99 protein-coding genes and 23 pseudogenes (1 of these 122 only partly in view) are annotated in these 113,493 nt (G+C 60.4%); 63 read left to right on the top strand and 59 right to left on the bottom strand.

Annotation, left to right across the window (positions count from 1 at the left end; genetic code table 11):
- The 5 genes from A3OO_RS0119435 to A3OO_RS0119415 form a co-directional block, all read left to right on the top strand.
- Positions 1-766, top strand: partial view of a ParA family protein gene (locus A3OO_RS0119435; RefSeq protein WP_018409521.1) — the 3' portion only. 32 nt of this gene lie to the left of the window's left edge; 766 of the gene's 798 nt are visible here — the last part of the coding sequence; its start codon lies beyond the left edge, outside the window; it ends in the stop codon at positions 764-766.
- Positions 763-1,827: a ParB/RepB/Spo0J family partition protein gene (locus A3OO_RS0119430; protein WP_018409520.1), complete on the top strand. Its 1,065-nt coding sequence runs from the start codon at positions 763-765 to the stop codon at positions 1,825-1,827. The genes A3OO_RS0119435 and A3OO_RS0119430 overlap by 4 nt, the downstream gene beginning before the upstream one ends.
- Before the next feature lie 354 nt (positions 1,828-2,181).
- On the top strand, positions 2,182-2,700 hold the full coding sequence (locus tag A3OO_RS0119425) for a plasmid mobilization protein (protein ID WP_018409519.1): 519 nt from the start codon (positions 2,182-2,184) through the stop codon (positions 2,698-2,700).
- Complete coding sequence (locus tag A3OO_RS0119420) at positions 2,700-3,746, top strand: relaxase/mobilization nuclease domain-containing protein (protein ID WP_018409518.1); 1,047 nt, start codon at positions 2,700-2,702, stop codon at positions 3,744-3,746. The genes A3OO_RS0119425 and A3OO_RS0119420 overlap by 1 nt, the downstream gene beginning before the upstream one ends.
- Before the next feature lie 149 nt (positions 3,747-3,895).
- Complete coding sequence (locus tag A3OO_RS0119415) at positions 3,896-4,096, top strand: ChaB family protein (RefSeq protein WP_425338979.1); 201 nt, start codon at positions 3,896-3,898, stop codon at positions 4,094-4,096.
- 57 nt (positions 4,097-4,153) lie between these two features.
- Here A3OO_RS0119415 and A3OO_RS0119410 read toward each other — a convergent pair whose 3' ends face one another.
- Complete coding sequence (locus A3OO_RS0119410; protein ID WP_018409516.1) at positions 4,154-4,450, bottom strand: addiction module antidote protein; 297 nt, start codon at positions 4,448-4,450, stop codon at positions 4,154-4,156.
- Positions 4,451-4,452: 2 nt separating this feature from the next.
- Positions 4,453-4,751, bottom strand: a pseudogene (locus A3OO_RS23225) (type II toxin-antitoxin system RelE/ParE family toxin).
- A gap of 311 nt (positions 4,752-5,062) precedes the next feature.
- Here A3OO_RS23225 and A3OO_RS22260 point away from each other — a divergent pair.
- A pseudogene (locus tag A3OO_RS22260) lies at positions 5,063-5,527 on the top strand (cupin domain-containing protein).
- Positions 5,528-5,622: 95 nt separating this feature from the next.
- On the opposite strand, the gene A3OO_RS24420 reads toward A3OO_RS22260, so the two are convergent.
- From A3OO_RS24420 to A3OO_RS0119315, 17 genes are all read right to left on the bottom strand, one after another.
- On the bottom strand, positions 5,623-5,991 hold the full coding sequence (locus A3OO_RS24420) for a hypothetical protein (protein WP_018409513.1): 369 nt from the start codon (positions 5,989-5,991) through the stop codon (positions 5,623-5,625).
- A 26-nt stretch (positions 5,992-6,017) separates the two neighbouring features.
- Positions 6,018-6,464 (bottom strand): nucleotide-binding protein, encoded by a 447-nt coding sequence (locus A3OO_RS24415; protein ID WP_245257255.1) that lies wholly within the window; start codon positions 6,462-6,464, stop codon positions 6,018-6,020.
- 64 nt (positions 6,465-6,528) lie between these two features.
- Complete coding sequence (locus tag A3OO_RS0119390) at positions 6,529-6,999, bottom strand: hypothetical protein (protein WP_018409511.1); 471 nt, start codon at positions 6,997-6,999, stop codon at positions 6,529-6,531.
- Positions 7,000-7,239: 240 nt separating this feature from the next.
- Positions 7,240-7,926, bottom strand: a complete 687-nt coding sequence (locus tag A3OO_RS0119380) for an LPD7 domain-containing protein (protein ID WP_245257233.1) — start codon at positions 7,924-7,926, stop codon at positions 7,240-7,242.
- Between the two features lie 118 nt (positions 7,927-8,044).
- Positions 8,045-10,030 carry a type IV secretory system conjugative DNA transfer family protein gene (locus A3OO_RS22250; RefSeq protein WP_018409508.1) on the bottom strand — a complete coding sequence of 662 codons (1,986 nt, stop codon included), beginning with the start codon at positions 10,028-10,030 and terminating at the stop codon, positions 8,045-8,047.
- A complete protein-coding gene (gene virB11, locus A3OO_RS0119370) occupies positions 10,020-11,093 on the bottom strand; it encodes a P-type DNA transfer ATPase VirB11 (RefSeq protein WP_018409507.1) in 1,074 nt (357 codons plus the stop codon). The genes A3OO_RS22250 and virB11 overlap by 11 nt, the downstream gene beginning before the upstream one ends.
- Positions 11,090-12,247 (bottom strand): type IV secretion system protein VirB10, encoded by a 1,158-nt coding sequence (gene virB10 / locus A3OO_RS0119365; RefSeq protein ID WP_018409506.1) that lies wholly within the window; start codon positions 12,245-12,247, stop codon positions 11,090-11,092. The genes virB11 and virB10 (A3OO_RS0119365) overlap by 4 nt, the downstream gene beginning before the upstream one ends.
- 34 nt (positions 12,248-12,281) lie before the next feature.
- Positions 12,282-13,139: a P-type conjugative transfer protein VirB9 gene (gene virB9, locus A3OO_RS0119360; protein ID WP_018409505.1), complete on the bottom strand. Its 858-nt coding sequence runs from the start codon at positions 13,137-13,139 to the stop codon at positions 12,282-12,284.
- On the bottom strand, positions 13,136-13,810 hold the full coding sequence (locus A3OO_RS0119355) for a VirB8 family type IV secretion system protein (RefSeq protein WP_018409504.1): 675 nt from the start codon (positions 13,808-13,810) through the stop codon (positions 13,136-13,138). The genes virB9 and A3OO_RS0119355 overlap by 4 nt, the downstream gene beginning before the upstream one ends.
- Positions 13,803-14,126 carry a hypothetical protein gene (locus tag A3OO_RS0119350; protein ID WP_018409503.1) on the bottom strand — a complete coding sequence of 108 codons (324 nt, stop codon included), beginning with the start codon at positions 14,124-14,126 and terminating at the stop codon, positions 13,803-13,805. The genes A3OO_RS0119355 and A3OO_RS0119350 overlap by 8 nt, the downstream gene beginning before the upstream one ends.
- 35 nt (positions 14,127-14,161) lie before the next feature.
- The gene (locus tag A3OO_RS0119345) at positions 14,162-15,145 is read right to left on the bottom strand and encodes a TrbL/VirB6 family protein (protein ID WP_018409502.1); all 984 of its coding nucleotides are present in this window, start codon (positions 15,143-15,145) and stop codon (positions 14,162-14,164) included.
- A gap of 13 nt (positions 15,146-15,158) precedes the next feature.
- The gene (locus A3OO_RS23780; RefSeq protein ID WP_198008872.1) at positions 15,159-15,431 is read right to left on the bottom strand and encodes an EexN family lipoprotein; all 273 of its coding nucleotides are present in this window, start codon (positions 15,429-15,431) and stop codon (positions 15,159-15,161) included.
- An 8-nt stretch (positions 15,432-15,439) separates the two neighbouring features.
- Positions 15,440-16,168, bottom strand: coding sequence for a TrbJ/VirB5 family protein (locus tag A3OO_RS0119335; RefSeq protein WP_040574092.1), 729 nt, complete (start codon positions 16,166-16,168; stop codon positions 15,440-15,442).
- The gene (locus tag A3OO_RS0119330) at positions 16,165-18,537 is read right to left on the bottom strand and encodes a VirB4 family type IV secretion/conjugal transfer ATPase (RefSeq protein ID WP_018409499.1); all 2,373 of its coding nucleotides are present in this window, start codon (positions 18,535-18,537) and stop codon (positions 16,165-16,167) included. The genes A3OO_RS0119335 and A3OO_RS0119330 overlap by 4 nt, the downstream gene beginning before the upstream one ends.
- The gene (locus A3OO_RS0119325; protein WP_018409498.1) at positions 18,530-18,877 is read right to left on the bottom strand and encodes a VirB3 family type IV secretion system protein; all 348 of its coding nucleotides are present in this window, start codon (positions 18,875-18,877) and stop codon (positions 18,530-18,532) included. The genes A3OO_RS0119330 and A3OO_RS0119325 overlap by 8 nt, the downstream gene beginning before the upstream one ends.
- Entirely contained in the window at positions 18,874-19,167 is a 294-nt protein-coding gene (locus A3OO_RS0119320; RefSeq protein WP_026223164.1) for a TrbC/VirB2 family protein, read from the bottom strand. The genes A3OO_RS0119325 and A3OO_RS0119320 overlap by 4 nt, the downstream gene beginning before the upstream one ends.
- A gap of 43 nt (positions 19,168-19,210) precedes the next feature.
- On the bottom strand, positions 19,211-19,759 hold the full coding sequence (locus tag A3OO_RS0119315; protein ID WP_018409496.1) for a lysozyme family protein: 549 nt from the start codon (positions 19,757-19,759) through the stop codon (positions 19,211-19,213).
- Positions 19,760-20,121: 362 nt separating this feature from the next.
- Here A3OO_RS0119315 and A3OO_RS0119310 point away from each other — a divergent pair, with 362 nt between their 5' ends.
- The gene (locus A3OO_RS0119310) at positions 20,122-20,847 is read left to right on the top strand and encodes an autoinducer binding domain-containing protein (RefSeq protein WP_018409495.1); all 726 of its coding nucleotides are present in this window, start codon (positions 20,122-20,124) and stop codon (positions 20,845-20,847) included.
- A 31-nt stretch (positions 20,848-20,878) separates the two neighbouring features.
- On the opposite strand, the gene A3OO_RS22245 is transcribed toward A3OO_RS0119310, so the two are convergent.
- From A3OO_RS22245 to A3OO_RS0119295, 3 genes are all read right to left on the bottom strand, one after another.
- Positions 20,879-21,250, bottom strand: a complete 372-nt coding sequence (locus tag A3OO_RS22245; RefSeq protein ID WP_018409494.1) for a hypothetical protein — start codon at positions 21,248-21,250, stop codon at positions 20,879-20,881.
- Positions 21,251-21,456: 206 nt separating this feature from the next.
- Positions 21,457-22,017 (bottom strand): thioredoxin family protein, encoded by a 561-nt coding sequence (locus A3OO_RS0119300; RefSeq protein ID WP_018409493.1) that lies wholly within the window; start codon positions 22,015-22,017, stop codon positions 21,457-21,459.
- 43 nt (positions 22,018-22,060) lie between these two features.
- The gene (locus tag A3OO_RS0119295) at positions 22,061-22,513 is read right to left on the bottom strand and encodes an OsmC family protein (protein WP_026223163.1); all 453 of its coding nucleotides are present in this window, start codon (positions 22,511-22,513) and stop codon (positions 22,061-22,063) included.
- Between the two features lie 535 nt (positions 22,514-23,048).
- Here A3OO_RS0119295 and A3OO_RS22240 point away from each other — a divergent pair.
- The 4 genes from A3OO_RS22240 (at position 23,049) to A3OO_RS24875 (ending at position 25,806) form a co-directional block, all read left to right on the top strand.
- Positions 23,049-23,570, top strand: coding sequence for an SOS response-associated peptidase family protein (locus A3OO_RS22240; RefSeq protein ID WP_018409491.1), 522 nt, complete (start codon positions 23,049-23,051; stop codon positions 23,568-23,570).
- Between the two features lie 5 nt (positions 23,571-23,575).
- On the top strand, positions 23,576-24,724 hold the full coding sequence (gene dinB / locus A3OO_RS0119285; RefSeq protein WP_018409490.1) for a DNA polymerase IV: 1,149 nt from the start codon (positions 23,576-23,578) through the stop codon (positions 24,722-24,724).
- A gap of 378 nt (positions 24,725-25,102) precedes the next feature.
- Entirely contained in the window at positions 25,103-25,393 is a 291-nt protein-coding gene (locus A3OO_RS24080) for a hypothetical protein (protein ID WP_198008871.1), read from the top strand.
- On the top strand, positions 25,285-25,806 hold the full coding sequence (locus A3OO_RS24875; protein ID WP_425338981.1) for an autoinducer binding domain-containing protein: 522 nt from the start codon (positions 25,285-25,287) through the stop codon (positions 25,804-25,806). Before A3OO_RS24080 ends, A3OO_RS24875 begins: the two co-directional genes overlap by 109 nt.
- A 114-nt stretch (positions 25,807-25,920) precedes the next feature.
- Here A3OO_RS24875 and A3OO_RS0119270 read toward each other — a convergent pair whose 3' ends face one another.
- Positions 25,921-26,145, bottom strand: a complete 225-nt coding sequence (locus tag A3OO_RS0119270; protein ID WP_018409487.1) for a hypothetical protein — start codon at positions 26,143-26,145, stop codon at positions 25,921-25,923.
- A gap of 200 nt (positions 26,146-26,345) precedes the next feature.
- Here A3OO_RS0119270 and A3OO_RS0119265 point away from each other — a divergent pair, with 200 nt between their 5' ends.
- Positions 26,346-27,257 (top strand): ArdC family protein, encoded by a 912-nt coding sequence (locus A3OO_RS0119265; RefSeq protein ID WP_018409486.1) that lies wholly within the window; start codon positions 26,346-26,348, stop codon positions 27,255-27,257.
- An 81-nt stretch (positions 27,258-27,338) separates the two neighbouring features.
- Here the strand turns inward: A3OO_RS0119265 and A3OO_RS0119260 are convergent, their stop codons facing one another.
- Positions 27,339-27,914, bottom strand: a complete 576-nt coding sequence (locus tag A3OO_RS0119260) for a hypothetical protein (RefSeq protein WP_198008870.1) — start codon at positions 27,912-27,914, stop codon at positions 27,339-27,341.
- A gap of 110 nt (positions 27,915-28,024) precedes the next feature.
- Positions 28,025-28,294, bottom strand: a complete 270-nt coding sequence (locus A3OO_RS23775) for a hypothetical protein (protein WP_156824957.1) — start codon at positions 28,292-28,294, stop codon at positions 28,025-28,027.
- On the opposite strand from A3OO_RS23775, the gene A3OO_RS0119250 reads away from it, so the two are divergent.
- From A3OO_RS0119250 to A3OO_RS24910, 4 genes are read left to right on the top strand one after another with little or no spacing between them, the layout of a single operon-like run.
- A complete protein-coding gene (locus A3OO_RS0119250; RefSeq protein ID WP_018409483.1) occupies positions 28,293-29,438 on the top strand; it encodes a DNA cytosine methyltransferase in 1,146 nt (381 codons plus the stop codon). The two genes, A3OO_RS23775 and A3OO_RS0119250, sit on opposite strands and share 2 nt — an antisense overlap.
- A gap of 29 nt (positions 29,439-29,467) precedes the next feature.
- On the top strand, positions 29,468-30,295 hold the full coding sequence (locus A3OO_RS0119245) for a hypothetical protein (protein ID WP_198008869.1): 828 nt from the start codon (positions 29,468-29,470) through the stop codon (positions 30,293-30,295).
- Positions 30,288-31,022: a GIY-YIG nuclease family protein gene (locus tag A3OO_RS0119240; protein WP_018409481.1), complete on the top strand. Its 735-nt coding sequence runs from the start codon at positions 30,288-30,290 to the stop codon at positions 31,020-31,022. Before A3OO_RS0119245 ends, A3OO_RS0119240 begins: the two co-directional genes overlap by 8 nt.
- A gap of 60 nt (positions 31,023-31,082) precedes the next feature.
- On the top strand, positions 31,083-31,412 hold the full coding sequence (locus A3OO_RS24910) for an AcrVA2 family anti-CRISPR protein (protein WP_483414200.1): 330 nt from the start codon (positions 31,083-31,085) through the stop codon (positions 31,410-31,412).
- 642 nt (positions 31,413-32,054) lie between these two features.
- Here A3OO_RS24910 and A3OO_RS24075 read toward each other — a convergent pair.
- The 3 genes from A3OO_RS24075 to A3OO_RS0119220 are packed head-to-tail and all read right to left on the bottom strand — an operon-like array spanning position 32,055 to position 37,336.
- Entirely contained in the window at positions 32,055-32,294 is a 240-nt protein-coding gene (locus tag A3OO_RS24075) for a hypothetical protein (RefSeq protein WP_018409480.1), read from the bottom strand.
- A 15-nt stretch (positions 32,295-32,309) separates the two neighbouring features.
- Positions 32,310-34,049 carry a phospholipase D-like domain-containing protein gene (locus tag A3OO_RS0119225; RefSeq protein WP_026223160.1) on the bottom strand — a complete coding sequence of 580 codons (1,740 nt, stop codon included), beginning with the start codon at positions 34,047-34,049 and terminating at the stop codon, positions 32,310-32,312.
- Complete coding sequence (locus A3OO_RS0119220; protein ID WP_026223159.1) at positions 34,046-37,336, bottom strand: AAA domain-containing protein; 3,291 nt, start codon at positions 37,334-37,336, stop codon at positions 34,046-34,048. Before A3OO_RS0119220 ends, A3OO_RS0119225 begins: the two co-directional genes overlap by 4 nt.
- Positions 37,337-38,201: 865 nt before the next feature.
- Here A3OO_RS0119220 and A3OO_RS22225 point away from each other — a divergent pair.
- The 3 genes and pseudogenes from A3OO_RS22225 to A3OO_RS0119200 all read left to right on the top strand — a co-directional run bounded on the left by A3OO_RS22225 (position 38,202) and on the right by A3OO_RS0119200 (position 44,005).
- Entirely contained in the window at positions 38,202-38,453 is a 252-nt protein-coding gene (locus A3OO_RS22225; protein ID WP_198008868.1) for a hypothetical protein, read from the top strand.
- A gap of 176 nt (positions 38,454-38,629) precedes the next feature.
- Positions 38,630-42,992: pseudogene (locus tag A3OO_RS22220) on the top strand (strawberry notch-like NTP hydrolase domain-containing protein).
- Between the two features lie 14 nt (positions 42,993-43,006).
- Positions 43,007-44,005, top strand: coding sequence for a DUF7146 domain-containing protein (locus tag A3OO_RS0119200; RefSeq protein ID WP_040574125.1), 999 nt, complete (start codon positions 43,007-43,009; stop codon positions 44,003-44,005).
- A 72-nt stretch (positions 44,006-44,077) separates the two neighbouring features.
- On the opposite strand, the gene A3OO_RS24630 is transcribed toward A3OO_RS0119200, so the two are convergent.
- Complete coding sequence (locus A3OO_RS24630) at positions 44,078-44,263, bottom strand: GDCCVxC domain-containing (seleno)protein (protein WP_280642666.1); 186 nt, start codon at positions 44,261-44,263, stop codon at positions 44,078-44,080.
- A gap of 57 nt (positions 44,264-44,320) precedes the next feature.
- Positions 44,321-44,749 (bottom strand): mercury transporter MerT, encoded by a 429-nt coding sequence (locus A3OO_RS0119195; protein WP_018409474.1) that lies wholly within the window; start codon positions 44,747-44,749, stop codon positions 44,321-44,323.
- Positions 44,750-44,819: 70 nt separating this feature from the next.
- Here A3OO_RS0119195 and A3OO_RS0119185 point away from each other — a divergent pair, with 70 nt between their 5' ends.
- The gene (locus A3OO_RS0119185) at positions 44,820-45,230 is read left to right on the top strand and encodes a MerR family transcriptional regulator (RefSeq protein ID WP_018409473.1); all 411 of its coding nucleotides are present in this window, start codon (positions 44,820-44,822) and stop codon (positions 45,228-45,230) included.
- Between the two features lie 7 nt (positions 45,231-45,237).
- On the opposite strand, the pseudogene A3OO_RS22215 reads toward A3OO_RS0119185, so the two are convergent.
- Positions 45,238-45,853, bottom strand: a pseudogene (locus A3OO_RS22215) (TSUP family transporter).
- A gap of 606 nt (positions 45,854-46,459) precedes the next feature.
- Between A3OO_RS22215 and A3OO_RS0119170 the strand changes: the two are divergent.
- The 5 genes from A3OO_RS0119170 (at position 46,460) to A3OO_RS0119150 (ending at position 51,609) form a co-directional block, all read left to right on the top strand.
- Positions 46,460-47,395 (top strand): DUF2493 domain-containing protein, encoded by a 936-nt coding sequence (locus A3OO_RS0119170; protein ID WP_051080426.1) that lies wholly within the window; start codon positions 46,460-46,462, stop codon positions 47,393-47,395.
- Positions 47,396-47,560: 165 nt separating this feature from the next.
- A complete protein-coding gene (gene repA / locus A3OO_RS0119165) occupies positions 47,561-48,775 on the top strand; it encodes a plasmid partitioning protein RepA (protein WP_156824995.1) in 1,215 nt (404 codons plus the stop codon).
- The gene (gene repB, locus A3OO_RS0119160) at positions 48,757-49,755 is read left to right on the top strand and encodes a plasmid partitioning protein RepB (protein ID WP_156824956.1); all 999 of its coding nucleotides are present in this window, start codon (positions 48,757-48,759) and stop codon (positions 49,753-49,755) included. The genes repA and repB overlap by 19 nt, the downstream gene beginning before the upstream one ends.
- Before the next feature lie 190 nt (positions 49,756-49,945).
- Positions 49,946-51,316 (top strand): plasmid replication protein RepC, encoded by a 1,371-nt coding sequence (repC, locus tag A3OO_RS0119155; RefSeq protein WP_018409469.1) that lies wholly within the window; start codon positions 49,946-49,948, stop codon positions 51,314-51,316.
- A 74-nt stretch (positions 51,317-51,390) separates the two neighbouring features.
- Positions 51,391-51,609, top strand: coding sequence for a hypothetical protein (locus A3OO_RS0119150; protein ID WP_156824955.1), 219 nt, complete (start codon positions 51,391-51,393; stop codon positions 51,607-51,609).
- 130 nt (positions 51,610-51,739) lie between these two features.
- Here the strand turns inward: A3OO_RS0119150 and A3OO_RS23210 are convergent, their stop codons facing one another.
- The 4 genes from A3OO_RS23210 to A3OO_RS0119125 form a co-directional block, all read right to left on the bottom strand.
- Positions 51,740-51,916, bottom strand: a complete 177-nt coding sequence (locus tag A3OO_RS23210; protein WP_018409466.1) for a DUF433 domain-containing protein — start codon at positions 51,914-51,916, stop codon at positions 51,740-51,742.
- A gap of 25 nt (positions 51,917-51,941) precedes the next feature.
- Entirely contained in the window at positions 51,942-52,289 is a 348-nt protein-coding gene (locus A3OO_RS0119135) for a helix-turn-helix domain-containing protein (protein ID WP_018409465.1), read from the bottom strand.
- 4 nt (positions 52,290-52,293) lie between these two features.
- On the bottom strand, positions 52,294-52,641 hold the full coding sequence (locus tag A3OO_RS0119130) for a type II toxin-antitoxin system RelE/ParE family toxin (RefSeq protein ID WP_018409464.1): 348 nt from the start codon (positions 52,639-52,641) through the stop codon (positions 52,294-52,296).
- Positions 52,642-52,736: 95 nt separating this feature from the next.
- Positions 52,737-53,795: a tyrosine-type recombinase/integrase gene (locus tag A3OO_RS0119125; RefSeq protein WP_018409463.1), complete on the bottom strand. Its 1,059-nt coding sequence runs from the start codon at positions 53,793-53,795 to the stop codon at positions 52,737-52,739.
- A gap of 320 nt (positions 53,796-54,115) precedes the next feature.
- On the opposite strand from A3OO_RS0119125, the gene A3OO_RS0119120 reads away from it, so the two are divergent.
- The 5 genes and pseudogenes from A3OO_RS0119120 to A3OO_RS0119105 all read left to right on the top strand — a co-directional run bounded on the left by A3OO_RS0119120 (position 54,116) and on the right by A3OO_RS0119105 (position 57,672).
- Positions 54,116-55,132 carry a DUF1403 family protein gene (locus A3OO_RS0119120; RefSeq protein ID WP_026223153.1) on the top strand — a complete coding sequence of 339 codons (1,017 nt, stop codon included), beginning with the start codon at positions 54,116-54,118 and terminating at the stop codon, positions 55,130-55,132.
- A gap of 16 nt (positions 55,133-55,148) precedes the next feature.
- Positions 55,149-55,904: an SMC-Scp complex subunit ScpB gene (gene scpB, locus A3OO_RS0119115; RefSeq protein ID WP_018409461.1), complete on the top strand. Its 756-nt coding sequence runs from the start codon at positions 55,149-55,151 to the stop codon at positions 55,902-55,904.
- 145 nt (positions 55,905-56,049) lie between these two features.
- A complete protein-coding gene (locus A3OO_RS0119110; protein ID WP_018409460.1) occupies positions 56,050-56,313 on the top strand; it encodes a hypothetical protein in 264 nt (87 codons plus the stop codon).
- Positions 56,314-56,560: 247 nt separating this feature from the next.
- Positions 56,561-56,864: pseudogene (locus A3OO_RS23205) on the top strand (IS630 family transposase); the annotation flags it as partial.
- 316 nt (positions 56,865-57,180) lie between these two features.
- A complete protein-coding gene (locus A3OO_RS0119105) occupies positions 57,181-57,672 on the top strand; it encodes a hypothetical protein (protein WP_018409459.1) in 492 nt (163 codons plus the stop codon).
- Between the two features lie 379 nt (positions 57,673-58,051).
- Here the strand turns inward: A3OO_RS0119105 and A3OO_RS22210 are convergent.
- The 3 genes and pseudogenes from A3OO_RS22210 to A3OO_RS0119080 all read right to left on the bottom strand — a co-directional run bounded on the left by A3OO_RS22210 (position 58,052) and on the right by A3OO_RS0119080 (position 61,308).
- A pseudogene (locus A3OO_RS22210) lies at positions 58,052-58,764 on the bottom strand (transglutaminase-like domain-containing protein).
- Positions 58,765-59,060: 296 nt separating this feature from the next.
- Positions 59,061-59,537 carry a PA2169 family four-helix-bundle protein gene (locus A3OO_RS0119090; protein ID WP_245257231.1) on the bottom strand — a complete coding sequence of 159 codons (477 nt, stop codon included), beginning with the start codon at positions 59,535-59,537 and terminating at the stop codon, positions 59,061-59,063.
- Positions 59,538-60,108: 571 nt separating this feature from the next.
- Positions 60,109-61,308 carry an NAD(P)/FAD-dependent oxidoreductase gene (locus A3OO_RS0119080; protein ID WP_018409454.1) on the bottom strand — a complete coding sequence of 400 codons (1,200 nt, stop codon included), beginning with the start codon at positions 61,306-61,308 and terminating at the stop codon, positions 60,109-60,111.
- A 589-nt stretch (positions 61,309-61,897) separates the two neighbouring features.
- Here A3OO_RS0119080 and A3OO_RS0119075 point away from each other — a divergent pair.
- Positions 61,898-62,452, top strand: coding sequence for a group I truncated hemoglobin (locus tag A3OO_RS0119075; protein WP_040574122.1), 555 nt, complete (start codon positions 61,898-61,900; stop codon positions 62,450-62,452).
- Positions 62,453-62,763: 311 nt separating this feature from the next.
- Here the strand turns inward: A3OO_RS0119075 and A3OO_RS0119070 are convergent, their stop codons facing one another.
- The gene (locus tag A3OO_RS0119070) at positions 62,764-63,027 is read right to left on the bottom strand and encodes a DUF1488 family protein (RefSeq protein ID WP_026223150.1); all 264 of its coding nucleotides are present in this window, start codon (positions 63,025-63,027) and stop codon (positions 62,764-62,766) included.
- A gap of 1,172 nt (positions 63,028-64,199) precedes the next feature.
- Between A3OO_RS0119070 and A3OO_RS24625 the strand changes: the two are divergent.
- From A3OO_RS24625 to A3OO_RS22200, 4 genes and pseudogenes are all read left to right on the top strand, one after another.
- Positions 64,200-66,550, top strand: a pseudogene (locus A3OO_RS24625) (phosphoketolase family protein).
- A gap of 74 nt (positions 66,551-66,624) precedes the next feature.
- The gene (locus A3OO_RS0119050) at positions 66,625-67,614 is read left to right on the top strand and encodes an LOG family protein (protein WP_245257229.1); all 990 of its coding nucleotides are present in this window, start codon (positions 66,625-66,627) and stop codon (positions 67,612-67,614) included.
- A 10-nt stretch (positions 67,615-67,624) separates the two neighbouring features.
- Entirely contained in the window at positions 67,625-69,013 is a 1,389-nt protein-coding gene (locus A3OO_RS0119045; RefSeq protein WP_026223149.1) for an MBL fold metallo-hydrolase RNA specificity domain-containing protein, read from the top strand.
- 212 nt (positions 69,014-69,225) lie between these two features.
- A pseudogene (locus A3OO_RS22200) lies at positions 69,226-69,513 on the top strand (transposase); the annotation flags it as partial.
- A 121-nt stretch (positions 69,514-69,634) separates the two neighbouring features.
- On the opposite strand, the pseudogene istB (A3OO_RS22195) reads toward A3OO_RS22200, so the two are convergent.
- From istB (A3OO_RS22195) to A3OO_RS22190, 3 genes and pseudogenes are all read right to left on the bottom strand, one after another.
- Positions 69,635-70,159: pseudogene (istB, locus tag A3OO_RS22195) on the bottom strand (IS21-like element helper ATPase IstB); the annotation flags it as partial.
- A 55-nt stretch (positions 70,160-70,214) separates the two neighbouring features.
- A pseudogene (locus A3OO_RS22725) lies at positions 70,215-70,406 on the bottom strand (IS21 family transposase); the annotation flags it as partial.
- Between the two features lie 47 nt (positions 70,407-70,453).
- On the bottom strand, positions 70,454-71,005 hold the full coding sequence (locus tag A3OO_RS22190) for a hypothetical protein (RefSeq protein WP_245257228.1): 552 nt from the start codon (positions 71,003-71,005) through the stop codon (positions 70,454-70,456).
- Between A3OO_RS22190 and A3OO_RS24620 the strand changes: the two genes are divergently transcribed.
- The 4 genes and pseudogenes from A3OO_RS24620 to A3OO_RS0119015 all read left to right on the top strand — a co-directional run.
- Positions 71,004-71,138 carry a hypothetical protein gene (locus tag A3OO_RS24620; protein ID WP_280642664.1) on the top strand — a complete coding sequence of 45 codons (135 nt, stop codon included), beginning with the start codon at positions 71,004-71,006 and terminating at the stop codon, positions 71,136-71,138. The genes A3OO_RS22190 and A3OO_RS24620 overlap by 2 nt on opposite strands.
- A 667-nt stretch (positions 71,139-71,805) precedes the next feature.
- The gene (locus A3OO_RS0119025) at positions 71,806-71,985 is read left to right on the top strand and encodes a hypothetical protein (protein ID WP_018409442.1); all 180 of its coding nucleotides are present in this window, start codon (positions 71,806-71,808) and stop codon (positions 71,983-71,985) included.
- Between the two features lie 48 nt (positions 71,986-72,033).
- Positions 72,034-72,396: pseudogene (locus tag A3OO_RS0119020) on the top strand (NAD-dependent formate dehydrogenase); the annotation flags it as partial.
- Positions 72,397-72,744: 348 nt separating this feature from the next.
- Positions 72,745-73,041: pseudogene (locus A3OO_RS0119015) on the top strand (class I fructose-bisphosphate aldolase); the annotation flags it as partial.
- An 8-nt stretch (positions 73,042-73,049) separates the two neighbouring features.
- Here the strand turns inward: A3OO_RS0119015 and A3OO_RS23200 are convergent.
- A pseudogene (locus tag A3OO_RS23200) lies at positions 73,050-73,275 on the bottom strand (transposase domain-containing protein); the annotation flags it as partial.
- Between the two features lie 194 nt (positions 73,276-73,469).
- Complete coding sequence (locus A3OO_RS24615) at positions 73,470-73,748, bottom strand: DUF4167 domain-containing protein (protein WP_083909816.1); 279 nt, start codon at positions 73,746-73,748, stop codon at positions 73,470-73,472.
- A 686-nt stretch (positions 73,749-74,434) separates the two neighbouring features.
- Between A3OO_RS24615 and A3OO_RS0119000 the strand changes: the two genes are divergently transcribed.
- The gene (locus A3OO_RS0119000; protein WP_156824953.1) at positions 74,435-75,949 is read left to right on the top strand and encodes an ISL3 family transposase; all 1,515 of its coding nucleotides are present in this window, start codon (positions 74,435-74,437) and stop codon (positions 75,947-75,949) included.
- Between the two features lie 71 nt (positions 75,950-76,020).
- Here the strand turns inward: A3OO_RS0119000 and virB10 (A3OO_RS24390) are convergent, their stop codons facing one another.
- Both virB10 (A3OO_RS24390) and A3OO_RS22175 read right to left on the bottom strand, forming a co-directional pair.
- The gene (gene virB10 / locus A3OO_RS24390; protein WP_018409437.1) at positions 76,021-77,499 is read right to left on the bottom strand and encodes a type IV secretion system protein VirB10; all 1,479 of its coding nucleotides are present in this window, start codon (positions 77,497-77,499) and stop codon (positions 76,021-76,023) included.
- A gap of 314 nt (positions 77,500-77,813) precedes the next feature.
- On the bottom strand, positions 77,814-78,554 hold the full coding sequence (locus A3OO_RS22175; protein ID WP_018409436.1) for a TrbG/VirB9 family P-type conjugative transfer protein: 741 nt from the start codon (positions 78,552-78,554) through the stop codon (positions 77,814-77,816).
- Between the two features lie 238 nt (positions 78,555-78,792).
- Between A3OO_RS22175 and A3OO_RS24385 the strand changes: the two genes are divergently transcribed.
- Together A3OO_RS24385 and A3OO_RS24380 are read left to right on the top strand one after the other, a co-directional pair.
- Positions 78,793-79,173, top strand: coding sequence for an MFS transporter (locus A3OO_RS24385; protein WP_245257227.1), 381 nt, complete (start codon positions 78,793-78,795; stop codon positions 79,171-79,173).
- A complete protein-coding gene (locus A3OO_RS24380; RefSeq protein WP_245257226.1) occupies positions 79,170-79,772 on the top strand; it encodes an efflux MFS transporter permease in 603 nt (200 codons plus the stop codon). The genes A3OO_RS24385 and A3OO_RS24380 overlap by 4 nt, the downstream gene beginning before the upstream one ends.
- Before the next feature lie 60 nt (positions 79,773-79,832).
- Here A3OO_RS24380 and A3OO_RS0118975 read toward each other — a convergent pair whose 3' ends face one another.
- Complete coding sequence (locus tag A3OO_RS0118975) at positions 79,833-80,030, bottom strand: hypothetical protein (RefSeq protein ID WP_018409435.1); 198 nt, start codon at positions 80,028-80,030, stop codon at positions 79,833-79,835.
- Here A3OO_RS0118975 and A3OO_RS24870 point away from each other — a divergent pair.
- The 4 genes from A3OO_RS24870 to A3OO_RS0118960 all read left to right on the top strand — a co-directional run bounded on the left by A3OO_RS24870 (position 79,994) and on the right by A3OO_RS0118960 (position 83,093).
- Positions 79,994-80,275: a helix-turn-helix domain-containing protein gene (locus A3OO_RS24870; RefSeq protein ID WP_083909814.1), complete on the top strand. Its 282-nt coding sequence runs from the start codon at positions 79,994-79,996 to the stop codon at positions 80,273-80,275. The genes A3OO_RS0118975 and A3OO_RS24870 overlap by 37 nt on opposite strands.
- A gap of 76 nt (positions 80,276-80,351) precedes the next feature.
- Complete coding sequence (locus tag A3OO_RS24375) at positions 80,352-80,501, top strand: formyl transferase (RefSeq protein ID WP_245257225.1); 150 nt, start codon at positions 80,352-80,354, stop codon at positions 80,499-80,501.
- A gap of 11 nt (positions 80,502-80,512) precedes the next feature.
- Positions 80,513-82,303, top strand: a complete 1,791-nt coding sequence (locus A3OO_RS22165; protein WP_245257224.1) for an enoyl-CoA hydratase-related protein — start codon at positions 80,513-80,515, stop codon at positions 82,301-82,303.
- Positions 82,304-82,598: 295 nt separating this feature from the next.
- Positions 82,599-83,093, top strand: coding sequence for a VOC family protein (locus A3OO_RS0118960; protein ID WP_018409431.1), 495 nt, complete (start codon positions 82,599-82,601; stop codon positions 83,091-83,093).
- A gap of 245 nt (positions 83,094-83,338) precedes the next feature.
- On the opposite strand, the pseudogene A3OO_RS23185 reads toward A3OO_RS0118960, so the two are convergent.
- A pseudogene (locus tag A3OO_RS23185) lies at positions 83,339-84,878 on the bottom strand (ISL3 family transposase); the annotation flags it as partial.
- A 141-nt stretch (positions 84,879-85,019) separates the two neighbouring features.
- On the opposite strand from A3OO_RS23185, the gene A3OO_RS0118935 reads away from it, so the two are divergent.
- On the top strand, positions 85,020-86,051 hold the full coding sequence (locus A3OO_RS0118935; RefSeq protein ID WP_018409426.1) for an IS110 family RNA-guided transposase: 1,032 nt from the start codon (positions 85,020-85,022) through the stop codon (positions 86,049-86,051).
- 177 nt (positions 86,052-86,228) lie between these two features.
- Positions 86,229-86,522, top strand: a pseudogene (locus A3OO_RS24865) (sugar nucleotide-binding protein); the annotation flags it as partial.
- Positions 86,523-86,544: 22 nt separating this feature from the next.
- Here A3OO_RS24865 and A3OO_RS22155 read toward each other — a convergent pair.
- Positions 86,545-87,573, bottom strand: a complete 1,029-nt coding sequence (locus A3OO_RS22155) for an extracellular catalytic domain type 1 short-chain-length polyhydroxyalkanoate depolymerase (RefSeq protein WP_018409425.1) — start codon at positions 87,571-87,573, stop codon at positions 86,545-86,547.
- A gap of 2,044 nt (positions 87,574-89,617) precedes the next feature.
- On the opposite strand from A3OO_RS22155, the pseudogene A3OO_RS22150 reads away from it, so the two are divergent.
- Both A3OO_RS22150 and A3OO_RS22145 read left to right on the top strand, forming a co-directional pair.
- Positions 89,618-90,786 (top strand): annotated as a pseudogene (locus A3OO_RS22150) (zinc-dependent alcohol dehydrogenase).
- 13 nt (positions 90,787-90,799) lie between these two features.
- Positions 90,800-91,294: a hypothetical protein gene (locus A3OO_RS22145; RefSeq protein ID WP_198008867.1), complete on the top strand. Its 495-nt coding sequence runs from the start codon at positions 90,800-90,802 to the stop codon at positions 91,292-91,294.
- 335 nt (positions 91,295-91,629) lie between these two features.
- On the opposite strand, the gene A3OO_RS24735 is transcribed toward A3OO_RS22145, so the two are convergent.
- From A3OO_RS24735 to A3OO_RS22140, 3 genes are all read right to left on the bottom strand, one after another.
- Entirely contained in the window at positions 91,630-92,016 is a 387-nt protein-coding gene (locus A3OO_RS24735; protein ID WP_018409423.1) for a CsbD family protein, read from the bottom strand.
- 1,528 nt (positions 92,017-93,544) lie between these two features.
- A complete protein-coding gene (locus A3OO_RS0118890) occupies positions 93,545-93,862 on the bottom strand; it encodes an integration host factor subunit alpha (protein ID WP_018409418.1) in 318 nt (105 codons plus the stop codon).
- Positions 93,863-94,358: 496 nt separating this feature from the next.
- On the bottom strand, positions 94,359-95,144 hold the full coding sequence (locus tag A3OO_RS22140) for a Crp/Fnr family transcriptional regulator (protein ID WP_051080422.1): 786 nt from the start codon (positions 95,142-95,144) through the stop codon (positions 94,359-94,361).
- 286 nt (positions 95,145-95,430) lie between these two features.
- On the opposite strand from A3OO_RS22140, the gene A3OO_RS0118880 reads away from it, so the two are divergent.
- The 10 genes and pseudogenes from A3OO_RS0118880 to A3OO_RS24730 all read left to right on the top strand — a co-directional run.
- A complete protein-coding gene (locus tag A3OO_RS0118880) occupies positions 95,431-96,291 on the top strand; it encodes an STAS domain-containing protein (RefSeq protein WP_018409416.1) in 861 nt (286 codons plus the stop codon).
- Between the two features lie 4 nt (positions 96,292-96,295).
- Positions 96,296-96,685: an STAS domain-containing protein gene (locus tag A3OO_RS0118875; protein WP_018409415.1), complete on the top strand. Its 390-nt coding sequence runs from the start codon at positions 96,296-96,298 to the stop codon at positions 96,683-96,685.
- Positions 96,666-97,070, top strand: a complete 405-nt coding sequence (locus A3OO_RS0118870) for an ATP-binding protein (RefSeq protein ID WP_018409414.1) — start codon at positions 96,666-96,668, stop codon at positions 97,068-97,070. Before A3OO_RS0118875 ends, A3OO_RS0118870 begins: the two co-directional genes overlap by 20 nt.
- A gap of 1 nt (position 97,071) precedes the next feature.
- Positions 97,072-98,058, top strand: coding sequence for an ATP-binding SpoIIE family protein phosphatase (locus A3OO_RS0118865; RefSeq protein WP_018409413.1), 987 nt, complete (start codon positions 97,072-97,074; stop codon positions 98,056-98,058).
- Positions 98,059-98,064: 6 nt separating this feature from the next.
- Positions 98,065-100,185, top strand: a complete 2,121-nt coding sequence (locus tag A3OO_RS0118860; RefSeq protein WP_018409412.1) for an ATP-binding protein — start codon at positions 98,065-98,067, stop codon at positions 100,183-100,185.
- A 20-nt stretch (positions 100,186-100,205) separates the two neighbouring features.
- Positions 100,206-101,552, top strand: coding sequence for an HWE histidine kinase domain-containing protein (locus A3OO_RS22720; RefSeq protein ID WP_198008866.1), 1,347 nt, complete (start codon positions 100,206-100,208; stop codon positions 101,550-101,552).
- A 952-nt stretch (positions 101,553-102,504) separates the two neighbouring features.
- Positions 102,505-102,981: pseudogene (locus A3OO_RS23175) on the top strand (IS66 family transposase); the annotation flags it as partial.
- A gap of 338 nt (positions 102,982-103,319) precedes the next feature.
- Positions 103,320-104,846, top strand: a pseudogene (gene istA, locus A3OO_RS22130) (IS21 family transposase).
- An 11-nt stretch (positions 104,847-104,857) separates the two neighbouring features.
- Positions 104,858-105,604: pseudogene (gene istB / locus A3OO_RS22125) on the top strand (IS21-like element helper ATPase IstB).
- Positions 105,605-105,780: 176 nt separating this feature from the next.
- Positions 105,781-105,945 (top strand): annotated as a pseudogene (locus tag A3OO_RS24730) (transposase); the annotation flags it as partial.
- 244 nt (positions 105,946-106,189) lie between these two features.
- Here the strand turns inward: A3OO_RS24730 and A3OO_RS24860 are convergent.
- From A3OO_RS24860 to A3OO_RS0118815, 3 genes and pseudogenes are all read right to left on the bottom strand, one after another.
- Positions 106,190-106,273: pseudogene (locus A3OO_RS24860) on the bottom strand (tyrosinase family protein); the annotation flags it as partial.
- Positions 106,274-106,368: 95 nt separating this feature from the next.
- Positions 106,369-106,614, bottom strand: coding sequence for a tyrosinase family protein (locus A3OO_RS0118820; protein WP_425338980.1), 246 nt, complete (start codon positions 106,612-106,614; stop codon positions 106,369-106,371).
- Positions 106,615-106,773: 159 nt separating this feature from the next.
- Entirely contained in the window at positions 106,774-106,965 is a 192-nt protein-coding gene (locus A3OO_RS0118815) for a hypothetical protein (RefSeq protein ID WP_156824951.1), read from the bottom strand.
- 350 nt (positions 106,966-107,315) lie between these two features.
- On the opposite strand from A3OO_RS0118815, the gene A3OO_RS0118810 reads away from it, so the two are divergent.
- The 3 genes from A3OO_RS0118810 (at position 107,316) to A3OO_RS0118795 (ending at position 109,246) form a co-directional block, all read left to right on the top strand.
- On the top strand, positions 107,316-107,624 hold the full coding sequence (locus A3OO_RS0118810; protein WP_018409404.1) for a hypothetical protein: 309 nt from the start codon (positions 107,316-107,318) through the stop codon (positions 107,622-107,624).
- 57 nt (positions 107,625-107,681) lie between these two features.
- Positions 107,682-108,266 carry a hypothetical protein gene (locus A3OO_RS0118805; RefSeq protein ID WP_018409403.1) on the top strand — a complete coding sequence of 195 codons (585 nt, stop codon included), beginning with the start codon at positions 107,682-107,684 and terminating at the stop codon, positions 108,264-108,266.
- A gap of 680 nt (positions 108,267-108,946) precedes the next feature.
- Positions 108,947-109,246 (top strand): putative quinol monooxygenase, encoded by a 300-nt coding sequence (locus A3OO_RS0118795; RefSeq protein ID WP_026223144.1) that lies wholly within the window; start codon positions 108,947-108,949, stop codon positions 109,244-109,246.
- Between the two features lie 1,777 nt (positions 109,247-111,023).
- Here A3OO_RS0118795 and A3OO_RS23155 read toward each other — a convergent pair.
- The 4 genes and pseudogenes from A3OO_RS23155 to A3OO_RS22120 all read right to left on the bottom strand — a co-directional run.
- Positions 111,024-111,240, bottom strand: a pseudogene (locus A3OO_RS23155) (transposase); the annotation flags it as partial.
- A 44-nt stretch (positions 111,241-111,284) separates the two neighbouring features.
- Positions 111,285-111,383 (bottom strand): annotated as a pseudogene (locus A3OO_RS24855) (hypothetical protein); the annotation flags it as partial.
- Entirely contained in the window at positions 111,383-111,994 is a 612-nt protein-coding gene (locus tag A3OO_RS24065) for a hypothetical protein (protein WP_026223141.1), read from the bottom strand. The gene A3OO_RS24065 and the pseudogene A3OO_RS24855, both read right to left, overlap by 1 nt.
- A gap of 115 nt (positions 111,995-112,109) precedes the next feature.
- Positions 112,110-113,493, bottom strand: a 1,384-nt coding sequence (locus A3OO_RS22120) for a copper-translocating P-type ATPase (RefSeq protein ID WP_018409397.1), incomplete at its 5' end; no start/stop codon positions are given.

Below are 113,493 nucleotides of genomic sequence, written 5' to 3'. Positions count from 1 at the left end.
CCGAGACGGCGGCCTCATGAAGGCGCTGGTCGTGAACAACGAGAAGGGCGGCGTCGGCAAGAGCACGATCGCTGTTCATCTCGCTTGGTATTTCGCGGAGCGCGGCAAACGCGTTCTCTTCCTTGACCTCGATCCGCAGAGCAATGGCTCGACGACGCTTGCGGCGCACACTGGCGACATCGACGCCGCCACGCTCTTTGCGCGTCCGGTCGCCATTCCGCCGATGGCGAGCGGGGGTATTCGGGTCCTTGGCGGCAGCGCCGCCTTGCGCGGCGTCGTCGCCGTGGACGGCAAGGTCATCGAACAATTTCGCGCCAATCTCCAAGACGCGTCGCGCGCCTTTGATATCGCCGTCATCGATACGCCGCCAACCTTCGGCGTGCGCAATCTCGCGGCGCTGATCGCCGGGCAGTTCGTGCTCGCGCCGATCGACCTCGACGACTACGCCATCGACGGCATCGAAACACTGCTCAAACACATCGTCGGCGTGAAGCAGAAATATAATCCCGACCTCGCGTTTCTGGGACTGATCCCGAACCGCTTGCAGACGACCTCGCCGCGCCAGCGGGAGAATTTGAAGAGCCTGGTCCAGAGATTTGGCACGAAATATCTGTTCGACGGCGTGATTCCGCAACGCTCGTCGATCGGCGAGGCGCTGGCCGAGAAAAAGCCGGTCTGGAGCCTGCCGAAGACGGCGGCGCGTGTAGCTGGCCGCGAGATGCGCATCGTCTTCGACAAGCTCGCGCTGAAAATGGAGGCGCCATGAGCTACGCCCGCAAACTCGATGACGTCGCGCAGCTGCTGGACGATCTCGAAGGCCTGGAAGCCCCTGTCTCGAGCGGCAAGCCTCTCGAAATCCCGCTTTCCTCGATCGAGGAGGACCCGGACCAGCCGCGGCGCGCTTTCGACGAGAAGACGATGGAGGAGCTCGCCGCTTCGATCCGGGAGCGCGGCGTTCTTCAGCCGATCGGCATCACCCCACCTGACGCCGAGGGAAGGCGGCGGATAGTCTTCGGAGCGCGGCGCTTTCGTGCGGCGCAACTCGCAGGGCTAACCACTATCCCGGCGTTCATTCATTCCGAAGGAGCCTCCGACCCTTACGACCAGATGATCGAAAACATCCAGCGGGACGATCTCTCGGCGGCGGATATCGCCGCTTTCATCAGCTCCCGCCTCGCGACCGGCGAAAAGCAGAAGGAGATCGCGCTGCGGCTCGGCAAGGACAAGAGCTACATCGCCATGTATGCGTCGGTCGCGCAGATGGCGCCCGTGCTGCGGGATCGATTGGCGACATCCCCGATCCGCGCCGTCTATGAACTGCATCAGATGTGGAAGAAGTTTCCGCAGGCGGTCGAGTCATTTTGTAAGGCGCATGACTCATTTACGCGCGCGCAGGCGATCGCACTCTGTGAGGGTCTGAGCCGTCGATCGGCGCAGATTGTCGATGCGTCGCCGCGCGAGACGGCGATTGGCGCCACGAATCCTCATAGCAGCGAGGCTTTTCCAGGCGCGGAACGGATGGAGGACCGCACTCCGCGCCCCGAAACAGGCGGCGAGCTCGGTCGGCTCGATCGGTTCGGATGCGCTCATGACGAAGCATCGCGTGAGGCGGCGCGAGCGGCGCGAAAGGACGCGGCATCTGGGCCGGCGCTCATGATGCTGCGCGTCGAGCACGACCGGCGTTCCGGGCGGCTGATATTGGATCGCGGATCCAGCAAGGGCGAAACGCATGGGTTGGTTTGTTTCGACGATGACGGTGCGATCGAGGACTTGCCTCTTTCAGCAGTGAAGCTCGTGACGCTGAAGCCAGGCGCCTCCGGCGCATGAACTCAACAGGCCATGGTGACGCGCGCGACGCAGCGGCTTTTTCATCCCGAAGGGACGAAGCGAAGCGGAGCGCCCGGAGGCCGAACGCGCTCTTCATAGCGCCGTAGTGAGGCCGGAGGGTGTGGGAAAGGCGCGGCGAAATAGGGAAGGGGTCTTTAGCGCGGTCTCAATCTTGATGCCGCCGCGAACGATCTGAGTCATCCAAAGAACTCGCGCGAGGCGAAGGCCACCAATCGGAATCGAGCCCTGAAACTTGAAAATCTAGTGCAGCGTGTTTTTCGAGGGCGAGTGCAGGATAGGCTTGCCGCCAGCCATTTTTAAACACCTCGCCCTAAGAAGGGACCAAACGATCGCATGGCGTTTCTGGGATTTCACGTTGACGACGCGCTGGCCAAAAAATTTGCGGCGATGGCGGCGAACGAAGGGGGCAGATCCGCCTTGATGCGGCGTCTCGTCGAGCGAGCGGTCGGCGACGGAAGAGCACCGGCGCGTGCGATGATGCCGACAAGCGCGTCGCGCAAGGTGACGATCAGACTGAGCGAAAGCGAGCTGCATCTTCTGGCGACCATCGCCGCGCAGCGCGGCATGAACCGCACGCAATGGATCGCGTCGCTGGTGCGAACCCGGCTCGGCTTGCCGGTGCAGCAGACGCACGACGAACGCCAGGCGCTGCGGGCGGTGGCGCGCGAGTTGAACCGCATTGGCGGCAACATCAATCAGATCGCGCACGCCGCCAATCTCAATCGGCTGATCGGATCCTCGGTGAAGATCGAGGCCGAGGCGATCCGTGGAGCTTCGGCGCGCATCAAGGCCGCGCTCGAAGAGTTGCGCGCGACGCTGAAGCGAAACGCCGACTATTGGGAAGGCCGCTGATGAGCCACAGCGGAGATCGCGACCTCGAACTGCCGCCAATCTCCTATGTGTGGCGAACTCCCGTACGAAAGCCGAAGCGCGCCAAGTGGGAGATTCCCGATCCTGTCGATCCGCGAAAGCTCACGCCCGCGATGCGGGCCAAGTTGCAACGGATCGTCGCCAAGGCGCCGGAGGTGATGGTCAAGATCACCGGCAAGACCAAGACCGTCGGCCATCTGAAATCGCATCTCGAATATATCACCCGCGACGGCGAACTGGCGGCGGAAACGGAAACCGGCGCCGTGATGGAAGGGCGGCACGGCTTGCGCGACATCCAGGCGCAATGGGCCGATGACGCGACGCTCGATCATAGCCGGCGTCGCGACGGCCCGTTGTCCCACAACATCATCTTGTCGATGCCGCCCGGAACCGACCCGATCGCCGTGAAGGAAGCGGTCCGCGCCTTCGCGATCGAAACCTTCGGCGGGCGGCACGATTATGTCTTCGTGCAGCATCTCGACGATAAGCATCCCCACGTGCACCTCACCGTGCGCTCGCTCGGTTATGACGGCAGGCGGCTCAATCCGCGCAAGGCTGATCTCTCGGCATGGCGCGACCTTTTCGCCGGCGAATTGCGATTGCGCGGCGTCGAGGCGGAGGCGACGCCGCGCCGCGCACGCGGCAAGGTCAGGAAGGCGGAGCGCGGCGTTGTTCGCGCCATCAGAGAGCGTGGTGAGCAACCGCGCGTGGAGCGCCTTGCTCGCGAGGGCATCGTGAGGGAGGTGCGCGCCGGGAAAAGCGCGGCGCCTCCTTGGGAGACGAAGACACGAGAAAGGCAGGCGGCGATCAAAGAAGCCTATCGACGACAAGCCGAGGAGTTGAAGCGTTCTGCGAGCGCGGCGGACCACGACTTCGCGACGCAGGTGCTGCAGTTTGTGGCCGACATGCCCGAGCTCGAAACGAAACGGGATCGGCTCTTGAAAGACCTCGACAAGGCCGTCAGCAAGGCTCAGCCGCTGCAGCGTCGAAAAGACAAGGAAAGGGGAAGGCCCGGGTCGGAGAGGTGACGGTCGCATCTGCTTGCCCGACGATGGGCGTCGGCATTTACTTGCCTTGCATATTTATTCGGCTGATTCGAATTGACCCGCGCGCGCCAGTCAATGCGTAACTTGCGGTGTTTCGTGGGTCGGGTGTCGTGATGCGTTATGAGCGCAACGTGGATCTTCCAGAGAACCTTCAGCGGCTGTTGCCGGAGCACGCGCAAGACATTTATCACGAAGCCTTCAATCACGCCTATGCCGCTCATGTCGGCGAGATCCGTCAGGAAGAAGCCGCTCATAGCATCGCTTGGGCGGCCGTCAAGTGGAGCTACATCAAGACGTCGGCCGGCTGGGTGCGCCGCGGAGAGATCGGCTGAGGGCCGACGACACCCAAAAGAGACAGGCGAAAATTGCCTCGATCAGGCGTCGCTTCATCATGCGGCGTGATGAGTCGGCGCGACGGTCAGCTTGAGGCCAAGCGCCTTGATCACTTTCAGCACCGTCGCCAGCTCTGGATTGCCGTCGGCGCTGAGCGCTTTGTAAAGACTTTCCCGCGACAGGCCCGCATCTTGGGCTATTTGCGACATGCCCTTCGCGCGAGCGATCACGCCAAGCGCATGCGCTACGATCGCGGGATCATTGCTTTCCAGCGCGTCCTCCAGATAGGCCTCGATCGCGTCGGGACTATCGAGATACGCCGCGCTGTCGAACGCCGATGTTTTCGTGGCCATCGTCACTCATCCTCCAACCCTGTCGCCAGTGACTTCGCTTGCGCTATGTCTTTCCTGGCTGCTCTTGTCTCCGCCGCACAGCAAGACCACGAGCGCCCTTTCCCCGTCGCACGAAATAGACCCTGTAGCCTGGGCCGAAATGTATCCGCAGCTCGCTCACGCCTTCGCCGACGGGCGACACGTCGCCGGGGTTGCCGAGCGCCAAGCGATCGATCCTTGCGACGATCTTCGCTTTGCCGCGCTGATCTTTCAGCCCCATAAGCCAATCTTCAAACGCGCGGGTTTTCCGAATTTCGAGCATTAAAGGCTGTATCCTATAGGCTACGCCGCCAAATGTCGAGAGCGAACGCCGTGGCGGTTTCCATTGGGTTGAGAGGACTCGCCGAGCGGGTAACATGGAGGACCGCGATCCTCACCGAAAGGTTGAGACGGGCTTTTGACAGTAGGCGGGATCGGGTTCTCTAGCGGGTCGAGGACCTGTCCCTCCCCTCACCCGAGTTTCGTGGCCGGCGCGAGGACGAGCTTTCGCGTCTCTCGTTGGCTATTTATCGCATTGGATGTCGTAAATCAGACCGCGAACGCCAAGCGCTGCGGCGTGTCCGGAGAGAGGCAGTGCAAGGCGCCAGCAAATCCAAATGGCGCTGTGACGGCCTTCGCGTCGTGCGGGCAAGTGAGCTCGATCCCAACGCCACAGACGCCCGGCATGGACCGAGTCGCCGCGATCACCTATGCGCGCGTCGGCGCGGAGAAGCTCTGGGTGGGGACCGTCGTAATCAACCCCAAAGCCAAGACGGCGCACACCATCATGGGCCGCTCGAGAGCGTAATGTAGGTCGTGAGCGGATGAGCTCGGATGAGGTGGGGTGAGCGGCTCGAATTCATGGCGGAGGCGGGCCGGGGCGATTTCATCTACGTGCCGCCATACGTTCCCCGCCAGGAGATCAATGCGAGCGACGAGCAAGCGTTGTCGTGCGTGCTCGTGCGCAGCGGCCAGGAGCCAGTCGTCGTCAATCTCGATTTGCCTAACGTCGAACTCAACTCGGAAGAGGTGCGGTGGGTGGACAGCATCCATCCGTAGAGGGCGTGACAAATCCGCGATCGAGCAATGCGCGGAGGGGTGGCGGACGCGCGAGGAAAAATGGGGCCGACGCGCGGCCCCGCAATAGGTCGATCTCACAGGCCGAGGAAGGGAAGGGCAGGCGCAAGCGCCGCGGCAAAATCGCGCAGGAATTTCGCGACATGCGCCTGTTCCGTGATCGTCAGGAGCCCGGCCTTGTCGGCCCGTGTGAAAGGGATGTTCTCGGCGTCCAATTTGGCGAATGTGTCTGCGGGCAGGGCTGGGAACTCGATCTCGACGCCGCCCGCAGCGAGCAGTTTTTCACGCGTCTTGCCGCCTTTCAACACGCCTTTGGCGTCGATGAAGCCATACCAGAAGGGAAAATCCGCCGGAGGCTTGCCTTGTTTGAGATTGATGACCGCGACATGATCGGCTTTGTCGCCAATCAGACTCAGCCAGCGAGCGACGGACTGGGCGGCGTCCACGTCGGGAGAGATGACGTGAAACAGCGTCAGTCTGTAGCTATGGGCCTCGAAGGCGTCGAGGAGGCCGTCGAGGCCTTCGCCGCCGTCGACGATTCGCGTGAGATCGGCCAGAAGCCCGCCCGAGAGGTCATGGACGTAGAGTTTTTCGCCCGACTCGATGGAATCGAGCAGGATGTTGCGTTCGTCATCCGCGCGACCGTTATAGTAGCCGATGCCTTCGACCGGGTTTGTACGCGTTCGACCGACCCGCTGGCGTCGCGGCTGCCGAGGACGCGCGCCGTCGCGCCCACACTGCCGTCGGCGTCGTAAGCCGCGACGCGCTTGCCGGTTGTGCGGAGATGGTCGACGAGCGTGCGCGTAAACACGGACTTGCCCACGCCGCCCTTCTCATTGGCGACGAGGGCCACGCGCTTGACGGCGGCGGGCAGGGCCGCCGCCCGAGGGCGGGATTTGAGCGCAGCAGCAGTAGCCATGTTCGAATGTCCTTTCCTGTCGGGGTTAATTGCGGGGATCGCGCCGGACGCCATAGCCCGCTTGTTACACATCGTCATCGAATCGATGCCCGAGAACGTCCTTTGCACCTCTTCGATTTTGCGCCAGAGGCTTCGTCGCCAATAGCGAAGGAGGCATCGCACCCATTCTCGCAGCATCGACCGTCCTCGAGCCAGACTCGACCGTGATCGCTTTTGACAAGGTCCCAGCCGGCGCGGCTTTCTTCGCTTTCTTTTTGCGTTTGCCGGAGCGCCCGCGCGCCTCGCTGATGTATTTGTTCAATGTGCCGGCTGCGATGATAAGGCCATTGTTGCGCATAATCTCGGCGAGTTCCGCGCCGCTGTACCCCTTGGCTCGGTAAGCGAGCAAATCCGGCAGCAATTGCGCGACCGCGGCTCTGAGGGGACTGCGCGAACGTCCTCCCGCCTTTTTCGGCGCCGAGCGCAGCGCCGACACCTTGTTGTCGGACGAGTTGTTCGCCTCGGCCGCTTTGCCTTCCTTCGACCCTTGCGTCATTGCTGAGCGTTTCCATATGAGGCGCGCCCGCAGGCCAAATTCTTAGCTTCGGCGATGTTGAATTGCGGCGGGCCTGAAGATGCCAACTTAGAGTCGAATGACGAAAGCGCGATCACGAATCGAATCGAGATCACGAGCGGGGAAAATATTTCAGCTTCCTTTGCGACAAGATCACGGGCATGAAGGTAGAATCCTCAGATATCGACGCTGCGCCGCAAGCAGCGCCTGTGGTGGGGGCCGCTACCTGGTTCTGTGGCCACGCTCTGCGCGATCCGCATCTCTGGTTCTCTCAGCGGACTTGCTCGGCGGCTCACGCAACAGCTTCGTTTTTCCTTCGACGATTTCCGCTCGATCGAAGCGAGCGCCGCGGCGGCGGTGATGCGTCATGCCCTCGCGCGCGGCGTCGAGAACGCGCTTACGCGCTGCCGGGTCTTTCGGGAAAGCCGCGAGGACCACACGCTCGATGACCGCGAGGTGGGAGCGGGCGTTCTGGTCGTCGGTCCCGCCCTTCCAATCCCGCACCGTCGGTCCTGATGCGCGATGCGGCGCCTGCGGCCCTGCGCTGGTCCTGTCGCGCGTGACGGCGACCGTCTTGTCGCTATGATCGAAATCCCCTCGCATCTTCGCGAGCGCCGCGCGATCGAGCTGTGTCGGCTCGTAGCCTTTCGCCTCGATTCCGCGCACTGACGCGGCGAGCCAGGCCTCCCTGCGAAATTCCAATGAGCCCGTCAGCTCGATCCTTTCCCAGCCGCGATGCGCGGCGATTGCGACGAGGTCACGGACGATCTCGACGCTGGCGACTTGTGTAACCAGGCGGTCGCGGCCGGCTTTCGCCACCAGATATTCGCGCCCGCGGTCGGCATAAATTCTCGTTTCCGCCGCATCGATTTCCACGACGTAATATTTGCGGCGCAGACGCGGAGGCAAAGAATCGAACTCGGCTACACTGCTCGATCCCAAGGCATCGCGATCCGGTGATTTTTCGCCGCCCGAGTCGTTGCTGGCTCGCTTCAGTTCAAATGAGCGGCTGTCGTCTCTGTCGTTCTCAGCCACGGCTCATCTCCCGAGTCCGCTGGCGTCGCCCGGATGCACCCTTGGCCCGCGCGTCTTCCGCTCCGCGCACTTCGGAACCGCCCGAATTCTCGCCCGCCTCCGGGGCCTCGTCATAGTGCGCGGCGCTGTCGACATAGCCCGCGACCCAATCGTTGAGCGCCTCTTCCGAAACGTTCTCCAGATCGAGCGGGACATCGGATAAGCTCGTCAGCGCGTCCACCGGGATCGACGCGGGGTCGTCAATTTCGGCCTCGGTCAACGGCCGTCGGATGACGATGGCGCGCAGTTCCGCGACGTCCTGTTGCAACTGCAAGACCTGCGAAGCGAGCGCCTCATCAGTTGGCGCCGGCATCGGCGCGATGATGGGCGGCGGTGCGAGCCGCGCCGTGAAGCGGCGATCGTCGTGATAGACGAGCTTGTCGGCGAGGATCGGCGGCACGCCGGCCATCAGCACGAAGGCCTTGCTCTTGGGAACGAGTTTCAGTTCCTGCGGCAACAGTAGGGGACGCCGGTGATCCGAGGTCGTTTCGGAGCGGGAGCGGTTCGAGAATCCCCACGGCCGCGACCGGCTCTTCGCCTCGACCGTCTGCGTGCCGAACCGCTCCGAAAGCTCGACGGCGACATCGTGCTCTTTGGGCGCAAAGACGATTTCGACGGCGTGGTTGGTCAAGAAATTCTTGGCTTCGTCCGCGCCATAGATCGCGCGCAATTGCGAGGGGCTTTGCAAGATCGTCAAAAGCCTTATGCCGTAGCCGGCGACGAAGGCGACGCTCTTCGCCAGCACGCCGACATGGCCGAGAGACGGAAATTCGTCGAGGAGGAGCAAAAGCTGGCGCGAATGCGCAGGATTGTGCTCGGGCAATTCGCGGGCGTTGAGATCGATCACCTGCTGGAAGAAAAGATTGAGCAGCGGCGCCAGCCGGTCGAGATTGTCGGGCGTGACCGCGAGATAGATCGAGATTGTTTCGGATCGAAGTTTGCTCAGATCGAAATCGCTCGTCGAGGTTGCGGCGTCGATGCGCGGATTGAGCCAGAGCCCCAGGCGCGCGGTGACGGTCTTGCGCACCGATTGCAACGTGTTTTCCGAGGCCGCGATGAAATCATTGAGCGCCGCGACGCAAGACGGCGAGAGTCTCTCCGGGCCGGTCTTTCGCGCGCTGATGACGCTCTGGAAATGTGTCTTCACATCGCTCGCGGCGGTGAGTTGGCGCAGAATCTCGCCGATGGTGAACGGCAGGTGCGGCGTTTCGGCGATATAGCCGCCGATGGCGATGAAGGCCGAGCGCGCCGCTTCCGTCCAGAATGGGTCGCCGCGCGGATCGGAAGGAAACAGCATGCCGGCAATTCTTTGCAGATCGTCATAGAGATCGGCCGGGTCGCGGCGGACAGACGACAGTGGATTATAGCGCGCCGTGCGACCTTGCGAATCCAACGGATCGAAGAGATGGACCTTTTGACCGCGCGCGGCGCGAAATCCCGCCGTCTTGACGAAATTCTCCTTCTTGATGTCGAGGACGACGACGCTGTCGGTCCAGGACAGGAGATTGGGAATGACGACGCCGACGCCTTTGCCGGAGCGCGTTGGCGCATAGACGATGACATGTTCTGCGCCGCCGAAGGTCAACAGCCTGCCGTTGGTCTGGGCGAGCAGCAGACCGCGTTTCGCCCTTAAGCCCGCCTGCTCGATTTCGCGCGGCGTGGCGAAGCGCGCATCGCCATGCAGCGGCCGCGGGCGGGCGCTCAGGATCGCGCCGAGGAGGCCAAAGGCGGCGATCGACCCGGCGAGGAAGCCGATGGTCAGCCAGCGGTCGAGACGCTCGTCGGTCCCAAACTGCGGCGCGAGCGTCAGAATATCGAAGATATGCAGGCCGCCGTCATGCGCGCGCAGGCCGAGCAGCAGCACATTCGACGCGACAAGGAGAAAGGTTGCGGCGGCCAGAAGCGCAAGGCCGGCCTGGAGCGCCAGTCTAGAACGCATTGCGGCGCTTGGCTTCCGGGTCATAATGGATTTCCGTGATGCGGTAGCGGCCGTTGCTTCGACTCATCTGCACGACGACGTCGATCGTGAGATGGAGGAGCCGCCTGATGTCCTCGCGCGCGAGTTCACGTCCCTCGGCGCTCTCCTTGACGAGTAGGGTCAGCTGTTCAAAGGCGAGGCGCGCGCTGTCGGCATGGACCGTGGTGATCGAGCCCGGATGGCCGGAATTGACATTGCGCAGATAATAGAAGGCCGTGCCGTCGCGCAGTTCCTGCAAGAGGATGCGGTCGGGGCGCATGCGGAGCGCCGATTCGAGCAATTCGCGCGGGCCGATCTTGGCCAGCCCCATTCCGTCCTTGGCGTAGAGTAGGCGAACATGATTGGGCTGCGAAATGGTGAGTTCGGCCGTATCCTCGATCGTGAGAATGCGCTCGTGCTCGGGGATCAGCGCGACGAGGCCCTTGGCGAGCGTCGTCTTGCCGGATCCCGTCGCCCCGGAAATAACGATGTTGCGGCGCGACGCGACGGCGCGTTCGAGAAATTTCCGCCAATGGCCGGCGTCGCGCAAGCGGACGAGCTCCTGCTCGTCGGCCGAGAGATCGTCGCTCGCCTTCCCGACGTCAGCAAAGAGCGAGCGGCGGTCGAGATCGTCCATGCTCAAAACGGCCTCCGCGACCTTGCGGATCGTCAGGCTGAGCGTGCCGGCGGGAACGGCGGGCGGCGCGACGATCTGGCAACGTTCGCCGCCGGGCAACACGGTCGAGACGATCGGATGGTCGGGCGCGATATCCTGACGGGTGAAGGCCGCGGCAGCGGTCGCGAGATTCGTCAGATGCGCGAAAGTAAGGCCCCCGCGCTCATAACGCGTCCAGCCGTTGGGGCCTTCGGTAAAGACTTGGCCCGGTCGATTGACGACGATTTCCGTCAGGTCGGAATCGGTGAGGAGATCGGCGATCGGTTCGAGGCAGCGCAAGAGGACGCGTCGCTCCGCCGACCCCGCTGGCGCAGCCCTACCGTCGCGCGCCAGACAATCGTCGAAAATGGCCGCTTCCTCGCCGCTCATGGCTTCGTCACCCTTTGAGGCTGCGCAGTCTGGCTTACGATCGTGCGATCGAGGATTTGCGTGCGGCCCTCGACGAGGCGCAAGCTGTAGACGGAGGAAAAATCGAGATCGCGGGCGACAAAGATCGAAACGCGTTCGCCCTGGTTCTTATTGAGGGTCGGCGGAATATTGATCGATTGTTCAGTCGCGATCGCCGCGGCGCTTTGTCCTGACCTCTGGATCGAATTCACCTGAATGTCGGCTTGCGACAACTGAGCGGCGGCGATTTGCCCGGCGTCGCCGACGATGGACAAGAGAAGCGCGCCGCCAAATCGTTCAAAGAAATGATTGTCGATCTCGCCGTCGAAACCGGAGCGCCCGAGCGCATCGGTCGCGGGGCTCGAGAGCGCCACGATCACGCCGGTCGGAGTCTTGGCCCGGGTCCACAGCACGAACATGCGCTTTGACCCGCGCCGCACGTTGCCGCGATATTCGCCGACGACCTGCGTGCCTTTCTCCATTAACACGACTTGACCCGAATCCGACATCACGTCGCGTTCGACGACGCAGGAGACAAACCCCGCCACATCCGACGACATGGCGGTTTCCAACACGCAGGGGATGGCCATCCCTTGCGTGACGACGAGATGGCGATTGGGGAGCCGGGCGGCGCGCACCCCTTCGAGCGCGGTGGGCTTGAGCCTGCTCGCGAGTTCGTTTTGGCGCTCGGGGGCGCCATAGCCGTTCGCGTCAATCGAACCCGTCGGGTCAAGGTCCACATTGGGAAATGGCGCGGTCGCAGCGCCAGAGCGAGCCTGTGGCGGGCGATTGAACACGAGCACTGGGGCGCGGCGCGCGCTGTCCATGAGATCGTCGGTCTTCGATCGCTCGGGGGTATGGGCGATCGTGATGGGGAGCGCAGCAGGCTCCGGCCGAGCGGGCGGCGGATCGCGCGGGCGCTCGAAAGCGCTCGCCACCGAAATCGTCGGTTTCTGGCGCGCCTCGGCCTCGGCCGGCGCGCGCTTCCAGCTCGCCCACAGCACCAGGCCGCAGAGCGTGACGAGGCTAGCGACGCCTACTCCCTTGCGCCACGGCCGCGCTGCATCATCATGGGAGGAGACGGGCGTGATTCTGCGCTCCTGATCGAGCGCATTGGCGGCGGGTTCTTCAGTCATTGCGGTCGCTCTCGAAATGGTTGCGAGGTGGCGCTCATCGCGCGCGGGTCCGGCGCGGCAGCCGCGCGACGCTCGGGCTCGTCGTTCGCGTCGCCTGATTGATTCCGACAGGGTCGAAGGCCTCGTTGAAGATACAGAGCACTTCCGCGCCTTGGCGCAGGCGCAGTTCGCGCGCGACCGCATGGACTACAACGAGTTCGCCGCGCACGTCTTTGGGCACAAGGCTCTCGGTCCCGTCGGAGGCGACGAGGAAGATCGCCGGAACCTCGCGATTGCCCTCAAAACGCAGCGTCGTCTCCTTGCCGTCGTCGTACACTGCGTCTGGCTCCAAGCTGGACGATCCTTGCGCCGAATAGCGCCAATTGCGCGGGCTGGCGGCGTTGTGGAGCGCGAAGGTCTCGTTGATCGCGCGGGCTTCCATCTCGCCGCGTCGTGCCGCAGTCACGTCCCGGCGCGCCTCGGCTTCGTCGCCGGGATAAGCGAAGCGCACCATGAAGTAACTTTCCGCAAGCGAACTCTCGGCGATCGACAATTCGAACTGGTAGGAGCGCTTGCGGCCGTCGCGGCGCGTCGTCACCACTTGCAGATTGGTGGAGGGATGTTTTTCGCGCGGCTTGAGAAAAAGGATATTGCCGGTGGGCGCGACCTCCCAGGAGACGGAATCGCCGATCGCGACATGGGCGATCTCTTCGTCCTCGGCAAAAAGAATCTGGGTAGAGGCGCGAATGACGCCGTTGATCTTGACGACATTGGCGGGGTCATAGGCGACCATGCGCACGCGGGCGTCGCGCGACCCGGCGCTCGGCTGCTGCAAGGCGAATGAGGGGAGGGGCGTGAGGCAAACCCCAGAGGCCAGCATGATAAGGCCGGCGAGAGGAAAGCGACTGATCATGGCGCGGTCTCCGGATCGGAGCGGTATTCCGAGACAAGAAAACCGAGGGGATTGATCAGGCGATCGGACGAAGAGATCGTCGCTTTCTTCTCGAAGGAGAAGGCGAGCGTCGCGATCCAATGCGAGAGCTTGGTTTCGTCGCCTCGGCGCGTTTCGCGCATAAAGCGCACTGAGGCGAGATTGGGGCCGAGCAGCGAGATCGCCTTGATGCGGATTTCGGCGACGCCGCTGCGGCCATAGGCGACTTGCGGGCTGTCGGGATTTGATCCCCGATAAAGCGATGAAAACCGCGTCTGTTCACTTTGGGTCGACAGCAGCGAGATCGTCCGAAAATTCACCGGCGCTTCAATGAAGCTGTAGCCTTCCCGCGCCCGCACATATTGAGCGAGAAAATATTTGGCGATGGCCTCGTCATAAGTCTGCGGCTCGTCCTTGAGGCCGGAAACCACGTCGACGACGCCGGTCGCATTGTCGACGCGGATGATGAAGGGCTCGACGGTCTTGAGAGGGGTGAGAGCGGCCACCGCACCGATTGAGACGAAGGCGAGAGCCGAGGCCGCCGCTGCGACGCCCCAGGCGAGGCGCTTCGAGCGCTGCGCCGAAAGCAGCAGATCCTGCTCCCAAAGCCGGGCGCGCTCGAAGTAGCTTTTCAGATCGCCGGCCTCAACCATGATCGGCTCCTCCGCAGCGCCGTAACGAGGCAGCGATATCAAAGACGGGTTTTGCGCGCGCGATAAACGGAGCGCGGCCGACCTCGCCCTTGCGGATAAGCGGCTCGGCGGCGCCCGAAAGCGAAGGAGGAGCCGGCGCCGGCGCCTCGATCGGCTCTGCCGGGATGGGCTTCGCGCTCTCCCAATCCCACAGCGATCGGTTGAGCGGACGCCGCGCCGCGCCGTCGCAGGACGGCGCGCCCGCGCCCGTCAGGCTGGCGCAACCACTGAGCGACGCCGCGAGCGCGAGCGTAAGCAATGTGAAAGCCGCCTTCATTCCCTCTCCCCAATCCTCGAGATGATCGAATTTCGCTATTCGGCGGGAACATGGCGGATGCCGCCGCCTGTCCGCCGTCCGCGCAGCGTTTGGAGTGACCGCGCTGTGGCCATCCGGGCGCCCGCATAGGCGCCGATCGTGGCCGCCGCGGTCGCCGTGGTGGCGTAGGCGGCCATCCAGCGATTGAGCATGTGGGCGGCGAGCGAGGCTCCGCCGCCGGCAAGCGCGCCGGCAATCTCCGGCAATTGCAGCGCGATATAGGCGGCGAGCCCGAGGACGGCGCTGATCGCCACGGCGCCGACGATCAATTGCCCGCCGGTCGCGGCGTTGGCGCCATATTTGTCGACAAAATGCCCAACGGTCGTCAGCATCAAGCCGATCAGCGCGACGACGAGCACATGCAAGATTACGAAATTGGCGAGTTGGCGTGTCCAGGCCTCGCCAAAGGTCCGCGTCGCCTCGAACAGCATGAGCGCGATAAAGATCGGACCGAGCGCAAGAACGAGCGCCAGACCGACCTTGGCGTAAAGCATGATCGCGAATTGCAAAAAGCCGCTGACGGCGGTGAAGACGAGAAGGATCGCGGCGATCAGAGCGGGTGCGAAGTTAGTGATTCCGGCCTGTTCGTAAATCTGAGTTGCGACCTCGATGCCCTTGCTGAGCAATTGATCGAAGGGCTGACCGGACTTCATGTCGAGTCCGCCGCCAGCGATGACCGCACTGATTTCCTTTGGAAGCGACTCAAAAAAGAGGCTCGTGACATATTGCTGATAAGACGCAGGGTCGGTCGCGAGCATGACGACCGTTATGATCCTGATCGTCCGCCAGGCGAAGTCGAGGATCGGCTCCTGAATGGCTCCGCGCATAACGGCGACGCCATAGATCACGACATAAAGCATCACAGCGACGCGCAGCGGCCCGTCGACCCAGGAAGTGAGGTTCTGTACGGAGTTCGAGACGAACTGCGTGATCGGCTGTTCAAACTCTTTCAAGAACTCATCAAAAACCTGGATCGCCATTGTCTTTCGCCCCTCAGCGCTTCAGACTCTTGATGGCGCGCTCTCTGCCGAGCATCATCAAGCGTTCGTTGGCATAGCCGGCGTTGACGCAATCCGAGCTCTTGCCGAGTCCACCGGGATCATTGCGGCACTTGGCCCAGGTCTCGTCGAACGCCTTGGGGTCTTCCAGGAATTCGAGCACCGTGCGTGTTCTCGCCAATTCGGGCGTGGGTGATTGAGTTGACGACTTGTCACCAGCCTTATCGCCGCAAGCTGCGAGCAGGAGGAGCGAGCCGAAAAGCGGCAATAGGCCTCTCATCGCAGGGCTCCTTTCATCTCTTGGACGAGCTTTCGGCCATGCTCGCGTTCGCGCTCGACGTCCATGTCGGCCTGTGCGCGTTGGATCATGGCGAGGCCTTGCAGGCGCAGCACGTCGTTTTGCAATAGAGCTTGTTCGGCCTGGAGGCGGGCGGAAAGATCGAGCACTTCCTTGGCGTCCTTGGAGGCGCTGATCTGGCGGCGCAAGGTCTCGAGTTGGTCGATGCGGCGGGAGGCCGTGTCGTAGACGGCCTGGCCGAGCGAGTGCTTGGCGCCGGTCTGGCGAGCGATGCGATCGAGTTCGGAGGCGTAGAAGGAGTTTCCCGGGTTCTCGGTATAGACGCGGTTCTGCGATAGGTAAGTGTCCATTGAGGCGGCGAAATTGCCAGACCCCGATCCCTTGATCATGCCCTCGATCTGCGAGAATTCGCCCGGCAGATATTTGCGAAATTCCGACGAGTTCAACTGGCTCGCGACATCATTGGCGTTGGTCAGCCTATTGAAGGAATCATAGAGCTGCTTTGCCTGGGCGAGTTGGTCCTGCGCGACTTTCAGCTGCGAGGAAAGCGTCTCGACCTGCTTCTTCATCTCAATCAATTGATCGAACTGGCGGGCGAAGACGCTTGGATCGAAGACGACCTGGGCCGACGCCGGAAGGGGAAGGGGAAGGGGAAGGGGAAGGGCGGCCATGATCGCAAGAGGCAAGAATCGAGTGGGTGGCTTCATGCGAGACCCTTTCGGCGCTGATGAAACAGAGGAAGCCATTTGTCCGAATCGTCGCCGACGTCAGCGCGCAGGCGATCGAGGAGTTCGACGGTCGCGGTGCGCCCTGAAAGAACGGCGAGCGCGTCGTCCATGCCTTTCAGATCGAGTTCGGCAACGACGGCGTCATGGCCCTGTTTCAATAGAAACCGACGGCTCTCCGTCGAGAGCTCCTCACGGATGAGCCGGAATTCCGTCTTGGTGAGATGGAAGCCATCGACATAATCGCGAGCCTGACCTCGGGCGTTCGGAAAGAAGATTTGGGTCGGGCATTGCTCGACGATCGTATGCGCGATTGGGGAGGCGAGGGCGTCGCGCGGCGATTGCGTGCCGAACACCATGACGCCATTCTTCTTGCGGATGGTCTTCAGCCCGTCATTGGCAAGATCACGGAAGGCTTCGTCGCCGAGCGCCTTCCAGAATTCGTCAATGGCGATGACGATACGGCGTCCGTCGATCAGCTCCTCGACGCGTCGAAAGAGGACCATCATCAATGGCGTACGGATAATTGCGTCATCGAGGACCTCGGTCATGTCGAAGCCGAAGGCATGGGCGTCGAGGCTGATTGCATCCTCGTCGGCATCGAGAACCCACCCCAAAGCGCCGCCCTTGCACCAGCGCTCTAACCGTGCGCCGATTCCTTCCGTGTCGCGCTGGCCGAGGAAGACGCGCAGCGCCGAAAAGGAGCGCTCGGCGCGCGGCATGTCGCGCAGCGCGAGAAGGCCGACGTCGATCCGCTGCTCATCGGCGACCGACAGCGGTCGGCCTTCGACGCCGACCAGTTTGCGCACCAGCGCGCCGAGAAACGTCAGATTCGCCGGCGTGAGATCGAAGCTCTTCAGGGGCGCGCAACCGGTCGGCGCGCCACTCTTCAGAGCGAGATAAGCGCCGCCGATCGCCCGGATAAACAGTTCGGCCCCGCGATCCTTGTCGAACAGCACCAGCTGGCAGCCGAGCTTTTCCGCCTGCGCCAGGGCGAAGGTGAGGAAAGCGGTCTTCCCCGATCCTGACGGGCCGCAGACAAACGTGTTGCCGAGATCGCCGACATGGAACGAGAAATGAAACGGCGATCCCGAGGCGGTTTTGAGGACGGCGACGGCAGGTCCCCAATGATTGCCGTCGGGATCGCCCGAGGGATAGGCATGGAAGGGCGAGAACGCGGCGAAGTTGCGCGAGGTGATCGCGCCGGCCCGCGCCCGATATTTGAACAGTCCCGGCAATTGCGCCCAGAAGGCCGCCTCTAACCCAAGGTCCTCGCGCGCGACGACGGCTCCGGCGTCGGCGAGAATCCGGCGGGCGAGGCTCATCTTGTCGAGCAGGGCTCTTGGCGCGTCGGCAAGGACGAGCAGCGACAGATGGTGTTCGCCCATCACGAAGCGGTTCGATTCGAGATCGTCGAGCGCGGCGTCAAGGTCGCCAATCTGCGAGGCCGCCGGATCGTTGGCGGACAGCAGCTGGTTTTGCTTGCGCGTCATCACCGTTTTCGCTTCCGATTTGTCGAGGAATGCGAAGCTCTGCGCGAGCACCAGCTCGAAGGGGGCGGCGAGAAGGCCGTTGAGGAGGCCAGGCCTCGTCGTCGCCGGATAATCTTTAAAGGCCAGCATGCCGGCAAAACGCGACCCGCCGGGGCTGCGGATTTCGATGGTCTCGCGGCCGAAGACCAGACGGTTCGCATAGAGCGCCGGTCCGATCGGGCCATGGACCAAGGGGAAGGGAAGACTCTCACACGCGACGAACTCCTGCAGGAACGAGCCGGTCTCGGAAAAGACGACGCCATGCCGCTCCACGAGGCCGAGGCGGCGCGGGCGGTAGCGATCCAACGCCGCCATCAGATCGCGCGTCACGTCTTCGAGCTTGTTCAGCCCTAGAGTATCGACCTCGGCGCCGGCGTGCCGCGCGCTGCCGAGCCGCGAAAAGAACAGTGAGGCGCGCTCGGTTGCGTCGCGTCCCGGATGCCAGACGAGCGTCAGGGTGAGTTCGTTGCGATAGAGCGTGTCGGAAACGAGCCTCGTCCGATAGGCGGCGTCGAGTTCCCGCGCAAAATCCGAACGAAAGGCGCCGACCGGATAATCTCCTGCGCGACGGCGCGTGAGATGCGTCCACAGCGCCAGCCGTTCGTCGGCGATATTACGCAGCGTGAGATTGAGCTTGGTTTGGAGATCGTTGAGGTCGGTTGGATCCGCTGTCTCGAAGGAAACGCCGGCAAGACGAATCGTGGTGATCAGCGCGCGCGTCGACAGCGAGATCACATGTTCCGTGACATGGCGCAGATAGGGGAGGTGAACGCTCGCTTCGACCTCTCGCGCCTTGATGCGCGTGGCGATGCTAGCCATGGGGGAGCTCCTTGGCGCTGAAGCGGCGCAGAAGGCGTAACGGCGTGCAGGACGAGCCGCCCCACAGGCGCGCGTTGCGGTGACGGCCGCGCGTTTCCAGCCAGGCGAACAGGATGGGGAACTGGTTGGCGTCGCGGCGGCAGATCAGCCGGCACACAAAATGGATGGGCAAGGCGACGAGGCCGTAGAGCAGGCTACCCGCGAGCACGAACAGAATCGACGAGAAGATGACGTTGAGTCCCATGGCCTCCATCGTCACGCCAAGAATCATCGCTGGCCGCGTGCAGGCCAGAAAAAGGGTGTCCTCGACGAGGCGTTCGTCGCTCTTGGGCGCGCTCATCTGCCGGTGAGCGTGGAGACGATTTCGGCGGCGCCGAACAGGATGGCGACGCCGAGAATGACGTAGCCAGCGCGCCTCAAGTCGAGATAGCCAAACATCCAGGACATGCCGGTGATGATGATCGCAAGCGTCGCGAGGAGCTTCGCCACATTGCCGGTGAGCGCGTCGACGATGTTCTGGAGCACCTTTTCGACATTGGCGCTTTGCGCCGCGGCGGGTTCGCTGAAGGCGAGCGTGGCGACCATGCCCGAGAGCAGGAGAAAGGAGAGACGACGAGCGAGGGGATGCATGATGAATCCAGACTCTGTGTGAGAGATAAAAGATTGTTTGTGGCTAGCGGGGAGAGGAAGCGGGCGCTTCATAGACAAGGAGCGATCGTCCGGACGGATTGCCGAAAACGTCCCATGGCTTTTTGGGCGGTGGATCCGATTGTTCGGCGGTGCTTTCATCGCGATGCATGGGTCGCTCGTCGCGACGATCAAGACCGTCGTCGGCAGAAAATCTTGCTCGCCCGACGCTTTGAACGCGCGCGATCTTCGACGTCAGGAAATGCTTCGGGTCGTCGCTGAGAATCTGCGCAGCGGCGCGCAGCGCCGGACAAGGCTCGAAGGCTTCCGCCACGCCGATCCCGGCCTTGTCGAGATCGCCAAACGTCAGACCGGCGAGGCCCAATCGCGCCTCTTGTTTGGCGATTTTCGCCTGCATCGCCAGCTCGATCGCTTCCTGCTTCGAAGTCGCCAATATTTTGATCGGCTTTCGGCCGTCGATCGTAAGCGAAAGCGGCTCGAAGCGGCTCGCCATCCGCACGATCTCAATCAGCGGCCGCGCATCAGAACCGGGCGCGCAGCGCTCGGCGAGCGCCATGAAGGCTGAAGGGTCCATTCGATTGACTCCGCAGACAATCAGGCGGCGACGCAACGTTGCGTGTCAGCGCAAGAGCGGTTTTGAGAAAGAAGGGGGGCTGCAATGCGCAAACGTCCACGGTGGAGGGCAATGATCTGCATGAGGTCGAGCTTTCCGAATCGATTGTGAATTCAGAGCGGAACAAAACAAAAGCGTGGACGCGCCGAACCTGCGAGATTTCGCAGGGGTTATTTGCGCACAGGCCTTCATAAAATCGCCGCATCCTGCTCACACACACCGCCCGCAAAATGGCGGCGGCGTTCATACGAGCGCATGCAACGCGGGGCCATTGCATCAAGCAGGAGCAGGCGGGCGCCGGGGCAAGGCGAGAAGGTTAAGAGATGCGGCAACTTGAAAATGTGTTTCAGGAATTTGTCGACGCCATGCATACGGCGTCGGACCCATTGGCTTTTCGGGCGCTCGGCGAGCGGGCGACTCAAAGATTGGGCTTTCGCTCGTTCGCCTATCTCGGAGTCGCCGACGAGGCTCATACGCTGATCTCGACCTATCCGAAGGAATGGACGACGCACTACTTGAACGAACGCTATCAGCAGATTGATCCGGTGTTCATTCGAGCGCGCCGCGACCGCCATCTGTTCGATTGGGATGGAGCGCAGGCTTCGAAGGGCCGGAGAAACCCCTGCAAACGCTTCTTCGGCGAAGCGTCGGAATTTGGGATAGATAAGGGCATGACCATTCCGATCCGGGCCGGCTTCGACCGCTTTGCACTTTTTACCTTCGCCGCTGATAAGCGCGGTCCGGATGTTTTCGAGAAGGTCGCGGAAGCGCAGGAAATCTTGCAGCTCATGGCTTTGTATTTCCACTCCCATGTCGAAGCCGCGTTGAAACCATCGAGCCTCTCCAGGCGATCGTCACCGCTGAGCCAGCGCGAAGCGGAGTGTCTCGCTTGGACCTCGCGGGGGCGCGCCATGGATCAGATCGGCCAGATCCTCGATATCAAACCGCGCACGGTCGCCTTTCATCTCGACAATGCGCGTAACAAACTCCATGCCGAGAATGTGGCGCACGCCGTGGCGTTGGCCTTGAGGCGCGGGTTGATTCCCTGACGGACAGCGAGGCGAAGCCGATTGCAGGCGTTCATTCTTCGGGGCGGGTTGCGGCGCTCGCTGCGTCCGGTTTAGCTGGCTCCGGAATCGGGATGTAGCCCAATTCCTCGTCCAAGGCGGCGAGGGTTCTGTAAGCTACATCCAGCGCCGCCGTCGCCTCGCTCATAGCAAGCCTGACCTCCTGCAAGCGAGCAATGATCGCTTGGCCGGATTGGATGAGATGCGATCTTTGAGGAGAAGCCACGCCATCAAGGATTGCGATTTTGGCGCGGCCCTGCCAATCGGCAAGGGCTCGGCGCGCGGCCGCCTCCTCCTGTTCCATCTCTTCAACCCTGGCGAACGCCTCGCGGTAGCGGCGCAAAGCATCGATAGCCCTCCTTTCAAGATCGACGTTGTCGCCCATGGTCCCCTCTCTCCGACCAATATTTTGTTTGAGCTATCGAATTATCATTTTCGAACTCTAAACGTGCAGCGCAAGAGGGAGAGCAAGCATAAGGGACGGCAGCTGTGACCTGTCTATTTGGACGGGCGCCTATGAATTGCCGCTCCGCTGCATCCAAAGGTCGTCTCGACGGAGGGATAGGTGGTGAACCTACCTGCCTTGAGCGCCTAGCTGTGCGTCGTCTTCCATTTGATCGAACAACCTATCGATGGAATTTGATCGGGCGGCGCCAGGCCCGTCGCGGCGATGGCGTGCATCGCCTCGACAAGCTCGCGCCTTGCGCCGGCCCGGGGCGGAGTCGTGCGTCCCTCGTCGAGACGACCTCGGTATTTGAGCTTGCGATCGCGATCGTAGCCGAAGAAATCAGGCGTGCAGACTGCGCCGTAGGCCCGTGCGACGGACTGTGTTTCATCGTGAAGATAAGGGAATGGGAAATCATGCGTTTTCTGGAATTCCTTCATCTTGTCGAAGGAGTCCTCAGGATAGCTCTCAGCGTCGTTCGAGCAAATGGCCGCGAAGCCGACCCCTTTCCGCATGAGCACGCGCGCATCGGCGACAAGGCGGTCAATCACCGCTTTGACGTAGGGGCAGTGATTGCAGATGAAGACGATCACCGCGCCATTTTCGCCGGCTACATCGTCGAGCGTGTAGGTTCGGCCATCCGTGGCGGGAAGCCGAAAATCCGCCGCCGGCGTGTCCAGGGTTATATGCTCGGGAGTCGTCGCCATGGGTCGCGCCTCTCTGTTTCTTAAAATGTAACGCCTGATCCTGTCATTCTGCTGGTATGACCCTGACTTCGGTCGTCGCGGAGTTGGCGATGAAGCATTCTCGGTGCGCCTTATCGTGTAGCCATTCGAGATCTGCTTGCGTCGGCTGCTTGTCCCCGCTGTAAATAATTCTCGGGCGCAATTCGACGTGCGTGATGGCGAGCTTGCCGCTGGCGTTCTTTTCGAGGCGCCCGACGGCGTTGTCCTCATAACTGTCGACAACGAAGCCCTTGTTCGACGCCAGCGCCAGAAAGGTCAGCATGTGGCAGCTCGACAGCGCCGCGACAAAAGCCGCCTCTGGATCGACGCGCTGTGGATTGCCCAGATAGGCGGGCGCGGCGGAAGCTGGCGTCTCGACGCCGCTATCGAACCGCCAGATATGGTCGCGGCTGTAATTCTTGTAGTCGAAATCGGCGCCGTTGCGGGCCCATTTGATCATGGCTTTGTGTTCGGACATTTTGACCTCACTCATCTTATGCTCGTTTCTTTCTTCAACGCGACCGGGATGCCGGCCGAGCGCAGAGTCCACGCCTGAGTGCATATATGGTTCAGTCATTGGATGAGAAACATTCCCAGCGGCTCATTAGATTGGACGCCTCCTGCAGAGCGCTCTAACCTCCTGGCGATCAGAAGCGATCCGCTGCGTGTGGGTTAGATCTTGCAGAACGCGATCTATCCAACCCCCGATGGTTTGAAATTACGAAACTGCGAAGTCGCGCGTGGTTCCGGCGTTGCTGGAAAGGCGCAGAGACGAATCGGCAGGTGCAGGATCCCGTGCAGGCGTTGCGAACGAGGAGAGAAATGTGATTGTGTGCGCCCAGCGACATGTGGCGGCGAAAGGATCGGGCCGTGTGCAGCCTGTATTCGGTGACGAAGGGCCAGCAAGCGATCCGCGAGACGGCCGGCGCGTTGCGCGACCGCACCGACAACTTGGCTCCTTTCCCCGCCATCTTTCCCGATTACGCGGCCCGATCGTCCGAAATCAGTACTCGATGCGCGAATTGACTCTGCCGCGCTGGGGGACGCCCTCGCCGGTCTTCGCGCTGAAGGACAGGAACTCGGATCCTCGGCGTCACCAATGTCCACAACCTCAAATCCCGCATTGGCGGCGTTGGCTCGGGGTCGAGCGCCGCTGCGTCGCGCCCTTCAGCAGCTTCTCCGAGAAGGAGGCGTTGCCGGACGGCGCGAAGCCGCCGGAGTGGTTCGCGCTCGACGAGACGCGGCCGCTGGCGCTCTTCGCTGGAATCTGGACCCGCGGGACGTCGGTGCGCAAGGTGAAGGAAGGCGAGACAACCAATGACGTCTTTGCTTTTCTAGCCACCGTACCGAACAATGTGGTTGGTTCGCTTCACCCAAGGGCGTGGCCCGCTATCTTGACGACGCGCGAGGAAATCGACCGCTGGATGACGACGCCTCTCGATGAGGCGGTCAGGCTTCAGCGACCGCTTGCCGACGACGCTCTCCGGATTGTTGCGAGGGGCGAGAAGAAGGACGAGGGAGGCCTCACGACCTGACGATCATGCTCGCGCCGAACGAAATTCCAGATACGGAGAGGAGCAACGTCGAAAGACGAGATAGCGATATCGCCGTCGAACCTCCTCGGCAACGCAAGATCATCCACATCGATATGGACGCCTTCTACGCCTCCGTCGAGCAGCGCGACAATCCGGAGCTGCGCGGCAAGCCGGTCGCCGTCGGCGGATCGCGGGAGCGCGGCGTCGTTGCGGCGGCAAGCTACGAAGCGCGAAAGTTCGGCGTGCGCTCCGCCATGCCGTCGGTCACCGCCAAACGGAAATGCCCCGAGCTCATTTTCGTGAAGCCTCGTTTCGACGTTTACAAAGAAGTGTCGCGCCAGATCCGTGCGATCTTCGCCAAACACACGCCGATCATCGAGCCGCTGTCGCTGGACGAAGCCTATCTCGATGTGACCGAGAATTTGCGGGGAATCGCGTCGGCGACACAGATCGCCGAGGACATACGAGTGGCAATTCGCTCTGAAACCGGCCTCACTGCCTCGGCTGGGGTCTCCTACAATAAATTCCTGGCCAAGCTTGCCTCGGATTACAGGAAGCCCGACGGCCTCTTCGTCATTACGCCGAAGATGGGGCCGGCCTTTGTCGAGACCCTGCAGGTCGGGAAATTCCATGGCGTCGGGCCGGCAACAACCGCGAAGATGAACCGGCTTGGGATCGAAACCGGACTCGACCTCAGAATGCAGACGCTTGCCTTCCTTCAGCACCATTTCGGGAAATCGGGGCTTTATTACTATTGGATTGCGCGGGGCGTCGACAACAGGCCGGTGCGCCCTGACCGCGTCCGCAAGTCGGTGGGCGCCGAGAACACTTTTGTCGAGGATCTCTTCACCTTCGCGGCGGCGCGCGCCGCGCTCCAGCCGATCATCGGAAAAGTCTGGCGCTGCTGCGAGAGCGCGGGAATACGTGGGCGCACCGTCACATTGAAGGTGAAATATGCAGATTTCCGCCAGATCACGCGCAGCCGCACGGGCCCCGCGTCTATTGCAACGCAAGCCGAACTCGAACAGCTCGCCTTTGCTTTGCTCGGACCCGTGTTTCCCGCGACAAAGGGAATCCGGCTGTTGGGCGTAACGTTGTCATCTCTCAGTGAAGAGCAATCGGAGCTTGACGTTCAATTGAGCCTGAGCATTTAGCGCAAGCCAAATCGCGCCCGAGGTCAGGGCGAATTCGCTTAAGAAGCCGTCATTCATCCGGTAACTAGAGCTGATAGATATATGTCGTGCTCACATTGTGCCGTTTCGCGATCTCGGTAACGGGCACGCCTCTCTTGCGTTCCGCGCGTTCCGCTTTCCTGAATGCTACAAGCTCTTTTCCACTGCGCCGCGCCCGTACCTCGCGAGCAGGAACGCTCGCCGGCGCCCTGGACTTTCGCGGCTGGGACCTCTTCCTCGCATCCGCGAGTATTGCCTGTGCGGTTTCGACAATCTTTTGTAATTGACGGATTTGACGTTTGCTGAGTTCCATGGATCCGTTCCCGAATAGACAATGAAAACACGTACACGATCTTCGGAATGAAGCAAGTTATTGGCGCTCGTGGAAAGCGACATCGAAACATTCGTTTTGCATGCGCAGAATTAGTTTTCTCCGCATTTTTCAATAAGGCTCCAGAAGCCGCCTTTTGCGTTCATGCTTCAGCAGCAACGCGGCGCGATAAGTTTTCTACGGATGGATCGGCCATGATCAATCTTCATACATCGACGTCGATCCCGTCTTTCGTGGGGGTCGGAAGCCAGGGCCAGCCTTTCTCTGGGACTGCCGAGATCACAAAGCAGCGCGATCTGCAAGAGAGCGCCGCTTCCTAGATGATGCGCTCTCTGCCGGAATTCGAGCAGGCGTTACCATCCCCATCACGGCAGGTTTCGGCCGCTTCGCGATGCTGAGTTTTGCCGCTGACGAACCAGCACCCGCGCTTGCGCAGATAGTTCAAGAGGCGAAAGAAGTCTTGCAGATGATGAGTGTCGCATGTCACGCGCACGCCAATGCGCGATTCGTGGACGCTTCAACGCAAAACGTTACGGACGTTCCATTGACGCAAAGGGAGCGCCAATGTTTGGCATGGGCGTCTTCCGGCAAGACGAGAGAGGAGACGGCGATGATTTTGGGCGTCTCCGCTCGAGCGGTGAGGTTTCATCTCGACAACGCGAGACAGAATCTCGGTGCCTCGACCATTACCCATGCCGTCGCGCTTGCATTACGGCAGGGGCTGCTTCCGTAGCAGCGTGGAGCACAATTGACATATAGACCCATTCTCGGCGCATGGTGTGAGGTCCAGTTCTCGTCGGCGGCACCGTTATATTGCTGACGAGGTCGGTTAAGGCCCAAAAGGAGTCTATCGCGAAATCGACTGACCCCCGCCGCTCATGTTCGCCGGCCTCTTCATTTTCGCTGCAGCCTTCGAGACGAGCGTGCTGTCGGCGAAGACGCGCGAGGCCGTCGCTGCGCTGAGTTTGAGTTCGCCGCCACACTTGTCCTCGCCACCATCGCTCTGTCGAACATCGTCGCGCAACGCGCCGAGGCCGCAGGCGTTAGCATCGGCTTCTTGGCCCTCTTTCATCGTTGGCACGCCTTTGAATGCGCTTTCTCACGATTGCTCTCTCGCCGTTGGCGGACGCCCCGGAGAGAGAAGCCCTAGCCGAACCGCCGGCTGACAAGCGCAAGGGGCAAGCCCTCGGCATTCGCCGCCCTTCGGGTGCGCTCGCCGGCGCCTCGGCTCACGGGCTCTCACGGGGCGACCGCCCCGCAACGGAGAGAGCCATGAAATCGCGCTTCGACATTCATCAAGAAATCACCGATCGGATCGTTGCCGCCATCGAGGCTGGCGCCGGGGAGTTCAAGCTACCCTGGCATCGCGCCGCCAGCACGAAGTCGCCGGTCAACGCGACTACGGGCCGGGCCTATCGCGGCGTCAATATTCTTTCCTTGTGGATCACGGGGCAAACGCTCGGCTATGAGTCGCATGAATGGGCGACATTCAAGCAGTGGCAGGAGCGCGGTGCCAATGTGCGCAAAGGCGAGAAAGGCACGCCGATCGTTTTCTACAAGGAGCTGCACGTCGAATCCGGGGAGGCAGCAGCGAGTGACGACGCCGAAGGCGGGCGGAAGATTCCCTTCGCGCGCGCGAGCTGGGTGTTCAACGCTTCCCAAGTCGACGGGTATGTCGTCGAGATGCCGGCGTTGCCCGAGCGACCGCTGTTCGAGCGCATCGCCAGCGTGGATCGCGCCATTGCGGCGACGGGCGCGCAGATCGACTTTGGCGGATCGCGAGCGTGCTACAATCGTTTGACCGACCGCATCAGCATTCCCGAAGAGCGGGCGTTCATCGGTACGGCGACAAGCACAGCGCAGGAAGCGTTTTACGCCACCGTGCTTCACGAGCTATCGCATTGGGTTGGCGCGGAGTGTCGCCTCAATCGCGAAAAGGGCAAACGCTTCGCGGATCGCGCATATGCGTTCGAGGAACTGATAGCGGAAACATCCGCAGCGTTCCTTTGCGCGGAGCTTGGCATAACGAACGAGCCGAGGGTGGATCATGCGCAATATATCGCGCAATATCTCACCATTCTGAAGAACGACAAGAAGGCGATCTTCTCGGCCGCCGCCGCCGCGAGCGCCACGACGGATTTCATCCTGGCGTTCAGCCGCAAGGAACAGGAGGAAGCCGCTTAGCGGCTTTTTCGAATACAGGCACGCCTTGTTGCTCGCTGGTGCGGCGTCATCCTCGGCTTCGAAGCTACCGCGGGCGCCGCGTCATCGGGACCCGGCTTCACGAATTGCGCTTCTTTCCCATGCGGTTTGCGCGAAACGGATGAGGTCCATTTCGGCTTGCCCATAAATCTGCGCGAGTCCACTTTCGTCGCAGAGGAGCCCGACGTCGGCCGCTTCGGCGCAACGCATTATTTCAGGGGCCAAGTCTTTTGGCAGAAAAAATGCCACGTAAGGATAGCTTCCCGAGTGGCGCCCGCCAAAAGCGCCTGCGTTGCAGCTGGACACGGGGATCGCGCCGTATGCCGAAATTGCGATCGTCGCAGCCGCGACTCCGACGTCCAGCCCCCAGAGTGCTGGTTCGTCGTCGAATGCGGTAGCCCGCTCTTCGTCGAAAGCCGAGGCTTCCGCGTCAACGTCATCCGCCATCTTCAGTCGGTCGATCACTTTGCTCTCGATATCAAGAGCTGTGCGAACGACGTCCCACCCGCAGCCGCGCAGATCGCAGTACGAACGATTGCCGGCCAGCGCGCCATCCTCTTCCGCTTGTTCGAGTTCCTCTGGCGTTACGTCAGCCAAGTCCGCGGCGTTCAGTTGGCGGTGGATCTTTACGGGGAACAAGCGCGGCGCCCAATGCATGGGGGTCACCTGACAAGAGATGTTCGAGGAATATAGCAGGCGTGAGATATGCCACGTGACCCCATTTATCGACTCCGATCATACCGGGATTTTCAACGGAACATATATAGAACATACTGGACATGGCGCCAAAAAGGCGCCAGCTTCATCGCATGCTCGATTCTTCGAAAAATCAGGCGATTCGTCCGCTGGATCGCCAAAATCTTCGGTTGTCGCCTGAGACCTTCGAGGCAATCGATCAAGCGCGGAGCGCGCGTCCCGGCAATGTTTCGCGTAACACGTGGATTGCCGAAGCCATCAAGGAAAAACTTGAGCGGGAGGATGTTCAGATCGACGACCAAGCCATCGATCGGAAGCGTCATGCCTAATTTTTACGAGTTTTTCGCAGGCGGCGGGATGGCACGAGCAGGGCTAGGGTCCGGTTGGACGTGCCTTTTCGCGAACGACTTCGATCACAAGAAAGGCTTAGCCTATCAGGCCAACTGGGGCGCCGCTGGAGAGCTCAAGGTCGGCGATGTTCGGAAGGTTACTGCGGATGAATTGTCAGGATACGCCGACCTTATTTGGGGGTCGTTTCCCTGCCAGGATTTATCTTTGGCGGGAGGCGGAGCCGGGTTGAAGGGGGAGCGGTCTGGAACATTCTATCCGTTCTGGGACGTCATCACCGGGCTGATCGACGACAATCGCGCGCCGAAGATTATCGCCATCGAGAATGTTTGCGGCACGCTGACCTCCCACGGCGGACGAGATTTCGAAGCAATCTGCAAGACCTTCGGCGAAGCTGGATATCGATACGGTGCTGTGATCATCAACGCCTCTTTGTTCGTGCCGCAATCGCGGCCACGATTGTTTGTGATCGGCGTACGAGATGATGTGACGATAAACCCATCGCTCTTATCGCCGGAGCCAATCGAGCCATTTCATACGCTGGGATTGCGCAGAGCCGTCGACGGCATCTCATCCCGCGCCAGGAAGAAGATGCTGTGGTGGAATTTACCGACGCCGCCGCGTCGCAAGAATTCCTTCGCCGATATCATCGAAGAAAATCCTTCGAGCGTCGAATGGCATACCGCCGCCGAAACCAAGCAAATCCTGGCGATGATGTCGCCGGTCAACAAGGCGAAGGTTGAAGCCGCCAAGCGGTCGGGTCGGCGGATGGTGGGCGGGGTCTACAAGCGCACGCGTCTCGACGAAAATGGCGTCAAGGTCCAACGGGCGGAAATTCGGTTTGACGATGTCGCCGGATGTCTGCGTACGCCCGCAGGCGGTTCGAGCCGCCAGACGATCGTCGTCGTCGATGGAAACAAGATTCGCTCACGCCTGATTTCCTCGCGAGAGACCGCCCGGTTAATGGGGCTCGACGAAGCGTACAAGCTGCCGAAGAATTACAACGAGGCTTATCATTTGACGGGCGACGGCGTCGCTGTCGATGTCGTTCGGCATTTGGCGCGCTATCTGCTTGAGCCGCTTCTTGAAGTCTGCGCCGCGGCGGAGAAGGCCGCGTGAGCGTCATCCCATGCGAGCAGGACCCGAGCGTGCGCCTTCAGATCGAACAATTCGCTGAAGTGCTCAAGACGCAAGCTCATAAGCTGGGCGACCATGGGCTTGCGGAGAAAGATTTCTATGCCTCCCCGATTTTCCGTGGCGCTATTCAACAGGTGCGCGGAGAATTTTCTGCGACGATGCGAGACAAGCGGGAGTTCGTCCAGCATGTTCTCAATCACATGGAGGACCGAGGCTTCATCGCGAGCTGGGATCGTGCGAAACGTGGCGTGTTACATGACTATATTGTGAAGCTAAAAAGCGGGCGAACCGCGATCATCGACCTGAAAGGCTGTTTGGACGGCGACAACTCCAAAATTTTCGAGCGGCCTGAAGGCGCGGATGAATTTGTGATTTGGAGTTTGTGCACCAATGTTGGCGCAGACCCACGGCGCAATGCCTGGTCCGGCGTCCATACACGCATAAGCGCTCAGATCATCGCGCGCAATCAGTGCGTCGATGGCCTCGTAATCTGGGATATGGTGTTTGGAACAATTGGACGCGCCTGTCCGAAGCTGTTGGCCGAGAACGACATCGGCAGAACGACAGTGGTCGGCCCTTTCTGTGCGCCGCCGCCCTGCATCTATCTTTTCCCAGCTTCGGTTCCGTCTGCCGAAGCGCCGAAAGTAAGCGCTCAATCGCTGATGAACGTTGAACTCCTCGCTGCATTCCATTCTTGCTTTGGAGGTCGGGACGACGAGATCAATCATGTCAGCTTCGAAATCGCTTCTCTAGGCGACGAGGCGATGCGGCGCACGACAATCGAGCGGGGAGGTGTCGTGCAGCATTCTTCCGATATGACGGCGATCGGACATGCCTAATTCGAGCGAACCCTCTCCTCTTCGCGATCCCGATTTCATAAACTTTCCACCGTTCGAGACGGAGGATCTGCGAGCGAATTTGGCGAGGTTTCTCGACGCGTCGTTCGAAGAAGCCATTGGTCAGACTCGGAGAGTCGGGAATTACAGGTGGGGCGTCTACGCCTTCTTCGATTATGACGGCGAGCCAATCTACGTTGGGCAGACGAACGAGATGCTGCGCACGCGCATACGTCGTCACTTGACCAATCAGCGTACCGACGCCGTGGCGATGTCTGTGCTTGATCCGTTCGAAGTTCTTGAAATTGAGGTGTGGCCGTTACCGCAATTTCAGGAGACGAGCGGTAAGGATGCGGACGCCCGCAAGCACCTGGATGCTTTGGAGCGATTGATAACGCAGCGAGCGGTTGAAAAGTCGGAGTTCAAAGCGATTCTGAACGAGAAAGATCCACCGCCGGGGTCGCTCGTCGTCGAAGCGCCCCGATCGTTGCGCGCGAGAATTGTGTCCGACCGCGTCTATGAGCTCCGGTCACACCCGGATTTTCGGACCGCTCGGAGAGCGCTCATTATTTCGCGGCTTGCGCAGGTAATCTCGGAGCGCAAGGTCCAAGGTGGGTTGCGGCGCGTGCTTCTGACACAAGCCATGCGCCTTCAGTGGTTGGCGTCTCGCCGCTATAATGCGCTTGGTGGCGCGGCCTCCGTCGAACAAGAAAGCGATGAAGATGGTTGACCGCCCGGCGAAACGTATTGTTGCGCAGCCGATCGGCCACTTCGCACCTTAGTTCCCAACTTGGCGCGAAAGCTTCTCCGGTCGCAGCATGGCTCACGTCGCCGCAAAAGAAACGCAAGCTGCTGCAAAGCGCCAAGCGCCAATCGATATTCCGCGCTTGACTACGCGGACGTTGGCGCTTCTGTCGGACACATTGCCGTCTCCCGACGCGAGTTGAATCCTGAGGAAACGCCCGGTACGCGTTCAAAGCCGCTCGTAAGGTTTATGGTGAGGGGACATTGGCGAGATCAGAGGTGCGGGCAAGGAAACCTGTCCCACAAGCTGGTTTGGATACGCCCGTATTACAAAGGCGCTGACCTCGCTACGAGGATCAACAGCCCTATCTCGTGACGTGAGTCGCCATTGCCGGCGCGCGAAGCAATACCCGCGTCGTTCATCTTAACACATTGATATATATAGTATATATGTTCCATAATCCATATTATGCGAATTTTATGATTTTCGCTGGACCCAGTACGACGCTAATATTGTTCCACGAAAGCTTCGGCCGCAGGGCATTCGCGAGGCCTCACCAACAAAAGCGAGGTTGCGAACGCGCTCGAAACATTTTCTGCCATTCGGCGGAGGTTTACCTCCGCGCTCTTGGTATTGGAGGTAATGACCACGCGTTTCCCCATGAGAGGCGGGTGAACGCCTTCTGGGCATGAAATATGACGAGGAACTGGGCGGCTACAAACCGGCGGGGCCATATGTTCTGATCGCCCAGAAGCACCAGGCACTTGAAGAGATCTATCAAGAGATTTCCAGTGGCAGCGATGCTTGCCTTGCGAAATCGCTCCCGGCCAGGGCCATGCCGACCCGAGTTGGAGATACGTCTTGATCAATGTCTATGGAAACCTGCCGAGCATTGTTATGGCGCCTCGCGGCGCATCTATCACGGACTGTCTCCCGCAACTGCTCATGAACTGAAGGTGTCCGAGCGGTCTCGCTGGCCCTTTACCGGGATGTTGTCTCCACCTGTGCCAGGGCAAGTCAAACACGCCAGGCCAACATGCCGGGAAATGAACGACTTCGCACGACGATACGAACAGCTATGGGCTGGTCGCGGGAGGCTGCCGGACTGAGATTTTCGGTGTACTTAGTCACCAATGTCTCGTCGCGTTCGGCGAGCCGCGCCGTCACCTGGTCGAGAGAACCGGCCCCGCCGATCGCCGCTTTCTCGATTGCAGCCAGTTCCCGATCAGCGATCACACGGCGCCGCTGAAAGAGCAAAGCACGGCTGCCATCTCATCCGAGTTCGGCCTCGAACTTCTCGAGCAACGACGTCGCCAGGTTCGGCCCCTCCAGATGGAGCCCGATTTCGTCCATCGGATTGTCCTCCAGCCCCGACTGCGAACCCCAGTTCAAACTGCTCACGACGACATGATCGCTGTCCCAGGCCAGAAACTTCGCATGCAGCTGCGGCTCGGGCACACCGGTGAGGTCCACTATGCCGTGGAGCCGTTCCCGATGCTTCGTCACATGACCACGTTTCACCGGGCCGGTACGGCGCGAATAGTAGATCCGGACATCGCCAAGCCGCCGGCCCGCGACCTCGGCGGGATCGAACAGCGCCGGTACCATGTTCGCACCGACCTTGTTCGTACAGCAGACGAAGCGTTGTTGCGCTTCGTGGGCGGCAACGCGGAGCAGACGCTCGTGATCGGCGGCATGCAGGATTGTCAGCGTAGCGGCGGGTGCCTGCGCGTCTTCAGAGGTCGCCAACATCGTGCGCTGACGCCGTAATTCGGACGCCATGAACTGGAGTGTTTCGACGGTCCGGCTGGCACTGGAGAGTTTGGAGACGATCTCTCGGAGAAGATCCAGCGCTTCTGCGACCGCGTTGGCCTCTGTGAGTTCGGCCGAGACTTCAACGGCCGAGAACGGGGAGTGGAGCCAATTGCACGAGCCCATCAGCACAGCCGCACCATCGCGACCGTCGTCGGCCACGAGGAACTTTGCATGGCTCTCGACAGGATCCCGCTGCACCAGCAGATACCCCCTTGTTTGCCTCGCGTCGGACAAGCGGAGATAGAGTTCCTGCATAGCCGCGGCATGCTTGGCGCGATCGAGCGAGGTGCCGAAGAAGAGGTGGCATCTGACGCCCCGCCTGCACGCATCCTCCAGTGCTCTCACGATGCGCTCCCGGCGATCCCTGCCCTTTTCGTCGGACTGCGAGGCCACGAAAGTGGATAGGACAAATATGTTGGACTTGGCGGCTCCAACGATCCGCTCGAAGCGCTGCAAGTGTTCCTCGGCACCCACGACGAGCTGATTGGCGTCAAGTCGGGTTTCGATGGATACGGGACGCTCGGGGGGCGGGGTGATGGTTTTCGGTAGAACGCCGGTCTTGACCGTCGCTTTTAGGGCATCGACGAGTTCAGCGCTCGCGCCTTGCGGGAAGACGCCAGCTCCGACTTCATCTAGATCGAGCACGAGGAACTTCGCCTCCAGAAAGGAGCTATTTGCCTGTACGCCCCGCAGCCACTCGCCGGGCCTGAGCATGCCGACCATGACCTCGTTCACGCGCTGCATCATCGAGTAGTGCGTTTCTGGCGACTCGCCTTCCGGAAACCTGACGATCGCACCCCTGGCGGGAAGCTTTGTGACGGGGATTATGTCCACGTCTTTGGTCCTGAACACCGACAGCCCGACTTTCTCATGGACGACGCTGATGCCGATTTCGCGATCCGCTGTCCGTTCCGGAAGCGCCCGCCCTGTACGTATGAAGTCGTGGCCGATGCCGCTCGTGACGAGAACCGGTTGCGGCGACAGTCGGACTTCGACAAGCCCGAATTGCATGAGCCGCGCTACGGTCGAGCTAACCACCTGTCGGGGAATCTTCAGCTTCTGGGAGACGTCATTGGTCGTTCCCGGGCTTCGATCGAGTGACAGCAGGATCATTTCCTCAACCGGGCTCCATCCCCAGGTCCGCTGTACGATGCCTGGTGCCCGGTAGTGCCAGGCCGGGATGAAGATATTGGTCACCGGCATAGCCTCCCCTGCTCATCGACAGGTATGACGGAGGCTCCCTTGCCGACTGCCGGAAAGTCCGCCTTGGACAAACGAGCCATTTCGTCGAGCATTATCCGCAGAAAGCCAAGTTCGTCGTTGACCGCGTCAGGGTCGATGCCCTCCACTGCGTTGCGGATGAACTGACGGCTCGTCGCGAGGACGAGCTTGTGCTTGGCGCGGCTGAGCAACACGTTCAGGCGCTGGGGATTCTTGATGAAACCGAGGGCCCTCGAGCCGACGAGGACGTTGTTGCGCACAAGGCTGGCGATGACGAGATCGGCCTCACCGCCCTGGAAGCTGTCGCTCGTGTAGACGAACTTCCCATCGCCTCGCGGACTGGCGAAGCCGAACAACGTGCCCGCGGACACATCGATCTGAGGCTTGAGCAGTCGCTCGAGGTGATTGACCTGCGCCAGATACGGAGACAGCACCACGAGCGTCGGCACCCGCTCGCCCTGGCGGATGACGGGCCTCAGCTTCTCCATCGCGGCCACGAGCGCTGTCGCCTCAACCTCGTTGCGAATTGAGTGCCTCACCGTTTGCTCGAATGCGTGTCTCTTGACCATGCTCAGCGAGGGCACGTCCAGAATAACGACCGGAGAAGCGGGGAATCCGTCGGCGCACTCCACGGCCAGCTGCCGTGCCTTCACTCGGTCCGAGGACACGAGTTGTCGCTTGTAGAACGTGTTGGAAACCAGCTCGCATATGGCAGGATGCATGCGGCTCTGCTCGCGCAGCGTAATGGCGATCGAGCTGGACCGACCGGTGTCCGCGGTTCTTATCCCTTCGCGTTCGGCGATGGATCTGAACGGCTCTTCGAGGCGGGACGCGATGGCGAGAACGTCGCTGAGCAGAAACTGATCTGCCTTCAACGCATCGAGGGCAACCTCCACTTCGCCTGGCAAGTCGGAAATTGCGGCCAGCTTCTCCTTCGCATCGCGCAGGAGCTCGTCGGCCCGGCTGGCATCGTAGAACTTCTGGCGATCCGCCGCGTCAAAGGGAGACAGCTGGTTGTGATCGCCGATCATCACGCGGCGGTTTCCCAGGAGCAAAGCGCCGATCAGTTCGGCGCCATTGGCCCGCGCCGCCTCCTCGATAAAGACCCAATCGAACTGCTCGCCATCGGCAATCATCTCCTCAAGAATATGCGAAGACGTCGTCGCCAGCGTCACATCCGAAGAGCGCAGCATCAGGTTGTTGGTGTCACGCAGAACGCGGTCGGCGATGGACTGCTCGGAGGTATCGACAGGTCTGAGTGCCTGGATGATCTGATTGAGCTGGTTCGTCATCATCGCGGCGCTTGTCGGGTCCGGCTTGGACACGGAGCGCAGCAAAGAATTTGAGCTCCGCCTTAGCGTGCTCTCTTTCTCGCTGGAGCGCGATCGCTCGACGCGAACGACGATGGTCGAGGTCGCGGGGAGGAACTTGCGAAGCTCTTCCTCCATATGGACAAGTGTCTCATGATTCTGAGACGACACCAGGATACGAGCATCGGGGGTTTCATGCAGGATGCTCTTCACGAGGTGCGAGATCAAAAAAGTCTTGCCCACGCCCGGCGGTCCGACAACCACATTGATGGATCTGCCAGCGACGATCGACTCCCATGCTTCGATCTTGGAGCATTCCATGTCGGCATCGGCTGGTGGAGGGCCAGGCACCGCGATGTCGCGCAACACCTCATCCATGGCAACCTGCGCCGGGTCATCGAGTGCCCGCAGAAGCTCGACATTGGACCTCGCGGCAACAATATTTTGGAGTCGCCGCCGGATGGCCCGTTCGGTGCCGGTATCCCTACGAGGGCGGAGGAAAAGCCGTTGACCTGTTGGAACCGACAGGTTTGTCCCGAACGCGAACGCGGTTTTCCCTTTGATCAGGCCGCTGCCTTCATAGCTGAGTTCAGGCACGCGCTCCCGGCCAATTGCGAGGCGCGACGTTTGCGACAACGTCCAGTTTGCTTTTCCGTCGTCATATTTCAGCTCTCGCCTGAACGCCTCGGCTGCGGGGCGCAGCCCCATCATTTCGCGTTGTGCATCATGCTCGACGTCATCGCTGGGCCCCAGCCAGACGACGTTCGCCTCGGCGTCGGCTGGTGCGAGCACATCGACGGGATAGAGGCGAAACTGCTCCCTCAGCAGGGTAAAGGCTTCGAGGAGAATGAGAGCGAACCATATTGGAACGTCGGTCGTCCCGTTGACAGACCGCACGGGTTCCAGGAGGTCGCGCCAACGCTTAGCGCCTGGCCCGAGATTTTGGACCCGCTCTTCGGCGCTCGCTCGATTTCGAGAGAGGTGCAGCCGATGAACGATATCGACGGCGCCGTGCATCCATTCGTTTGCGCGACGCTGGTGCGCCCCTTCGATCATTCCGACAGAGTCGCTCATGATACGCATGTTGTAGATCGCGAGGTCGGTCATGAGGCGCGCCGTGTCCTGTCCGGCCGGGACAAGACGAACGCCGGCCGAAAGCAGATCGTCAGCGACAAACTGCATGACCGCGGCGCGATCGGCTGCGGGAATAGTGCCCGAAGCGAGCGACGGCAAATCGCTCTGAACGACTGCCCTAGATGGATAGAGAACGAGTTCGCCGTCCGAGCTCGAGCCAACCCGGTCGAGCTCGGTGACGACGTTTCGCAGCTCGTCGAGGACGACCGCGCCATCGAACAATTGAAACTGAGGTGGACTGGCCAGCCTTTCCAGCATTCGGCGCTCCACGGACAGAAGCTGGGGAGGGGTGTCGCCGTCGACGCCGAGGAGTGCGCCAGCAACAGCAGCCAGGTCGATCCAGTCCTGCCGGAACGAGATCGCGGCGGAAGCGCGAAGCAGGTGCCCGGATGCTTCGAGATCGCCATCCGAGATGTGGACGCAGGCCTCAACACCGCCGAGGCGATAGTCGCCGCTGTCGTCTCTGTGCGAGAATATCGAATGGATGCCAACCCCGCCGTGCACGATGCCCGCGTCGTGACATAGCGCGAGCGCTTCGGCGACGCGGAGCATGTTCCGCCAGAAGACGCCACGACTTGCGCTCGTCAGATATCGCCCCTCCCTCGTCCTGCGGCGGTGCGAGGCTCCAGAAATCGGACTTCCCGGGTCGACCATGACGATGGCCAGCTCGTGCTGGTCTTCCGCGACTTCGAGGACCTCGACCAAGACCTCTCGCGCGCGCCGGGACGAGAGCACTCGTCGTATCCGTCTCAATCCGCGGGCGACAATTGCCCGCAGATCATCGTCGAGCGCCGTGCCTGTCTTCTTAAATAGGCGCAGAAGGTACGGCTCGCCGTCCGCGACACCGACAGCAGTGCGAAGGTGAGAGTCCCACCCTCCTGCCAACCGCGCAAAAGAGTCTTCCGCGAATTTGAAACGCGACTCTAGCGGCGGGTCACTCTTCTTCTTGACGACGACCATTTGATTCTAGCCCGGTAATACTTTCCGATTAGCAGATTCGAGGCCGCATTGTCGTTCGAGTTGGCACCGAGCTGGGGATCAAACCAAAAATACGGGCGTTGAGCCCGGCGTGAGGCGAGACGTCGGGATCGCGTTGGGTGGCATCAAAGGCGTGCAACACCGTCCTGCAGAGAATCGATCTGGGGCTCGAAGAGGTGCGGCATGATATCGGTCAGCCTCGGCAGCTCGGAAATACGATGCCGCTGCAGGTAGCCGAGTGCCCTTTCGCGCGCCGGACCAGAGGCCCACGGGCGGTTCCAGGACTGGCGAAATGCGTTTCAGCGACGATGCCATGATCCAAAGTCTCGGCGCGAGGCGCTCTGTTCGCTCGCTCGAAACGCGCCACATCGGCAGATAGTCTCGCGAGAACAGGACTTCGGATCCGTCGCTCAGCTTCCAGACCCCGTAGGGCAACCAGATCCGTGAGGGCACGAAATCGGGGAGTGGGAAACGCGGGGTGACCACCTCGAAGTAGGCCCCTCCCCAAATCCAGTGTCGAAAAGCAGATAAGTTGGACGACCCGACAGCGCAGGTAGGCCGGGGTCTTTGAACCATAGGCTCTGTCTCTCACGACGGTCCCGGGCTTGCCGCGGCCAGGGCTCCCGAAGACGCGCTGCCTCCAGATGTAGGTGCGCAGAAACATATGGTCGTCGATGGACCAGGAATCCGTTCCGGAGAGATCATTTTGCATGGCGAGAGAATCTGCATCCAGATCTCCCAACCCATGACCGGCGCCGACAGCGGCGTGCTGATCCGCAGCTGCAACGGCCGGCGTGATTATGAGGGCGGCAGAAATCATTTCGCGCCGCTGTCGCTGCTCGATGAGCCGGCGGCGCTTGCAGCTTACGTTCGAGCGGTAATGAGCGGAGAGCTGTCGCGGATCAGCGCGATGCTTGGACTGCTCTTCGTCAAACGGCAGGCGCGCGGGAGAGGCTGAGGGAGAGAAGAGGCAGAGGGCTTTGTCGGGAGGGCGAGCCCGGAAGCGGAAAGAGAGAGCGTCCCGGGCCGTTACCCCGGAGACAATCGATGAGCCCGATCCTTGCCGTCGCTGAGACACCCCGCGAACAATCCGAACTTTCCTTCATATCGACCGACAAGCCGCATGCGCTCGTGATGGCGGCGCAGACGCTCGTCGCCCATCTCGCCAAGGGGCGTGTCGTCGACGCCCCTGCCCTGCGCTGCGCCATGGAAAGCGCCTTCGGCGCGAGCGACGCGCAGGGGGGCTGGAGCTGGAAAGACGCCTATGAGGCCGTGGAGACGGCGCAGGTGTTGTTTTTGCGCCGCTATGGGCCGGCGATGTTTGCGCGGGCGGCGAATGATCCGGCGCGCGTTGTCGTCATGCTCAAGAAAATCGGTGCGCTGCTGCCGAGCGAAACGCGGCGCTCGGAAGAAAGCCATGCACTGCAGCAATTCTCGACGCCGCTGGAATTCGCCTATGTCGCGAGTCTCGCGCCGGCCATCACTCCGAGCGACGTCGTGCTCGAGCCCTCCGCTGGCACGGGAATGCTGGCGATCTTCGCCGAGCTCTCGGACGCGAAACTCATCCTCAATGAATGGGCGGAGACGCGCGGGCGGCTGCTCGCGCGACTGTTCCCAGCGGCGGTGCTCGCGCATTACGACGGCGCGCAGATCAACGACCGGCTCGACGCAGATCTCGCGCCGAGCGTCGTGCTGATGAACCCTCCTTTCTCGGCTTCGCCCTTGATCGAAGGGCGTCACGCGGCGGCGACCTTCGAACATATCCGTTCCGCGCTTTTTCGTCTTCGCGCTGGCGGCCGGCTCGTCGCCATCACCGGCGAAAGTTTTGCGCCGACGTCGAACGCTTGGCGCGGAAGTTTCGAGCGTTTGCAGGAGCATGGCAGGCTTATCTTCACCGCCTCGCTCCCGCGCGGGTTCTTTGCGCGCCATGGAACGACCGTCGAAAGCCGGCTGACGATTTTCGACCGGACGCCAGCAAAGAATCCGAAAGTCTTCCCCGCGGGCTTCGGGTCCGTTGGATCGCTCGAAGAGCTGCTCGCGCTTGTTCTGCGAGAGGTTCCGCCGCGCGCGGCGCTCAGTGTTTCGTCGGTGCAATCGACGGCGTTCACTGCGTCATCGACAAGCCCCCTCCCCTTCTCGGCAGTCAAACGTCCGGCGTCTTTGCACATCAAGGCGTCAGAGTCGGGCGTGGCGCGCGCAGCGGCGCCAACGTCAGCTCCTGCAGGCAATATTCCGGCGGCAGCGGTCGTCGAAGTCGCTTATGAAACTCGGGACTGGAAGGCGCCCGAGGGCGGCGCGCTCAGCGCCGGGCTCTATGAGCGTTGTTCGGTCCAATCGATTGTGATCAACGGCGCCCGCCCGCATCCGACGACGCTCGTGCAATCCGCCGCCATGGCGTCCGTTGCGCCGCCAAAGCCCTCCTATCGGCCGCATCTGCCGAAAAGCGTCATCGAATCCGAGCTTCTCTCCGACGCGCAGCTCGAGAGCGTCATCTATGCCGGCGAAGCCCACAGCGATCATCTCGCCGGCGCCTTCCTCGTCAATGAGAGCTTCGATACGCTCTCGGCGGCTCCCGACGACGCCGACAAGGCGGTCCGCTTTCGCCGCGGCTATTATCTCGGCGACGGCACCGGCGCCGGTAAAGGTCGTCAGGTCGCTGGCGTCGTTCTCGACAATAGGCTGAAAGGTCGCCGCAAGGCGCTCTGGATCTCGAAATCCGACAAGCTCATCGAGGACGCGCAGCGCGACTGGGCGGCGTTGGGGCAGGAAAAGCTCCAGATCGTTCCGCTGTCGCGCTTCAAGCAGGGAACGCCGATCCGTCTTGCCGAGGGCATTCTCTTTACGACCTACGCCACGCTGCGTTCCGACGAACGTCAGGGCCGCGACGGCGCGCTCAAAGCCTCGCGTTTGACGCAGATTATCGACTGGCTGGGATCGGATTTTGACGGCGTCATCGTCTTTGACGAAGCGCATGCGCTCGCCAACGCTGTCGGCGATAAGGGCGAGCGCGGTGAGAATACCGCCTCGCAGCAAGGCAGGGCCGGCCTGCGACTACAGAACGCTCTGCCCGACGCCCGCGTTCTCTATGTCTCGGCGACGGGCGCGACGACCGTCGCCAATCTCGCCTATGCGACGCGTCTCGGTCTCTGGGGCTCGACCGACATGCCCTTCGCGACGCGTCAGGATTTTGTCGCGGCGATGGAGGCGGGCGGCATTGCGGCGATGGAAGTGCTCGCGCGTGATCTCAAAGCCCTCGGCCTCTATGCGTCGCGCGCGCTCTCCTATGCCGGCGTCGAGGTCGAGATGCTGGAGCACCAGCTCTCGGCGGAGCAGATCCGCATCTATGATTCTTACGCCGGCGCCTTCGAGATCATTCACAACAATCTCACCGCGGCGCTGGAGGCGGCGAACATCACCGGCGAGGGCGGCAAGGCCTATAACCGCAACGCCAAGAGCGCCGCGCGCTCGGCCTTCGAATCCAACAAGCAGCGCTTCTTCAACCATCTGATCACGGCGATGAAGGTTCCGAGCCTCATCGCTTCGATCGAGCGCGATTTGGAGGCAGGCCACGCCGCAGTGATCCAAATCGTCTCGACCAGCGAAGCGCTGATGGAGCGCCGCCTCACCGAAATCCCGTCGTCCGAATGGGGCGATCTTTCCTGCGACATCACCCCACGCGAATATGTTCTCGACTATCTCGCCCATTCCCTCCCGACCCAGCTTTTCGAGGTTTATTCCGACGAGAATCGCGATCTTCACTCGCGCCCAGTCGTCGACGAGCACGGTAATCCCGTCCAATCGCGCGAAGCGATGGAGCGTCGGGACCGGCTGATCGAACATCTCGCGGCGCTGCCCGCCGTGCAGGGGGCGCTCGACCAGATCGTTCAGCGCTTCGGGACCGAGATGGTCGCGGAGGTCACCGGCCGCTCGCGGCGGATCGTCCGCAAGACTGACGCCAGTGGCTCGGATCGGCTTTGCGTCGAGAACCGGCCGGCCTCCGCCAATTTGGGCGAGACACAGGCTTTCATGGATGACGAGAAGCGCATTCTCGTCTTTTCCGACGCGGGCGGCACGGGGCGCTCCTATCACGCCGAGCGCAGCGCGAAGAATCGGCGGTTGCGGGTTCACTATCTGCTCGAACCCGGTTGGAAGGCGGACAGCGCCATCCAGGGTTTAGGGCGCACCAACCGCACCAATCAGGCGCAGCCGCCGCTCTTCCGCCCGGTCGCGACCAATGTGAAGGGGGAAAAGCGCTTTCTCTCGACGATCGCCCGTCGGCTCGACACGCTCGGCGCGATCACAAGGGGACAGCGCCAGACCGGCGGTCAGGGCCTGTTCCGGCCCGAGGATAATCTGGAGTCGCCCTACGGTCGCACGGCGCTGCGTCGGCTCTATCAGCTTGTCTTCGCCGGCAAGGTCGAAGGCTGCTCGCTGACTCGCTTTATGGAAGCGACCGGCCTCGATCTCACCGACCAGGACGGCACACTCAAAGAGGAATTGCCGCCGATCTCAACCTTTCTCAATCGCATTCTCGCTTTGCCGATCGCACTACAGAATCGATTATTCGAAGTATTTGAGGGGCTGATGGAGGCGCAGATCGAGGCGGCGGTTCAGGCAGGCGTGTTTGATGTCGGCGTCGAGACAGTCACGGCCCAAAGCCTCGTCGTGACTCATCGTCAGACAATCTCTTCTCACGCAAAAAGCGGCGCGCAAACGCAGCTGCTCGATCGTGCGCAAGGACAGGACGCGGATCACGACGCTCGAAGATGCATTCGACTATGCGACCGCCTCTCAGAAATCGCGACTGTTGATCAACGACCAATCTGGACGGGCGGCGGTCAAACTGCCGGCGACCGCGTTGATGCAGGACGACGGCTCTGTTCAGCCGCGGGTTCGCCTTCTGCGTCCGACCCATACCGATGTGATCGCCGTCGAGGCCCTGGAGCAGTCGCATTGGCGAGAAGTCGGCGCGAGGGAGTTTCGGGCGGCTTGGGAGGCGGAGGTCGCCGATATCCCCGAATTCACCGAGAGCATGTTCCATATGGTCACCGGCTTGCTACTGCCGGTCTGGAATCGGCTCCCCGATGAAACTGCGCGGGTCTATCGGCTGCAAACCGGTGAGGGCGAGCGTATCATCGGCCGGCTCGTTTCGCCGGCGAACGCCGCGGCGCTGCTCGAATCTACCGGCGCCGACGCCCCTGCCCTCGCGCCATCGACAGCGATCGCCGCCGTCGTGCAGGACGGCGCAAGCCTCATCCTCGCCGACGGCCTCGTTCTGAAGCGATCACTCGTCATGAACCGCCACCGGTTCGAACTTGTTGGCTTCCCTGACACGAGCGTCGATCGGCTGAAGGCGTTGGGTCTCGTCTCAGAAATCATCGCTTGGAAACTGCGGCTCTTCGTGCCGCTCGGCGACACCGCGGCGTCGATCACTGAGAAGCTCCTCGAGCTGCATCCGCTGCTGCGCGTTGCGCTCGCGACTCGCGTCGGCTATTGAGGCGGGAGGCGGCGTTGGAAAGCCCTGCGCGGGAATTGTCGCGCGGCCTTGCCGAAAATGTCGAGGCCGTGTGCAAGCACTATCTCTCCAATGGCCGACGGTCTGGAAATTACTGGATCGTCGGCGATGTAAACAATCATGCTGGCCGCAGCCTGTTCGTTCGCCTCAAAGGCCCGCTCTCTGGTAAAGGCGCGCGCGGGAAATGGGTCGACGCGGCATCGGGCGAATTTGGTGACCTTCTCGATTTGATCCGCGCGCGTGAGGGTTATGACTCGATCGGGCGCGCCCTCGACGAGGCGCGGCGCTTCTTGGGGGCGCCGCGCGCGACGCCGACAGAGCGTCGCAATGAAGATTCGAGGGTATGCGACACGATCGCGCTCGCGCGCAAAATCTGGGCGGCGTCGGCGCCGATCGCAGGCACAAAGGCCGAGGCTTATCTGCGCGCGCGAAAAATCTCAGCCGATCTAAACGACACGCCGCTGCGCTTTCACCCGGCGCTGATCTATCGCGAGAGTCGCAATTCGTCGTCGCGAAAATTGCCGGCGCTTGTCGCCGCCGTCACCAATCACGACGGCGAGATCACAGGGATTCATCGAACGTTTCTCGATCCGGCGTGCAACGCCAAAGCAAATGTCTCTTCACCGCGCAGATCGCTCGGCGCCATTTTAGGAAATGGCGTGCGCTTCGGCGTCACCGACGATTTCGCAATCATTGGCGAAGGAATTGAAACCATTCTTTCGCTCAAGAGCGTGGCGTCGCATTTGCCGATGGTCGCGGCGCTCTCCGCGGCGCATCTCGCAGCGTGGGAGATTCCAGCCGGGTTGCAACGCTTAATCATCGCGGCTGACAATGATCGCGCCGGACGAATCGTTGCGCGTAAACTCGCGGAACGTGCTAAGGCCGCGGGCATTGATGTTGAAACAATTGTCTCGCGAGGCGAGGATTTTAATTGCGATCTGCGAGACGGCTCACCCGAACGCCTTCGGCGTCAGCTGGCTTCCTCAATCCCATAAGCGCTTCATAAGCGGGCCTTGTGCTGAAACGGACCTGTTTCAGGATTGGCACGCCAATGGGCCGATCACGAGCTACCGACGGAGAGCTTCATCTGCCCGAGCAACATCCGGCGAAGCGGCCATGCTCTTTCGCCCTTGGATTGGCGGACAGGGCATGTCGCCGTAGGAGCAGAAGACACAGCAGTCACCCGCCTTGGGTTTGAGCAACGCCCCGCAGCGTTTGCACTCATAGAAGAACTGACAGGCATCCGTTGGCATGCTTTCAGTCGATTTATGGCCGCAAGAGGGGCAGGTTATCGTCGAGAGAAGTTGCACTTACCGCCCCTTCAAGAGTTTCAGTAGCATCGGGTCGATGTCGTCCCAGCTCGCCGCCAGCGCCACAATGAACGAGGCGCACAGGAGCAGCCCGAGCGTTGCGCGCGATCGCTGCGGTGACGCGCAGGCCGAACCGGAGACGCAAGGAGCCGGACGTTTCCACCACCATGCGCCCCATCCCCCGGCAACTCCCAAGGCGCTGACCACCAGAAACGGGACATGCCATTCGGCGACCATTCTAAGGCCGCCGAGAACGCTGGCGCCCGCGCCGAGCGCGGCGAGACCGAGCGGAAGAACACAGCATGATGAGGCGACGACCGCGCCGAGACCCGCGACAAGTCCCAATGCTGCAAACCACGTTGGGGCTGCAAGCGTGGCAGGAGGAGCGACGGCGGGCGTCGTCTCCTGCGCGGCGTCGTTGATGGTCATGGCTCGCCCTTCCTTGATGGTCGGGCTATCCTGCGCCCTGTAGCGACTACGGGTGCAAGAGAAAAAATCCATGCAGCCTTTGACGATTGGCAGGCTCGCGGCGGCGGCGGGCGTCAATTTCGAGGCCGTGCGTTATTACGAGCGCATCGGCCTGATGCCGCCGCCTGCGCGGGCGGCGAGCGGACATCGTGCTTATGAGGAGGCGCACGTCCGAAGGCTCACCTTCATCCGCCGCGCCCGCGAGCTTGGATTCAGCATCGAGGACATTCGCGCTCTGCTCACTCTCGCGGAGCCGTCGCACGCGTCCTGCGTCCAGGCGCAAGAGATAGCGCAGGCGCATCTTGATGATGTGCGAGCGAAACTCGCCGACCTCGCCAAGCTTGAGCGCATTCTCGCCGGAACCGTCGCCCGCTGTTCCGGAGGTCCTGTCCCGTCATGCCCTGTGCTCGATATGTTGGATGCGGGAGCGAAGCGAAATTAGGTGCGCTCTATCCATGCCGCCATACTTTGACGGCGGAAATGATGAGGATGGCGGCCAGCAGCGGGAGCAAAATTGCGCTCGGCGCCATGCCGAGCAACCGTCCGCCGATGAAGGTCCCGACGATAGAGCCGAGCGCCATGGCGAGGACGAAGGAGCGGTTTTGTCCCAACACCGCGAAACTGCGGTCGGAATAAGCAACTCGCCTCCCGCAACGCCGAGCAGCGAGGCGACAACCCCGATGACGCAGCCCGCCGCCACGCCCGCGACGAGTTGGAGATTGCCGCTTGCGAGTGCCCGCCCGCGTGCGGATCGTGGCCGAACAACAGCAGCGGCGATGCTCACAAGCATGAGGGCGATTAGGCGGTAGAGAGTCGCCGATTCCAGGCGGGTTGCCCACCCTGCCCCAAACCATGCCCCTAGAAGGCTTCCCGCCAGAAGGTTGAGGACAACCGACCAATGCGCGGCGACCTCGCCAAACGGCACGGCGGCGGCCCGAAAAGGCAACGCCGAAGCGACTTCCACAAGGCTCGTCGCCTTGTTGACGATCACGGCTTCAAGCGCGAGGAATCGAAAGCGCCAATAAGCAGCGGGAGGCGAAATTCGGCGCCTCCCAGCCCTATCAAGCCGCCAAGCGTTCCGATAATTGCGCCGCCGCCGAACGCCGCCGCTTTATTGTCTCTCACGTCCGCCCCCTTTTTTCGCAGCGTCGCACAGAACGTGCCGCTACGGCGACCGCGAGCAACGGGATGCAGAAAGATTTGCGTGACGCGAGGCCGCGGCCAATCATCGCGCGCCGACGAGTTCGAGTCGGTAAGAGCCTTTGACCATTTCTTCGTGTCGCGGATCGCGATCACGAGTCCAGCGCGCCGTTCGACGCCGAACGTTTCGAGTTCGCGGCGAGTGCTTTGAAAAATTCGATGTGCTCGCGAAGGTTGCTCCGCGGTGGGAGCTGGCTTCTTCGACCAGGCAAATGCTTCGCAGAGAGAGCCCGCGCGCCGGCCCGGAGAGCAGCGATGCAGCCACAAGCGGCTCGCTTACCGCAACGCTTCCCGCCGACTTCTTTCCCCTGCCCGACGCTCAAGCGCCGGACATTCCTCGCGCTTCAAAGAAGCTGTCGAGAAGCGTCCTACGCTGCGCTTTGGCCCTTCAGGTGCGGCGCGACCCGCCCGTGGCTCGTGATCGCTGTTCAGGCCGCGATCGGCGCGGCCATACGCGAAGGAGCAACAGCCATGGATATCGATATCGCGCCCATCCCCTGCGACGGTCAAAACGAATCGCCATCGTCACATCTTCTCGACGAACTCGCGCTTCATGGTTATCGGCCCTTTGACGATGAACCGGACCCACGTCCCCTGCCCTCCTCCGACCTTGGGGAAATGGCGCTCGAAGCCGCCGTCGAGTCGCTTTCAAGCCTCTTTCTCAATACGCGGCTCGAAACCGACCTGCCCGATCTGCTTTGGTCTTTCGTCAACGTATTTCATCGCAAAGCGGAGCGCATCGATCGCGATCTCGACGACAACGAAATTGCGCAGCGTCGCGCGCAGGCCGAACAGGACGGCTCGGAAATCCGCTCTGTCAAACTGGAGCGACTGATCGCGCAAGGGCTGACACTCACCGAGCGGCGCAACGCCTTTGAATTCTTCCGCGACCATCTCGCCGAACTCTATGCGGCCGAGACGGGCTCGGTCTGGCGTCCCCACTCGGGTTCAAAGGTCAATCATCGCGCGCTGACGGCTGCAATGATCGATAGCCGCGATTTTCTGAACGCCAAGAAGCTCGCTGAGACGCAAGTGTTGTTGCCGCGCGGACCGCGGATCGCTTTCGCCGGCGGAGTCGAATGCAACGATCACAGGCGGATTTGGGACGCGCTCGACAAGGTCTGCGCGAAGCATCCGGACATGGTCCTTCTCCATGGAGGCGGCTCGAAAGGCGCTGAACGAGTCGCTTCGTGCTGGGCGGACAATCGCAAGATTTGTCAGGTCGCCTTTAAGCCGGACTGGAGCCGTCACAAGAACGCCGCGCCCTTCAAGCGCAATGATGTGATGCTCGAAACATTACCAATCGGCGTGATCGTGTTCCCCGGTTCAGGCATCGTCGAGAATCTTGCCGACAAGGCCCGCAAGATGGGAATTCCGGTGTGGCGATTCGAAAAAGGCGGTGCGTAAGCGCTGCGCCACCCGGTTGGCCGCGGCCAACTTATGAAATCACACGGCTGATCCGACACGGCTTTAACTTCTCATTTACTCAAAAATCATTGCTCAAGCTGCCGAATCGTGTTCCTGATACGGAAGAAGAGAGATTTGCGGCTTGAAATCGTATCGCGGAATAAAATCGTGGACACGCAGACAATCGAGACGGCGGCAACATCGGACGCGCGAATTTCCGCGCACGCTCGTCTTTTGTCCGAACAGCTTCAGGCGCTCGGCTCCCGACTATTCCCTCCCGACAGCCAAAAACTGCTGCGCTCCTTTTCGTCTGGAGAAGCCGCGAAGCTCTTGCGCGTGTCGGACGGCTATCTCCGGCAACTTTCTCTCGATGGGATTGGACCCACGCCAGAAATAAGTCCGTCCGGGCGACGGTCCTACACGCTTGCTCAAATTAATGAACTGCGCAGGCACATCGCCACGGTGAAACCTCGTGAAGCGCTATCCGTCCTGCCCCACCGTCGCGCTGGCGAGAAAATGCAGACCGTCGCCTGCGTAAATTTCAAGGGCGGTTCCGCCAAAACGACCACATGTCTCTATCTCGCCCAATTTCTAGCGATGTCCGGATTTCGGGTGCTTGCGGTTGATCTGGATCCTCAGGCGTCCCTGTCGGCCATGCTTGGCCTGCAGCCGGAGTTCGATCTCAAGGAAGGCGACACAATATACGGCGCTATCCGATATGACGGCGTCCAACGTCCGGTGCGAGACTGCATTCGCAGAACCTATTTTGACGGACTTGATCTGATTCCTGGCAATCTCGAACTCATGGAGTTTGAGCATGAAACGCCGCGAGCCTTGGCGCTTGGTTCGCGGCTGCCCGGCGGGATGTTCTTCGAGCGGGTGGGTAATGCGCTCGCTGAGATTGAGGCGGATTATGACATTGTCGTGGTCGATTGCCCGCCTCAGCTCGGCTATCTGACGCTCGGAGCGCTTTGCGCCGCAACAGCGCTTCTGATTACGATTCATCCGCAGATGGTCGACGTTGCGTCCATGTCGCAGTTCCTGTTGATGGCGTCCGACTTGATGGCGGTTGTGCGAAAGGCGGGCGGAGATCTGCGCCACGACTTCATTCGCTATGTGATCACACGGCACGAGCCGCATGATGGGCCGCAGTCGCAGGTAGTCGCTCTTCTCCGCAGTCTTTTTGGCGAGGAGGTTCTCGCGGCTTCTGCCTGGAAGTCGACAGCCATTGCGGACGCGGGTCTCACGAAACAGTCGCTATACGAGCTCGAACGCGGGGCGATAGGCCGCGCGACCTACGACCGCGCGATCGAGTCTCTGGAAGCGGTAAACAGCGAAATTCTCGGGCTCATCCTTCGAACATGGGGACGAATTCCATGACCCGACGGAACATTTTGACCTCCCTCCTCGAGAGCAAGTTGGCCGTGGCCAACTCGTCCGAACGCCCTAGCGCAGAAAGTAAAGACAGGGTTCTCGCAGGGCCGGTGAGGACGATGAGCTTGACGCTCGATCGCATGGCCGAGGAGTCGCGGACGCTTCAAGAGGCGCTTGCAACGGGCGCTGCGGTTGTCGAACTCGACCCCGAATGCGTGGACGTTTCCTTCATAAGAGACAGGCTTTCCGGCCCTGATGATCCAGAATTTCAGGTGCTCAAGGAGTCGCTTCGTTCTCACGGACAAGAAGTGCCGATCCTCGTAAGGCCGCATCCGACCCGCAGCGGTTCCTTTCAAGCCGCGTATGGGCATCGGCGCTTAAAGGCGGCGCAAGACATCGGAATCAAGATCAAAGCCGTCGTCCGCAACCTCGACGATCGGCAACTGATCCTTGCCCAGGGTATCGAAAATTCAGCGCGCCGCGATCTCTCCTTCATCGAGCGCGCGCTGTTTGCAAAAGCCCTCGAAGATAGCGGGCATGACCGCAGCGTCATCATGGCCGCCCTTTCGACTGACAAAACCGAACTCTCGAAGTTGATCACAGTTGCGCGAGCGCTGCCTGAAACATTGGTTCGTGCGATCGGTCCGGCGCCAAAGGCCGGACGGCGGCGCTGGCTGCAGTTTGCCGAACTGGTGCGCACACGGAAGGCGCTTGTTCGTGTCGAAGCGGTCCTTTCCGACACGAATTTGCCGGCCGACTCGGATGCCCGGTTTCTAAAGGCGTTTGCGGCGGCCATCGAAAAAGCCTCCAAGACCGCTCGCGGCGAGGTTTGGAAGCGGCCGGACGGCGCACCGTTGGCTCGAATAAGCCGCGACCCCAAGGCAACCATATTGCGCTTCGACGAGAAAGCTGAGCCCGACTTCGGCGCCTATGTCGTCGAGCGCCTCGGCGATCTCTATGAGGAATTCCGCACACGTCGTGCGTAGGCGGATTGTTGCGTAAGAATAACTGGAACGAGAAGGAACGTCGCAAAAGAAAAAGGCCCCCGAAACGTTTCCGCCCGGAAGCCCTTCTCAATGTGTAGCAACTGAGAGAATCACACTTCCGCGAATCACTGTCAAGAGTCGGCGCCGTTTCGGCGAGCAAATTTCTTTTGCCTGAACGAGGCAAAGGATCATGCGCACACATTCAACGACGCCCTTTGGGCGGCGGCCGTTGTCGCTCGCCATGGTGGCGACGCAGGCGGCGACGCGGGATTTCGCGGCAAAACTCCACGCCTCCGAAACCGTCGTCCATAAATGGCGACTGTTTCGAGCGCTCACGGAAGCCAAGGGACCGCTCGGCGTCACCGATCGGGCGCTGTCGGTCCTGCACGCCTTGCTGAGCTTTCACCAGGAAACAGCGCTGACGCTGCCAGAGGGCGCCGGCGGGGAAGAGGAAGGGGATTCGCCTGCGCCCGGGATCGTGGTGTTTCCGTCGAACCGGGAGCTCTCGATCCGCGCGCATGGCATGGCGCCGGCGACGCTGCGCCGGCATCTTGCCTCGCTCGTCGAGGCGGGGTTGATCATCCGGCGGGACTCCCCAAACGGCAAACGTTTCGCACGGCGCGGGCAGGGGGGTGAGATCGCGGAAGCCTTCGGCTTCGATCTTGCGCCGCTGATCGCGCGCGCGGCCGAGATCGAAAACCTCGCCGAAGAAGTGCGCATTGAAAACCACGCCATCGCTCTGCTGCGCGAGAAGATCACGTTGGTTCGGCGCGACATAGTCAAGATGATCGAGACCGGCATCGAGGAGGGCGTTCGCTTCGCGCTGGTCTCGATCGACGGGCAGGAGATTGGCGACTGGGAAGGCCTTTACGGGCGCTACCAGGCCCTTTCGGCGCGCTATTCGCGAAGCCTCGGACGGGCGGAGCTGGAGGCTTTGGCGGGGGAATTGGCGGCCCTGGCGGGCGAAATCCAGAAGTTGCTCGAAACGCACGTGAATCAGCAAAAAAGAAGCGCCAATGAGTCTCAAACTGAGCGCCATATACAGAATCAAATCACAAACATTCCTGATCTTGAACCTAGCCTTCGAAAAGGCAGGGCCGAACCGCCCGGGTCAATGCCGGAAGAGCCGGAAGCGGACAGTGCAGGGGCCTCAACAACCGAGAGTCGCGGTTCGGAAATTGGGGAACGGCAAGCGTCGTCGACGCGAACCTATCCGCTCGGCATGGTGCTGCAAGCCTGCCCCGACATTGTCGATTACGGCAAGAGCGGGGAGATTTCCTGCTGGCGTGATCTGGTCGACGCGGCGGCGATCGTGCGCTCGGCGCTCGGCGTCTCGCCAGACGCCTGGAAACAGGCGCTCGACGTTCTGGGCGAGCATGACGCCTCGATCGTCATCGCCGCGATCCTGCAGCGGGGGGAGGAAATCAAATCCGCCGGCGGCTATTTGCGCGTTTTGACCGGGAAGGCGAGGGAAGGGGAGTTTTCGCTGGGGCCGGTGCTGATGGCGCTGCTGCGCGGCAAGGCGGCAAAGGCGGCGCGGGAACGTCGGCAAGCGGGGTGATTCGACTTTTGGCGTGGGGTTTCGCTGCCATGGATTTGGCGATTATCGTTGCCGATCGAGGGAGCGCGGACGCGATGACCGACACGACGACCCAACTCGCCATCCTTTGCGATGCGCTGATTAAAATCATCGAGCTTGGCCCACTGGCTGCGGAGGGGAAGGCGTCGCCCGCCGACCTGTTGACCCGGTCGGGCGACATCGCCGCGCAGGCGCTCACCGCCGCCGCCACCTATGGTCAGTTGCCGCCATTCGCGGAGGCTTCGGCTCCTCAATCGGCCAACGAAAGGCAATGAAACGCGCAGGCCTTGCGCGCCAAATCGAGATCGTTGATCGGCGACGGCGATCATCAGATTCCCCGCCGGCGCGCCGCAATCTGGGCTCAGCCGGGGAGGGGATGCGCTTTTGCGAAGAGCGCGGCCGCCGCTAAAGCTTCACGCGGCACATCAGGTTCTCTGCGGCGATCTCGTCGAGACTTTCGACGTTCAATAACCGCGCTTCGACGACATGGACAGTGATGCGTGTGCCCTTGATAACGGGTGCGCCGCCCTTGATTCCCAGAACGCTTTCTATCCACGCATCGACTTTGTCGGGGCGAACCAAGCCTGTAATTTCCTGGAAAGTTGGGTCATGCGGCTTTGTCGGACCGGCTCGAGCGCCGGCGGGTGACGGTCTTTGCAAGACCCGCCTCCTTGATCACCAGGGCCGGATCACGTGCGAGAATGCGCACCAACATGCCGGCGGCGCCGGACGGCGAACGTTCGCCGCGTTCCCATTTGCGTACGGTCCCCAGAGAGGCGCCGGTGACCTTTGCGAATTCTTCCTGCGTCAGACCCGCCTTAAGGCGGGTTTCCGCGATGAACGAGCGATCGACCTTGACGCGATGCGCGCGCGCGCCGGGGCTTTTACGTCCCTTTGCGTAGGCCAGAGCATCTTCGAGGCCCGCGATCAGCTTACCGAAATCCTTGCCGTCCATACCGCTACCTCCCGAACTGAGCGCGAATTGCCGTGGTGAGCGCTGTCGCCGCCTTGCGTTGCCTGGTGTCGAGATCGCCTTGCACATTCTTGGCGTAGACCGCGATGAGAAACACCGGCATGTCTGCGTCGTGAAAGAAGGTGATGAGCCGCGCTCCGCCTCTCTTTCCTCGGCCTTTCAGCGGAATGCGAACTTTTCGCAGGCCGCCTGTGCCGGGGATCACGTCTCCTGCTTGAGGATCGGCAGCGATCGTGTTGACCACTTCGATCCTTCCAGCTTCGTCCATCAGCTGGACCGCGTCGGCCAGATAGGGCACCGTCTCGACAACGGTGATAAGTGACGCGCTTTTCATCGGCGCAATATACCCCAAAGGGGTATTAATACCAGAGGTCGCCGCAGCGGTCTATATCAGGCGCGCGCAGTGAAGGCCGATGGGAACGCCGTCGGTTACAACCCGGCCGCCTTGGTCAGGTTAACCCTAAATCGGTCACGTTTCCTTTGGTAGCGCCGGGTCATTTCGGCGCTGGCGTGACCGAGATGTTTTTGCACATGCGCCTCTTCGATCTGCGCCGAGGAGGCGAGGCCGGCGCGCAAGGAATGGCCGCCGAAGGCGAGCCGTCGTTCGCCTTCGGTCAAATCGCCGCGAATGCCGGCGGCGAGGGCGGTTTTCTGGACCAAACGGGCGACATGTTTGTCGGTCAATCGCTCAGAGGAAACGCCGCCGTTCTTGCGCGCAATCGGCCGAAACAGCGGCCCGTGACTGATCCGGCCGAGACGCATCCAGGTCTCGAGCAGCGCGACGGGACAGGTTTCCGGGCGGGAGCCGCGGCCGATTTCGACCTCGCGCCAGCCGGTCTTCCCCGAAATCTGCAGCACCGCGCCGCCTTCATTGCCAGGCCCGGCAGGCGGAAAAATCTCAACCCAGCCGGCGCCATCTTCGGTCTGATCCGGGCCGCAATCGAGGCCGACGATCTCGGAGCGACGCAGGCCGCCGGAAAAACCGATCGCCAAAATGGCGCGGTCGCGTATCCCGCGCAGATCCATCTCGAGGACGCTGAGCATCGCCAGCAGTTCATCGGCGAAGATCGCTTCTTTTTGGAGAGGGGGTCGGCTATGGGCGCGGCGAATGCCGGCGAGCACGGTGGCGATATGCCGGTCGCTTGTGTCGAGCGGCGCGCCGCACTGGCGGTAATGCCAACAAATGCCGGCGAGCCGACGTTCTAAAGTAGCGACTGAAACCGGCTCCCGGCCCAGAACTCCCTCCATGCAGGCGGTGAGATAGAGGCCGACGGTTTGCGGCTCCGGGGGCAGGGGATCGAGCCCCTGGCGGCGCAGCCAGGCGGCGAATTGCCGCCAATCGGCGTCATAGGCGCGCCTCGTATTGTCGGAGCGGGCGTTGCGGGCGTAATCGCGGGCCTTTTCGGAAAGCGCGGCGAGATGGGGCGCCGAAGGCCGCTCAGCGAGTGGTGCGCCGCCGCTTTCGAGATCGTCGTCGATCTTGGTCATCGCATCCTTATTTTGGCGCTTGTCGGGGGCCCGCCCGTCATTTCGAGGTCAAAAATCCGACGCCTCGCAACGCTCGTCTAGCCCGATTTCGGACTCGCGCGCCCGGAACTCCGGGCCTTTCGAATCATGTCCGATAAGTCCACATTATCGGACATGGAGAAGAGACGACAAGCGCGGCGGATGTGGCGCAAAAATTGGTGACAAAGCGCCGCAATCGGTTACGATTTGAGATGCTGGAAATCGATTCGGTCGCCGTTTTTGACGCGCAGTCGTCGTCGACTGGGGCGCGCAAACGGCGCGCATCAAGAGGCTGCGCACGCTTGACAGATGCGAGAATTCCCAAAGAAATCCAGCCGTTTCCGTCTTGGGCGCGGCTCCGAACGCCGCCCGTTGGCGGCCCCAACGCCGCGGCCGACGCCGCTTTTGTCGCCGGCGCCAGTCTCGCGCGGCTCGACCAGATTATGCGTTCCGGCGCCGATGTTTCGCGCGCCGGCGAGAACTTCGGGGAAGGGGGCGCGGAACCCGTTTTTGCGGGCGCCCTGCGTCAGCGCCTCGCTTTGCGCGCCGCGGCCGCCTGCGCACGGATCGCGCGGTTGCGGGAAGACGAGCCGGCGTTACGCGACGCCGAGCATCTCGCCGGCTTTGACGCGGCGCCGACGCCGGGCGCGCGTCTGCATCGCGTGTGGCGTCTGTTCGCAACACGCTCAGCTCGGTTCGACGCGCGCTTTATTCGCGCCGGCGCCGAGTGTCTCGACCTGCCGCCAGACATCGATTGCATGGCTCTTGCCGCTCTCGTTCAGACGCTTTCAAAGGTTGAGAATCCGCTCAACGCAGCGGCGCGTGTGAGCGCTGACACGCTGCATATCCTCGACGACGATGCGTCCCCAATAGACGCCGAAATTCTCGCCTTGTGGCTCGCCGATCTAGTGTTAGCGCGACGTCTCGGCTGGGCGGCGCCGCTGCCGCTGTTGGCGACGGTGATCACGCATCGTTGCTCGCGTACTGCGCTCAATCGACGACCCCATCCGAGTGATCCAGATTGGACGTCGAGCATCGCGCGCGCTATGGCGCGCGCTTCGCAAGAGACTTATGCGTTGGCGGGTGAGTTATCGCGTCGTTCCGAAACACTGTTGCACGTCGCGCCAAGATTGCGCGCCAAAAGAGCGGCGCATGTCGTCGATCTGCTGCTTGCCGACGACTGCGTTTCAGCGCCGCGCGCGGCGAAGGCGGCGGGTCTTTCCGATCGCGCCGCGCGGCGTTTGTTCGATCGACTGGTCGCGCTTGGCGCCGTTCGGGAACTTACCGGCCGGGCAAATTTTCGACTCTACGGATTGTAAAGAGAGGGACGTCGACATGCGGTCGATGAAGGCGGTTCGACGAGAAGCAACGTCGGCGCAAGAAGCGCGCGCGCCGACAAGTCGTCGTGCGGCGCCGCGGGACCCCGAGCCATTATTCGACGCCGATCTCTTCGATTTGCCGCAGGCGATGCGCTGGCGCGAATGGATGGGTCGCGTCGAGGCGGCGATCTTCGCCTCGCCCGCGCCGGTGACGCGCGAGGCGCTGGCCAAACTGGTCGGGCGCGACTGCAATTTTGATGATCTGATTTCTGACATCCGCGACGACTTGCGCGCCAGGCCCTATGACCTCGTTCATGTCGCCGGCGGCTATCAATTGCGCACCAAGGCGCGTTACGCCCACGCCATTCGCCTGCTTGGTAGCGGCGCGCGAGACGTCGGCCCCCCGCAACTGACGCCAACCGAACTCCTCACCGTGACGGCGATCGCCTATCTGCAGCCGGCGACGCGCGCGGAACTCTCGCAGTTCGCGGGGCGAGAAATCAGCCGCGACGTCATCGGTCGGCTGAGAGAGCTTGACCTCATTGCCGCTGGACCGCGCGCGCCAATGCCCGGCGCGCCTTACGCCTACGTAACGACGAAGCGATTCCTGGAGGTGTTCGGCTTCGCGAGCCTGCGCGATCTGCCCGATATCGAAAAGCTCGAAGACGCCGGACTGCTGCAGCGCCCCGCGGTTGAAATTGAGCTCGACGGCGTGTTCGGAATCGGAGACGAGGATGCGGTTGAAGGCGCGGACGAACTCGAAGACGATTAGGGGTAAGGTGTGCCTGGGAAGCCTGCGAAGAGGTTGCTGGTTGAAACTGAAATCGACGGGCAGTGACCCCAGTTTTGTAGCGCCGGTCTCCAATGTGCTAAACAAGACAAGATCGCCTATGCGCCTGTAATCGAGAGAGAGTTGAATGTCTTTGTCTCCTCATGAAATTGCTGAACTTCGCAAGATCGTATCGATTGCCGAAAAAATCCTCGCGAAAGCGACGGTGCCAAAGAAGCGCGCCAAAATCGCTGCCTCAACAACAAGACCACGCAAGAACGCTCGCAGAAAAGGCAGGGAGCTGGTCGCTTTCCGAAAGACTGTGTTGGCCGAGAGAAAGCGTGGCATTCCCGTTGCGGAAATCGCGCGCAAACACGGCATCACACCCAATTACATCTATCAGATCACGTAAGCTTCTTATCATTTGGTGTTTCACTGCAAGGATGCGGTCGTGCATCAGCCCGATTATTCCCGCGTTGCGCGCGGGGGGCACCGAGATGATGGAAGGGGGACCGATGAATTAACTGGGTTTCATGCGGCTTTCAGCAATGGCGGGGTGGGCTCGAACATCCAGGCTTAAGTGATGCCGATGCGTCGGCTCTGGGGGCTGTCAAGCCAAACGTTTGTTCAAGTCGCCGTTGAGGACGGCCGCGCGAACCACTCATAAAACCGCTGTGATCAAAAACTGGCTGGTGAGACGGCCCCACTACCTGTGCACTTACGCCAACATCGGCGTCGTGGATCAATCAGGTCGAACGCTGGTTCGCCGAACTCACTCGCAAGCAAATCCGTCGCGGCGTCCACACGTCAACGAACCAGCTCGAAGCGGATATCCGCGCCTTCATCGAGCGGCACAATGAAAATCCCAAGCCATATCGATGGACCAAATCCGCAGACGAAATCCTCGCGTCCGTCAAACGCTTCTGCCAGAAAACAGAGCAGACATTATGCGGCGAACTTTAGATTCACGTGACTAGTATGCCTGCCGACTCTCGATGCAGCCGATGGCGAGAAGCGGCCGTCAGCGTTGGTGCAATCTACGCCCGACGTGTGGCGGCGGCGGCTTACGCTGCGCACATTAAGGGTGTCGCCTTCGGGCAATGCGTGACCCACGGCGCGCTTACACCTCGTCAATTATAGTTTGACGCCTATCTTTGGAGTGTGGAACCGACATTTTGCCACACAAAACCATATTGGCTCTACGCCTGAAAGAACTTCGGACGCTCACATCGCCAAACAATCAGCAGTAGGAAACTAGTCAGATAAGGGAGAGAAACAAATGGTCAGCAAGAACGATTTTTCGCCGGTCGAATGGAAGAAGCTCGTGCAGGCGCCGCTGCTCGCCGGCTTCGCTGTGACCGCTGCCGATCCATCGAGCTTCGTCGGGACGCTGCAGGAATCTTTCGCCAACGCCAAGCAATTGGCCGAAGCCAAGACCGGCGCGAGCGGCGAGCTCGTGAAGGCGATCGCCGAGGAAATTCTTACGCCCTCTGGCCGCACCGACGCGCGCGAAGGGATCCGCAGCATCGTGCAGGGCGCTAAGCTCGACGAGATCAAGGGCAGAGCGCTGGAGGCGCTGAAGGAGACGGCGGCGCTTGTCAACCAGAAGGCGCCTGGCGAAGCCAAGGCTTTCAATGGCTGGTTGGCGCAGATTTCCAAAACCGTGGCTGAGGCCGGCACCGAAGGCGGCTTTCTCGGCTTTGGCGGTGTGAAGGTAAGCGACGCCGAGAAGGCCACGCTCGGCGAGATCTCGAAGATCCTGGGCACGTAAGCACGCTGCGCGAAGGGGTCATCGAGTCCATCAGATCTCGATGGCCGCATCCCGCTTTCACGATGGCATGCCGGTCATCCTCGATTGGCGTGATGCGCGTCTGGATGACGGGCGACGATGACCCCGTCGCACTGTTGCGCACCCCCGCCGAGGACGTATTGCAGGAATGGATTGTCTCCCGCGGGTGGATCGCTCCGACTTCGGCGACGATGATGCGACATTGATCGAGCCGGTCGCCGTGTATCAGGTTGAAAAATGCCTCGAAGAGGCCCGGCGACAGGTGGGTCCCGCTAGCAGACTTCTTCGAAGATAGCCGCCCAACCGTTCGAAGAGATACGGTGATGGGGCGCTGATCCTTACCGCGGAAGCTCGAAAGCTGTCACCTAATCACCGGCGTGGCCGCAGTGATCTCCTCGGTGATCACCCTGAAGCTCGCGAGCGCGCACGGGCCAAATGAGGTCACCATCGCGACGTCGGTCGCATCTCGTCCTAGCGCAATCAGGATGCGCCCGATTCGCGGCGTGTTGTGGCGGGCGTCGAACGTGTGCCAGGGGCCGCCGAGATAGACTTCGAACCAGGCGCTGAAATCCATCGCCGCATCGTCCGGCGGCACCCCGGTGTCCCCAAGATAGCCGGTGCAGTAACGCGCCGGAATGTTCATGCAGCGACGTAGTGCGACCGCGAGATGGGCAAAGTCGCGGCACACGCCGCGTTGCTTTGTATTCGCGTCCCACGCTGTTCTTGTCGGGCTCGCATGCTGGTATCGAACGCGAGGCGATCGTGGACATAGTCACAGATCGCCCGCGCCAGCGGCCAACCCCTCGGAACCTGACCGAAAAGCGCCCATGCCAAATCCGAGACGCGATCGGTCTCGCAGTAGCGGCTGCCGAGCAGATAGATCAGAACCTCCACCGGCAGGTTTTCGAGCGCATGCTGCTCGGCCTCCGCGGCGATTGGATCGGGCCTCCCGTCGTCCTGAATAAGAAAATCTGAGGACATTGTGAGCCGGCCCGCAGGGGCGCGGATGACATGGCAGAAATTTCCGAAACTGTCGTGATAGGTGTTGGTGGGGACGGGCGGATCGAAGCGCATACGATCTACGGTCAGCACATCAGCGATGCGTGATCAATGGACACTCAGCGTCAGAATAATCATGGGAGTCGGCTGCGGGCAGTTATAGGAGATTTCGTAGCCGGCGCCCATCTTGATGGGGAACGCCTCCTCTGCCCGAGCAAGCGGAGCCGTCGCAATCGTCGCGGGCGGGCATCATATTCCCCCGCAAAAAAAGCCCGGCCATTTCTGACCGGGCAAGAATGGGTGATTGCCGGTCAGGAAAGCCGGCGGAGGGACGAAAATGAGTGTTGCCGCAAACCAAGACGCTGAGAAGGCTAGGCCGCGTCGCGCAGCTGTTTGATAAGGTCGTGATTTTCCCGCACGCCCTGATATTGCCGCTTAACAATCGTCGCGACGTCAGCAGGCAAATCCTCCTTCAGGGCTTTCTCATACGCCGCTTTAGCGGCGTCTTCGCCACGCTCGCATTCCGACAGAACCGCCGCTTCGTCCCCGCCCGTAATGGCCGCTTTCAAGTTGGTCCATGCGCGATGCATCGCGCCCGAAACGGACCCAGCGTCACTTGGCATGCCGCCGAGCCTAACGATTTCGTCGTCAAGTTCGCGCGCTCCCAAAGCGCAACGCGCTGCAGCGCGCTGAAATGTGTTTTTCAAACTCTCATCTTTAACGCCCTCAGCTGCGGCGACAAAACCCTTCTCGCCGTCGCGACTCACCTCTGCCAAGTTCTTGAGCGTAGTCAGTGCTTGCGAGCCCATTCTTTCCTCCGTGATATGTTTGTGATTGTAACTCCTCAACTCGCCGGCCGGCGAAATGTTCCGAGCTGATTTGATACGACTCGCGATTACATAAAAGAACGCCGAGTCCGAAAGAAGACCGCGCTCGGTCCGACTTGTCGGCTGCGCCAGTCATTGCAACACCCGCTCCCATGAAGTCGTGTGGAAGCTCGTGGTCAGGTTCGTCGTCACTGTCCGGATCGCCTTCGTTATCGTCCTCGCGTTCGTCATCGTCCTCACGGTCATTGTCATAGCCGCGCTTCGCCGTTTCAGGATGGCCGCTTTGGCAAAAATGTGGTCAGGGACAATTCGATCAGTGGATGATTGCATGGCGCGAATGGGTTGAGCATCTGATCAACGGCGGCGCCGTCGAGTCATTCTTTGGGGGTATGGGACGAAAAGGCAATTGGCGAGCGACCTGCCGGCTATTGTATCGGTGGAGCGGCTCGACGCAAACGTTCGGATGGAGGCGGATTTTGGCAGTCTCCCGCCCCACAGCTTCCCTCCGGCGATCGCCGATCTTCATTGAAAGCGTCCGACTGGCGGGTTCATCGGCGTAAGAGGGTGTGGGCCGCAATCGGGCGATTAGTTCTCAATCAAAGAGATGGCGGAGTCGGTCCGCCGCTATGGATAGGTAATAGCGCGCGGCCGGCGCCGTGTTAAAGGGAAGCGCCGAAAGAGCAGTTACGGGGAAGGGCAGATCCCGTGCAGGCTCTCCCAGCGCGCGGCGCGCCAGTAGAGCGCCAAGCGCTGTGCCTGCGGCAATGCCGCGACCGTTGTAACCGAGAGCCGCGACGATGCCGGGCTGAGGCTCGTGGAGGTGGGGCAGCAGGTCGGCGGTCATCGCCCCGCGACCGTACCAGTGATAATCGAACGGGATATTGGCGATTTGTGGAAACATGCGCCGCGTAGAGCGTTCAAGTATCTGAAAGCTCAAAGCACGGGCGTTACGCGGCGGCGTCAACCACCCCGGACCGCCGATGACCAAACGGTTGTCCGGCTCGACTCGGAAGTAGCGCACGCTCAGGATGTGATTGTCGGCGCATGACTGGCCCTGTGGCAGAATGGTCGCGCGCACCCTGTCAGGTAGCGGCGCAGTGGCGATTTGCACGCCATGAACGCGCAAAACGGATCGCCGCAGTCGGGAAACAAGGCCGTCCGTGAAGGCGTTGGTCGCGATCAAGACCACCGAGCCCATCAGGTGGCCGGCATTGGTCGTCACCCGCCATCGCCCACCTTCCCTTGTCAGCTTTTGAACGCGGATATTGCCATGAATCTTCGCGCCTGCCTCGATCGCGGCTTTGGCAAGTCCGCGCGTGTAGGCAAGGGGCTGAACCGTCCCATTTCGTCGATCCAGCCAGCCGCCGGCGTAGACCTGAGTTCCAACGAGCCGGGCTATTTGCGCGCGATCCAGCATCTCGACGGGAGCGCCGCGTTTGGCCCACATCAATGCGTCGCGTTGTAGGGCCCGAACGCCCCGAACTGACCGATTCGTCTGGATCCAGCCCTTCCGGACGGGATTACAGTCAATGCGATAGCGCTCGATCAGCTGGAACACGAGATCAGGCGCTTTTCCGACGAAGGACAGCATCCGCTCGCCCATCTCATCGCCAAAGGTCGCACTCAGGTCGTCAGGTGCGGCGTGGAGTCCTGCAATGACCTGTCCGCCTGCTTGACCGGAGGTGCCCCACCCTGGCGTTTCGGCCTCAAGGACCGATACGCTTTGACCGCCTTGCTCCGCAATGTGCAATGCCGCGGAAAGCCCCGTGATGCCGCCGCCGACGACGATCACGTCCGCAGATGATCCCGGCTCGAATGGGTGAAGCTCGGGACCAATCGGCGCTGTCTCTGACCAGAGCGAGCAGAGTGAGTTCATTGGTCTCACAGACCTGGATCGCGGAACATCAGCTTGCACAACCTTATCCTGAATTGAGGTGGGACGCCCACTCGTCGGTGCGATAAATGCCCGGCTGAACAACAAAAACGCTGTGCGGGATCGACGACCGCCATCCCAGTCTTGAACGCGGCATACTCGGCGTAGCGGTCGAAGGTCCGCGAGTTCTCTCCGTCGATTGGCCTCTTCGCCAGTGATGCCGCGATAGACTCTTAATCTTTCTGGTTCGGTTTCCCCGTCGGCCCAAGGATGCCCAATAATCACCGGCGTCACGGACGCGTAGACGCGCGAAGCGTCGTGTAACAACCGCACTCCTAGGGGTCGAAATCTAACGCTTGGTCCCCCCGTGCCTTGGAGGCGTATGCGATCGCCGTTGGAACGCTCTTTAGTCCCTGTGTGGACGTTTGGAGATAGTGCCGAGCTTCGAGGAACTTTCTTTGTCTGAGGCGCGTTGCCTCATTGTCCTGTATAGGCAAGGAAATTGATCATGAAACAGGCTGTTTCGACCTCTGTCACCAGACGAAGCGTGGTCGCAGCGCTTGCGCTGGCCGCAGCCCCGGTCGCTGTATCTATGGGGGCGGATAACGCGTACGCGCAGGCCAAGCAATCCACGCCTGAGAAAAGTTTGTATGAGCGGCTGGGCGGCGTCTTCGCCATCGCGGCTGTGGTGGATCACTTCAGCGACGCCGTCGTGAAGAATCCCATCGTCGGCCAGAAGTCCAAGAATCCGCAGCTGCGGGAATGGCACACCAAGAACCTCGGACGGCTGCCCGGACTCAAGTTCATGCGGACGCTGTGGGTTTGCAACGTGTCGGGTGGCCCCTACCAGTTCACGGCCACCAAGCCCGGCACGACACCGCTCGGTCTTGAGGAGGCCCACCGGGACCTCCGGATCTCCCCAGCAGAATTTGATGAGGTCGCAGCGGAACTCGGACGGACCCTCGACTTCTTCAAGGTCCCGAAGAAGGAGAAGGGCGAAGTCCTGGCAGCCTTCGCCGCCCACAAAGACGAGGTCACCGCGGGCTACGGTAGTGGTCGCTAAGCGCACAGCGAAAAATGTCACAAAGGCTGAGAGCTCACTTCCCTGATCCTTAAATAATTCCCCCACCTCAAGACGCGTGACCATAAACTGTCGCCCTTGTCGAGCTGCGACCTGACAAGCTCGATCCGGATCCACGCAGCTTCGTAATGTCCGCATCTACCGCGATCTTAACCGGGATTCCTCAAATGGACGCCGAACCATCATGAGCGGTAAGCATTTTTTGACCGGGTTGGAAGTCGCAGCTTGTTGCGCGAATAAGGTTAAAGCAAAGAAGTCCTAGCGGGTATTCAGCGGATACTGGTTGAAGCAAATCAGAAGTCAGCGGGTATAAGGTCGTATGACCCTTTCTTACCGCGCCCGTAGCCTTTTATCGCGGCTGCGTGAATCAGGTCGCGGTTTAAATCGAAGGCTCTGAGAAACCCAGCCTGATCGATCCGACTATCCGGCTGAATTCTTATCAATGCGTCTTCGCCCACAAAAAACGAAGCTTCCATTGCGCTGTCATAGCCCCAAAATCGAATGGCACGCCGTGTCGTATCATAGAAACGGCTTTGATTTGGAAATGTAAGCGCCATGGCTAGGTCCTCCGCTGCGGCAATACGTCCATGCCTATTGCGAATGGGCGTTGCCTCGCATTTGAAATGGCCGAGGTCGCCATCCAAAAAAATCCGCTTTCCGACCTCCCGCGGTTGAGCGCGGAACTGCGTCCGTCACCGACCGGCGACGAACCGAGGATCGAAATACTTCTTCGGACCTCGGCGGGCGAACTTTTACGCGTTGACGTAGGCGGTGATCGCCAGTGTGATAGCGGCGGCGGTGGCGAAGATCGAGAGAATAGCGGTGAGCGCGTTCATGTACATTTTCCTTCATATGAGCGGACGAACTTTCCACGTTCTGTCTCGCACGCTGATTAACCGATGATCATGCAGACTCGCGTGAGAACGGTGGCCCTTCAACAGGCCATCGACATCGCGTTAAGCTTGCCCGCTTCGGTTCCGTATTTGGCCACGATGTGGATTACGAAGTCGTCTCTGCATTAAAGCGCCGACAGGCCGGAATGGGAGAGCCGCGAAAGCCACGTCCATCCGCGTTATTTTGCCAGAGTGCTGATCAAATCGACTTCCCGACAAGCGCTCTCGCGCGAAGACAGAACCTGTCTCCTCCTCCCGCCGCTGGTACATCCCCGGTCGCGATCAGCGTCACTACCTCAAACTGGCACAGCACAATTGCAAATTGGTTCGGCCGAAACTTGATATATTATACTTAGGCAGTCATCGATAGAATACAAGGATCATACGCGAAAACGTATCCCTCCGGCGTGGGCCGCCTATTAAATTCTGAGTAGGAACGTAATGCTGCGCAGCTAAGTCCGACCCGACATAAATTTTCGAACGACGCTCGCGCTTTTTCATTGCGCTCGCAAAAGAGGCATCGTCGAGCTTCCGCCACAAGGCGATCCATGAGGAATTGCGCTTGGAGACGAAAGTGGGAGTGGGGCTAGCCCTGAGTCCATCAAGGCACTAACAGGCCGAAGGGGAGGGTTAGCCTCAAGAGGGCATTGTCATGTTTGGATCGCGCCCGCTGATTAAGGGTTATTTTGCTGTGGCGCGATGATCGCGGGTGCGTTGACGGAAACGCAGAGCTACGTCCCGTCCTTCGGCAATCCCGACGCACCCGCCGGCAGATCGGCTTATAACTTCAGGGGTGGGGACAGGGCGCGTGAACGAGCCTCCAAAGGGTGCCTGCAATGCCTGATGCTTTATCGCCTGATCTGTTGAAAAAAATGGACGCATATTGGCGTGCCGCAAATTACCTCACGGTGGGGCAGATTTATCTGCAGGACAATCCACTGCTCGAAACCCCTCTCAAGCTCGAACACATCAAACCTCGTCTACTTGGGCACTGGGGCACCACCCCCGGGCTCAATTTCATTTATGTACACCTGAACCGGCTGATCAAAAAACATGATCTGAACATGATTTATGTCATCGGCCCCGGCCATGGTGGTCCGGGTCTGGTAGCGCATAGCTATCTCGAAGGGTCCTACACAGAGCGCTTTCCGAATATTGAGCGTAGCCGAAACGGCTTGCAACGGCTGTTCGGCAGTTCTCCTGGCCTTATGGCATCCCGAGCCATGTCGCCCCGGAAATACCCGGATCGATCCATGAAGGGGGCGGGGTTATTGCCTGGTCCATGCATATGGCGCGGCATTCGACAATCCCGATCTGGTCGTGGCCTGCATGATCGGAGACGGTGAAGCGGAGACCGGCGCGCTTGCCGCGAGTTGGCACTCCAACAAGTTTTTGAATCCTGCGCGTGACGGTGCGGTTCTTCCTATCCTTCATCTCAATGGGTTCAAGATCGCCAATCCTACTGTGCTCGCTCGTATCAGCCACCAGGAATTGACCGACCTGATCCGCGGATACGGCTATGAACCATATTTCGTGGAAGGCGACGTCCCGGACGTGGTGCATCAATGTCTAGCCGGCACGCTTGATAAGGTCCTAATGGAGATTCACAAGATCCAGAGTGTGGGGCGTTCCTCTCCAAACACTGTGGAGCGGCCATGTTGGCCCATGGTCGTATTCCGCACCCCAAAAGGTTGGACCGGGCCAAAGTTCGTGGACGGCAAGCCGGTGGAGGGAACATGGCGCGCCCATCAAGTGCCGCTCGCGGACTTCAATAATCTCGAGCATATCAGGCAGCTCGAAGATTGGATGAACAGCTACAGACCGCATGAATTGTTCGACGAGAACGGCAGATTCCGCGACGAATTTGCCGCGCTTGCGCCGACTGGCCACCATCGTATGGGGATGAATCCACACGCCAATGGCGGGGAGCTTCTGACGCCCCTGGCGATGCCCAATTTCCACGATTACGCTCTGCGCGTTTCAGCGCCGGGTAGCGTCGAAGCTGAGTCCACCCGCGTGCTCGGAATGTTTTTGCGGGACGTGATGAAGCTGAACCTCGCCAACCAGAATTTCCGTCTATTCGGTCCTGATGAAACCGCCTCGAATGGTCTCGATGCGGTCTATGAGGCCAGCGGAAAGGCGTGGATGGCCCGCCTTGAAGATGTTGACGTCGACCTCAGCATCAATGGCCGCGTCATGGAAGTCCTGAGTGAGCACCTCTGCCAAGGCTGGCTCGAAGGCTACTTGCTCACCGGCCGCCACGGGCTTTTTTCGTGCTACGAGGCATTCATCCATGTCATCGACTCAATGTTCAACCAGCATGCGAAATGGCTGAAGACGACCAATGCAATCCCGTGGCGGAAGCCAATCGCATCCCTGAATTATTTGCTCACGTCGCATGTCTGGCGGCAGGATCACAACGGCTTCTCCCACCAAGATCCGGGTTTCATCGATCATGTCGCGAGCAAAAAGTCCGACGTCGTGCGCATCTATCTACCGCCCGACGCGAACTGCCTGCTCTCGGTTGTCGATCACTGTCTTCGCAGCCGGAACTACGTCAACTTGATCATTGCCGGTAAACAGCCCGAGTGGCCAGTCCGACTGTGAATCCGCCGTTCGCCATTGCACGGCGGGGGCCGGCATTTGGCGCTGGGCGAGTAACGATGCGGATGACCCCGACGTGGTCATGGCCTGCGCGGGTGATGTTCCCACGCTCGAAACTCTCGCAGCCGTAACCCTCTTGCGGAACTACGTTCCAGACATTCGAATCCGCGTCGTGAACGTGGTCGACCTCATGACTTTGGAGTCACAGACGGAACACCCGCATGGGTTGGTGGATGAGGATTTCGACGCGCTGTTCACGCGCGACAAGCCGGTGATCTTTGCCTTTCATGGCTATCCGCCCATAATTCACTCGCTAACATATCGCCGGCACAACCATGACAATTTTCATGTGCGTGGGTATAAGGAGGAAGGCGCCACGACAACTCCCTTCGACATGGTCGTATTGAATAACCTCGACCGTTACCAGCTTGCGCTCGACGCCATCAGCCGGATCCCAAGGCTCCGCCGCGAAAGACAGACAGCGACAGACCGTTACTGGAGCACGATGGAGCGTCACAAGCTTTACGTCGCCGAACATGGCGAGGATATGCCCGAGGTGAAAAACTGGCGATGGACCTCATAAGCCGCATTTCTGGACGGCCTTGATAAGGGTCCTATGCCATCGTCGAGTGTCTCAATATGTGGGAGTGCCCAACGGTGAAAGCAAAGCAGCTAGACCCTAACAAGCTGCGGATCCCAAAGCCTGCGCACCCCGTGAATCGACGTGAGCCGCTTCCCGGGGAGTGCCCGAAGCCCTCGGAAGAAGATCCGCACGCTCCCGCGCGCGTCCAAGCAATTTTCGAAAGCCCCAGTTATCGCCGGGCCGACGCCGACCTCGATTTCTTGGCGCGGGACAGTATGCGGGGCGTCCGGCTACAGATCGACTATTTCAAGCCCGAGCTGCTGTTTGAAGAGCACCACATTCACCACACGATCGTGATTTTCGGAAGTACGCGGATATGCGAACCCGCTGCCGCGCAATGTAAAGTGGATGCGTTAAAGGCAGCCTTGGCGGCGGATATCGGCAACGAGGACTTGGCGCGACGCCTGTCGATTGCCGAGCGAATCCTCGCCAAGAGCCAATATTACGAAGTTGCCCGCGAACTCGGCCGTCGCGTGAGCGCGACTCACCAAGCTCCCAATCGGCAGCTGAGAGTCGTCGTGACCGGCGGCGGACCCGGAATCATGGAGGCCGCCAATCGTGGCGCCTTCGACGTCGGAGCCAAATCAGTCGGCCTCAACATCAGCCTCCCACATGAGCAATATCCAAACCCCTACATCACGCCCGATCTTTGCTTCAACTTTCATTATTTCGCTATGCGCAAGCTCCATTTCCTCTTGCGTGCAAAGGCGCTGGTCGCCTTTCCCGGGGGGTATGGCACCCCCGACGAACTGTTCGAGGTGCTGACGCTCGTACAAACACGCAAGATCAAGCCTATTCCGGTCGTCTTGGTGGGCGAAAGCTACTGGCGCCAAGCTGTGAATCTGGATTTCCTGGTCGACGAAGGCGTCATAGATCAGGAAGATCGCGAATTATTCTGGTTTGCTGAAGCAGCCGACGAGATCTGGAATGGCATATTGCATTGGCACGATGTCAGCGGTGAGCCGTTGCACGTGCGTGAAAGAAACAGCTCATCACAGAGCTAAGGAGCCTCCCATGAGATTATCATTCCATGGCGCCGACCGCGGCGTCACCGGCTCGTGTCACATGGTCGAGTGTGCCGGCAAGCGTATCCTGATCGACTGCGGACTTTACCAAGGCGGCCGTGAACTGGACGAGGAGAATTCGCAACCGTTCGGTTTCGATCCTACCAGCATCGACTATGTCTTGCTGACCCATGCCCATCTTGATCATTGCGGCCGGCTGCCGCTGCTGCACAAAAAAGGATTTCACGGTGAGATCATCACGACGGCGCCGTCGCGGGAGTTGGCACGCTTGGTGCTCCTCGATGCAGCTCATCTGCAGGAAGAAGATGCGCGTTACCGAGCACGTATTGCCGCGCGACGCGGTTCAACGGATCAGCGCATAGCGCCGCTCTATTCGGTCCTCGATGCTTTGAACTCTTTCGAGCATTTCGGACGGACGGCGGTTTACGATGAGCAGATCGAAGTCGCTGCTGACGTGCGCGGCACGTTCATCAACGCTGGCCACATCCTTGGTTCGGCCAGCATTTATCTGCAGCTGACAGAAGGTTCGCAACAATCCACCGTGCTATTCTCCGGGGACCTTGGCAATTATGGCGGCCCTTTGCTGTGCGATCCTACGAAGCCACCAACCGTAGCCAACGTGGTGATGGAAACCACATATGGCGACCGGTTGCACAAGCCCTTGGGACCGTCCGTCGAGGAATTTTATGACGCCGTGACGGATACCTTCAGGCGCGGTGGAAATGTCGTCGTCCCTACCTTCGCATTGGAACGAGCGCAGGAACTGCTTTATTTCATTAGCCAGGGCATCAGCCATGGTCGACTGATGAAATCGACGCAGGTTTTTGTCGACTCTCCCATGGCGATCTCCGCTACAGAAATCATGCAGCGTCATTTGGAGGGCTTGCAGCCGGAAATCGCGACGCTCATTCGAGAGGGGCATGATCCGTTTCATTTTGCCGGATTGCACTTCACACGCGAAAGCGCCGAGTCCGTCGCGCTGAACAAGATCCAAACTGGCGCCATAATCATGGCCGGTTCGGGCATGTGTACCGGTGGCCGCGTGCGGCAGCATCTCAAGCACAACCTGTGGCGTCCGGAATCGAGCATCGTTTTTGTGGGATATGCCGCGAACGGCACTCTGGCGCGCCGCATCATCGATGGAGCGAAGGAGATTAACCTTTTTGGCGAGAAAATCGCTGTGCGAGCTCGCATCTATACGATCAACGGTTTCTCGGCCCATGCGGATCAGGCTGAGTTGTTGGCTTGGCAAAAGCAAACGGGTGCGAAGCGGACGTTCCTCGTTCACGGCGAAGAAGAATCGATGCGAAGCTTCGCAACACATCTCGGCAACACCCAAATCGATCTGCCGGAACCAAATCAAGTGTTCGAGTTGTAGGCGGCGTCTGCCCGCATGCCGGGACGGCGGTATGCGTTTGTCCGGCTTTGTCAAGTTGTTGAAAATTAAATACGGCTTCGTCGGAATCCGCAGCTGAAATCACCCAGCAGTGACGACTTCGCGCCAAGTCTGCATGGCTGATCCTCGAAAAGCTCGGTGCGTTCTTGCTGGAATGAGATGGCGCTGAACGTTGAAGGTATTGTGGGCGGCTGCATGGACATTGGAAAACGACAACCTTCGTCGCCGGTCTGCGCCGCACGGGCTTAACGGCGCCGATGGTCCTCGACGGACCGATCAACGGCCTCTGGTTCCAGGCCTATGTCGATCAGGTCCTCGTTCCCACGCTCGCGCCGGGCGGCATCGTTATTATGGACAATCTCGGCAGCCACAAAGGCGCCGGCGTGCGCAAGGCAATCGAGACGGCCGGCGCGACGTTGCTTTATCTCCCGCCTTACAGTCCGGACTTTAATCCGATCGAGATGGCCTTCTCGAAACTCAAGGTGTCAATCGGTTCGCAAAATTGACCCCATATCGGCGTCCAAAATTGACCCCTTGTTGCGCGCGTCGTGACGGGAAGGAGGGCGTAGCCCGACTGGAGTTACGATGCGCGCGGCGGCGTGATCAGAGGCGGTTCTTGAAGCGCCAACTCTCGTTGCCGGTCTCGACGATGTCGCAGTGGTGGGTCAGCCGATCGAGCAGCGCGGTCGTCATTTTCGGATCGCCGAAGACGCTCGGCCATTCGCCGAAGGCGAGGTTGGTCGTGACGATGATCGAGGTGCGCTCGTAGAGCCGGCTTACCAGATGGAACAGCAATTGGCCGCCGGCCTGGGCGAAGGGCAGATAGCCGAGTTCGTCGAGGATGACGACGTCGAGGCGGGTCAGATAATCGGCGAGCCGTCCCTGCCGCCCGGCGCGGGCTTCCGCTTCAAGGCGATTGACCAGATCGACGGTAGTGTAGAAGCGCCCGCGCGCGCCGGCGCGAATGCAGCTTCGGGCGATGGCGATCGCGAGATGTGTTTTGCCCGTGCCGGTTCCGCCGACCAGCACGACGTTAGCTGCTGGGTGATGAAGGCGCCGTTAGCGAGGTCGCGCACCAGCCCTTCGTTGATCGGCGTGTCCTTGAAAGGCGAAGTCGTCGATCTCCTGTGGCCTGCACGCCGGCATCCGGCTGGGAGAAGGGTCAGGTTGAGAACCAGGTTGGTCTCGTTCGCGAGCGCTTCTCCTTGCCGATGAAGATCGTTTCCACCGCCGTTTTCATATTGTCATAGACGCCACGTGCGCAGGCGCCCTTGAAGAAGGCGAAGGCGCGCTCATGCGCGTCGAAAACCATCTCCTGCGTCTCGCGCGGATAGGCTCGGGCGATAAACATCCGGCTGTGACAGAGACGTAGATGAAGGTGGCCGTGTAGCTGCCGGCGGGCAAGGAGACGCCAAGAGAGAGCTAGATGCGGTGGACGTCGTCCTGATAGATGCGATAGACGCCCGACAACGTGACGTCGGCAAGGCTCGTCGTTCCAGGCAAACTCCTGCCGAGCGGCAAAATGCCGGACGCGCCCTTGAAGGTTAGCGCGTTGAGATTTTTCTCGATCATGCCGGCAGTGAGGATAACGGCGAAATCTTTCGTGACGCCGTAGCTCAGTCCGGCAATTTGCGTCGCGACCGCGATGTTTTGCGGAATAATGCGCACGGTTTGTCTGGGATTGAGAAAGAACGGCACTGTCGTGACGATATATTCGTTGGAGACCGTGCGGGTTCCCATTTTGATGCCCGACAGATTAGCGAACACCGGCGTAATGGAGAGAACGAGTTTGCCGGCGGCCGGCATATCGGCGCCGAACACCCCCATGGGCGCCGGCGGCGGAGCAGGAGGCGGAACTGGCGGCGCAGGCGCCGCGAGTGATGGCGGCGGCGCTTGAACTTGTATCGCAGTCGCCTCGGACGGCGCGTTCTTGCGGGGCGCGGCCGTCGCGTTCGTCGCAAGGAGCGCGGCCATGACAGCCATTGCTTCTACACCGCGCGAACGCGGCCGCTGGCGCATCGATCGCTGGGACTGTGCTCTCTTCATAGCCAACCTCATCTGCATCTCGCCTGCGCGCGCCCCAGAAACGAAAAAAGCCGCTGCCTGAACGCCTGCAAGGCAGACGTTCAGGACAGCGGCAATGCTGGGGGGCCCTTCTTTGGGCCGGGTGACGTCGCAAGCGACGCCCTCGCGCCATCGGATGCAATCGCGGCGCCACCTACAGCCAAGCTGTTGCACCGTTGCAGGCGAATAGTGACGAGGGCCCACGATTCTCTGGGGTTCCAGTCGAACGGCCCATGAGCGATTCGCTGAGGAATGCCTGCCGGACGGCCCCCGGTTGACATGAATGCGGCGCCGCACGCTGAAAAAATTCGCAATTTGCCTGAAAGGAGCGATATCTCCTGCGTATCTCTTTGGGCGCGTCCTTCGCGAGCGTCTCATTGCAGCGTTAAGCCCTTCCGTCTTTCGACATTTTTAACCCCGGTTGCGGTTTTCGAATTAGCACATCGCATGTCTCACCTAATCGTGGCGCACCCATACTTACGCAAATCCCCATCGCCATTACGGCCTGACGAGCCCGGTCTAATTGTGAGCGATCACCAGTTGGCCTGACAATCGGGGCGGGCGAATGTGGTCGGAACTGCGCCGTCTGAAAGACGGGATCGATTTCGGAACGCCGCCGAGTGACGGACCAAAGCGTTATAGTGCAGGCAGGGCAATGCCGGGCGGATGGGGGCGACTGCCGCTCTCGATCGCATTGTCGGCTGGTAGACATGTCGGCTGTCGTCGCTCGCTGGATATCGTCTTCGGTGAAATCGACAGATAATCCCGAACGCATCGCCTATGAAACGATCTGCGCTATCTACGTCGATAACTATGATGAGGCTGGTGAGGCGGCGCTAGCGCGTATCCATGAGCGAGGCCAGTTCGCGCTTGGCGCTGCTGATGGGTAGAGCCACGAAAGCATAACGCCCTGCATCCCAGCGAGAGAGGAGCGGAACATGGCCAAGATCGTATGCGTGCTGTACGACGATCCGGTCGACGGTTATCCGAAAGCCTATGCGCGCGATGACGTGGCTCAGCCCAAATGCTATCCCGACGGACAAACGCTGCCCTCCCCAAAAGCAATCGATTTCAAGCCGGGTACGCTCCTTGGCAGCGTTTCCGGCGAACTAGGACTACGCAAATTCCTAGAGTCGAACGGTCATCGCCTAGTAGTGACATCCAGCAAGGACGGCGCGGACAGCATACTCGACCAAGAGCTTCCTGACGCCGACATTGTTATTTCGCAGCCTTTTTGGCCGGCTTATATGACACGCGAGCGGATTGCGAAGGCGCCCAAGCTCAGGCTCATCGTAACCGCGAGGCGCTTTCGTGTGTCCGGCCTCATAATGCGGCCATTCACCCGCCGCGGGCCCCGTTGGTGGTTCAAGCGGCGGCGCCAAAGGCAGCGCATTAATAAAGGTTTGCATTGGCGTTTTTTCCGAAGCACTATTTTCCTTGATGCGGGCGGAGTTCATTGAACTGTCAGTCTCGGCAAGAAGCGCGGCGGCGGCCGGCGTCAGTTGGGAGCGTTCATCATTCATGTCAGCGTCTGTTCAATTCGTATCTCCAACAAAAAGGCGCGTACGCGTCGGCAAGCGGAATAGGAAAGCGCCCAAGGATGCATCTCTAACGTAGTTGCGACCGGGGTGGCTCAGAGGAGAAGGATTATGAACAAGGACGTGCTCGTTCGGACCGCGAGAGCCATGGTAGCACCGGGGAAAGGCATTCTCGCCGCGGACGAGAGCGCCGGAACGATCGCGAAAAGGTTCGCGGCAATCGGCGTCGACTCTACCCAGGTGACGCGGCGCGATTACCGCCAATTCCTGTTCCGCGCCGAAGAGGCAATGAATCGATATATTTCTGGCGTCATCCTCTTCGATGAGACCATTAGACAGACCGCCAGCGACGGGACGCCAGTCGTGAAATACATCGAGGCGGCCGGCGCCATTCCAGGCATCAAGGTCGCATGAGGCTTCCACTTCCAGGGAAGGAGATCGTCGATTCTATTGATCGGGTGATCGGCGATGTGGGCGATGACATCCGCAAGCCAGGCTTCCGGATCGATGTCGTTGAAGCGCCGTTTCGATCAGCGTATACATGATCGCCGCGCGACGTCCGCCGTCGTCGGAGCCGGCAAATAGCTAATTCTTTCTGCCCAAAGTAAGCGGTCTGATTGCGCGTTCGGCGGCGTTGTTCGACATTTCGAGACATCCGTTATCGACGTGCCAACTGATGGATTAGCCGATTGCGCGTGGGCGGAAAGTAAGTCGCTCCCGTGGCAATAAGGTCGTCGCCGTGATTCTAAATTTCGCGCTCAGCCCCCTACAGTAGAGCATCTGCGGGACCAAAGGATTCTATGTCCCTGGCCGGCTGCTCCCGCTCTGATCGCTCATCAACTCGAGAAGCTACGGCGTCGGCCTACCTGTTCCCTCAGCAGCCTGAAGTAATGATCTGCGTGCTGCAAATAGTTCTCGATTTCGGTTGCATCGCCGGTCGATCTGGCGACGCGCGCGAGCGCCAAATAGCGTTCATAGCTTCCTTTGGCGTCGATAAACCGAATGCCTGCGGGTCTGCCTCGCTTCTGATCTGACGCTTCGGATCGACCCGAGAATGGTCCGACCGCCGAACCGTGTCCACGAATTTTAGGACCTCTATGCGTGCCGTTTTGCATGACTACTCCTAAGTCCGTTGCGGTCGTTGATCTGCGAATTATCAGTGGCCCGGCATACGAATGTCGATATTGCCCCGGTCGATCGCCTTAGATCCAGGATGCGGCTCTCAGGCCTACGATCAGATCCATGAAGATTCATTGGGGCGTTTGCGCGGTCATTTGATAGCACCGCTCCGCCACGCGGCAGTGTCTTTGCACCGCCGGCAGACGCGCTCACCCGCCCAGGCGCTCAGAAACGACGATCGGCAAACGAGGCATTTTCTAATGGCTTGTTCAATGGTTCGCGTCACCGCTGATTCTTCATGCCGCCCGCCCACGGCTGTGTTGTGCCGCTCGGATGCGCAGTTGGACGTGGGTAAAGTGGTTGGTCTTTCCCAGAGGCTGCGCATGTCTTGGTCAAACCTCCCGAGAATCAGCGTTCTCTCTGTTTGCGTTTCTCGATATCGGAAATATGTACGCCGCCACTCTCTGCAACGTAAACGCTAAAGGCTATAATTCCTAGCTGAAGTTCAGACGTCGAATGATATGCGCTTGCGCTCGACGAGCTTTCCGAAACAGTGTGTTGGCGTTAATTCGCTGAAGCGTCTGATTCACTATTGAAACTCTGCTCGGGCAATCGCGAGCGAGATAACCGCTTCGAAAAAGGATTGCATGTGCTTCTTTCTGGCAGTCGTCGCAAGAGCGCGATGGACGTTGTCGCGAAAACTGATCTGCGTGCGCCGCCGCTGGTCGGCGCGCAATCAACACGCCGGCATGGCTGGCATGAGCGCCATCTACAAGATTTGCCGGCGCAAGGCGCCTCTGTACCCGTAAAGCTCCGTCTCCAGCGCTGGCGGTGTCGAAACGAAGCCTGCGAGCGTAGAACATTTGCGACGCAACTGCCCGAGGTGGCGGCTTCTCGAGCGCGACGAACCGATCGAGCGGCCGAAGTCGTTTACCTTTTCGGCCATGGCGTCGGCGGGCGTCCCGGAGAGCGCTTGATCAAGCGAATGGGGATGCCGAGAAGCGATGATACGATCCTGCGCTGTGTCAAACGACGGGTAAAGGAGCGCAGCTCCGAGGGGAAAACGCGGGTTGTCGGTGTCGATGACTGGTCATGGCGCAAGGGCTTCACATACGGGACCATCATCGTGGACCTGGAGCGACGGCAGGTGCTCGATCTCTTTCCGGAACGCGCCGCTGGCATGACTGCTGATTGGCTCAGGCAACGTCCTGACGTCGAGATCATCAGCCGCGATCGCTGCGGTTTGTTCGCCCAAGGCGCGCAAGAAGGCGCGCCGCAGGCGCGGCAAATCGCCGACCGTATCCACATTATGCAGAATCTGCGCGAGGCCATTCAGGTCCAACTCAGCCGCGCGCCCGGGTTTTGCGCACGTCCTTTGTTGCCGACGGACGGCGAAGAGGTCGCCAGCGTGAGAGATAAGCACGGTGGCGCCGAGCACCGCCGCTTATCCAGAATAGCGAACCAGCATTCAAGGCAAGCGGTTTTCGACCACGTTCGCGCGCTCTGGAACGAAGGCAGAAATGTCCGTGAGATCGTGCGACAAACGGGATTCGATCGTCGAACGATCGCCAAATGGATTCGAGTCCATACGCTCCCCGAACGGAGCGCTTCGGCGCCAAAGACGACGTCGCCGCGACATTTCGAAGATTATCTATCACGCCGCTGGTTAGAAGGTTGCGTGCGCGGCCGTCACCTTTTCCAGGAAATCAAAGCGCGCGGTTACACAGAGAGTTTTTCAAACCTTGAGCGACTTTTGGCGAAATGGCGCAATCCGAAATGCAAGACGGAGAATTTGAAGGCCACATCGGCTGTTCCGAATCCACGACCTGTCGATCCCGCGACTGGACATTCGATTTCGCCAATTGTGGCTGCGGCGCTCTATATCAAGCCGCAGGGATTGTTGACCGCCAATCAAGCTGCGAAAGTCGATGCGCTGAAAAAGGATTGGCCAGAGTTCGCAACAATGCGTCGACTCGCCATGCGATTTAGGGGCATGCTCAAAAGCAAGAGCGTCGGCAAACTCGGCTCCTGGCTGAAAGACGCACAGAAGTCGGGCTTGTACGCGATGCAACGTTTCGCGCGCACGGCGCAGAGAGACATCGACGCGGTGAGAAATGCGATCACTGAGCCATGGAGCAACGGCCAGACGGAAGGACAAATCAATCGCCTGAAATCGACACGCGCCCAGGAGAACTAGTCGCCGCATTTTGAGGAGAGACATCAGTCGTCGCAAGTTCGGGATCGCAACACTCCTTCGACAAAGTTGCTTTACCAGCGCTGTCCGCCGCCACTTCTTGGGCGGATACAGCGGGTATGCGGGATGACGAGCTCGGCGGCGTCTTCGATGGCGATGAGCCGTTCGTCCTCGGGGATCGCCGCGATCAGCGCTTTGGAGAGTGTCGTCTTGCCGGAGCCCGTCGCTCCCGAAATGAGGATGTTGCGGCGGGTCAGCACGGCGAGCTCCAAGAACTCCCGCCATTTGCCCGCTTCCTTTAAGGCGAGCAGGCGATGCTCGTCGGCGGAGAGTTCGTCGCTCGCAGCGCACACTTCGTCGAAGAGCTTCGCTTTTTCGAGGTTATGAAGAGTCATGGTCAGGGCCGCGGGCTTGCGGATCGTCAGGCTTACCGTGCCGGCGGAGACGGCGGGCGGGACGACGATCTGGCAGCGCTCGTCGTGAAGAAGCGTGGTCGAGACGATCGGGCGTTCGGCGCTGACATCCTGTTTGGTGAAGCCCGCCGCTGCGGTCGCAAGATGCAGAAGGTGCTCTTGCGACAGCGCCGACGCTTCGTGCCGCGCCCAGCCCATAGGGCCTTCGACGAAGACTTCGCCCGGGCGATTGACGACGATCTCTGTCAGGCACTCGTCCGAGAGATAGGGCGCCAACGGTTCGAGATAGCGCTCGAGGACAAGGCGCGCGCCGCCGCGATCGCCAGTTCCGGCGGATCTCACGGCTTGGTCACCATGACATGGTCCGCGATGGGCGCCGGAGGAGGATCGAATATCTGGGTAACGCGTCTCGATGCGGCGAAGCCGATAGACGGAGGAGAAATCGAGATCGCGCGCGCCGAACACATTGACGAGTTCGCCTTGGTTCTTGTTGAGCGTCGGCGGAATGTCGATCGAGTGCTGGACGGCGACGGCCGCGGCGGTATTGGCGGCGCCTGGCGCGTTGACGATCTGAATGTCGCTCGTTTGTAGCTGCTGGCGACCGATGGCGGCGGCGTCGCCGACGATCGACAATAAGAGCGCGCCGCCGAAACGCTGCCAGAAATGCGTATCGATCTCGCCGTCGAATCCGGCGCGGCCGAGCGCGACGATCACGCCCGTAGGGGTTCTTGCCCGCGTCCACAGCACGAACAGGCGGTGCGAGCCGCGCCGGACATTGGCGCGATATTCGCCGACGATCTGCGTACCCTTTTCCATCAATACGACATTGCCCGAATCCGACATCACGTCGCGTGAGACGACGCAGGAGACGAAGCCCGGAACGTCCGACGACATGGCGGTTTCGAGAACGCAAGGAATGGCGGTCCCCTGCGCGACGAGAAGATTGCGGTCGGGAAGCCGCGAAGCGCGCACGCCCTCGAGCGGGGTCGGCTGCAATTTGTCCAAAAGCTCGTTTTGCGGCGGCGGCTCCCCGATTCCGTTAGGGTAGGACCCGAACTCGTTTGTAAGCGGATTGTGAGTCGCTCGCGCCTGAAGCGGCCGGTTGTAGGCCAGCACCGGCCCGCGCCGCGCGCTCTCCATCAACTGATCGGTCGGCGAGGGCGTCAGCGCCGCAGGGGCGGGGCGCGGAATGGCGCCCGTGACGTCCGGCCATTTCGGCGTCGGCGGCTCCCGCGCCGTTCGCCTGACGGATCAGGAGTTTGTTGGGCGCGGGGTCATTTGCTTTCCTTTCGCCCTTCCATGTCCCCCAGATGATCAGCGCCGCGAAGGCGGTCAGCGCCGCGGCCCCGAGGCCGCGCTGGAGCGTCGCTCGCCGGCTGGTTTCATTCGAGCCCGCTACCGGAGTAATGCCGCGCTCACCGGGCAGGGCGTCGGTCTGAGTCATTTCTCACCTTTCATCGCCGTCTGGTCGGGGCTTTCGGCAGCCGAGCGACATTGGGGCTCATCGTATTTGTGTCGGGGTTGACGCCGACCGGATCGAAGGCCTCGTTGTAGATGCAGAGAACGTCGCCGCCTTTGCGCAGCCGAAACTCCAGCGCTGTCGCATGGACGGTGACGAGCTCGCCGCGCACGTCCTTTGGCGCAAGCGTCTCGGAGCCGTCCGAGGCGATGAGATAAATCGCCGGCACTTCGCGGTTGCCGGCGAAGCGGAAGGTCGTCTGCTTTCCGTCGTCGAATACCGTTTCGGGCTCGAGATCGATCGATCCTTGCGCCGAGAAGCACCAGTTGCGCGCCCCATAAGCGCGAGAGACGTCGAAAGCCTGTTCGATCAGAGCACCTTCGCGCCCGGCTCCCCGAGCCGCCGCCTCTATACGGCGGCGCTCGATCTCGTCAACGGGATAGGCGAAGCCCACGACGAAATAGCCCTCCGCAAGCGAGCTTTCCGCGATCGACAGCTCGAATTGGTAGGAGCGCTTGCGGCCGTTGGCCCGCGTGGTCACGACCTGCAGATTGGTCGGCGAATGCTTCTCGCGCGGCTTGAGGAACAGGATCGATCCAGCGGGCGCGACCTCCCAGGCGACGGAGTCGCCGATCGCCACATGCGCGATCTCTTCGTCGTCGGCGAAAACAATCTGCGTCGAGGCGCAAATGACGCCGTTGATCTTGACGACATTGGCCGGGTCATAGGTCACCATCCTCACGCGCGAGTCGCGCGGCGAATATCTCTCACAAGCCGTTCAGACGACGGTTTCGGGCTATCGGATTTCTGGCTCATCTTCACTCCCTGACGGTTACGATGAGACAGAAATCCTCCTTTCAGCAATCCGCCCAGTTTGTCTCAAAGGCCCTGACGCCGGACACTCCTTCCGGGAAACCACTGACGGCCGCGCGTCAAGATTCGCCGGAGCGATGGCGAGCTGCGGGGCGGACGCCATGAAACGGCCGGCGCGCATCCGTGGCTGGCGCTTCCTGCTGCTTAATGGCGCGACGGGAGCGGCGAACGTCGTCATGCTGGCGAACGTGCCGGGCTATACGGTGCTCGCGCCTTATGCCGCCGGGAGCCTTCAAGGCGTGACGCCGAGTTACCGCACTTGGGCGACAACCGACCATATGATCGGCATCGCTCTCGGACTCCCGTTGTCACGGTGGTTCTCTGGACGGTTTGGCGACTATCGTGTGCTCATTAGCGCGCTCGTCGCCTACGCTGTCTTCTCGCTGATGTGCGCGGCGAGCGAGACGATCTGGTTTTTCGCGCCGATGCGCTTTCTGCTCGGCCTAATTGGCGGCGTCGCCTTCCGCTCGCGCAATCGATGACGCTTGCGCAATATCCAGATGATCAGCGCACGCTTGGCGTCGGCTTTTGGGGCGTCATGAGCATGGCGCCCTTCACCATCGGCGTCTTCATGGGCGGCTTCTGGGCCGAACATTTCAACTGGCGCTGGCTGTTTTATTCAAACGTCCTGGTCGCCTTACCCGTGGCGGGCGTTGTTGCTGCGCTGTTCTATGGGAGCGGCTTTGAGCGCCGGATGACGCGCTTCGACACGATCGGCTTCATTCTGCTCGCCACGGTGCTGCTCGGCGTGCAGACGATTCTCAACATGGGCAATGATTTCGACTGGTTCGCCTCGCCCGTGCTCGCGTGGCTGCTTCTGGTCGTTCTCCTCGCTTTGCCGATGTTCATCTTCTGGGAGTTCGGCGAGCGGCGGCCCGCCCTCGACCTGCGGCTTTTTCTGCACCGCAATTTCGCGATCGCTACATTCTGTTCGCTGATCGGCTTCCTGATCATTCCGTCGAGGCTTATCCCGCGATCGGCGGCCATTCGATTGGCCGTGCGGAAGGCCTCGTCTATCAATCCCTATGCATACCGTTCCTTCCACGTTTTCCTCAGGTCTCGCCCTCGAATCGAAGCCTGATTGCAGACGCCTTTGGTCAATTAAGGCGCTATGAGCCGAATTGAACCGACAATAGGGTGGCTAATTTGAATTTCCGTCATCCAAATTCCATAGCCGATCCAGCAGGATTTTCAGATCGGCGTGGCAGCGTTCGATATGCTCTCGAATGACGACTCGGTCGTCATGCGTCAGAGTATCCAGCCTGATGTTGAACCACTCGCGCTGGATAGTCTCACGCAGCGATTCTATTCCTCGTATTAGCTTCTCAGTTTCGGTCATCGTATGGGCGCAGTTTTCCCCGCCTGTTCCGCAGTGAGACTGGTCAGACGCCAGCCGAATTCGCCGAGAGCGCGCGCGCGGACGCGGCGCGCGCCAAGCTTGAGCACACGAATTCATCGATTGAGGTGATTGCTATGGAATGTGGTTTTGGAAACGCCGAACGCATGCGACGCACGTTTCAGCGCCTTTTCGACGCTAGTCCGGTCGACTATCGAGCGCGCTTTAGATCGACGCTAGACGCCTGACTTAGGCCGCGAAACCGCGAATTCGGCGCAAACAGCTTCATCAACTTGATCCAACGACAACATGGGAGGAACCCCCATGCGCATTCTCTTTTTGACTTCCGCACATAATAGCCTCAGCCAGCGGCTCTTTGTCGAACTCGCCGAACGAGGGCACGAAATTCGGGTGAGCGTTGTCGCCAGCGGCGCTGAGATGGTCGAAGCCGCCGAGCAGCACGCTCCAGATTGATCGTCGCGCCGATGTTGACGATCGCGATTCCAACCGAAGTTTATACCCGCACGAAATGTCTGATTGTGCATCCGGGCGTCAAAGGCGACCGAGGACCATCGTCGCTCGATTGGGCCATCACGAGCGGCGAAAAGGCATGGGGCGTCACTGTCCTGGAAGCCGCTGAGGATTTCGACGCGGGGCCAATTTGGGCCTCTTTGGAATTTGCTCTCGATTCAGATCCGCCGAGCAAAAGCAGTCTCTATCGCGGCCCGGTGACTGAAGCCGCTTTGTCCGGCGTGCTCGAAGCGATTGCGCGGATCGAGAGGGGCGAAGTTCAGTCCGGAGGCTGGCGGCCGGAGCCGCTCTGCGAGGCCATGTCTTACGCGCGCGGTCGCCTGCGCCCGCCGATGAAGCAGGCGGATCGCTCGATTGATTGGGAAAAGGACTCGGCGGCGACCGTCATCAGGAAGTTGCGCGCCGCGGACAGCGCCCCGGGCGTTCTGAGCAAGTTGCTGGACGTAGACTGCTTCCTGTTCGGCGCTCACGCAGAGGATCGCCTTAGAAGCGCGCCCGGTCAGATCCTTGCGCGGCGTGATGGCGCGATCTGCATCGGCGCCGTGGATGGCGCCGTTTGGATCTCCCATCTGAAGGCGAAGAGCGATCAGGCGAACAGCGACATTTGCCGCCTGGCTCAGATCGGCGTTGGCTGCGAACGATGCGCTGACGAGTTCTGCGCCGCCTCCGGAATCAAATTGCCTGCTGCTCAGGTGTTAGGTCCGCTGCTTCGCGACACGCCCGAAACGCCACTCGCGATTGATGCGCCGGACGACCATCAGACGTACAGGGAGATCGTCTATCGCGAAGAAGACAACGTCGGCTATCTCTCGTTTGACTTTTACAATGGCGCGATGAGCACCGCGCAATGCAAGCGTTTGCGCGACGCTTTCCTTTACGCCCGCTCGCGCCCGACCAGAGTCATCGTGCTGCTCGGCGGACGCGATTTCTGGTCGAACGGCATCCATTTGAACGTGATCGAAGCGAGCGCCGATCCGGCTCAAGAGTCATGGCGAAACATCAACGCCATGGACGATCTGGTGCATGAAGTCATCAACACCATGTCGCATATCGTGATCGCGGGCATGCGCGGCAACGCCGGCGCGGGCGGCGCGATTCTGGCGTTGGCGGCCGATCAGGTTTTTGCGCGCCCCAGCGTTGTTCTTAATCCTCACTACCGCAGCATGGGGGAACTCTATGGTTCCGAATATTGGACCTATTTGCTCCCAAAGCGCGTGGGGCAAGATAAAGCGCTGGAGCTTACGCAGGGCTGCCAGCCTCTGGGCGCGCGAAAGGCTTGCGAGATCGGCTTTCTCGATGAGGTCTTCGGCGAAGATATAGAGGTGTTTGAACAAGAGCTGAGACTGCGCGCCCTGGCGCTGGCGCAAGGGCCGGATTACACTGCGCGGCTGGTGAAAAAACTCCAGCGGCGGCTGGATGACGAATTGGTTAAACCACTGGCGAGCTATCGCGACGAGGAGCTCCAGTGGATGCGGGCGAATTTCTTTGGACCTGACCCTGCCTATCATGAGGCGCGTCGGCGATTTGTCTTCAAGGGCGCCCCGCCTAAAGTTGGAACGCCTTCTTTAATTCGGCGAGACCAATTCGAAGGGGGAGCTATTGAAGGCATGCAAGAGGCTGCATATAGACCTGAATTCCAACCAAATTGGGCAGTGGAGCAGCAGCGCAGATTGCTCACCGTGGCCCAAGCATGGGCGAATCTGCTGCGGCTAACGATCCGGCGCCTCTTTGCAACGGCTCAATGAATCTCGCGAGCTGATGCGTCTAGCGCGAAGCCTAGGGAAGGAGCGAAGACCACCTGGTACTTGATCACCGTCCACAAGCTCGTTTGCTCACGCCCTTGAGGGACCGCTTTTTGCCGCTAAGCAGACTCCGACTCAGCAAGTCGTTAAGGTTCGATTGTCGACGGATCGGCATCGCCGACGCCAGAGCGGTAAACACGCGGCGAGACGATCTATTCCTGCAGCGTATCTGTGCTCGCTGCGCGTTCATCTGGGGATTCCGGGCTTAATTCAGATGGGGCAATACCGAGGGGGAAACATGACCGACACATCAGTTCCAGCGCCTTATGGCAAAGTGACACCCTATCTCTGCATCGCAGGCGCAGCGAAAGCGCTTGATTTCTACAATAGCGCATTCGGCGCCAAGGAGCGCGTGCGCATCGAACTCCCCAATGGTCTCATTGCCCATGCTGAGATCATGATCGGCGATTCGATCGTCATGCTCTCCGATGTCTATCAAGAGAGCGGGTTAGCGTCGCCGAGAACGCTCGGCGGTTCGTCTGTCAGCCTAAATGTCTATGTGCCCGACGTTGATTCAATCTTCATCAAGGCAATCGAAGCCGGCGCAACCAAGGTCTGTGGTCTGCAGAATAGGTTCTACGGCGATCGTAGCGGAACAGTGCGCGATCCTTTCGGTCACGTCTGGGCGTTCGCGACGCGCAAGGAAGAGATCACCGTCGACGAGCTCAAGCGCCGCGCGCTGGATATCTACTCTTCCTTGAACGCCGCGCCCGCAAAAGCAGGAACGCGGTAGTCGGCGGCCTCACGGCGAGTGCGAGCAGCGCGTCGAAGAATTCGCCGGTCGCGCCTTTGATCAGGAATGAGCCCGGCAAAATGTCCAGCGTCAGGACCTTTGAGACAGATTGGGCGGATTGGAGTGGAAAAAAATTGGGGTCATCCGGGGTGTCAATCGGCTCGCAAAATTGACCCGTTATCGGCGTCCAACATTGGCTCTGACGCAGACTTGATGCAGGCTGCGATGAGTTCGCGCCAAAATCCGCGCGCTTCGAGTAGACGGATTTTTGCGCGCCCATACATCTGTCGCTTCACGAGTTTGAGCTTTGTGATCTGACCTCCGGTCTGTCCGTTCGACAAAGCGGATATGATTGCGGCGCGCACTGCAGCCCTGTCTTTTATTGCGCCGTTAGCCAAGGACGCGACGAGACTCAATTTTGCGTGCTCAATCCAGACGTCGAGCTCCGCATCATGCTTCTTTCGGATGATGGCGTGGAAAGCTGCGATGACGCTTCGCGCTTCGACGAGCAGCGGGACGCCGCTTTCTACGCCGCAATCGTTACGGATTCTGACTTGGAGAGCGTGTCGCGACCTGTCGTCATCAGCCGCGCAATGGTTCTGACGGAAGGGAAGCGGCGCAAGCTTGAAGTCTCAGCTTTCTCGGCCCGACGCCGCCGTCCAGCCCATTCGGAAACAACCCGCCAACATCCCCGGAGTCCCTCTTCAGACGCCGCCAAAGCTCGGGCCCGCTGTGAAGGCCTGCGGTCCATTGCGCGTTGAGCTTTGAGCCAGGGAAGATATGGCTCCAGCGAACTTTCGCGCGTTCGGAATACGTCTGAACGCTGGCCGCGCAAAATCCTGCGCACGAAACCCCGGCTATGGCCGGTCTCCCACACGATCTGCTTGATAGGCATTCCTTTTTTGGCGCGCGCAAGAATGGCGGCGTTTGCATATTCCCGCCGCAGATATCCCTCGTATTGAATAACCTCAGCGGCGGTGAGCAGATCCGGGTCGACGGTCGCCGCGCCAATTGCGGAGCGGATTTGACGCATCGACTTGCGAACGGCGTCGAGGAAGGCATGGCTGGCGTTCGCCATCAGATGCCAGCGATCGGCGACCTGCGTCGCCTGCGGTAACGCCTTGGTGGCGGCCAGCGAATAGGCGCGCCGCGGTCACGCGCGACAATGGCGATCTGTGGCTGAGCGGTCAGCCACGCCTGCGCGGTCGTGGGCTCCCTCTCGGGCCGAAGACGGATGGACCGTCGTCGTTCGAGATCGCAAATGATGGTGCCGTAACGCTGATTGCGCTTCCACGCCCAGTCATCGCTCCCGACTACAGTAGGCTTGGGGAATGGTGGACAGCCTCGCCGGCGAACGGCCCTCAACAAGGTGTCGTTGCTTACCGGCAGCATTAATCGGCGAGCGAAGTTGGCGGCAGGACGGCCGCCGAGGGCACGTCCCGGATGATGGACAAGGCAGTCCAGTCGCGCTGTCCGGCGAGCCGACGGTGCCAGAACATCGGCGCTAAAGCGCTCCGTGAAAATTGCGCGACGACAGGAAGTAGCGTCGCATCGGAACCGGCGCGCGATGACAATGAGCCGAACCTGTCGACCCGCCAATGGCAGATCGGCCAAACGCCGGAGATAGTGGCTGTGGACGCGCTCAGCGATCGTCGCGCAACCCGGGCATTGACTTGATTTGCTCGTGTGGCGAACCGTGATGACCGTGATCGCGCCATCTTGGACGGCATTTTCAACGTGGAAACCGGGTGGCACAAAGGCCGCGGGGCGCAGGCTGCGAGGCATGGCATTGATTCCTTCATGAAACCAACACGAGCCCGCGCCCGAACTTCAACAAATGTGATGGGTTGGAACGGCCCGATTGATCCGCAGCGGCTCGGAACTAACGTGGCCGTTGGAAGTAATTCGAATCAAAGGGGTCATTCCATGGATATCATCGCCACCATCGGGTTGGACTTGGCCAAGTCCGTCTTTCAGATTCACGCCATTGATTCTTCCGGTGACGTTATCGTGCGTCGCGCCTTGCGACGGGCAAAGTTGTTGGACTTCTTTCGAAAGCTGACGCCTTGTCTTGTCGGCATGGAGGCCTGTGCAAGCGCCCATTTCTGGGCTCGCCACATGCGAGCTTGCGGTCACGATGTTCGCATTATCCCGCCAATTTACGTCAAGGCCTACGTCAAACGCAGCAAGACCGATGCAGCCGATGCGGAAGCGATATGCGAGGCGGTGACGCGACCGACCATGCGCTTTGTCCCGATAAAGACTCCAGAGCAACAAGCGGCTGGCATGGTATTGAAAACCCACGACCTCCTCGTTCGCCAGCGAAGTCAGACGGCAAATGCTTTTCGCGCGCATATGTCGGAACTAGGCGTTGTCGCCGCCGCAGGGATGGCGAGTCTTGCAAAGCTTGCAGGGGCGATTCGCGATCCAGAGTATCGCGATATTCCCGACTTTGCGCGTCAGGCTCTCCTGGAAATGGTCCAGCAAATCGATACTCTCTCCGTCAGGATCGAACGCCTTGATCGCGATATCCTGACATGCGTGAAGGAAGACGAAACTGCCCGACGTCTGACCACCATCCCGGGCGTTGGGCCAATTATCGCCGCCACTGTCCGAGCCGCGGTGCATGATGCTCATGGCTTCCGAACGGGGCGTGATTTCGCCGCCTGGACAGGATTGGCGCCAAGAGCACACTCTAGCGGCGGCAAGGAGCGGCTCGGATCTATCTCGAAACGCGGCAACCGGCAGCTCAGAACGCTTCTGATTGTCGGAGCAACGTCCATAATCAAACTGGGCAAGCGTGGCGTGAAGCTGCCCCGGTGGCTAACAGGCCTCATCTTGCGCAAGCCTTACAAACTTGTTGCGGTCGCATTGGCCAACAAGATGGCAAGGATCATCTGGGCGCTGCTAACGAAAGGCGGCGTCTACAAAAAGTCGCCAGTTGCCATCGCGGCCTGACCAAACATAGGTTTCCGACAGGAAGCTGTCGGCCAAGCGCAAAGGTGCCGAGATAGAGATGAACCACAAGGGACGCCATCCCGGTGTCGGCCAGACCGTCTGACTCACTGCGCCTCGAGCGCGTAAAATTGATTAGAGTCGCCGATATCGCGCAAACTCATCGTGGCCAGCGGTCCAATGCCCGCACACAAAGGCCGGACATATGACTGCACCGTCCCGCGGAGTTCAGTTCTCACAAAGCACCTTGCCAATCGGGCCGTTCCACATATTGAGTCAGAGCCAAATTTGCACGCCGAAACACACATATGCCCGTTGCGCGGTCTCGATCATCTTGCGCTCTCCCGCGCGGATCTCGACATTGCCGATCCCCGCGCAGTCGAGGAGGTGCTGGCGGCCGTTCGACCGTGGGCCGTTGTCAATGCGGCGGGTTACGTGCGGGTTGCGGACGCCGCGCGAAAAAAGGCGCGCTGCATTCGAGGGAACGTATTGGAAGCTACATCATGCACGTCAAATGCTCCTGGAAGCAGTGGAGATCGTTGCGAACTGGAGCGAATACGGGATCAAGCTGGCCTTCGAAAAAGAACCGGATTATCTCTGCGGATGCGTCCGGGCCGCTTGAATCCGTGTGGGAAGCCTCCGCAGAACCACCCGACCAAGCATGGCCAAGGCCTTCCACTAACCAATGTTCTGCCTGGGGCGCACATCTTCCGTCGAAAATAGACGTGCGGACATACCTGCGCCCCCGTTGCTCGCCGACAAGCCGCGCGCTGGACGTTGAACTCATGTTCGAGACCTGGGCAAAAATCCTGTCCGAGTTAACCGGATGAACTTTCGAATCCGCGGTCCCGTGAAAAACTATTGTGCGCACCGCTTCGGCAGGGGCTGTCGAGTTATTCTTCTCCTGACCAATTACGTTTCCCCGCATCGCACTCAGCGCCGACTCCAAGTTTGAAGCGCAACCATAAGGCAGCCCGGAATGGATACCAGCAGCCGCATATAGCTCGGGATACGTGGAAGTCAGAATGGCGGCCATGGCGCCCCCGGACGACATTCCGGCAACGTAAATTCGCTCCGGGTCTATGTCGAAGTCCAACATCATTCGACGTGTTATTCCCGCGACAATCGAGGGTTCCCCGGAATCTCGACGCTGGTGTTCATGTTTATACCAGTTCCAGCACCTCATCCGGTTGGCGTCCAGCGCTTGGCAAGGATAGGCGACAACGAATCCATGTATCTCCGCGAGCAAGTTCATGCGAGTGCCAACTGCGAAATCTAGCGAGGTTTGGCCGCAGCCGTGCAGCATCACCACGAGAGCTGCCTTATCGGATCTATGGCTCGGAACGTAAACTAAGTATTCTCGTGCTCCGTGTTTACCTTCAAACGTTCGTGCGAAGTAGGCAGCGCCCTTTGCAATGGGGCTCCGTGGAAGTGAGCCCGGTACGCCCCGCGCGTCCTGATTTTCAGCGAGGAGCTCCAAAATATTTCTCAGCGGCCTCGTCTGAGCGTTCTCATACCCCGTCATTCTCAGTTGACTCCCGCGTCAGCTTGGAACAGCAGTGATTGCTCTTCCAAGGCTCAACGGCTTCGACGGAGACTTGTTCCTCCCAGAGAATTAGGCCCCCATTTTTTAGAGATTTACGCCGTCGGAGGCGACACTGTTCATAAGGTGAACGGCGGCGGTGAATGACGTTAACGTGATTGCAGGAGAAAGCCCAAGCGGCCGAGAGCCGCTTGGGCTTGGCGCGGTGGTTTCAGGGGTGGACGGCGGCGTGGGTTGTTGCCGCAGCAATTGTTTTCGTGCCACAGGCACCGCCGAGGGGTGCGGAGCCGACGCTGTTATAATACTCGGCATAATGAAGATAGCTCGCTAGGTGAGCCGAGGCGCGGGAACTTCCCGACGTAGGGCGGAAGCGTCTTGGCTCCGGTACTGCGCCGTTGAGCAGCACGCAATGAGCTTCGTCAACACCAACTGGCGCCGGCATAGCACGCCCGCAATCAATCAATGCCGCCGAGCTCTTGGAACGGATAACCTGGTCGAACTATGCCGCCGAGCCGTATGGCGATAAGGCGATCACCAAGCATGATCGCGCAAAGCCCATATGGGCTATCAGATGGCCGGAAGTGAGCTTCACGTGCGCTTCGCAACAACTCGGCTCTTTGCCAGATTCTAACGCCTTGATATTCCGTTCACGAAAATCACAGCGATGGAGAACAACACTATCCAGGACCCATGGCGCCGAGAGAAGGCCTCGGGCACGGCCGAGAAAACACGCTGCTCGCAGCAACTGTCGGCTAGCAGAACAACTCTCTCGCGAGCGTCGCTCCGCTGGAAAAAATGGCGACCTGCTCATGCCAATAGCGGCCGCCACCGCACGAATTATCCGTCGGACCATTCTCGCGGTGAGATGGTCCCGCAATGGGGCGCCGCCATTACGTTATCGAAGCGCAATCGGTCGGAATCAGCACTTTGAGGTGGGAGCTAACTCAAGCGATGATTGTCCGACATTGTCCTCTTGAGACGCCCTGAGGGGGCTCCCAGCGAAGCAATTTATGGCTCGAATCCTGCTGGCGGTCTGGTTCCAAACGGGAAGGATCAGATGATAACTACCAACGTTCGGGAACTCGGCTCATGTCAAAAAGACTTACTCGGTGGGCTTACGTAATTTAGCTGACTGCATTGATTCAGGCGGTCGTGCGAGGGCTGCGGAAGCGGCAGATATGCCGCTCGAAATTAGGCAGCCTTTCCAAAGGGTATTTAGGTATTGCACATTCCAGCACAGCGACTCCCCGAAGTAGCACAGAGACAGAGCTAAGAAAGCCAACGCAGCCCATATGAACCACTCGTGCAAAGCCATCGGGGTTCTCCTTCGCCGACAAACTCGGAGTGAAACCCGATACCCTGCGCGAATGTTCCATCCCTATTGTGCGCTATGCGTCGAGGATGGTTCGCATAAGCGCGCGTTTTTGCGTCGCAATCGCTCCAAGTATTCGTGCGGTCGACCGTCACCGGCCATCTTGAAAGACGAATACCATTAAGAACGGAATGATCGTAGATCGATGTATTTGTTGCAAGCGGCCAAGTGTCGGAATAGTGGAACAGCGGCCCTAGGGAGGCTGAAATCAAGACGGTGAATTCGACTGAAATGCCATCGAAGGCCGCACCAATGGCTACGTCACTAGCGAAGCGCGCAAAACATCTTGTTCATTTCTCAGAACGAGAAGCGCGAGAAGCGCGAGAGAGGAACGCTACTCCTGACGCGCACCCGCTTTAGGATCGTGCGCTTCCGGGTGCGTCTATCCCACGCTAGCGGACTGCGAAGCGTCGGCGTCGCCATACGTGAGCACTGTGACATAGGGCCCGGCCCGTTCACCGCTGGTGATCACTAGTCCTGTCGAGGGGATTATGCGCCTTAGGGTAAGCGATGCAGTACATAATTCCTGGAGCTGGTCGGCGTTGCTTCAAGTGCGGCTTTCGAACGCGGCGATCCCAGTTCTCGCCGGAACCGAACGGAGCTCCATATGTTCGGATTTGGAGCCGGTGTGGCCCCTAGGGAGCATGAATACCCATGAAAGCCCTCGTCTGGCACGGGAAGGAAAGACATCCGCTGCGACAGCGTTTCGGACCCAGAGATCGAGGATCCCCGGGACGCTATCGTCAAGGTCACTAGCTGCGCGATCTGCGAGTCTGACCTTCATCTCTTTCATAATTTAATTCCAGCCATGCTCCCCGGGGACATCATGGGTCATGAGATGATGGGGGAAGTCGTCGAAACCGGCTCTGGGGTGAATGGCCGTCTCAAGAAGGGTGACCGTATTGTCATACCCTTCACCATCACTTGCAGTGAATGCGATCAGCGCAAACGCGGAAACTTTTCCGTTTGCGAGAGAAGCAACCGCAACAAGAAGCTTGCCGACAAGGTTTTTGGGCACACGACAGCGGGGCTGTTCGGCCACCCATTTGACCGGAGGCTATCCCGGCGGGCAGGCGGAATACATCCGCGTTCCCTTCGCCGACGCGACCCATATTAAAGTCCCAGAAAGTCTTACGGACGAGCAGGTGCTTTTCCTCGGCGACATTTTCCCAACCGGGTGGCAAGCCGCCGTCCAATGCGACATTCAAGCCACCGACACCGTCGCTATTTGGGGCTGCGGCCCTGTGGGGCAGATGGCGATCCGCAGCGCCGTGCTGCTCGGCGCAAAGCAGGTCGTCGCAATCGACCACCTGCCGGAGCGGCTGGAAATGGCGGAGGCTGGCGGCGCCCTCGTGATCAATTTTGCCGAGCAGAGCGTCGTCGAGCGGTTGCGGGAGCTGACGGACGGCAAGGGCCCGGAGAAATGCATTGATGCGGTCGGCACCGAGAGCCATGTCAACCTGTCGCAGCCCGATACGATTATCGACCGCGCCAAACAGATAATGATGCTTGAAAACGATCGCCCGCATGTGCTGCGCGAGATGATATACGTCTGCCGCCCGGCAGGCACCATCTCCGGGCGTCTATAGCGGGCTCGTGGACAAGATCCCCATGGGTCCCGCGATGAACAAGGGGCTGACCTTCCGCATGGGCCAAACCCATGTGATCGGTGGACTGACGAGCTTTTGCACCGAATAGAAGATGGGCAAATCGATCCGTCCTTCGTCATCACCCACACGGCGTCGCTGGAAGACGGACCGAGCTTGTACAATACATTCGGAAATAAGCAGGACCGCTGCATAAAAGTCGTTCTAAGGCCGTGAGCTGAGAGGGATAATGACGTATTTCACAGGTCTGTCGAACATCGCCCGCTCCGAAGGCGACCCAAAAGTTTTGAGTTCCGGTCACAGCTCTTTGACGGGAGCGCATCGCTTGGCTCACGCGCTCGGCTGGTTCAGTATCGGCCTCGGTCTGACTGAACTGTTCGCCCCTCAGCTGGTGACCAGGACACTCGGAGTCCGCGGGAAGGAAACGCTGGTGCGCGCATATGGCCTGCGTGAAATTGGATCAGGGGTACTGTCGCTCTCAGTCGACAAGGCCGTGGGTTTGCAGAGCCGCTTGGCGGGCGACGCTGTCGATCTCGCGACGCTCGCAGCGTTCGCGCCCAGAAGTTCCAGGCCACGCGCTATTGCTCCGGCTTTGATGGCCCTCGCCGGGGTCACGCTTCTCGATCTCTTCGGGGCTTTTGGTCGTCGGGAAACGAAGGCCGGACCGAGGGCGAAGGCGAAGGGCGCGGGTATGGCCAGCGTAGCGGTTTTCCGAAAAGCCTGAAGCAAGCGCGCGGCGCGGCACTATTTCTTGAGCCCCGGACATGCGCGCGGCGCCCCTCTTGGAAGACAGAAGAAGCCAGGGCCAGCCCCGCGTTTAGCTGGCCAGGGCAGCAGCGCATGAAAAAAGCTGGCCCGGGGCCCGAGACGAGCGCGCGGGGCGTTAAAGTTGGGGACCGTCGTAGGCGCCTTCGACCTCGTAGCTCCGGGCGCAGCCAAAGCGGTGGATCGGCTTGCCGGGATGCATATTGATTGCGCTCAACGACGGGATGGCCGCTTTACGCATCAGCAGAAAAAAGCCTCGCCTTCTGAGCGGGGCTTTTCGAGGGCGCGCGACTTTCAGTTACGTGACACCCAAGTATCAACTTCTTTCTTTGCTTCCTCCTGCGTGTATCCATACTTTTGCTGAAGCATCCCTTCCAAACTTTCCCGCTTGCCGTTGATCTGGACAAGCTCGTCATCCGTAAGACGACCCCATTGCTCTTTGACCTTACCTGAAAACTGTTTCCAGCCTCCGGAGATAACACTCCAATTGGGGATGGACTGACGCACGGCAGGCTCTCGGCCTTGGGAAGCGCGCTCCGGCTCCTGGGGAGTGTACCCCGGCATGCCAACGACATTGGGCGGCGCCCATTTTTGCGTATCGGCGGCGAAGCACGCCGTGCTGAAGGCAAAGGCGCCGCCGATAACTAAAAGCGCGCCACGAGGAACATGAATTACCGACATAATGGTTCTCCCTAGCTGACCGAGGGTAAACCAGCTGGAATTTAAAATTGTTCCGACCAGGCTCGCCGATCTGATCGGCCCGGGGTAGGGGTGAACCCGAGGGTAGTTGCAAGAGCGCTGTATCTTCGCGGTTACCTGTCTGGCATGGGCGACGACGGAATAGTCACTTATCGTTTGGGCTGAACATTCTTGCGTTCAGCATCCTCAAAAGCCACTGCATCTCTTCCGTTAGCGGCTCGTGCGGGGCGTTGGAAAAGTTTTCCCTCAGAAGGTTTCCAATCGAGATCAACTGGCTCAGATTGTCTGTTATAAGTTTAGCCTGCGCCTGTTCTTGTTTTTCATTACGCCGCATGAGAATGACCTCGCGTTAGAAACGTAAGAACGTTTATTAATCCAACTATGTTCCTCATTTATATTATCTTAACAGCAATAGCAGCGCAGGTTTTGCAATAAGATATTTTCTTCATAACGAAGTCTCAGCTTAGAACTAATTTATTTGGAATAATAACGGCAGCTGCGATACAGATGCCGAGAAGAAGGTATGTGAGCAGCAGTAGCAGCGTGACGTGACACGTCGCGAGTCTTTGAGTTTTGCGCAAAGGTTTTCGAATTTGTGCCCTCACGGCTTTAAGGCTTCAGTTGGCGAACTGCAGTCCTTCCAGCTTCCGCTCGAAAAGATCGGCCACGCTTCCCGCTCCTCGTCGACGGCCACCAAAATATCGACCGCGCAACAGCCTACAGCCGTGATGCCGTTCGAGGCGTCTCGCAGGGGGAAAAAACCCGGTCATTCACTGCCCCTAACAGCGTCGGAGCCTTCGGAAGCTCCACATTCCGCAAAGCGGTCCCCGTTGATTAAAATCTCTGCCACGATCTTTGCTAGAGAACTGGCGCTGTTTGCAATTCTGCGACCGTGCGACGGATTTTTTCCCTTCGCCGCGCGCGCGCTGATGCCGGTTGAACTCGTCGTTGATGCGCGAGTCGAAAAACGCGAGCCCAATAGGCGCGCTTCAGAGAAGCGCATCCAACTCAAGAGTTCGAGCGAGGGAGGCGTTCATTCGCGACACGGAGCTGATACTCAGCGCTTTTGGCGCATAACAAAGCCGTGACCGTAGCGACCAGCACCGGCGCTTCCGCAGGCTCCACCAAATACGCATTGGCGCCCGCCTCGAGAGCAGACATCCATGACGATGATGTCGGGCCGCTTGCGCTTGATCTCTCGACACACGTCCGTGCCCAGAATGTCGGGTAGCATCGCCTCGAGAATGACGAGGTCCGTCTGGCGCGAGGCGACGAAGGCGGGCGTCTCCTCGCCGCCGCTCGGCTAACTGACCGACCAGCCCGCCTTTTGCAGCGCCCGCACCTTGGCGTAGCGCGCTTCGGCGATATCGTCGACGACCAGCAGACAGGCGTTATCGACCTTCATGGCTGAACTCCCCGCCCAGCGCCTCAGCTACGACCGCCGATGGACCCAGGACGATGCCTGCGCGGCGGCCTTTCCAGGCACTTCACAAGGTGAACAGCGCTTCCTTCATAATCGTTTCGGCACATGATTGATCCGGGCGATAAGTACCGGCGAAGCTCTGAAGGTCAAAATCCGGCGCGCCGCGATTGGCGCCGGCGTCTTCGTCTTCGGATTGCGGCCGATCCTAGCGCTCTTGTTGCGCACCTTGAACGCCCCGAAACCTCGCAGTTTGACGGGTTCGCAGTTCACTAGCGCCGAGGCGATCTCCTCCAGAACGAGATCGACGATATTGCGGGCCTCGCGTCGCGCCATGCCGCCACAACAGGCATAAACAGCCGCCCGGAGGTCAGCGCGCGTAACTGCGCTTTTGTGCACCGTTTCCATTCACTCCTCATCAAGCGCAGAATAACCCCTACGTCGCCGACTGGCTCAAACTTGGGGAGCAGCTACGCGAAACCGCTAGCGCGCCGAGGTGGACTCCGGCGAATGCGGAACGTCGAAAAATCGGCGCCGGGAGCGCGCCCGCCGTAATCGCCGGCGGCTCCCCCGCGCACGGCCATCGCAAATCGTACTCGATTTTTAAAAGACGCAAAGTCAAAAAAAGCGCGTCCTGATTCTTGTGAAGGTGAGGCACGACAGCAAGGCGAGCTCCGCTCGCAAGGCCGGTATAGCGCAGCCCGAAACGCGCCCAACAACCCTTTCTCCTTAATAGCCTCCCGACAAGCCGCGACAGCTAACCATTCCAGGTTTTATGAAGGGGAATCTTCTCGGGCATCGCATCCCAGTCGACCGCCTCAGACCCGGCGATCACGTCCACACTCCTCTCTTCACCCGAAGCAACGCCTCGCGTCAGTTTATACGGTGCCGAACGAGTATCTGTTTACAGATCCAAGGCTTGATCTTCGGGCGCGCTCGGATTTGATCCTGAAGGATAAACGCCTTTAAGAACTTCGTTGAAATGACGATTGACAAGCTCATTGCAGTCGCATGCCGTGTGCCGGAGGCCTTCCTCATCTAGAACAATGAAGCGTCCGTATCCGATGTCGATCAACCGGCGATCCTTAAGCGTCCTTATAACCCTGGCCACATAGCTGCGCCCGACTCCGAGCATTCCGGACAACTGTTCTTGCGTCATCGCAATTGTCGGGTCGTTTGTGCGATCCATCGCCGCTAGAAGCCATTTCGCCGCACGCTTTTCGATCGAATGCGTCGCATTGCACGCCACGCTCTGGAACACCTGCGCCAAGAGGCAATCAGCGTAACGGGCGAACAACTGCCGGAGTGTCAACGATTGCGTCTTCGCCTTTTCCAGTTCGCAACACTCCAATCGGAGCGCGGGGCCTTCAAAATGAACGACCGTTCTCGCATAGGCTGGCAACCGTCCATGGCTAACGATTCCTCCTAGCGCCCCCTCGCGTCCTATTAACGCTGCCTCGACGTCCTTGCCGTTTTCTAGAGGAATGATGAAAGACAGCAAAGTCGATCCGCAGGGGAAATAGACGTGGCGAATATCGTCGCCGGGCTGATATAAAACCTGCCGAGGAGCAAGTTGCACCTTTTCGAATTTTGGGGACAGGAGGGCAAGGTCCGCAGGATGCAACGCCCTTAAAAGATTGCTTCTGAGCGACAGGCTTCGGGATTGCGCATCAGGAGGAAGAAATTGCACGCGCGGGATCTCCCTCAAACAGGTCCTTAGAGCACGCAACCCTGTGTTGTCTAGAACGAGAAATTCAGTATTTCATCTGTAGCCCCTGTAGCAACTGTTCACAAGTGAACAGACTCGGCTTTGGTTTTCATATAGCAAATTCTTCCGAGCCTAGGTTCTCCGGCGCCCCCCGAGATCCTCCGTGCACCGAGCCGTCTGCAAAAAAAGTGCATCCATTTTCCCTCCGCGGCTGAAATTGCAATCGGAGCCAAATTACTCAATCGTGCCAGTCATTCGAGGAAGAATCATGCCTGCAAACTTTGACGCGCTCGCGAGCGCTATCGAACAGAGCGAGAAAGACCTGCTTCGCCGATGGATCGCGGCGCTGACCGCGGCGGGCGCCACGCGCAGCGGTCAGACGTCCGATAAGGATTTGAAGGACGCCTGCGGGCGATTCCTAAACGAGCTGCGCAATGCCATTAAAAATGGCGCCGGCGAAGATATCTCCAGCGAACAGTGGCAAAACGCGCGTGAGGTGCTCGAAGAGATTTCGACGGCCCGAGCGCTGCGCGGATACAGTCCCGTCGAGACCGCGCTATTCGTGTTCTCGCTGAAAGAGCCGCTTTTTGATCTCCTGCGGCAAACTCTAGCGCGCGAAGAGCGCCTAGCCGACGTGCTGGTCGCCTCGGGGGGGCTTCTCGATCGCCTCGGCTTATTTACCACCGAGGTTTATCAGAAGAGCCGCGAAGAGGTCATCAAACGTCAACAGGACGAATTATTGGAGCTGTCGACTCCGGTCATCCAGCTTTGGGACAAGATTCTCGCGCTGCCGCTCATAGGCACACTCGATAGCGCCCGCACGCAGACCGTGATGGAGAATCTTCTACAAATGATCGTCGACGCGGAGGCGGAAATCGCCATCATCGATATCACGGGAGTGCCGGCCGTCGATACGTTGGTCGCGCAGCATTTGATCAAGACGGTGGCGGCGGCGCGGCTGATGGGCGCAGATTGCATCATCAGCGGCATCCGTCCGCAAATCGCCCAGACGATCGTCCATCTGGGACTCGATCTTCAGGTGGTCTCCAAAGCGACGATGGCGGATGCCCTGTCGCTGGCATTGAAAAAGACGGGTCAGAAGGTGGAACGCATAGCGGCGCGAGGCTGATGCGGTGGACAAGATCCCGATCCTCAAAGTTGGCAAGTGCCTTCTCGTCACAATTCACATCGACATGCATGACCGCCTTGCCATGGCGCTGCAGGACGATCTCACCAACGCGATTGTTTCCACCAGGGCCAAGGGCGTGTTGATTGACGTTTCCGCGCTCGAGATCGTCGATTCCTTCATTGGCCGCATGCTGAGCAACATAGCCAGCGCATCACGGGTGCTTGACGCCGTCACCATTGTCGTGGGCATGCGGCCGCACGTCGCGATCACCCTCGTCGAGCTGGGCGTTCAGCTGAGCGGCATTCAGACCGCCCGCAACGTTGATAAAGGTCTGGAGACGATCAACAGGCTGATTGAGCAGTCAGAGTCGACCGATGCTGACGGAGACGATTGAAACCGTTCCGATTCGAAGCTCGGAAGACATTGTTCGCGTAAGGCAGAAAGTCCGCTTTCACGCTGACGCAATGGGCATGAGCCTTATCGATCAGACCAAAATCATTACCGCCGCGAGCGAAATCGCACGAAACACCTTCGAGTATGGCGGAGGCGGCGAGCTGCTTTTGGAAATCCTTCGCGACGGCGCGCGCCGAGGATTGCGAGTGACGTTTTCAGACGAAGGTCCCGGCATCGCGGACATTGAGCAGGCGATGAGCGATCATTTCACGACGGGCGGGGGGCTGGGGCTAGGTTTGGGAGGCGCAAAGCGGCTCGTCAACGAGTTCGACATAAAATCGCAGCCGGGCGAGGGAACCCGCATCTCGCTCATTCGTTGGAAATAACATGCTGCTGCCGGTGGATGATCCTTCGCGAGTCGCGGAAGTGCGCAGGGCGGCGACGCAATTGGCGTTGTCACAAGATTTTCCGGAGGAAGCGGTCGGCAGAATAGCAATCGTCGCCACTGAACTCGCGACTAACATCCTCAAACACGCGGGAAAGGGCGAGTTTTCCATCAATCTCTTCGACGATGCCGACGGGCAGGGCGTCGAGCTGATGGCGCTAGATCGCGGGCCCGGGCTCGTCGATGTCGCAAAATGTTTAGGCGATGGATACTCGACCTTTGGCAGTCGCGGCTCGGGACTGGGAGCTGCGCAGCGCCTCTCTAGTGTCTTCGGCATCTACTCGAAGCCTTCCATGGGCGCAGCGGTTCTGGCGCGTTTTCGCAGGAACGGCGCAGCGTCGAAGACCCAATTCGTGACGGGCTCAGTCGTGGTGACATGTCCGGGGGAATCCATCTGCGGCGACGCATGGACGGCCACCGAGAACGGAGGAAAGATCGACGTTCTCGTGGTGGACGGAACGGGACACGGACCCTTTGCGTCTGAAGCGGGGGCGCGCGCCCTCTCTACGTTCTCCTCTTGCAAGAACCAGACGGTTGCGCAGCATGTCGAGCGGATTCATCAGGGCCTTCGGCCGACCAGAGGCGCAGCCGTAGGTCTTGCGCGTTTGACCGTCGCGAGCGGCCAGGTGGAATTCTGCGGCGTGGGAAACATTTCGGGCGCGATCATCGGCGCAGCTGAAGCTCGGAGCCTCGTATCCTATAACGGTATGGCCGGCAACGGGACCCCGACCATCCGTACTTTTCAGTATAGCCTGGCACCGGGTGGTGTTATCATTCTGCACAGCGACGGCTTGTCCGCGCGCTGGAACGTCGCACAGTATCCCGGTCTTTTCGGGGCGCATCCGGCGCTTATCGCAGGAGTGCTGGCGCGGGATTATCGTCGGGGCCGAGACGACGCCACCGTGGTCGTGTTGCGCGCCTTGGGGTAAGTGGTAATGCTTCGCATTTTGTCAGTGTCTTTGAAGGCCGAGCCGGACATCGTCTTTGCGCGCCAGCGCGCGCGCCAGCTTGCCGGACTGCTTGGATTCGACCGGCAGGATCAGACCCGCATCGCGACGGCGGTGTCCGAGATCGCGCGCAACGCCGTTGAATATGGCGGCGGCGGGTGCGTCAAGTTTTCGCTGGCGGGTTCTACGTCGCCGCAACTGTTCCAGGCGACCATCTCGGACGAAGGCGCCGGGATCGCCAACCTTGAAGAAGTCCTTGCCGGGCGCCATCGCTCCACCACGGGCATGGGCGTCGGGCTGATCGGCGCGCGTCGGCTTGTGGATCAGTTTTCCATCCAGTCGTCCAGTTCAGGCACCGTTGTGGCTCTCAAAAAGCTGCTGCCTGGAACGGCCAAGGTGTTTTCCCATTCTGATCTTGCGGACATTTCCGATCGCCTGCTGAGGGAAGACGCCAACGACCCAATGATCGAGCTGCGTCGGCAGAATCAGGAGCTGATTTTCAGTCTGGAGGAGGTCGAACGGCAGCGCAAGGAACTGGCTTCACTGAACGAGGAATTACACGACACGAACCGCGGGGTGGTCGCTCTTTATTCCGATCTCGACGAAAAGGCGGAGCATCTGCGGCGCGCGGACAGCCTCAAATCTCGCTTTCTTTCCAACATGACTCACGAGTTCAGGACGCCGCTCAACTCGATATTGGCGCTGACCCACCTGCTACTCGATCGCTGCGACGGCGAGCTCATGCCTGAGCAGGAGCGCCAAATTTCGTTCATCCGAAAATCGGCGGAGAACCTGACCGAACTCGTTAATGACCTTCTCGATCTCGCCAAAGTCGAGGCCGGCCGGATCGAGATTAGGCCCGTCGAATTCCGGATTGGCGATCTCTTCGGCGCCTTGCGCGGCATGCTGCGGCCGCTGCTTGTTGGAGACAAGGTCAACCTCATATTCGAGGACGCATCGTCACTGCCGGCGATGTATAGCGATGAAGCCAAGATTTCGCAGGTGCTGCGCAACCTGATTTCAAACGCGCTGAAATTCACCGAGGCAGGGGAAATTCGCGTCAGGGCCTCACTATCTGAGGGGTGTTTCACTTTCACGGTTAAGGACGACGGCATTGGCATCGCCTCAGAGCATCATGAGCTCATTTTTCAGGAGTTCTCACAGCTTGACGGCCCCATTCAGCGCAGAGTGAGGGGCACGGGACTGGGGCTCCCCTTGTCGAAACGGCTGTGCAAGCTTTTGTGCGGCGATATCCACGTCGACAGCGTGGTGGGCAAGGGATCGACCTTCTCGTTTACGCTGCCGGCAGCATACGCTGGCCCCATGGTGGACCTTGCCGAGCCTTTGATCGAGCCGCCGCCGGAAGACGAGCGTATTCCGGTTCTTGCGGTCGAAGACGACCCTGCGGACATGATGGTCTATGAGGTCACCCTGCGCCACTCTCCTTACAGGCTCATCGGCGCGCGAACCTTGAAGGAGGCGCGGCGGAAAATTCAGGACGTCAAGCCTCGCGCGATTATTCTCGATCTCGTGCTTGGAGGCACGGACACTTGGGCGCTGCTGGCCGATCTCAAGGGCGCGTCGGAGTCGCAGGGGATTCCCGTTCTTGTCGTCTCCACGATGGAGGACCGCGCGAAAGCGGCGCGGCTCGGCGCTGACGGCTATGGAATAAAGCCCATTGAACGCGCCTGGCTCCTCGCCAAGCTGCACGAATTGATCGACGAGACAGAAGCAAAGCGCGTCCTTCTGATCGACGACGACGAAGCCTCGCGTTATATCATTCGGCGGTGTCTCGCAGACGAGCCCTACGTTCTCAGCGAAGCCGCGACGGGCGAAGCCGGGCTGGAGAGCGCCGCCAAACAGCCCCCGGATCTGGTGTTGCTCGACCTCAAATTACCAGGCATCAGCGGCTTCGATGTGCTCGAGCGGCTAACGGATAATCCAAAAACAGCGCAGGTCCCGATCGTGGTCGTCACGGCCACAGCTTTGAATGAGCAGGATCTGGGACGCCTCGGCAGCGCCAAGCAAGTCATTGCCAAAAGCGGGCTGTCGAAAGAGGCGCTCGCTCCTGTGGTGGCTGAGGCGCTCGGCGCGGGAGCCCAGACATGAATGTCGAAAGCGCCCGTCTGTTGGTCGTCGACGACGTTGCCGAGGCGCGCTACGCCAAGGTGCGGGCGCTGCAAAAAGCGGGCTGGTCAGTCAGTGAAACGAGCAGCGGCGAGGAGACGCTCGCCTTCGTCGCCTCGCGCCCGACGGACCTCGTCGTTCTCGATACGATGCTGCCCGACATTTTGGGCACGGAAGTGTGCCGTGAGATCAAGCGATCCCGGCCCGACATCATGGTGCTGCAGACCTCGGCCACCTTTATTGGGCCTGACGCCAAGGTAACGGCGCTGGACGCGGGCGCCGATGCATATTTGGTGGAGCCTGCGGAAGCGCCGGTGCTGGTCGCCACGGTCAGGGCCTTGCTACGCGCAAAAAGCGCTGAGGATCAGCTGCGTGTTGCGAATGAACGCCTTCTGGCTCGAACCCTCGAGTTGGAAGCGCTGCTCTGTAGCGCGCCCATTGGGCTCGCGTTTTTCGACAAAGCGGGCCGCTGCACGCGCATCAACGATGAGTTCGCCGGCGTCATCGCGCTCAAGGCGAAGGGCCACATCGGCCACACGATCAGGGAAATCTTTCCAAACAACGCCAGTTCTCTTGAAAATTCTCTCGGCGAGGTATTCTCAAAAGGAGCTTCTTTGCGGCATGTGGAGCTTTCCGAGCACTCCAGCGCCGGCGACCGGCACTGGTTGGCGGGGTTTTTCCCCGTGCGAGACGCCTCGAACGACATCGCGGCTGTAGGCTGTTGGGCGCTCGATATTTCGGACCGGAAGAGGGCTGAAGAGCACAAAGAACTGCTGATCCATGAACTCGACCACCGGGTGAAAAATACACTGACAATCGTGCAGTCCATCGCCTCACAGACATTTAGAGGCGCCCAAGTCGATCAGAAAAAGGTCGACGACTTCGCAAGCAGGCTCTGCGCGCTTTCCGAAACGCACGATGTCTTGACGCGCGGCAGCTGGAGGGCTGCGGATCTTCGAGAGCTCGTGGTCAAGGCGGCGCAGATTCATGGAGCGGCCGACAGATTCAGCCTGGAAGGTCCCGATCTGCAACTCAAGCCTAAAGCTGCGTTAGCGCTCGCGATGGGATTGCATGAACTTTGCACAAACGCGCTCAAATACGGAGCTCTATCGAGCAGTGAGGGGCAGGTAAACATTTGCTGGAGCATCGAACGTGAAAATGGCCTGCCGCGGTTAAGCTTGATTTGGAAAGAAACGGGAGGGCCCCTCGTCGAGCCGCCGGCGCATCGCGGATTCGGCTCGAAGCTGCTCGAGAGGTCGCTCGCCAGCGACTTAAAGGGAACAATATCCCTCGACTTTTCCTCCGATGGCGTTACCTGCGCAATCAGCGCCCCTGTCGACTTCGAGTGAGAGATGACGGACTCAGCCATAAAGATTCGAGTATTGATGGTTGAGGACGAAGCCTCGTAGGGCTTCTGCTTGAAGCATCCTGAGCGAGCTTGGATTTGAGATCGCCGGGCAAGCGCGGTGCATTGAAGAAGCGCTGCAACTGGCGGCGGAAGCCGACTATGGACTCGCAATTTTGGATGTTAATCTCAACGGCGTGGCGAGCTTTCCGGCTGCCCAGATCGTACGGGACCGAAGGATTCCGCTTGTTTTCGCAACCGGATATCAACAGTCAAATTTTCAACTGTCCTTCGAAGGCGCGCCGAGCGTGCAAAAGCCGTTTAGCAGGGTTGCGTTAGGCGCCGCGATCGCGGCCGCGTTAAGTAGTAGAGCGCTCGATTCAGTTCAGTCTTAGGACCGCGCGGTAACGACCGCGCTTCTCGTCCCGCGCCATCGCGATCGACGTAATCGACCGCTCCCCCAATGTCTGGCGGCTGGCGGCGGCGCCTTTGATGGACGAGAGGGTCGGGATGGGCTGCTATCTCATAACATTACTTTATCGATACCGCTCAAACCCACCCAATCACCGTGAAGGATGCCGCGCTTTTGCGATCGAGACCGGTTTCGGCGCGCAGATTTGGCGATCTCCCGACGCCCCGACAAAATCGAGACGCCCCGCGTTCAGCAAAATCCGGCAGAGATCCACTCAAAATCCACGGGGAGCTGTCCAAACAATTGGGCCAGCTCTTGCGTGCGTCGTCACGAACATGGACCCAGCACCGGCCGGTGTCGGTCTTGCCTTTCGCGAGCACGGGCACGGTCGGCGAGTAGGGGTTTTTCACCCTCTACGTCTTCCAGAACCGGGCGTGAGACTCTCGCCTCACCCGGCTCCCATCAGGCCAGCCTGCCGCTTGCGCCGAGTTGCCAGTGCACGAACAATCGTGAGTTTTCGCGCGCGATCTTTTCGAGGAATGCACGCCGTTTCGGCGGAGCCGGGTTCGCCGGCCGCGATCTTCTACTACTCGCGTGATCGTCGCGGCGAACATCCACAAAGCCATCTGGAGGGATACTCGGGCATCTTGCAAGCGGACGCGTACGACGGTTTCAACAAGCTGTATCTCGCCGACCGCACCCCCGGCCCGATCCGCGAGGCGACGTGCTGAAGCCACGCGCGACGGCCGTTCTTCGCCATGGCCGACATCGAGGCGAACGCGCGTCGCAAGGCGGCGGTAAAAAAGGGAAAGCCGCTCTCGCCGATTGCTATGGAAATCGTGCGCCGCATCGACGCGCTGTTCGCGATCGCACGATCAATGGCAAGAGTTCCGAGGAACGCCTTGCTGTTCGTCGCGACGTGAGCCGGCCGCTGGTCGACACGCTCGGGATTTACATGCGAGAGCAGTTCGCGAAGCTGTCACGCGGACACGACCTCGCCCAAGCGATGCAATACATGCTCAACGCCGGTCATCGCGCGCAAGGCGAATGCCAAACCGTAATTCGTCGCCGCGACGCTCTACAGGGCCCGCGCACGTAAGCGGCATGGGACGCATCAATTCCAGCGTGTCGCCCGACGCTGCTGCTGATTCCGCTTGATGGCGCCCCCTAAAACGAGATGAAGGCGCCCACTCGTTACGGAATGATGGCGCCCCCCAATTCCGAGATGATCCCGCCCCCCTGCGACGGAATGATCCCGCCCGGGTGATTTCGTGCAGTGGCGGTCGCCGCCGTTGGCCTGATCAAGTCGCTCCTTTGGCAATCCAAGGGGAGCGATTCATGCCAGCGGAGCGGATTACGATGCGCCAGGCGCGCGAGATTATTCGGCTGAAGGCCGCGTCGGTTTCAGCGCACGAGATTTCCCGGCGTCTCGGCATGCCGCGTTCGACGGTTCGGGAAGCGCTCGAACGCGCGGAGGGCGCCGGGCTCTCCTGGCCGCTGCCGGAGGGAATGAACGACGACGCGCTGGAGGCGGCGCTTTACGCCAACCGGCGCAGCAAGCGCGGTCACCGGCGCGTCGAAGAGCCGGACTGGGCAAACGTGCATCGCGAGCTGAAGCGCAAGCATGTCACCCTGACGATCCTGTGAGACGAATACATCGCCGAGAACCCCGGCGGCTATCGCTATTCGCGCTTTTGCGAGCTGTATCGCGCCTTCGAGAAAACGCTGTCGGTGACCATGCGGCAGACCCACGCCGCCGGCGAGCGCCTGTTCGTCGATTAGGCCGGCGACGGCGTTCCCGTCGTCGTCGACAGGCTCACCGGCGAAGTGCGCATGGGGCAGATATTCGTCGCGGTGCTGGGCGCGTCGAGCCTCACATTCGCGAGAGCGAGCTGGACGCAGACGCTTCCTGACTGGATCGACGCCCATGTCGGCGCGCTTGAGGCGATCGGCGGCGTTCCGCAGCTCATCGTGCCGGACAACGCCAAGACCGCCATCGTCAAAGCCTGCTTCTACGATCCACAGGTCAACCGCACCTACGCCGACATGGCGGCGCATTACGGCGCCGCGCTTTTGCCGGCCCGGCCCAGAAAACCGCGCGACAAGGCGAAGGTGGAATCGGCGGTGCTGATCGTCGAACGCTGGCTGCTCGGCAGGCTGCGTCGCGAAACCTTCTACAGCCTTGCGGAGGTCAACGCCGCCATCGACGGGATGCTGAAAACTCTCAACGAGGAGCGCCCCATCCGCCGGCTCGGCGTCACCCGTCGCCAATTGTTCGACGAGATCGACCGCCCGGCGTTGAAGGCGCTTCCAGTCGAGCCTTACGAATATTGCGAATGGCGCCTGCACCGCGTCGGCATCGATTATCACGTCGAGATCGACGCGCATTATTACTCCGTGCCCTATCGCTTCGCCCGCGCCGAGGTCGAAGCGCGCCTGACCGTCCGCGGCGTTGAGATTTTTTATCGAGGCGAACGTATCGCCGTGCATCTGCGGATGAGCGGCAATCACAAGCACACGACGATCTCTGAGCACATGCCATCGAGCCACCGGCGCTACGCCGGCTGGACCATCGAGCGCATCCGTGAAGATGCGCGCAAAATCGGCCCCGCGGCCGCGGCGCTCTGCGAGCAGATTTTGGAGACGCGGCCCCATCCCGAGCAGGGCTATCGCGCTTGTCTGGGCATCGTCCGCCTTGTCGGCCCCTATGGGTCCGAGCGCGTCGAGGCCGCAGCGGAACGCGCCATCGAGATCGGCGCGAAGACCTACGGCTCGATCAAATCCATCCTCGACAACAAGCTCGATCGGAAGCCGGCGCCAAAGCGTGCCGCGGACGCGGCTCCGATCCTTCACCCCAATATCCGCGGCCCGCGCTACTATCATTAGGAGACAGCGACTTGCTTAAACATCCCACCCTCGACCAGCTTCACGTCCTCGGCCTTTACGGAATGGCCAAGGCCTTCGCCGAACTCGCAGAGACAGATGAGGCGAAAGGGATCGACCGCAACGACTGGCTCGCTCTGCTGCTTGATTGAGAAGCGTCTTTTCGACGCGACAAGCGGCTGACGGCCAGGCTGCGCGCAGCAAAACTCCGCCAGCAGGCCAGCATCGAAGACGTCGACTACCGCGCCGCGCGCGGGCTCGACCGCGCCCTGTTCCAGAAACTCGCCGAAGGCCAGTGGATCGACGCCCCCAACAATCTGGCTCTGGTCGGCCCATCGGGCGACGGCAAAAGTTGGCTCGCTTGCGCCATTGGCCAGAAGGCCTGCCGCGACAACCGTTCCGTCGTCTATCATCGCTGGCCGAAGCTCTGCGAAGACCTTGCGCTCGCGCGCGGCGACGGGCGCCACCCGCGTCTTATCAAATCCCTCGGCCGCGCCGATCTCCTGATCCTCGACGACTTCGGCCTCGAGCCGCTCGACGCCGGCGCCCGCCACGATCTCCTGGAAATCCTTGAAGAACGCTATGGGCGCCGATCGACGATCGTCACATCCCAACTTCCCGTGACCTCATGGCATGAGGTCATCGGCGATCCCACCTACGCCGACGCGATCTTGGACCGCCTCGTGCACAACGCGCATCGCGTAGAACTCGTCGGCGAGAGCCTACGCCGCGCCCGCGCCAAAGGAGCCAAAACGACTTGACCAAAAACAATCGGAGGTGAGACAAATCTCGTCGGTCAATGAACGCGGCGCCCGGGCGGGATCATCTCGTAAAAGGGGGGCGCCATTATCCCGGAATCCCCGGGCGGCATTATCCCGTTACAGACGGGCGCCTTCGTCGGAATCGGCACTCAAGGGCAAAGGATCGTGGATGCTGGGGATTCGAAATCCTACCGCGCCGCTGGGTCGTCGAAAGGACTTTCGCTTGGCTCGGTCGCTGCCGCCGCCTCGCCAAGGACTTCGAGGACACAATCGCCAGCGCAGTCGCATGGGTTCTCGTCGCACATGTCCGCACTCTCACGCGACGCATCGCAAGGACTTGACTGCAAACAGGATCATTTCGAGTCAGACTCTGAGCAAAAATCTTCAGTTTTACGCCACCTAGCGCTTGATGCCCGCGCCTGACGGCGGCTATGATTTTGTCGGGATCGGCGACCCATTGGAAGGGCTTGGCCGCCGATCGTGCGACTGAAAGCTGATATAGCCGCGGGCCATATCCGAAGACTCCTTTAAACTACGCCGAACCTGGCACCGGCACGACCGAGAGCCCGCGTTTGTCGAGGCGGATCACAGCCGGTCGATGTTGGCGTGATGCAGCCAGAAAATGGGGTCTAGCGCTGAGGTTTCCACTCTGCCCATGTCGCGGCCGACGAATGGGTGAACCTAGTCGTGAGGATCGAGTTCGAAAACGAAAGAGAAAGAGAAAGCGCTGCTGCGAGGAACCCCGGGGCCCGCCAGCAAGTCGTTTAACCCGAAGGCGCTCTGGCGAGGAACAAATTGGACAGGTCCGGGTTGAGGCGCGGATGCAAGAGCGAATTGGGTTGGCCTGACGGTCCTTCGCGTGTGTGAAACCTTCTCGACATCACCGGCTGGGCGGAGCAGTCCCAATAGGGCAGTTCGAACTCGGTCGAGTCTCCCGCGTCCTTCGCAGCCTGCTTGAGCACGCTTTCAAAGAAGAACAGGAAGGTGCGATGCCACGAGGTCGGATGCAAGCCGCCGAGAGGATTGAATCGCGCGCCGGGCGCGCCGGTAATCTCAAAAGGATCGAGAACATGCACAGGTCCGAGGGCGCGCCGGCAGACAATGCGCAGCCCATGCTCAGTATAGGCCATTTCCTCTGAGCCATTACGCGCATCGTTCAGCGCCTACGGTCAGGCATTTTTGGGCATGTCATCTACAAGCGCCTGGAGTTGGTCGTGCCACTTTTTCATTTTTTCTAACCATGCCTTATTTTCTTCGCTCTGCTTTGCCTCGGCAAGCGCGTGATGTACTAATTCGAGTTCCTCCAATAGCGCTTCTTTTCTGTCACTGAAGGTTGCGACGAGCCTTGCTCGGCTATGCATGTACGCCTCCATGGATAGGAATTTTAGATTCGACGCGGCGACGCTATCGAGCGCCAGCAAACACAATCACGAGAAAATTATGGACCGTTTGCGCTCGGACCCGCGCGGCGATTCATTGCGTATCAATTATAGAGCTCCCGGTTAACGGAAGCTAGAGCGTTGGGTAAATCGGAAGACGCTTTTCTGTGATGGAGAACGCAACGACATCAACTTGGTCCCTCCAACTATCGCTGATCTTCGCGCTGAGGGCGACGCCGCAAAGAAGAGCGCCCGGCCTGTCCCGTTCTCATCCGCCGCCCTACATCCCACTGGTTTGTTGTGAGCAGCGGATCGAACGGGGAGATTGTCTCATGTCCGGCACGATCATAAATCTCATCATCCAAATTGTGGCAGGAGCCCTTGGCGGAAACGCGGCTGGCGGATTTTTAAAGAACTTAGACCTAAGCCCTCTCGCTAAGACAATCACGGGCGCCGCCGGGGGCGGCATTGGCGGAACGATCCTCCAGGGCTTGATCCCTGCGCTCAGCAGCGCGGCCAGCAGCGGGGGACTCGATATTGGCGTGATGCTGGGCAATTTGGCTGGCGGCGGCATTACCGGCGCGGTCGTCACCGCAGCCTATGGTCTCATAAAGAATGCGCTCATGAAGAAAACGGGCTGATCACAGCCACGGCGAAGGCCGACTTAGATTCGAGAACGCAGAGCTGTCGGAGGACTCATGGAACCAAACAAGATCACACTTGAACAGCGCCGCGAATTTAGCGAGGTCGTCGGCCTGTTCGACTCGATGGACAACCTGCAGTCCGCAATTGACGATCTGCTCACCCACGGATTCGACCGCTCGGAAATTAGCCTGCTCGCCGAAGATGCGACGGCGCGCGAAAAGGTTGGCGCGAAACGCTCGGTCGAGATCGAGGACAGCGATGCAGCGCCGCGCATCTCCTTCATCGAAAACGAGTCGCTTAATGAAGGCAAAGCTTCGCTCATCGGTCTGCTCTTCTATGTCGGCGCCATAGCCGGCGCGATCGCCGTCTGGACCATCTTCGGCAGTTTCGCCGAGGCAATTTTTGCGGGCATTGTCACCGGTATGGTCGCCAGCCTGGCCGGCGTTGGAGTCATCAAACTCATTCAACGTCGTCAGCGCAATTGGGCGCAATCGCAATTGGCGCGCGGCGGGCTGCTGCTGTGGGCGCGGACCTGGACCGAAGAACATGAACGCTCCGCCATGGACGCCATGGAGCGAAATGGAGGCCACGACGTCCACGTTCATACGGCGGAGCATAGGCCTGACGATCCAGACTGAACGCTGTCAGATCTGTTCTAACCTATGAAACTCGAACGCTTCGGCAGGGTAAGGCGTATCCTCTATCGACACATGAACGCACTAACGCCGACGAAGCTGATGTCCCTTTGAAGCCCGCGTCGACGAGGTTTTGCAAACCGGTTCTATGACGTCCGCGGCCTGTAGCGGTGGCCAGAAAGGTCAAAGGAACGAAACGAGCAGCGGAAGTCGTAGTCATGGATGCGCGTGCGGCTCCGGGCGCGTGCGGCACGAAAAAGCCCGGCCATTTCTGACCGGGCAGGAGTTTTGCGTTTGAAAGGATCGTCGCCCGTTAGAGCGACAGGCCAATTCGTAGTCGCGCCGAGGAGCGCGCATTAGCGCTCGAGCTGCCTGCTCATCGAATGCTTTGATCGCCTCCGCTGTTTCCTACACAAGATTTAGCGCGGCGACGAGCGCGGTGCTCTCAGGGGCAGACTGATGAGCCAAACCATCGTTGCCGCCGATGGCTTCGTCCGTGGCTTGGTGGTTCAAATCGGGCGCGTTCATTGTGACGCCTCCGGCCATCATCTTTGGGCTTGTCGAGTATCGTCAGACTATTGGTTCCCTGATGGTTGCGCGACCCAAGAATCAACCGTCGTGCAAAATGCCTCGAAAGGTGCAAACTGACGGCCCGGGGGGCCATAGTTCCCAAGGAGGTCGCAATGGTAAAGTTTGGTATCTTGGCGACGCTGGAAGCGAAGATCGGCAAGGAGCACGAGGTTGCGGCGTTCTTGAAATCGGCGGTGCCGCTCGTGGAAGCGGAGCCTTGCACGGTTTCGTGGTTCGCGATCCGAGTGGCGCCCACGACTTTTGGCATTTTTGACGTCTTTCATGACGAAGCCGGCAGAGACGCTCATCTTGCGGGGGAGGTCGCGAAGGCTCTCATGGCAAAAGCGCCGGAGCTTTTCTCGCTGCCGCCGAAAATCGAGAAAGTTGACGTGCTGGCATCAAAGCTGGGCTGATCGCAAAAAACGCCCCGCCGATACATCCACGGTCGGGGTGCTCAGTCGCGGCGGGCGGGGCCGTCACTCCATACAAATTTTAGGCCCTAAATCCCGGGTCCATCACGGTCCCGGCGAAACCGCTGCGGTGAAAGGGTCCGTCGCTATCGGATATGCCGGCTTGGGAGTTTTCCGCAGGGATGGCAAGTCTTTTTGCCATGAGCCCAATGCCAGCAGGGACAAACGTGTGCGTAGGTTGACGTCGTAGCTCCCACAAATAAGATCGCAGCGGCTAACGCAGGAATAGTGATCCATTTCCTTGTCATGCGCATATCACCACTCGGGCGACTGGAATAGCCCACGACCAAGCCTATGGCTGGCCATAGCCAAACGATAGCACTTACGTAGCTACAATCGTCAACCCGCACCCCAACCCGTGAACACAAACGCAAAAAGCGCCCCGGCCGTACATCCAGGCTCGGGGCGCTCTATCTTGGCGACCCTATGATTTCGGGGCCCACGCTGAAACGGCAAGCCGGCGCGCCAGCAGAGACGTGCCGCTCAGAGCGCTTTGAGGCGTAGGCGCTACAGTTGTAGCTGAATCGCTAAGCGCGATCAGAGGGGCGTTTCTGACTCAGGAATTATGGCGCTCGTCGCTTCGCGCGTTTCGAGCGTGACGATTCGCCTCTTTGATCAGGTCGCGGAGCTGCTTTCGGAGAGCGCCCCCGTGAATTTGCCGGATATCGTAGCCTTCGCGACTTAAGTGTCTGACAATATCGCCGATGCGCGCACACTCTCCAGAGCGAGCCAGTTCGAACGCACGCTCAATGGTCGTTTTATTTTCCGCCATGTAATCCAGGTAGCTAGCGGTCACCTAGGAGCTTTCAACTTTAACTTCCGTCAAGGACTCGGCTGCGCTGCTGGGGGCGCAAAGACTATTCCTTTTTGTTGATGGGCGACCCTTCTGGAGCGGGCGGATCGCCTTGATGTTCAGGTCCAGGAGAATCGCTTGAGTTGAGTTGATCAGGATCTTGCCCAAGCAAATCCGGATCGGGATGCTGCTCCATCCCGCGCAACAGATTTAACATGACGGACGGCAGCGGTTCCGTAGCAAGCTGCGAGAATTTCTCTCTGAGCCGCTCCCCCCAATTGCTTCAGGTTGCGCTCGTTATCTCGCCCTCTTAGCGACAGGCGCCTATCTTCCTGTGGCGCCATTTTCCGCCTCTACATCAGAGGTTCTAAGCGTTGTCACGCTGTATTGTTCCCAGCTCACAGATCTACGAACGGCCTGGAGGTCGGGTGGATGCGCCATCAAACGATCGTCGGCGCCCCTAATCAGCGGGAGGCCATCGAGCCAAGTCGAAGGAGCCATCGAGCAAGAAAAACGCCCCGCCGTTACATCCACGGTCGGGGCGTCCTTGGTGCCGGCAAAGAGGAGATCAAAGCCGGCGAGTTGCGGAAAGCCTAATCCCTCACGGCCTATGCCGCAATTCCTCGGGTGCGAGCCTTGCGCCGCCGCCGCCGCCGCCGACGCCGTGGCCAGGCATTGCTTTAACGTCCAGCCGAGCCCGAGGCGGGTACCGGGCGCGAATCGGACGTGTTCAGGCAAAGACCGCTTCACGTTCAAGCCCTGGTTTCCAGCGCTCAACATCTTCGTCGGTGATTTGCTCATTGCCCGCGCGAACGGCTTCGACTTCGAGTTCATTCAGCACGCAAAAAACCTTCGCAGTGATCCCATCCGTGGCGCGAGCAAGAGTACGCAAGCTCTGAGCCTTAGAGGTCTGATGGTCGACGGAGCGGCAGGATGCATATTGCGGCGCGACGCCGACCGAATACGCGCCCTTTTTCGACAAGGCCGTATCGTCGACGATCACCACGCGTCGGCGCCGCCGACCATCCTGTCCGCTTCGACGAGCAGCGCCTTCTCGATCGGCGCCGCATCCCAGACGCCGCTGGAAATAAAGTGATGAAACTGATCGTATCCGATTTTCGCCCTCGCGCGCTGCCATGGGCTGTCACGGTCGGTCTCGCCCGACTGATATTTTTTGGCGTCAGCCGAAATAGGCGCCGATTGCGCTGGACTTTCGAACCGCGACGGATCATCCACCGCCGAGCGATAGGTCAGCGCGACCAGGGCGCCAACGCCTGGCGCGCTCATCAATCTCTGGCAAACCTTGGCGCCCGCGGCGGCGGCGCGTTCCGCCTCGCTCGCGGCGAGAGCGGCTTTGGCAGCGCGCGCCTTTTCCTGCAACGGGGCGCCGCCCGCTCAATCGCGCTTTGTTGTAGCGCGGCAAAACGCTGTTGTTCCCCGCCGAGCGCCGCCGCTACGTCGGCCGCGTGCTCATGCAAACGCGTCAGCAGACGGTTGAGAGTTTCGTAATTCTGGCGTGCCTCGCGGAATCTGATCAGCCTCGCGACAAGCCCATCCATGTAACGCGTAAAGGCGCGGGCCTGATAGTCCGTCGCGCCGTATTTGCGCGCCCACAGATACATGAACAGAGGGTCCTGCTCATAGGGGCTTCGCTTGCGCGCGCGGTCGGCCTCGGCTTGTGCGGCCTTCGCCTGGGCCTGCGCCAATGTTTTTTGCCGTGAGGCGACGCGTTCCGTGACACCTCGCCATGCAGGGTTGGACTCGACCTCCGAAGCGGCCTTGCGTTCGATATTTTGCAGTTCGAACGTGGCGCCTTCATAGTCGCGCGCGTGCTTCGCGCCCGGCTGCGCAACCCCAGCCAGCTCCGCCGGGCGCTCAGCCGCTGGTCCAAATGCCACTATTAAACTAACATTCGAACTGGATCACCCCATGGGGGCCGACCACACGCGTCAATATTATAGCGCGGCGCTGGGCGATCTTGCGCCACGGACGAGCATCATCGCAACCTGTTGGCTAGTAGGAGAACGGCGGCATCTCAATTTTGGCCTGAGGTTCGATCTCCGCTTGCCGGAGCCGCAGAGAATTGAGGACGACGCTAACCGACGATAGCGCCATCGCCGCCGCGGCGATCGTCGGCGACAAGAGGATCCCGAAGGCCGGATAGAGCGCGCCGGCCGCGATGGGCACGCCAGCGGCGTTGTAGATAAACGCGAAGAACAGATTCTCACGAATGTTGCGCATCGTCGCTTGGGAAAGGCGTCGGCCACGCACGATGCCCCCAAGATCGCCCTTCAACAAAGTCACGCCAGCGCTCTCGATCGCAACATCGGTCCCAGTTCCCATGGCGATGCCCACATCGGCGGCGGCCAAGGCAGGGGCGTCATTTACGCCGTCCCCCGCCATCGCGACGATTCGACCCGCTTCGCGCAAACGACTAACGACTTTGCTCTTGTCCTCGGGGAGGATCTCAGCTTCGATCTCGACGATTCCCAAGTGTTTGGCGACGGCGCGCGCCGTTGTCCAGTTGTCGCCGGTAAGCATCACCACGGCGACCCCATCCTCGCGCAGCGATTGCAGCGCATCCAGTGTCGTCACCTTGATGGGGTCGGCGATGCCGATGACGCCGGAAATTTTTCCGTCTATGGCGACAAAGATTGCGGTTGCGGCCTCTTCGCGCAGTCGTTCCGCTTGGTTATCGAGTGGTGTCGTATCGACGCCAAGTTCTCGCAGAAAGCGACGATTGCCGATCGCGATCGCTTTGCCGTCGACCCGGCCGATGACGCCCTTGCCGACAGGGGAATCGAAATCCGTCGCCTCCTTCAAAGCGAGCCCGCGTTCGGCTGCGGCCTGAACGATGGCGAGCGCCAGCGGATGCTCGCTGGCGCGTTCAAGACTCGCCGCCGTCGCCAACAGATCTTCCTCGGAGATTCCGGCGACGGCGAGGATGGCCGTTACGCGCGGCTTGCCTTCGGTTAGCGTCCCGGTCTTGTCCACAACCAGCGTGTCTATTTTTTCCAAGCGCTCCAGCGCCTCGGCGCTTTTTATCAGCACGCCCGACTGCGCGCCACGTCCCACACCGACCATAATCGACATCGGCGTCGCAAGACCGAGCGCGCAAGGGCAGGCGATGATGAGGACGGAAACGGATGCAACGAGCCCAAAAGTCATACGTGGTTCCGGTCCCCACATTGCCCAGGCAAGAAATGCAAGAACGGCGATGAGAATGACGGCGGGCACGAACCATCCCGCCACTTGATCGGCGAGGCGCTGTATTGGCGCGCGGCTTCTCTGCGCGGAAGCGACCATCTCGACAATCCTTGAGAGCACGGTGTCGCGGCCAACCTTCTCCGCGCGCATCACAAAGCCGCCAGTCTGATTAAGCGTGCCGCCGATGACT

The sequence above is a fragment of the Methylocystis rosea SV97 genome (assembly GCF_000372845.1).
Classification (GTDB): domain Bacteria; phylum Pseudomonadota; class Alphaproteobacteria; order Rhizobiales; family Beijerinckiaceae; genus Methylocystis; species Methylocystis rosea.
Note: the sequence above shows the minus strand (reverse complement) of the source record. Positions and strands in the feature narration are given on the sequence as shown.

Bases quoted from the DNA above. Each gene is read 5' to 3' on its own strand.
- A3OO_RS0119430 (WP_018409520.1), top strand. From the start codon at position 763: ATGAGCTACGCCCGCAAACTCGATGACGTCGCGCAGCTGCTGGACGAT.
- A3OO_RS0119425 (WP_018409519.1), top strand. From the start codon at position 2,182: ATGGCGTTTCTGGGATTTCACGTTGACGACGCGCTGGCCAAAAAATTT.
- A3OO_RS0119420 (WP_018409518.1), top strand. From the start codon at position 2,700: ATGAGCCACAGCGGAGATCGCGACCTCGAACTGCCGCCAATCTCCTAT.
- A3OO_RS0119410 (WP_018409516.1), bottom strand. From the start codon at position 4,450: ATGGCCACGAAAACATCGGCGTTCGACAGCGCGGCGTATCTCGATAGT.
- A3OO_RS24415 (WP_245257255.1), bottom strand. From the start codon at position 6,464: ATGGCTACTGCTGCTGCGCTCAAATCCCGCCCTCGGGCGGCGGCCCTG.
- A3OO_RS0119390 (WP_018409511.1), bottom strand. From the start codon at position 6,999: ATGACGCAAGGGTCGAAGGAAGGCAAAGCGGCCGAGGCGAACAACTCG.
- A3OO_RS22250 (WP_018409508.1), bottom strand. From the start codon at position 10,030: ATGCGTTCTAGACTGGCGCTCCAGGCCGGCCTTGCGCTTCTGGCCGCC.
- virB11 (WP_018409507.1), bottom strand. From the start codon at position 11,093: ATGAGCGGCGAGGAAGCGGCCATTTTCGACGATTGTCTGGCGCGCGAC.
- virB10 (WP_018409506.1), bottom strand. From the start codon at position 12,247: ATGACTGAAGAACCCGCCGCCAATGCGCTCGATCAGGAGCGCAGAATC.
- virB9 (WP_018409505.1), bottom strand. From the start codon at position 13,139: ATGATCAGTCGCTTTCCTCTCGCCGGCCTTATCATGCTGGCCTCTGGG.
- A3OO_RS0119355 (WP_018409504.1), bottom strand. From the start codon at position 13,810: ATGGTTGAGGCCGGCGATCTGAAAAGCTACTTCGAGCGCGCCCGGCTT.
- A3OO_RS0119350 (WP_018409503.1), bottom strand. From the start codon at position 14,126: ATGAAGGCGGCTTTCACATTGCTTACGCTCGCGCTCGCGGCGTCGCTC.
- A3OO_RS0119345 (WP_018409502.1), bottom strand. From the start codon at position 15,145: ATGGCGATCCAGGTTTTTGATGAGTTCTTGAAAGAGTTTGAACAGCCG.
- A3OO_RS0119335 (WP_040574092.1), bottom strand. From the start codon at position 16,168: ATGAAGCCACCCACTCGATTCTTGCCTCTTGCGATCATGGCCGCCCTT.
- A3OO_RS0119330 (WP_018409499.1), bottom strand. From the start codon at position 18,537: ATGGCTAGCATCGCCACGCGCATCAAGGCGCGAGAGGTCGAAGCGAGC.
- A3OO_RS0119325 (WP_018409498.1), bottom strand. From the start codon at position 18,877: ATGAGCGCGCCCAAGAGCGACGAACGCCTCGTCGAGGACACCCTTTTT.
- A3OO_RS0119320 (WP_026223164.1), bottom strand. From the start codon at position 19,167: ATGCATCCCCTCGCTCGTCGTCTCTCCTTTCTCCTGCTCTCGGGCATG.
- A3OO_RS0119315 (WP_018409496.1), bottom strand. From the start codon at position 19,759: ATGGACCCTTCAGCCTTCATGGCGCTCGCCGAGCGCTGCGCGCCCGGT.
- A3OO_RS0119310 (WP_018409495.1), top strand. From the start codon at position 20,122: ATGCGGCAACTTGAAAATGTGTTTCAGGAATTTGTCGACGCCATGCAT.
- A3OO_RS22245 (WP_018409494.1), bottom strand. From the start codon at position 21,250: ATGGGCGACAACGTCGATCTTGAAAGGAGGGCTATCGATGCTTTGCGC.
- A3OO_RS0119300 (WP_018409493.1), bottom strand. From the start codon at position 22,017: ATGGCGACGACTCCCGAGCATATAACCCTGGACACGCCGGCGGCGGAT.
- A3OO_RS0119295 (WP_026223163.1), bottom strand. From the start codon at position 22,513: ATGTCCGAACACAAAGCCATGATCAAATGGGCCCGCAACGGCGCCGAT.
- A3OO_RS22240 (WP_018409491.1), top strand. From the start codon at position 23,049: ATGCGCGAATTGACTCTGCCGCGCTGGGGGACGCCCTCGCCGGTCTTC.
- dinB (WP_018409490.1), top strand. From the start codon at position 23,576: ATGCTCGCGCCGAACGAAATTCCAGATACGGAGAGGAGCAACGTCGAA.
- A3OO_RS24080 (WP_198008871.1), top strand. From the start codon at position 25,103: ATGAAGCAAGTTATTGGCGCTCGTGGAAAGCGACATCGAAACATTCGT.
- A3OO_RS0119270 (WP_018409487.1), bottom strand. From the start codon at position 26,145: ATGAAAGAGGGCCAAGAAGCCGATGCTAACGCCTGCGGCCTCGGCGCG.
- A3OO_RS0119265 (WP_018409486.1), top strand. From the start codon at position 26,346: ATGAAATCGCGCTTCGACATTCATCAAGAAATCACCGATCGGATCGTT.
- A3OO_RS0119250 (WP_018409483.1), top strand. From the start codon at position 28,293: ATGCCTAATTTTTACGAGTTTTTCGCAGGCGGCGGGATGGCACGAGCA.
- A3OO_RS23775 (WP_156824957.1), bottom strand. From the start codon at position 28,294: ATGACGCTTCCGATCGATGGCTTGGTCGTCGATCTGAACATCCTCCCG.
- A3OO_RS0119240 (WP_018409481.1), top strand. From the start codon at position 30,288: ATGCCTAATTCGAGCGAACCCTCTCCTCTTCGCGATCCCGATTTCATA.
- A3OO_RS24630 (WP_280642666.1), bottom strand. From the start codon at position 44,263: ATGCCAACGGATGCCTGTCAGTTCTTCTATGAGTGCAAACGCTGCGGG.
- A3OO_RS0119195 (WP_018409474.1), bottom strand. From the start codon at position 44,749: ATGACCATCAACGACGCCGCGCAGGAGACGACGCCCGCCGTCGCTCCT.
- A3OO_RS0119185 (WP_018409473.1), top strand. From the start codon at position 44,820: ATGCAGCCTTTGACGATTGGCAGGCTCGCGGCGGCGGCGGGCGTCAAT.
- A3OO_RS0119170 (WP_051080426.1), top strand. From the start codon at position 46,460: ATGGATATCGATATCGCGCCCATCCCCTGCGACGGTCAAAACGAATCG.
- repB (WP_156824956.1), top strand. From the start codon at position 48,757: ATGGGGACGAATTCCATGACCCGACGGAACATTTTGACCTCCCTCCTC.
- repC (WP_018409469.1), top strand. From the start codon at position 49,946: ATGCGCACACATTCAACGACGCCCTTTGGGCGGCGGCCGTTGTCGCTC.
- A3OO_RS0119150 (WP_156824955.1), top strand. From the start codon at position 51,391: ATGACCGACACGACGACCCAACTCGCCATCCTTTGCGATGCGCTGATT.
- A3OO_RS0119135 (WP_018409465.1), bottom strand. From the start codon at position 52,289: ATGGACGGCAAGGATTTCGGTAAGCTGATCGCGGGCCTCGAAGATGCT.
- A3OO_RS0119130 (WP_018409464.1), bottom strand. From the start codon at position 52,641: ATGAAAAGCGCGTCACTTATCACCGTTGTCGAGACGGTGCCCTATCTG.
- A3OO_RS0119125 (WP_018409463.1), bottom strand. From the start codon at position 53,795: ATGACCAAGATCGACGACGATCTCGAAAGCGGCGGCGCACCACTCGCT.
- scpB (WP_018409461.1), top strand. From the start codon at position 55,149: ATGCGGTCGATGAAGGCGGTTCGACGAGAAGCAACGTCGGCGCAAGAA.
- A3OO_RS0119110 (WP_018409460.1), top strand. From the start codon at position 56,050: ATGTCTTTGTCTCCTCATGAAATTGCTGAACTTCGCAAGATCGTATCG.
- A3OO_RS0119105 (WP_018409459.1), top strand. From the start codon at position 57,181: ATGGTCAGCAAGAACGATTTTTCGCCGGTCGAATGGAAGAAGCTCGTG.
- A3OO_RS0119075 (WP_040574122.1), top strand. From the start codon at position 61,898: ATGAAACAGGCTGTTTCGACCTCTGTCACCAGACGAAGCGTGGTCGCA.
- A3OO_RS0119070 (WP_026223150.1), bottom strand. From the start codon at position 63,027: ATGGCGCTTACATTTCCAAATCAAAGCCGTTTCTATGATACGACACGG.
- A3OO_RS0119045 (WP_026223149.1), top strand. From the start codon at position 67,625: ATGAGATTATCATTCCATGGCGCCGACCGCGGCGTCACCGGCTCGTGT.
- A3OO_RS24620 (WP_280642664.1), top strand. From the start codon at position 71,004: ATGACAGCCATTGCTTCTACACCGCGCGAACGCGGCCGCTGGCGCATC.
- A3OO_RS22190 (WP_245257228.1), bottom strand. From the start codon at position 71,005: ATGGCCGCGCTCCTTGCGACGAACGCGACGGCCGCGCCCCGCAAGAAC.
- A3OO_RS0119025 (WP_018409442.1), top strand. From the start codon at position 71,806: ATGTCGGCTGTCGTCGCTCGCTGGATATCGTCTTCGGTGAAATCGACA.
- A3OO_RS24615 (WP_083909816.1), bottom strand. From the start codon at position 73,748: ATGCAAAACGGCACGCATAGAGGTCCTAAAATTCGTGGACACGGTTCG.
- A3OO_RS0119000 (WP_156824953.1), top strand. From the start codon at position 74,435: ATGGACGTTGTCGCGAAAACTGATCTGCGTGCGCCGCCGCTGGTCGGC.
- virB10 (WP_018409437.1), bottom strand. From the start codon at position 77,499: ATGGAGAGCGCGCGGCGCGGGCCGGTGCTGGCCTACAACCGGCCGCTT.
- A3OO_RS22175 (WP_018409436.1), bottom strand. From the start codon at position 78,554: ATGGTGACCTATGACCCGGCCAATGTCGTCAAGATCAACGGCGTCATT.
- A3OO_RS24385 (WP_245257227.1), top strand. From the start codon at position 78,793: ATGAAACGGCCGGCGCGCATCCGTGGCTGGCGCTTCCTGCTGCTTAAT.
- A3OO_RS24380 (WP_245257226.1), top strand. From the start codon at position 79,170: ATGACGCTTGCGCAATATCCAGATGATCAGCGCACGCTTGGCGTCGGC.
- A3OO_RS0118975 (WP_018409435.1), bottom strand. From the start codon at position 80,030: ATGACCGAAACTGAGAAGCTAATACGAGGAATAGAATCGCTGCGTGAG.
- A3OO_RS24375 (WP_245257225.1), top strand. From the start codon at position 80,352: ATGCGCATTCTCTTTTTGACTTCCGCACATAATAGCCTCAGCCAGCGG.
- A3OO_RS22165 (WP_245257224.1), top strand. From the start codon at position 80,513: ATGTTGACGATCGCGATTCCAACCGAAGTTTATACCCGCACGAAATGT.
- A3OO_RS0118960 (WP_018409431.1), top strand. From the start codon at position 82,599: ATGACCGACACATCAGTTCCAGCGCCTTATGGCAAAGTGACACCCTAT.
- A3OO_RS0118935 (WP_018409426.1), top strand. From the start codon at position 85,020: ATGGATATCATCGCCACCATCGGGTTGGACTTGGCCAAGTCCGTCTTT.
- A3OO_RS22155 (WP_018409425.1), bottom strand. From the start codon at position 87,573: ATGACGGGGTATGAGAACGCTCAGACGAGGCCGCTGAGAAATATTTTG.
- A3OO_RS22145 (WP_198008867.1), top strand. From the start codon at position 90,800: ATGACGTATTTCACAGGTCTGTCGAACATCGCCCGCTCCGAAGGCGAC.
- A3OO_RS24735 (WP_018409423.1), bottom strand. From the start codon at position 92,016: ATGTCGGTAATTCATGTTCCTCGTGGCGCGCTTTTAGTTATCGGCGGC.
- A3OO_RS0118890 (WP_018409418.1), bottom strand. From the start codon at position 93,862: ATGGAAACGGTGCACAAAAGCGCAGTTACGCGCGCTGACCTCCGGGCG.
- A3OO_RS0118880 (WP_018409416.1), top strand. From the start codon at position 95,431: ATGCCTGCAAACTTTGACGCGCTCGCGAGCGCTATCGAACAGAGCGAG.
- A3OO_RS0118870 (WP_018409414.1), top strand. From the start codon at position 96,666: ATGCTGACGGAGACGATTGAAACCGTTCCGATTCGAAGCTCGGAAGAC.
- A3OO_RS0118865 (WP_018409413.1), top strand. From the start codon at position 97,072: ATGCTGCTGCCGGTGGATGATCCTTCGCGAGTCGCGGAAGTGCGCAGG.
- A3OO_RS0118860 (WP_018409412.1), top strand. From the start codon at position 98,065: ATGCTTCGCATTTTGTCAGTGTCTTTGAAGGCCGAGCCGGACATCGTC.
- A3OO_RS0118815 (WP_156824951.1), bottom strand. From the start codon at position 106,965: ATGCATAGCCGAGCAAGGCTCGTCGCAACCTTCAGTGACAGAAAAGAA.
- A3OO_RS0118810 (WP_018409404.1), top strand. From the start codon at position 107,316: ATGTCCGGCACGATCATAAATCTCATCATCCAAATTGTGGCAGGAGCC.
- A3OO_RS0118805 (WP_018409403.1), top strand. From the start codon at position 107,682: ATGGAACCAAACAAGATCACACTTGAACAGCGCCGCGAATTTAGCGAG.
- A3OO_RS0118795 (WP_026223144.1), top strand. From the start codon at position 108,947: ATGGTAAAGTTTGGTATCTTGGCGACGCTGGAAGCGAAGATCGGCAAG.